Origin of the sequence: Neobacillus niacini (assembly GCF_000759675.1) — a bacterium.
GTDB lineage: Bacteria > Bacillota > Bacilli > Bacillales > Cytobacillaceae > Neobacillus > Neobacillus niacini_A.
Genome location: NZ_BAWM01000004.1, coordinates 1 through 115343 on the forward strand (window position 1 = coordinate 1; position 115343 = coordinate 115343).

The 115343-nt window shown below is 38.1% G+C and carries 104 protein-coding genes (1 of these 104 running past the window's edge); 3 read left to right on the forward strand and 101 right to left on the reverse strand.

The genetic code is table 11. The features are described 5' to 3' along the window. Window positions 1-1280 precede the first annotated feature (1280 nt). The 4 genes from TR08_RS01105 to TR08_RS01120 all read right to left on the reverse strand — a co-directional run bounded on the left by TR08_RS01105 (window position 1281) and on the right by TR08_RS01120 (window position 9361). Window positions 1281-3845, reverse strand: a complete 2565-nt coding sequence (locus TR08_RS01105) for an outer membrane protein assembly factor BamB family protein (protein WP_045515101.1) — start codon at window positions 3843-3845, stop codon at window positions 1281-1283. 117 nt (window positions 3846-3962) lie between these two features. Continuing rightward, a complete protein-coding gene (locus tag TR08_RS30135; RefSeq protein ID WP_052427318.1) occupies window positions 3963-5054 on the reverse strand; it encodes a HupE/UreJ family protein in 1092 nt (363 codons plus the stop codon). A 2302-nt stretch (window positions 5055-7356) separates the two neighbouring features. Beyond that, window positions 7357-8115, reverse strand: a complete 759-nt coding sequence (locus TR08_RS01115; RefSeq protein ID WP_045515510.1) for a CAP domain-containing protein — start codon at window positions 8113-8115, stop codon at window positions 7357-7359. Window positions 8116-8902: 787 nt separating this feature from the next. Continuing rightward, a complete protein-coding gene (locus TR08_RS01120; protein WP_081954311.1) occupies window positions 8903-9361 on the reverse strand; it encodes a fumarylacetoacetate hydrolase family protein in 459 nt (152 codons plus the stop codon). Between the two features lie 316 nt (window positions 9362-9677). On the opposite strand from TR08_RS01120, the gene serC reads away from it, so the two are divergent. Further along, window positions 9678-10775, forward strand: coding sequence for a 3-phosphoserine/phosphohydroxythreonine transaminase (serC, locus tag TR08_RS01125; RefSeq protein ID WP_045515105.1), 1098 nt, complete (start codon window positions 9678-9680; stop codon window positions 10773-10775). 27 nt (window positions 10776-10802) lie between these two features. On the opposite strand, the gene TR08_RS01130 is transcribed toward serC, so the two are convergent. Further along, window positions 10803-11453, reverse strand: coding sequence for a serine/threonine protein kinase (locus tag TR08_RS01130; RefSeq protein ID WP_045515107.1), 651 nt, complete (start codon window positions 11451-11453; stop codon window positions 10803-10805). Between the two features lie 142 nt (window positions 11454-11595). Here TR08_RS01130 and TR08_RS01135 point away from each other — a divergent pair, with 142 nt between their 5' ends. Continuing rightward, window positions 11596-12171 carry a GNAT family N-acetyltransferase gene (locus tag TR08_RS01135; RefSeq protein ID WP_045515109.1) on the forward strand — a complete coding sequence of 192 codons (576 nt, stop codon included), beginning with the start codon at window positions 11596-11598 and terminating at the stop codon, window positions 12169-12171. Window positions 12172-12196: 25 nt separating this feature from the next. Here the strand turns inward: TR08_RS01135 and TR08_RS01140 are convergent, their stop codons facing one another. The 87 genes from TR08_RS01140 to TR08_RS01570 all read right to left on the reverse strand — a co-directional run bounded on the left by TR08_RS01140 (window position 12197) and on the right by TR08_RS01570 (window position 107030). Continuing rightward, window positions 12197-12397 (reverse strand): hypothetical protein, encoded by a 201-nt coding sequence (locus TR08_RS01140; RefSeq protein ID WP_045515111.1) that lies wholly within the window; start codon window positions 12395-12397, stop codon window positions 12197-12199. 120 nt (window positions 12398-12517) lie between these two features. Continuing rightward, window positions 12518-13063 (reverse strand): outer spore coat protein CotE, encoded by a 546-nt coding sequence (locus tag TR08_RS01145; protein ID WP_045515113.1) that lies wholly within the window; start codon window positions 13061-13063, stop codon window positions 12518-12520. A 225-nt stretch (window positions 13064-13288) separates the two neighbouring features. Beyond that, the gene (locus TR08_RS01150; protein WP_045515115.1) at window positions 13289-13741 is read right to left on the reverse strand and encodes a RicAFT regulatory complex protein RicA family protein; all 453 of its coding nucleotides are present in this window, start codon (window positions 13739-13741) and stop codon (window positions 13289-13291) included. A gap of 1 nt (window position 13742) precedes the next feature. After that, window positions 13743-15287, reverse strand: a complete 1545-nt coding sequence (gene miaB / locus TR08_RS01155; protein ID WP_045515117.1) for a tRNA (N6-isopentenyl adenosine(37)-C2)-methylthiotransferase MiaB — start codon at window positions 15285-15287, stop codon at window positions 13743-13745. Between the two features lie 188 nt (window positions 15288-15475). Beyond that, the gene (locus tag TR08_RS01160; RefSeq protein WP_045515119.1) at window positions 15476-16342 is read right to left on the reverse strand and encodes a 2-oxoacid:ferredoxin oxidoreductase subunit beta; all 867 of its coding nucleotides are present in this window, start codon (window positions 16340-16342) and stop codon (window positions 15476-15478) included. A gap of 2 nt (window positions 16343-16344) precedes the next feature. Then, window positions 16345-18081 (reverse strand): 2-oxoacid:acceptor oxidoreductase subunit alpha, encoded by a 1737-nt coding sequence (locus tag TR08_RS01165; protein WP_045515121.1) that lies wholly within the window; start codon window positions 18079-18081, stop codon window positions 16345-16347. A gap of 452 nt (window positions 18082-18533) precedes the next feature. Then, complete coding sequence (spoVS, locus tag TR08_RS01170; RefSeq protein ID WP_003181955.1) at window positions 18534-18794, reverse strand: stage V sporulation protein SpoVS; 261 nt, start codon at window positions 18792-18794, stop codon at window positions 18534-18536. A 169-nt stretch (window positions 18795-18963) separates the two neighbouring features. Continuing rightward, window positions 18964-19761 (reverse strand): TIGR00282 family metallophosphoesterase, encoded by a 798-nt coding sequence (locus tag TR08_RS01175; RefSeq protein WP_045515125.1) that lies wholly within the window; start codon window positions 19759-19761, stop codon window positions 18964-18966. Window positions 19762-20061: 300 nt separating this feature from the next. Continuing rightward, window positions 20062-21621, reverse strand: coding sequence for a ribonuclease Y (rny, locus tag TR08_RS01180; protein ID WP_045515127.1), 1560 nt, complete (start codon window positions 21619-21621; stop codon window positions 20062-20064). Window positions 21622-21936: 315 nt separating this feature from the next. Continuing rightward, a complete protein-coding gene (recA, locus tag TR08_RS01185) occupies window positions 21937-22977 on the reverse strand; it encodes a recombinase RecA (RefSeq protein ID WP_045515129.1) in 1041 nt (346 codons plus the stop codon). A gap of 614 nt (window positions 22978-23591) precedes the next feature. Then, a complete protein-coding gene (locus tag TR08_RS01190) occupies window positions 23592-24845 on the reverse strand; it encodes a competence/damage-inducible protein A (protein ID WP_045515132.1) in 1254 nt (417 codons plus the stop codon). An 18-nt stretch (window positions 24846-24863) separates the two neighbouring features. Continuing rightward, window positions 24864-25442, reverse strand: coding sequence for a CDP-diacylglycerol--glycerol-3-phosphate 3-phosphatidyltransferase (gene pgsA / locus TR08_RS01195; RefSeq protein WP_045515134.1), 579 nt, complete (start codon window positions 25440-25442; stop codon window positions 24864-24866). A 366-nt stretch (window positions 25443-25808) separates the two neighbouring features. Next, complete coding sequence (locus tag TR08_RS01200) at window positions 25809-26714, reverse strand: helix-turn-helix domain-containing protein (RefSeq protein WP_045515135.1); 906 nt, start codon at window positions 26712-26714, stop codon at window positions 25809-25811. 21 nt (window positions 26715-26735) lie between these two features. Then, entirely contained in the window at window positions 26736-27527 is a 792-nt protein-coding gene (locus tag TR08_RS01205) for a YmfK family protein (protein WP_045515139.1), read from the reverse strand. A gap of 157 nt (window positions 27528-27684) precedes the next feature. Then, window positions 27685-27942, reverse strand: a complete 258-nt coding sequence (locus TR08_RS01210; RefSeq protein WP_045515141.1) for a DUF3243 domain-containing protein — start codon at window positions 27940-27942, stop codon at window positions 27685-27687. Between the two features lie 79 nt (window positions 27943-28021). After that, window positions 28022-28744: an elongation factor P 5-aminopentanone reductase gene (ymfI, locus tag TR08_RS01215; protein WP_045515143.1), complete on the reverse strand. Its 723-nt coding sequence runs from the start codon at window positions 28742-28744 to the stop codon at window positions 28022-28024. 255 nt (window positions 28745-28999) lie between these two features. After that, window positions 29000-30289, reverse strand: coding sequence for an EF-P 5-aminopentanol modification-associated protein YfmH (gene yfmH / locus TR08_RS01220; RefSeq protein WP_045515145.1), 1290 nt, complete (start codon window positions 30287-30289; stop codon window positions 29000-29002). Window positions 30290-30291: 2 nt separating this feature from the next. Further along, window positions 30292-31569, reverse strand: a complete 1278-nt coding sequence (yfmF, locus tag TR08_RS01225; RefSeq protein ID WP_045515147.1) for an EF-P 5-aminopentanol modification-associated protein YfmF — start codon at window positions 31567-31569, stop codon at window positions 30292-30294. 200 nt (window positions 31570-31769) lie between these two features. Then, complete coding sequence (locus TR08_RS01230; protein WP_045515149.1) at window positions 31770-32723, reverse strand: ABC transporter permease; 954 nt, start codon at window positions 32721-32723, stop codon at window positions 31770-31772. Window position 32724: 1 nt separating this feature from the next. Then, the gene (locus tag TR08_RS01235; RefSeq protein ID WP_045515151.1) at window positions 32725-33801 is read right to left on the reverse strand and encodes an ABC transporter permease; all 1077 of its coding nucleotides are present in this window, start codon (window positions 33799-33801) and stop codon (window positions 32725-32727) included. After that, a complete protein-coding gene (locus tag TR08_RS01240) occupies window positions 33798-35321 on the reverse strand; it encodes an ABC transporter ATP-binding protein (protein ID WP_045515152.1) in 1524 nt (507 codons plus the stop codon). Before TR08_RS01240 ends, TR08_RS01235 begins: the two co-directional genes overlap by 4 nt. 214 nt (window positions 35322-35535) lie before the next feature. Then, window positions 35536-36633 (reverse strand): BMP family lipoprotein, encoded by a 1098-nt coding sequence (locus TR08_RS01245; RefSeq protein ID WP_045515154.1) that lies wholly within the window; start codon window positions 36631-36633, stop codon window positions 35536-35538. A gap of 87 nt (window positions 36634-36720) precedes the next feature. Beyond that, complete coding sequence (locus TR08_RS01250) at window positions 36721-37446, reverse strand: GntR family transcriptional regulator (protein ID WP_045515156.1); 726 nt, start codon at window positions 37444-37446, stop codon at window positions 36721-36723. Between the two features lie 247 nt (window positions 37447-37693). Then, window positions 37694-40039, reverse strand: coding sequence for an FtsK/SpoIIIE family DNA translocase (locus tag TR08_RS01255; RefSeq protein WP_045515158.1), 2346 nt, complete (start codon window positions 40037-40039; stop codon window positions 37694-37696). A 155-nt stretch (window positions 40040-40194) separates the two neighbouring features. After that, window positions 40195-40434: a YlzJ-like family protein gene (locus TR08_RS01260; protein ID WP_045515160.1), complete on the reverse strand. Its 240-nt coding sequence runs from the start codon at window positions 40432-40434 to the stop codon at window positions 40195-40197. Next, window positions 40431-41177 carry a ClpP family protease gene (locus TR08_RS01265; protein WP_045515511.1) on the reverse strand — a complete coding sequence of 249 codons (747 nt, stop codon included), beginning with the start codon at window positions 41175-41177 and terminating at the stop codon, window positions 40431-40433. Before TR08_RS01265 ends, TR08_RS01260 begins: the two co-directional genes overlap by 4 nt. 166 nt (window positions 41178-41343) lie before the next feature. Then, the gene (locus TR08_RS01270) at window positions 41344-43011 is read right to left on the reverse strand and encodes a ribonuclease J (RefSeq protein ID WP_045515162.1); all 1668 of its coding nucleotides are present in this window, start codon (window positions 43009-43011) and stop codon (window positions 41344-41346) included. 216 nt (window positions 43012-43227) lie between these two features. Next, on the reverse strand, window positions 43228-44094 hold the full coding sequence (dapA, locus tag TR08_RS01275; RefSeq protein ID WP_045515164.1) for a 4-hydroxy-tetrahydrodipicolinate synthase: 867 nt from the start codon (window positions 44092-44094) through the stop codon (window positions 43228-43230). Window positions 44095-44179: 85 nt separating this feature from the next. Then, a complete protein-coding gene (dapG, locus tag TR08_RS01280; protein WP_045515166.1) occupies window positions 44180-45424 on the reverse strand; it encodes an aspartate kinase in 1245 nt (414 codons plus the stop codon). 25 nt (window positions 45425-45449) lie between these two features. Next, entirely contained in the window at window positions 45450-46514 is a 1065-nt protein-coding gene (gene asd / locus TR08_RS01285; RefSeq protein ID WP_045515169.1) for an aspartate-semialdehyde dehydrogenase, read from the reverse strand. A gap of 185 nt (window positions 46515-46699) precedes the next feature. Further along, a complete protein-coding gene (gene dpaB, locus TR08_RS01290) occupies window positions 46700-47299 on the reverse strand; it encodes a dipicolinate synthase subunit B (RefSeq protein WP_045515171.1) in 600 nt (199 codons plus the stop codon). Further along, a complete protein-coding gene (gene dpaA / locus TR08_RS01295) occupies window positions 47296-48198 on the reverse strand; it encodes a dipicolinic acid synthetase subunit A (protein ID WP_045515173.1) in 903 nt (300 codons plus the stop codon). The genes dpaB and dpaA overlap by 4 nt, the downstream gene beginning before the upstream one ends. Before the next feature lie 163 nt (window positions 48199-48361). Continuing rightward, entirely contained in the window at window positions 48362-48619 is a 258-nt protein-coding gene (locus TR08_RS01300; RefSeq protein WP_045515175.1) for a YlmC/YmxH family sporulation protein, read from the reverse strand. A 230-nt stretch (window positions 48620-48849) separates the two neighbouring features. Further along, a complete protein-coding gene (locus tag TR08_RS01305) occupies window positions 48850-50088 on the reverse strand; it encodes a M16 family metallopeptidase (protein ID WP_045515177.1) in 1239 nt (412 codons plus the stop codon). A gap of 71 nt (window positions 50089-50159) precedes the next feature. Next, entirely contained in the window at window positions 50160-51107 is a 948-nt protein-coding gene (locus TR08_RS01310) for a polysaccharide deacetylase family protein (RefSeq protein WP_045515179.1), read from the reverse strand. Between the two features lie 276 nt (window positions 51108-51383). Beyond that, a complete protein-coding gene (gene pnp / locus TR08_RS01315) occupies window positions 51384-53501 on the reverse strand; it encodes a polyribonucleotide nucleotidyltransferase (RefSeq protein ID WP_045515181.1) in 2118 nt (705 codons plus the stop codon). 226 nt (window positions 53502-53727) lie between these two features. Continuing rightward, window positions 53728-53997 (reverse strand): 30S ribosomal protein S15, encoded by a 270-nt coding sequence (gene rpsO, locus TR08_RS01320; RefSeq protein ID WP_045515183.1) that lies wholly within the window; start codon window positions 53995-53997, stop codon window positions 53728-53730. A gap of 140 nt (window positions 53998-54137) precedes the next feature. Then, window positions 54138-55109, reverse strand: a complete 972-nt coding sequence (gene ribF, locus TR08_RS01325) for a bifunctional riboflavin kinase/FAD synthetase (protein ID WP_045515185.1) — start codon at window positions 55107-55109, stop codon at window positions 54138-54140. 30 nt (window positions 55110-55139) lie between these two features. Further along, the gene (gene truB, locus TR08_RS01330; protein ID WP_045515187.1) at window positions 55140-56060 is read right to left on the reverse strand and encodes a tRNA pseudouridine(55) synthase TruB; all 921 of its coding nucleotides are present in this window, start codon (window positions 56058-56060) and stop codon (window positions 55140-55142) included. A 58-nt stretch (window positions 56061-56118) separates the two neighbouring features. Further along, window positions 56119-56490, reverse strand: a complete 372-nt coding sequence (gene rbfA / locus TR08_RS01335) for a 30S ribosome-binding factor RbfA (protein ID WP_045515189.1) — start codon at window positions 56488-56490, stop codon at window positions 56119-56121. A gap of 16 nt (window positions 56491-56506) precedes the next feature. Next, a complete protein-coding gene (locus tag TR08_RS01340) occupies window positions 56507-56788 on the reverse strand; it encodes a DUF503 domain-containing protein (protein ID WP_045515191.1) in 282 nt (93 codons plus the stop codon). Next, window positions 56785-59058 carry a translation initiation factor IF-2 gene (gene infB / locus TR08_RS01345; RefSeq protein ID WP_045515193.1) on the reverse strand — a complete coding sequence of 758 codons (2274 nt, stop codon included), beginning with the start codon at window positions 59056-59058 and terminating at the stop codon, window positions 56785-56787. The genes TR08_RS01340 and infB overlap by 4 nt, the downstream gene beginning before the upstream one ends. A 19-nt stretch (window positions 59059-59077) precedes the next feature. Beyond that, complete coding sequence (locus tag TR08_RS01350; protein ID WP_045515195.1) at window positions 59078-59380, reverse strand: YlxQ family RNA-binding protein; 303 nt, start codon at window positions 59378-59380, stop codon at window positions 59078-59080. Further along, entirely contained in the window at window positions 59377-59661 is a 285-nt protein-coding gene (rnpM, locus tag TR08_RS01355; protein WP_045515197.1) for an RNase P modulator RnpM, read from the reverse strand. The genes TR08_RS01350 and rnpM overlap by 4 nt, the downstream gene beginning before the upstream one ends. An 18-nt stretch (window positions 59662-59679) precedes the next feature. Continuing rightward, a complete protein-coding gene (gene nusA, locus TR08_RS01360; protein ID WP_045515199.1) occupies window positions 59680-60801 on the reverse strand; it encodes a transcription termination factor NusA in 1122 nt (373 codons plus the stop codon). A gap of 39 nt (window positions 60802-60840) precedes the next feature. Then, window positions 60841-61311: a ribosome maturation factor RimP gene (gene rimP / locus TR08_RS01365; protein ID WP_045515201.1), complete on the reverse strand. Its 471-nt coding sequence runs from the start codon at window positions 61309-61311 to the stop codon at window positions 60841-60843. 461 nt (window positions 61312-61772) lie between these two features. Next, window positions 61773-66095: a PolC-type DNA polymerase III gene (locus TR08_RS01370; RefSeq protein WP_045515210.1), complete on the reverse strand. Its 4323-nt coding sequence runs from the start codon at window positions 66093-66095 to the stop codon at window positions 61773-61775. Between the two features lie 145 nt (window positions 66096-66240). Continuing rightward, the gene (rseP, locus tag TR08_RS01375; protein WP_045515212.1) at window positions 66241-67500 is read right to left on the reverse strand and encodes an RIP metalloprotease RseP; all 1260 of its coding nucleotides are present in this window, start codon (window positions 67498-67500) and stop codon (window positions 66241-66243) included. A gap of 18 nt (window positions 67501-67518) precedes the next feature. Next, window positions 67519-68661, reverse strand: coding sequence for a 1-deoxy-D-xylulose-5-phosphate reductoisomerase (dxr, locus tag TR08_RS01380; RefSeq protein ID WP_045515512.1), 1143 nt, complete (start codon window positions 68659-68661; stop codon window positions 67519-67521). A 263-nt stretch (window positions 68662-68924) separates the two neighbouring features. Then, window positions 68925-69713 carry a phosphatidate cytidylyltransferase gene (locus tag TR08_RS01385; protein WP_045515214.1) on the reverse strand — a complete coding sequence of 263 codons (789 nt, stop codon included), beginning with the start codon at window positions 69711-69713 and terminating at the stop codon, window positions 68925-68927. Window positions 69714-69759: 46 nt separating this feature from the next. Next, the gene (locus TR08_RS01390; protein ID WP_045515216.1) at window positions 69760-70539 is read right to left on the reverse strand and encodes an isoprenyl transferase; all 780 of its coding nucleotides are present in this window, start codon (window positions 70537-70539) and stop codon (window positions 69760-69762) included. Between the two features lie 253 nt (window positions 70540-70792). Next, window positions 70793-71350 (reverse strand): ribosome recycling factor, encoded by a 558-nt coding sequence (frr, locus tag TR08_RS01395; RefSeq protein WP_045515218.1) that lies wholly within the window; start codon window positions 71348-71350, stop codon window positions 70793-70795. Next, window positions 71350-72075, reverse strand: coding sequence for a UMP kinase (gene pyrH / locus TR08_RS01400; RefSeq protein WP_045515220.1), 726 nt, complete (start codon window positions 72073-72075; stop codon window positions 71350-71352). The genes frr and pyrH overlap by 1 nt, the downstream gene beginning before the upstream one ends. A 105-nt stretch (window positions 72076-72180) precedes the next feature. Continuing rightward, window positions 72181-73062 carry a translation elongation factor Ts gene (gene tsf / locus TR08_RS01405; RefSeq protein WP_045515222.1) on the reverse strand — a complete coding sequence of 294 codons (882 nt, stop codon included), beginning with the start codon at window positions 73060-73062 and terminating at the stop codon, window positions 72181-72183. A gap of 123 nt (window positions 73063-73185) precedes the next feature. Beyond that, window positions 73186-73890 carry a 30S ribosomal protein S2 gene (gene rpsB, locus TR08_RS01410; RefSeq protein WP_034677043.1) on the reverse strand — a complete coding sequence of 235 codons (705 nt, stop codon included), beginning with the start codon at window positions 73888-73890 and terminating at the stop codon, window positions 73186-73188. Window positions 73891-74164: 274 nt separating this feature from the next. Continuing rightward, the gene (gene codY / locus TR08_RS01415; protein ID WP_045515233.1) at window positions 74165-74944 is read right to left on the reverse strand and encodes a GTP-sensing pleiotropic transcriptional regulator CodY; all 780 of its coding nucleotides are present in this window, start codon (window positions 74942-74944) and stop codon (window positions 74165-74167) included. Window positions 74945-74998: 54 nt separating this feature from the next. Further along, a complete protein-coding gene (gene hslU, locus TR08_RS01420; protein WP_045515235.1) occupies window positions 74999-76402 on the reverse strand; it encodes an HslU--HslV peptidase ATPase subunit in 1404 nt (467 codons plus the stop codon). A 16-nt stretch (window positions 76403-76418) separates the two neighbouring features. After that, the gene (gene hslV / locus TR08_RS01425; RefSeq protein WP_045515237.1) at window positions 76419-76961 is read right to left on the reverse strand and encodes an ATP-dependent protease subunit HslV; all 543 of its coding nucleotides are present in this window, start codon (window positions 76959-76961) and stop codon (window positions 76419-76421) included. 349 nt (window positions 76962-77310) lie between these two features. Continuing rightward, complete coding sequence (gene trmFO, locus TR08_RS01430; protein ID WP_045515239.1) at window positions 77311-78618, reverse strand: FADH(2)-oxidizing methylenetetrahydrofolate--tRNA-(uracil(54)-C(5))-methyltransferase TrmFO; 1308 nt, start codon at window positions 78616-78618, stop codon at window positions 77311-77313. Between the two features lie 174 nt (window positions 78619-78792). After that, the gene (gene topA / locus TR08_RS01435) at window positions 78793-80871 is read right to left on the reverse strand and encodes a type I DNA topoisomerase (protein WP_045515241.1); all 2079 of its coding nucleotides are present in this window, start codon (window positions 80869-80871) and stop codon (window positions 78793-78795) included. Window positions 80872-81329: 458 nt separating this feature from the next. Then, a complete protein-coding gene (gene dprA / locus TR08_RS01440) occupies window positions 81330-82220 on the reverse strand; it encodes a DNA-processing protein DprA (RefSeq protein ID WP_045515243.1) in 891 nt (296 codons plus the stop codon). Between the two features lie 72 nt (window positions 82221-82292). Next, complete coding sequence (gene sucD / locus TR08_RS01445; RefSeq protein WP_045515245.1) at window positions 82293-83195, reverse strand: succinate--CoA ligase subunit alpha; 903 nt, start codon at window positions 83193-83195, stop codon at window positions 82293-82295. Window positions 83196-83218: 23 nt separating this feature from the next. Continuing rightward, on the reverse strand, window positions 83219-84379 hold the full coding sequence (gene sucC, locus TR08_RS01450) for an ADP-forming succinate--CoA ligase subunit beta (RefSeq protein ID WP_045515247.1): 1161 nt from the start codon (window positions 84377-84379) through the stop codon (window positions 83219-83221). A 223-nt stretch (window positions 84380-84602) separates the two neighbouring features. Further along, window positions 84603-85379: a ribonuclease HII gene (locus TR08_RS01455; protein WP_045515513.1), complete on the reverse strand. Its 777-nt coding sequence runs from the start codon at window positions 85377-85379 to the stop codon at window positions 84603-84605. Between the two features lie 330 nt (window positions 85380-85709). Continuing rightward, window positions 85710-86585: a ribosome biogenesis GTPase YlqF gene (gene ylqF / locus TR08_RS01460; protein WP_045515249.1), complete on the reverse strand. Its 876-nt coding sequence runs from the start codon at window positions 86583-86585 to the stop codon at window positions 85710-85712. 18 nt (window positions 86586-86603) lie between these two features. Further along, window positions 86604-87155, reverse strand: coding sequence for a signal peptidase I (lepB, locus tag TR08_RS01465; protein ID WP_045515251.1), 552 nt, complete (start codon window positions 87153-87155; stop codon window positions 86604-86606). A 175-nt stretch (window positions 87156-87330) separates the two neighbouring features. Beyond that, a complete protein-coding gene (gene rplS / locus TR08_RS01470; RefSeq protein ID WP_034675704.1) occupies window positions 87331-87675 on the reverse strand; it encodes a 50S ribosomal protein L19 in 345 nt (114 codons plus the stop codon). Between the two features lie 147 nt (window positions 87676-87822). Then, the gene (trmD, locus tag TR08_RS01475) at window positions 87823-88563 is read right to left on the reverse strand and encodes a tRNA (guanosine(37)-N1)-methyltransferase TrmD (RefSeq protein ID WP_152597317.1); all 741 of its coding nucleotides are present in this window, start codon (window positions 88561-88563) and stop codon (window positions 87823-87825) included. Beyond that, a complete protein-coding gene (gene rimM, locus TR08_RS01480; protein WP_045515257.1) occupies window positions 88563-89081 on the reverse strand; it encodes a ribosome maturation factor RimM in 519 nt (172 codons plus the stop codon). The genes trmD and rimM overlap by 1 nt, the downstream gene beginning before the upstream one ends. 14 nt (window positions 89082-89095) lie before the next feature. After that, window positions 89096-89482: a YlqD family protein gene (locus TR08_RS01485; protein ID WP_045515259.1), complete on the reverse strand. Its 387-nt coding sequence runs from the start codon at window positions 89480-89482 to the stop codon at window positions 89096-89098. 86 nt (window positions 89483-89568) lie between these two features. Continuing rightward, on the reverse strand, window positions 89569-89799 hold the full coding sequence (locus TR08_RS01490; protein WP_045515261.1) for a KH domain-containing protein: 231 nt from the start codon (window positions 89797-89799) through the stop codon (window positions 89569-89571). A gap of 5 nt (window positions 89800-89804) precedes the next feature. Further along, window positions 89805-90077 (reverse strand): 30S ribosomal protein S16, encoded by a 273-nt coding sequence (rpsP, locus tag TR08_RS01495; RefSeq protein WP_045515263.1) that lies wholly within the window; start codon window positions 90075-90077, stop codon window positions 89805-89807. A gap of 118 nt (window positions 90078-90195) precedes the next feature. Next, window positions 90196-91548 carry a signal recognition particle protein gene (gene ffh / locus TR08_RS01500; RefSeq protein ID WP_045515265.1) on the reverse strand — a complete coding sequence of 451 codons (1353 nt, stop codon included), beginning with the start codon at window positions 91546-91548 and terminating at the stop codon, window positions 90196-90198. A 12-nt stretch (window positions 91549-91560) separates the two neighbouring features. Further along, complete coding sequence (locus TR08_RS01505) at window positions 91561-91893, reverse strand: putative DNA-binding protein (RefSeq protein ID WP_045515267.1); 333 nt, start codon at window positions 91891-91893, stop codon at window positions 91561-91563. An 86-nt stretch (window positions 91894-91979) separates the two neighbouring features. After that, window positions 91980-92969, reverse strand: coding sequence for a signal recognition particle-docking protein FtsY (ftsY, locus tag TR08_RS01510; protein WP_045515269.1), 990 nt, complete (start codon window positions 92967-92969; stop codon window positions 91980-91982). A 20-nt stretch (window positions 92970-92989) separates the two neighbouring features. Beyond that, window positions 92990-96556 (reverse strand): chromosome segregation protein SMC, encoded by a 3567-nt coding sequence (gene smc, locus TR08_RS01515; RefSeq protein ID WP_045515271.1) that lies wholly within the window; start codon window positions 96554-96556, stop codon window positions 92990-92992. Between the two features lie 55 nt (window positions 96557-96611). Then, window positions 96612-97355, reverse strand: a complete 744-nt coding sequence (gene rnc / locus TR08_RS01520) for a ribonuclease III (RefSeq protein WP_045515273.1) — start codon at window positions 97353-97355, stop codon at window positions 96612-96614. A 158-nt stretch (window positions 97356-97513) separates the two neighbouring features. Beyond that, the gene (gene acpP / locus TR08_RS01525; RefSeq protein ID WP_045515275.1) at window positions 97514-97747 is read right to left on the reverse strand and encodes an acyl carrier protein; all 234 of its coding nucleotides are present in this window, start codon (window positions 97745-97747) and stop codon (window positions 97514-97516) included. 69 nt (window positions 97748-97816) lie between these two features. Continuing rightward, entirely contained in the window at window positions 97817-98560 is a 744-nt protein-coding gene (gene fabG / locus TR08_RS01530; RefSeq protein ID WP_045515277.1) for a 3-oxoacyl-[acyl-carrier-protein] reductase, read from the reverse strand. Further along, entirely contained in the window at window positions 98557-99504 is a 948-nt protein-coding gene (gene fabD, locus TR08_RS01535) for an ACP S-malonyltransferase (protein WP_045515286.1), read from the reverse strand. The genes fabG and fabD overlap by 4 nt, the downstream gene beginning before the upstream one ends. 14 nt (window positions 99505-99518) lie before the next feature. Then, window positions 99519-100523, reverse strand: coding sequence for a phosphate acyltransferase PlsX (gene plsX / locus TR08_RS01540; protein ID WP_045515288.1), 1005 nt, complete (start codon window positions 100521-100523; stop codon window positions 99519-99521). Continuing rightward, the gene (fapR, locus tag TR08_RS01545; RefSeq protein WP_045515290.1) at window positions 100520-101104 is read right to left on the reverse strand and encodes a transcription factor FapR; all 585 of its coding nucleotides are present in this window, start codon (window positions 101102-101104) and stop codon (window positions 100520-100522) included. Before fapR ends, plsX begins: the two co-directional genes overlap by 4 nt. Window positions 101105-101220: 116 nt before the next feature. Next, window positions 101221-103269 (reverse strand): ATP-dependent DNA helicase RecG, encoded by a 2049-nt coding sequence (gene recG / locus TR08_RS01550; RefSeq protein WP_045515292.1) that lies wholly within the window; start codon window positions 103267-103269, stop codon window positions 101221-101223. A gap of 1 nt (window position 103270) precedes the next feature. Next, window positions 103271-104149, reverse strand: coding sequence for an L-serine ammonia-lyase, iron-sulfur-dependent, subunit alpha (gene sdaAA, locus TR08_RS01555; protein WP_045515294.1), 879 nt, complete (start codon window positions 104147-104149; stop codon window positions 103271-103273). Between the two features lie 34 nt (window positions 104150-104183). After that, window positions 104184-104846: an L-serine ammonia-lyase, iron-sulfur-dependent subunit beta gene (gene sdaAB / locus TR08_RS01560; RefSeq protein ID WP_045515296.1), complete on the reverse strand. Its 663-nt coding sequence runs from the start codon at window positions 104844-104846 to the stop codon at window positions 104184-104186. Window positions 104847-104948: 102 nt separating this feature from the next. Beyond that, on the reverse strand, window positions 104949-106631 hold the full coding sequence (locus TR08_RS01565) for a DAK2 domain-containing protein (protein ID WP_045515298.1): 1683 nt from the start codon (window positions 106629-106631) through the stop codon (window positions 104949-104951). A 36-nt stretch (window positions 106632-106667) separates the two neighbouring features. Continuing rightward, window positions 106668-107030, reverse strand: a complete 363-nt coding sequence (locus TR08_RS01570) for an Asp23/Gls24 family envelope stress response protein (RefSeq protein ID WP_045515300.1) — start codon at window positions 107028-107030, stop codon at window positions 106668-106670. Between the two features lie 248 nt (window positions 107031-107278). On the opposite strand from TR08_RS01570, the gene rpmB reads away from it, so the two are divergent. Beyond that, window positions 107279-107467 carry a 50S ribosomal protein L28 gene (rpmB, locus tag TR08_RS01575; protein WP_045515302.1) on the forward strand — a complete coding sequence of 63 codons (189 nt, stop codon included), beginning with the start codon at window positions 107279-107281 and terminating at the stop codon, window positions 107465-107467. Between the two features lie 101 nt (window positions 107468-107568). Here rpmB and spoVM read toward each other — a convergent pair whose 3' ends face one another. The 9 genes from spoVM to fmt form a co-directional block, all read right to left on the reverse strand. After that, window positions 107569-107652 (reverse strand): stage V sporulation protein SpoVM, encoded by an 84-nt coding sequence (spoVM, locus tag TR08_RS01580; protein WP_035445740.1) that lies wholly within the window; start codon window positions 107650-107652, stop codon window positions 107569-107571. Between the two features lie 95 nt (window positions 107653-107747). Continuing rightward, window positions 107748-108395 carry a thiamine diphosphokinase gene (locus tag TR08_RS01585; protein ID WP_045515306.1) on the reverse strand — a complete coding sequence of 216 codons (648 nt, stop codon included), beginning with the start codon at window positions 108393-108395 and terminating at the stop codon, window positions 107748-107750. Between the two features lie 57 nt (window positions 108396-108452). Beyond that, entirely contained in the window at window positions 108453-109097 is a 645-nt protein-coding gene (gene rpe, locus TR08_RS01590) for a ribulose-phosphate 3-epimerase (RefSeq protein ID WP_045515308.1), read from the reverse strand. A gap of 2 nt (window positions 109098-109099) precedes the next feature. Continuing rightward, window positions 109100-109981, reverse strand: a complete 882-nt coding sequence (gene rsgA, locus TR08_RS01595; RefSeq protein ID WP_045515310.1) for a ribosome small subunit-dependent GTPase A — start codon at window positions 109979-109981, stop codon at window positions 109100-109102. Between the two features lie 18 nt (window positions 109982-109999). Continuing rightward, complete coding sequence (gene pknB, locus TR08_RS01600) at window positions 110000-111970, reverse strand: Stk1 family PASTA domain-containing Ser/Thr kinase (protein WP_045515312.1); 1971 nt, start codon at window positions 111968-111970, stop codon at window positions 110000-110002. Continuing rightward, the gene (locus TR08_RS01605; RefSeq protein ID WP_045515514.1) at window positions 111964-112722 is read right to left on the reverse strand and encodes a Stp1/IreP family PP2C-type Ser/Thr phosphatase; all 759 of its coding nucleotides are present in this window, start codon (window positions 112720-112722) and stop codon (window positions 111964-111966) included. Before TR08_RS01605 ends, pknB begins: the two co-directional genes overlap by 7 nt. Window positions 112723-112727: 5 nt before the next feature. Further along, entirely contained in the window at window positions 112728-113819 is a 1092-nt protein-coding gene (gene rlmN / locus TR08_RS01610) for a 23S rRNA (adenine(2503)-C(2))-methyltransferase RlmN (RefSeq protein WP_045515314.1), read from the reverse strand. A 3-nt stretch (window positions 113820-113822) separates the two neighbouring features. Next, window positions 113823-115172: a 16S rRNA (cytosine(967)-C(5))-methyltransferase RsmB gene (rsmB, locus tag TR08_RS01615; RefSeq protein ID WP_045515316.1), complete on the reverse strand. Its 1350-nt coding sequence runs from the start codon at window positions 115170-115172 to the stop codon at window positions 113823-113825. Window position 115173: 1 nt separating this feature from the next. Continuing rightward, window positions 115174-115343, reverse strand: the end of a protein-coding gene (gene fmt / locus TR08_RS01620) for a methionyl-tRNA formyltransferase (protein WP_045515318.1). 775 nt of this gene lie beyond the right edge of the window; only the last 170 of its 945 coding nucleotides appear in the window; the start codon falls outside the window, past its right edge; it ends in the stop codon at window positions 115174-115176.

Consider the following 115343-nt stretch of genomic DNA (forward strand, 5'->3'; position numbering starts at 1 on the left):
GTTCAAAATCGAACAAGAAATTGCCGTTTTTTTGTCTAGACCATGCTTACATTTCTAAAAACGTAAGTTTTTCAGTGCCCTCCAGAAAATCTGAAAGACTTTTTTACACACTGCCACATTTAGTTTCTTTACTTTAATACCTTTAGTGAACAACATTCCACATGTCTGGACTGCTGATTGTAGACATTAATTTTTATTATTAATGATGTAGCCTTGTTCACCGTACTTATATTTAATAACAAGCAGTTTTGAAGTTTGCTGGCATCTGTTTTTCTAGTACCTTTATGTATCCTGAAATACTGATAAATCAAGGTTTCTTGCTTCATAATGTTTTCTTGTGATTTGTAATTTTAAAAATTTGGGCATCAAGCATGGCACCAAAGCACCTCCACATTTAATCGAAAACTATATTATGTAGAATTTATTGAAGTGGTTTTTACCACTAGCCAGGACCCCGGGTAGGCTCGAAAAGATTTCTTTTCGTATTAAATAATTGATAACTTTACCCTCGAAAACATTTACCAAAACCTTCTAATATGCGTCAAGTCAGGAATCCAATCTTAATAATCAAGACCGGCCAAGGAATGAGGTAATCAAAACAAATCCAGAGCCAACCTTGTAGATTATACGACACTGTCGATAGCGCGGAAGTGCCTCTAAAACCTACCTAGGTGATTGCATTATTTAGGTAAACTCAAGCAGGATAAGGTACGAAAAGAGCTTCTAACTCAGTAAGAACTTGATCATTACCCTATAAACCCCATCTATTTACATTTGATTCACAATAAATATTTTTATTTGTAAATCATAATACAAAGCCGGCCAAGGACAAGTACACCCAAGAATAATATTTCATTAGGATGGGGTGGGTACCTTTTTCTATATAGATTACTGCTCAAAAAGTGCACAATTGAAGTCCCATCAATTTTTAGGAGACCAGCTCCCTCCGTTGGCGTGCGTGCCCAGGATTTATCAGCACTGGATGAGGTGTAATGATACTGATCGAAGATGGTTCCATTTGGAGCTTTTAAGGTTACGCCAACTCCTGTGTTTTTATAGTAGTTACTTGTTTCCCAGACAAAGTATCATTAAGCAGGGATAATCGTTCCATTTGGAATTGTATATGGAGCAGAACCGACACCAACAAGATCATTTTTTTGCAAAAAAAGAAAACTCTTGTTAATAAGAGTTTTCCATGAGAAATTTCATCTTCACCATTCCATGTGATGTTTAGTCCAGTTATCACTTATTACTGGGATTAATGTATTTCATTATCTTTTTTATTTTGAAGTAAAAGCATATAAATTTCCATCAAAAGCTCCCACTACGAGCGTATTACCGGAAATGGCCGGAGAGGAAGCCACGGGTGCGCCGATCTTAAATTTCCATGTTGCTTCTCCGGTATGCCGATTCAAACCATAAAGGAAACCGTCATTGGAACCAATATAGACCGAATTCCCGCTTACTGCAGCAGAAGAAACGATTCCACCTTGAGTTTCAAATTTCCACTTCTTTTCGCCCGTATTGGCATCGAATGCAGCGACTTGGCCATCAGGGAATCCCATATACACAACCCCTTTTGAAACGGCTGGTGAAGAAGGGGTCACCTGGCGCGGCATATATTTTCCGACGCCTTCAAGTGAATCAGGGCTCTGGTATGTCCAATTTGTAGTACCATCGATTGCCTTTACGGAAGCCAAGATCCCTGTTCTGAACCCTACATATATATTACCGTTGTCCAATGCTGCCACCGAGTGAGACCAACTGGACAAGCTCGGACGCTTTTTCCAGACGAGGTTTCCTGTTTTCGCATCCATGGCATAAAGATAACTGCTGCCTGCAATCGTATAGAGGATCCCGTTATCCACAACCGGCGTAGCGGCAATGAAATGGTCGTTTTCCAGCGGCTTTTCCCATAACGTTTCCCCTGTTTCCCCATTCAGGGCAATCATGAAACTGCCTTTCCGGGTGCTATATCCTTGGTATACGATACCTTCAGCAAACGTTGGGGAAGAGTACATGCGGCCGCGCTGAATGCCGTCCTGTTCTATTCCGATCTTTTTCTCCCATAATAGTGTTCCGGTATTATCATTTACAGCATAGATGTTTCCCCTTACGGATGAAGCATAGACAACCCCATTTGAGACAGCAGGGGAAGCCTGAACCTGTGCATTTGTCTTGAACTGCCAACGTTTAGAACCGGTAGCCAGATCAATGGCCAAAATGCTGTTCTCTTCCACATCGTTCTCATCCCTTGTTCCTATATATACGGAATCACCCACGATAGACGGAGATGAGGTAACAATCGAACCTTGCGTTTGAAAGCTCCATGCCAGATTTAAATTTGGCGAAAGTTCATCTGGTGACTCACCAGTATGTTTTGCGTTCCCTTTAAACGTGGACCAATCAGTACCGCCCTTTGGGATCACAGGCGTGTATTGCCCGGAAATCTGGAATGTTGACTTCTGTTCCCATATATGACCATTTGAGTCTGTGGCACGAACTTCCATTTGATGCTGACCCGGTTGTTCTTTGGCGGCATCCCAATTGGAGGACCAAGTGAATTCGCTGCTTTGCTTCGCCTTTTTCCATGGACCGTTATCAATTCGGAATTCCGCTTTTTCGACCGTACTTGTTGAATTGAAAATATTGAACTGTACTTTTGTCTTACTCATCGGAATCTCGCTTCCTGGAGCTGGATGAATAATTGTCAGGTTGTCTTCAATCCCGAACATTTTAAATTGCGTATCGATTTTGTCTTCCTTCATATGGATAAGACGATAACCCGATGGTGTAAAATCGTTTGTGTTGGAATTGGTGGAGCTGGTGACGATATGTTTGGCACCAGGGATTACTTCCCCGGACACGTCGTTGATATGAGTATGTCCGCTCAATAACAGCTTCGTGTTGTACTTGGCCAGAACATCCAGGAAATCCTTCGTTCCATTAATCGGAGTATCAGGCGCATTTAGTTGGATATGCGCTACCGCTACCACTTGTTTATTTTTGGCATTCATCTCCAGATCCTGCTTTAGCCATTCCAGCTGTTCGGGCTGGGTGAAGCCCAGATGGTTTTCCAGAATGATAAAATGCTTGTTACCATAATCAAAGGAATACCACTCAGGTCCTAAGTATTGACGATACCGTTCAACGCGTGATTTGTAGTCCGGGCCTGACGTGATGTCATGGTTCCCTGGCGCTGGATAAAACGGCAATTTTGAAGTGGCCGTAGCAGCGGTGTAGTCCTTAAATTCTTCATCGGTTGCATAGTAAGTCAAGTCACCGTTAACCAGCACGAAATCAGCGGAACCTTTCAGTTTGTTCAGTTGCGTAACTTCATTCATAAATTTTTCGCGATTGTTGACACTGCTGTCTTTAACATGGACATCCGCTAAGTTTGCAAAGGTAAATTTCTCTTTGCTCGTTTCCGAGGAAGCGATCAAGTTGAAATCCTGAACCTTTTTTTCATCGGCTTTCAGGTCTTTCATGTGCCTGTAAAACATCGGGGTCATGTTTGCGTCCGTTGGAACCTTGTACCCGCTTGGGACGGTGATGAAAACGATATCGGACAACCTTCTTTCAGGATTGATGTCCAAAGAATAATCTCCGTTTTCATCTGTCCTGGTTATTTGAGACCCGTCAGAAACACTAACATTTGGAAGCCCTTTTTCCCCTGGATCCTGAACTCCATTGCCGTTTTTGTCCACATACACCGTTCCTGTAACGTTGGCAAATCCATTATCTGCGAGAACTGGCTTCATGAATACGGATAAAGCCAATCCAGCCATGCCAACAGCGACGAAAGGCTGCATTTTCTTTCTTAATTTCGAAAGCTTCTGTTCCATTTTTCATTTCTCCTTTACCTGTTTTCTCTCCTAAGTTACATCTATGTATGGTGGTCTCTCTAATAATCTGTTTGTCCTTTAGGCATTCCCCCTTTCAGTAATTCGTCCACGGAGTTCTCATCCAAAGAAACGCTGTACGTACCAAACAAAGCCAATTAAACTGATTGCGACCGACGCCGTACCCTGTATCATGCTACCCCGCCTGTTTCTGCGAACCAGCAGAATGATAGGGAATATGATTAGAAGAATCATTGCTTGTCCACCCTCTACTCCCAAGTTAAAAAAGAGGATCGATAACAGAGTTCGAAGTGATAGATCTCCCGTTATTTCCAGTGCTCCCGAAAATCCCAAACCATGAATGAGTCCGAAGCCAAATACGATCCACAGCCTGTAACGACCGGAAGGGAAAAATAGATATTCAAAGGCTACGAACACAATACTGAGAGCAATCAAAGGCTCCACGACGTCAGGCGAGACCGAAACCAAATTCAAGGCACTAAGTCCAAGACTAACACTGTGCGACAAGGTAAAGACGGTAACCACTTTCATTACATCTTTTAACGTTTTGGAACATAACAGCAAAGCAATCACAAACAAGATATGGTCTAAGCCGATAAGGATATGGTGGAAGCCCAGCTGTACAAAGCTTATTACTTGTCCCCAAAGAGTCCCGTTACCCAATTCGAATGTTCTTTCCTTAGCTGTTAAAATAAATTCGCCCGTTTCAGTTCCGAGCTCATAATGAGCAATGTTTCGGTGCAAGCGGTCATTGTCATCGAAGAATATATTGTAATGAATTTCAACTGTTTTCTTGGACACATCCTGGACAGGAAAGTCGATTCCAATCCTTGCGTAGCTCAACTCTCCTTCTTGTTTAAGGCCAATATCAGAAATTTTCCCGTATGTTTTGACTCCGTCTGCAAAAACCTCAAGATTCTGAGACAAATAGTCTTCGATTAACATTTTGTTCCTGCTTAGGGCATCCGACAGCTCATCCTCCTTCATTTCCGGAAGATTACCCAGTTCTACTACCCTCCCCAATTCAAAAATGTCTACTGTTAGTTCATAGTGAAGGACTCCGGCCTCTGCCGTTATGTTTGACCTACCCTCACTGTTATCTGTATGGGCATGAACGGAACTTGGAATCTGGCTTATGCTAAATATGATGAAAAAGATTGCAGCAAACCAGGTTGTTACGGATGACCTCATATTGTTTCTCCTTTTTTAGTTGATATTCAGATACTAGTAGCAACTATTATTTTTTTATAATTTTAACTGCAGAAATAGTATTTTTTCCTCAGTTGTTCCCTTTCGTTACTTTTTTTCGATTACTACTGCTTCGATTTACGGTACTATGTTTACAGCTTAGATAACAGGCTACTCAAATAGTTTAAATATAGATTGTTAAATGATTGTTTAACGCTTGTAAAATTTTTATTAAAAATCGACCTTGTAAAAATTGGATACTTCCTTTGGAAGTACGTAGGCTTCTGCCGAAATGAAAACAAGCTGGCAGCAGATTGTACCAGCTTGTAATAATATTAATGTCTCAAAACACAACCATTAATGAAAGGATTGTTGCGGATTAACTTCTCCCTGTTAAAGGAAGGAGATCTTTCTGAGATGCATTTCGGTGTTAGTTACTTGTGAATTTTAACTGGAATCTGTCGGACTTATAGATAACCTTCACTTTGTACTTGCCTGGTAAACCCGTGGTCTCAATAGAAGAAAATACTCCATTCCGTTGATGCTTATAAACGTTATGAGAATGACGCCGTTAGCTGATACATAATTGCCCGTAAAATTCAGACACAATTTCCCCTTTACGGTTTCCCCGTAACTGCTACCCACGTATTCGCTAAAATTAAGCAAAATATATCGGGGTGTTACCGTTAAAATTAACGAATTAAAACAACGTTAACACAACGTGAACCCTTGCGGTTACTAGCTTTTTGTTTACGTTGGCGGGACTGCGTGGGAATCGAACCCACCAGACCAGGCATGCAAGTCTCAAGCAGTTTTGAAGTTTATCACCGTCCCCGGCAGGACACTTCTCACTCTATAGTGTTATTATTTTCGCGTTAAAAATATCGAGCTTGCATTTGCAGCCAATTACTGAGCTGCAGATGATTGACATAGAAAGATCAGAAAATCATGTCCGCAATATCTTTTGGACCTCTTTCGGCAAAAATTAAAAGTAATCTAGAGTCATGAAGAAAAAAATCTGCTCTATTATTGATATCTTTTAGGTCATGTAAGTCAACAAGGACCTATATGACCTGAAATACAACTAAAAGATAACGTGATAATCAGCGGTCAAAAGAAATAACAGGTGAGGAATGTGCCAATTTCACAATAAGTGTTTACGTGAATAAGGAAGAAATTAGGAAGTATATCAATCAAAACTTGAGAAATCCTTAAAAGAAGCCTTATGACTTGGGATATTGAACAAATGTCGAAGTGAACTCGTTTTTACAAACATTGAGCATTACTCTCGTTAGTGGTTCTGCTCTGTAAAGAGCACTCATAAAAACCCTAGAAACGTTGAAATAACGCATGTTCTAGGGTTTTTTATTTTTGTCTGCTATGTAGAATAATGTATTATCCCCCAATTTGTTGGGGGAGGTTTTGGGGGAAGTTTCAAGGAAAAAATATTAAGTGGACAGGCGTATTTTATTTGCACAGTCATACTGCCAGTAAGGAGACTTATTTAATAATAGGACACATGTGTTTTATTTATTTTTGAGGTCACATAGGTCATAATGACCTCAATGACCTTTAAATTTACTATAAGAGAGCAATACAGTCAATGGAAATGAACCCTAAGAGATACAGATGTTATTGCAGATGTTTACATCATGCCGCCCATTCTACTTTGATATAAATAGAAATAAATATTGAGAAAAAAGTCAATAAAACATGGGTTTCCAAATAAATTTAATAAATCCTTTTAAATAGTATCTAAAAACAATGCGGACAAACTTGCGGACAAGAGGTAAGGTTCTTCTTGTCCTTACCTGCTTCCCAAGCCTAAAACACTTTACCAAGTTTCCCTTATTTTTGAGTTATGACACTTTATTAATAAAAAAAAGACCGCATAAATCCTCTTTGGAACGATCTCTTAAAGTAAAAAGCACGCTTGAGCATGCTTTTTACTTTTTTAGCTATTTACGAAATGTCTGATTATGGTAATTCTGATAATGCTGAGACTAGAAGTTAGGATTCACATACGTTTGTGGTTGGAAACCAACTGAACCCTATTTGACCTGAAAGTTCTTGCTCCAGTTGATTACACTGTGCTATGACTTCCTAACATCTCAGCATTGCTAATTCATGTCCTTGGAGGCTTTGCTGAATGGTTTGAACTGTCATGCGTTCTTTTCTTTACTATATTCCGCCTTTCACAGCTTTCTCATTCTCCTAGCTAAATTCCAAATAATAATAAGAATAACAACTCTAATAATACAAAGGAGAAAGGAATCCATTACAGATTCCTTTCTTTTGTTCTTTATTATTTACCAATAAACATTTGTGTCCAGTGGTTTCCAGTCTTTTCGTATCCTACTCCGATATGAGTAAAGCTGCTGCTTAAGATGTTTTTCCTATGCCCTTCACTGTTCATCCATGCATTTACGACTTCTTGTGGAGTCCGTTGTCCTTGGGCAATATTTTCGCCTGCAGATTTATAAGTCACTCCAAAGTCCCTCATCATGTCAAATGGTGAGCCATATGTTGGACTTGTATGTGAAAAATAATTGTTTTGCTGCATGTCCACTGATTTCTTTTGTGCCACTCCATTTAATTGTGAATCTGCTTTTAATGCTGGAAGGCCATTTTTACTACGTTGTGCATTCGTTAAATCGATAACCTGTTGAACATATGCACTAACGTCTCCAGTTGCTGGTGCTGGTGCTGCTGGTTTTGGCGCTGGCGCTGCTGGTTTTGGTGCTGGCGCAGCAGGCGCTGGTGCTGGTGTTACTGGTTTAGGTGCTGGTACCGGCGCTACTGGTGTTGGTGCTGTTGGTGCCGGTGCTCCTGGTGTTGGTGCTGTTGGTGCCGGTGCTCCTGGTGGTGCCGGCGTTATTGGCACTAGTTGCTGATTTGGAGTCTTTCCTTGTTGACCACCAAATTGGACAGAACCAAATGGGATATACCTATACTGAGCATGTTGAATCAAGATCGCTTTTGTATGCGGATATTGATCACTATTCAATGACGTTCGATCAGCAGAGATGTCAACGTTGTTATATCTATTAACATCCCTGTTCATATCATAATCACGATTATAATTTACATTTAACCGGTTAAGAGTTGTATTTCGTCCATTATTCAACCGGTTTGTATTATTGTAACGAACGTTATTTGTTTCAAGCCTTCCTCGATCAATATCGCTATCATTATTATCGTTATTTGTATAATCTTCCGTTAACATCCCGTTATGGTCAATACCATCATCTCTTCCATTACCAACGTTTAAAGTGGTATTGTTGTCTCTATTGACCATACCAGTACGGACTTCGTCGGCTGCATCATTTCCATTGTTATTACACGCAGCTAGACCAATTGTTAAGACCCCTGATAGTAGTAAACCTAATGGCTTTTTTATCAAATTAATTACCCCCTTGCAAAAATATTTTTTTGCCTTCTTATTTTTGGTTGTTTTTCAAAAAATATTGATGGAAAAAAACGTATAATTCTACAAAAAAAAAACAATTAGTAAATTAATACCAAAAGGTTTTTTATTTTTCAAAAGTACAACATATATATTAGGGAAAACAAATTGGTTATCCAAAATTCGGAGTCCCATCTTCATTCCACTTTAAAGCTAGAGCCAAGTTGAGGAGGGATTATTATATTGAATAATCAGGATATATTTGAAGGTAGCAATTGCTCCAAGTTGTGCTTTCAGTAGGACCTAGGCGCCTAAATCGGAAATATGATGTTCCATATTGTTCAATATTTTTACTGCTGTAATATCGCCACTTATATCAAAGAGAAATTACTTTCAGCCAAAAAAATGTACCCTTTATAAGAGTACACTTTGTTCTATTTCTAAGTTAGTCTGCTTTTCGCAATTTATTCAAAAGACAGCCAAGACCATCAATCTCACAAACAACCTCATCACCTGGTTTTAACCAGTTTTTTTCCTCCATCCCAAAAATAACTCCCTCTGGTGTACCAGTATAAATAACGTCACCGGGCAGAAGCGTCATAATTTGGGACAAATCACTAATTAGCTTAGCAGTAGTGAAAATCATATCCTCAGTGTTTGAATTTTGGCGCAATTCACCATTCACCCAGCACTTTAAGTTCAAGTTTTGTGGATTAGGTACCTCATCTACAGTTACGATATAAGGTCCTAACGGAGCAAATCCGTCAATAGCTTTTCCATATAACCATTGATGACTACGGAATTGAAGCTCACGAACGGAAAGATCATTGCCAACGGCATATCCAAAAATATAATCTAATGCCGATTCAACTGAAACATTTTTTGCCGGTTTACCAATCGGCATATACACTCGTTAATATATTCACAATATTTTTCATTTTCCAAACAACCACTCGCACAATTCCTCTTAACAAATAAAAAACGCTGAATTTTCAACGTTTTTTAGCTAATTTCTTACTTAAATATTATTTATATAGCAACTCTTTTTTGGTTCTACAGGTACTTGTAATCTGTAATGTTACTATCATCAACCCGCTTAAGAGTACTATTTTCCCGTTTCACAAAATGTAAACGTCTTCACTTAATTATTTTGAGATATTTACATTTAAAATGTAAGAAAATATGTTATATTCAAATAAATAAAAAATGGGAGTGAGAAAATGAATTCACTAGTACAACGTGCATATAATTTTAACGCAGGTCCATCCGCCCTTCCGCTAGCTGTTCTGGAAAAAGCAAAACAGGAACTTATTGATTTTCGTGGTACTGGTATGTCAGTCATGGAGCTTAGCCACCGTAGTGCAGCCTATGAAGAAGTACATAATAATGCCATTGCCCTTCTAAAAGAATTGTTATCTATTCCAGAAAATTATGAGGTCCTTTTTCTACAAGGAGGAGGAAGTCTTCAGTTTTCAATGGTTCCGATGAACTTTATGAAACCTGGAGAAAAAGCAGGTTATATTATGACAGGTTCTTGGTCTGAAAAAGCATTTTCTGAGGCAAAATTATTCGGGGATCCGTATCATGTTGTCAGCACTAAGGAAAGTCAATATCGGCGAATTCCTCAATTTGATGAATTGCAATACAATCCCACTGATGCCTATATACATTTGACATCGAATAATACTATTTACGGCACACAATGGAAGGACTTCCCCGATACAGGTGATGTACCATTGATTGCAGATATGTCCAGTGATATCTTATCTAAGCCCTTTGATATCAGCAAATTTTCTTTAATTTACGCTGGTGCCCAAAAAAATCTTGGTCCTTCTGGTGTTACAGTGGCAATCATTCGCAAGGATTTGATTGAAAAAGCTAATCCTAACATTCCGACCATGTTAAAGTATGGCACCTATTCAAAAAACAACTCGTTATATAACACACCACCTACATTCGGAATTTATATGCTTGGCGAAGTTTTGAACTGGATTAAGGAAACAGGCGGAATTAATGAACTAACCAAAAGGAACGAGGAAAAAGCAAAACTCATTTATGACGCAATCGATCAAAGCAATGGATTTTATGTTGGTCATGCCGAAGCCGAAAGCCGATCGCTAATGAATATTACTTTCCGCGTGAAGGATGAAGAATTGGAGAAAAAATTCTTAGCTGAAGCAAAGAGTGAAGGTTTTATCGGTGTAAATGGTCACCGCTCTGTGGGAGGATGCCGAGCGTCTACTTACAACGCTGTCCCATATGAAACATGTAAGGCTTTTAGTGAATTCATGGTTCAATTTCAAAATGTAAATCAATAAACAAATAGATTTAAAAGGGAAATATTATTATTTATTTCCCTTTTTTATTTTTCGGTATAAACGATACCCTTTTCTGACACAATTTACAATAGAAAACGGAACTCGGAGTTGATATTTGTAAATAAACGGAAGGTAGATTTTATAATAGGCTTTCTTTAAATCATCCCACTTCCGGCATTTTCCCTGCTTATAAAAATCAGAAACATCGACGATATACCCTCTTCCATCACTCATAACGACATTTTTCCCATGTACATCAAACGGGTTTAAGCCCACAGAACGAGCATATTCTATCCCCTTATCCACATCTCGTATAACAGACTCTGATATAGGGACCCCTTTTACAACTGCGTCGAACAGATTCATTCCATCTATCCTTTTTAAAATCAAGTAGTTATCTCCATAGTCAATTAATGAGGAAAAAGAATCATGATTGCCCAATTTTTTATATACTTCTACTTCCTTTTTTAAATCCTCAGGTTTTCTTCCATATACCTTTACAACCCATTTAGGATTTGAGTGATGTAAAAAGACACCCGCGTAATTTCCACTTCCTATTGTTTTCCAAGTATTCGAGAAATTCCTTACAATGATTGGATCAAATGGACCTTCCGTTGAAAGTTGGATATTGGGTAGTAATTCATTTCCAATTAATTTTGTATATTTTTCAATTTTCATTTGCACACCTCAGGACAAAACGGATTAATAAATAATTCTTTATTTTTAGTATACATCTCATATACACTTAGACTAGATAAAAAATTCTTATTTCTGTAAAAAAATTGTATCCTTATTTAAAATTTAATGAAGAGGTGTTAGAGTGCTATTTCCCACTTTAGAAACCGAACGATTAAAACTTATTGAAATTACACAAAATCATGAAGAAAGTCTGTTTGAAATTTTATCATTAGATGAAGTGACCAGGCATTATGGGACTGACAGTTTCACTTCCATTGAAGAGGCAAAAAAATTAATTGACATGTTTCAAAAGAACTTTTATGAAAAACGCGCCATTCGCTGGGGAATCATTCTCAAAGAAAGTAACAAATTTATTGGGACATTAGGGCTTAATGGGTTACAGTTAAAAAACAAAAAAGCTGAAATTGGCTATGAAATACATCCCTTTTATTGGAGGACGGGCTATACTTCAGAAGCAATAAAAGAAGTTTTGCGTTATAGCTTTCTAGAGTTGGAATTAAACCGGATTGGAGCTGTTGTTTACCTAGAAAACCAAGCATCTATCAATCTTCTTGAAAAATTAGGATTTAGTAAAGAAGGGGTGCTACGTGATTATTTGTATCAAAACGACCAATTTCATACAACCCATATGCTGTCCCTATTAATACATGAATGGAAGACAACCGCCCTTAATTCCTTTGGAGCTAAAGCAAATTAAAAAAGCCAGGATATATTCCTGGCTTTTATTCTTCAAAGTAGTCTCTAAACGCTTGGGGATTATTGGTTTCCTTCCCCTGATAATATGGGTTATTTTCAGTAGAATCCTGCGGATCAAGATTTGTCTTAATAATCAAACGTGGTTCCGATGGCTGCTCAGCAATGATCCTGTCGTTTAATTGGTCGAAATCAGGCAGTTTGTTATTTCCAGGTTGTCTCGGCTCCATATCAGTGACACCTCCTAAAAATATGTTGCTGATTTTTCTTTTTTATCATACATTCTATCTATAGTTTTATTATTAAATGATAAAAAAGAAAAACTAGGAAGTAGAGACTTCCTAGTATGTTTATTCTTCTTCGACTCCAAGTAAGAAATCAGGATTTAATTCCTCAAATTCTTCGTCATCAACATCCATTCCCCAATCATCGTCATCATCATGGCAGCCCTTTGGATTAACGGCAACACAAACTTTTGTTTCACCAATTACTTCCACTAGGAATTCCCTTTCAACATGGACAATGATGCGATTACCATTGGGCGAGATAACTGCTTCACAACAATTAGGCTGCTGCAGTACGCGAGCACAAATTTCATTGTCATCCAAGCAATCATGATCACGGTACTTTAACTTAATGACATCTGTATATTTAACACATTCAGTAACAACTTCTGTTCTGGTATTGTCATTATATGAGTACCAAACGTTGATGTCATACGAGCCGTGTATCTCTACAGTTTTGCCGACTTTTTTCGCGTTGTATTTATGGTTGATAATCCAACATCCAAGAATGCTTGTTGGACTATGTGCCGGGCTAATCGTATGATTGGACTGGGTGAATTTACGCCCTTTCGCTACTACGGCCTTCGTAATTATCTCTCTGTATTCTCCCATTTCGCGCGAACCCTCCTCATTCATTTTCATTTCATCCTATGCTAATTTATAGACTAGTGTGCGATATATTTCTGCGAATACTGGATAAAAGTTTAGTCATAGTTCATTTTATGCGGAAGTTTTATGTAGGTTCCTTTTAGGCATGTACTTTAAGTAAAGAGGATTTTTCTACAAGGGGTAAACATACAAAAAAACCAGGCTTTAAAAAAGCCTGGTTTGGTTTACTTAATGCTCGTGATCATGGTCGTCGTGATTTCCGCAAGACCCACCATTATTTATACTTGCACCGGTTTCACCCTTTAATACATCTCCGCCAGTTGATTCAATAATAACGTCTGTAACCTTATTCGAGATTGTAGTTGCAATTAATTGCAGCAATTCATTTACTTCTATTTGAGAGTGCTTAAATTCTTGAACTACCGGGATTTCGTCTAGTTCCTGTTCAATGGCAGCAATTTTATCTTCCACTTTTTTCAATGCTTCCGGTTTACCGTAATGCTGTAAATTAACGGCTTGCTTTTGCAAACCTTTAATATCTGAAATTAAGGTGCTAACCTTTGGATTAACGTGAATTTGAGCTTCTGCACGTTTAAAGAAATCGACTTCTTCTGTATCTGCTATCATGCGTGCTAATTCTTGTGCGCGAGCGATAATATCGTCTTTTGTGTACTTTGCCAACTTATTTCACCTCTACTGGTTCTAATTCTTCCACCATTTCACCGTTTAATGACCATGTTTTTGCATCGGTAATTCTCACCTTAACAATTTTTCCAATTGCTGATTTAGGAGCAGCAAAATTTACAAGCTTACTTCTAGAAGTGTATCCTGCTAGAACATCAGGATTGTTCTTGCTTTCCCCTTCTACAAGAACTTCAACAATTTGACCTTTATATTTTTTCATTGCCTCAGCAGATTGTTCGTTAACTAAAGCATTTAAACGCTGTAAACGTTCCTTTTTTACTTCCATCGGAACATTATCCTGCATTTTTGCAGCAGGTGTACCCTCACGAGGGGAATAAATAAACGTATAAGCTAGTTCATAGCCCACTTCACGATATAAAGATAATGTTTCTTCAAATTGTTCATCCGTTTCATTTGGATAACCCACGATAATATCAGTGGTTAATGCAACATTCGGAATAGCAGCTTTAATTTTTCTTACAAGCTCTAAATATTGCTCCCTTGTATATTTACGAGCCATGATTTTCAGCACATCAGTAGAACCGGATTGAACTGGTAAGTGGATATGATCCATTAAATTACCGCCCTTTGCAAGGACTTCAATTAGATGGTCATCAAAATCACGTGGATGGCTAGTTGTAAATCGAATTCGAGGAATATCAATTTTACGTAGTTCATCCATTAAATTGCCAAGACCATAGTTGATATCCTCGAGATCTTTTCCATAAGCATTTACGTTTTGCCCTAAAAGAGTAACTTCTTGATAACCTTGTGCAGCTAAATGACGTACTTCCTGGATGATTTCCTCAGGTCGACGGCTACGCTCTTTCCCGCGAGTGAAAGGAACAATACAGTACGTACAAAACTTATCACAGCCATACATAATATTAACCCATGCCTTAATATTACCGCGGCGAACCTTTGGCAGGTTTTCGATTACATCGCCTTCTTTAGACCAAACTTCAACTACCATTTCTTTTGACATATAAGCTTCATGCAAAATGTTTGGTAAACGGTGGATATTATGGGTACCGAAAATCATATCAACTTGATTATAGGTTTTTAGAATCTTATTAACAACGGATTCTTCCTGGGACATACATCCACAAACACCAATAAGTAAGTCTGGCTTTTCTAATTTCAAATGCTTTAAATGCCCAAGTTCACCGAAAACTTTGTTTTCCGCATTTTCACGAATTGCACACGTATTTAACAGGATAACATTGGCATCCTCTGTTTTATCAGTTGGCTCGTAGCCTAATGCCAAAAAGATCCCCGCCATCACTTCTGTATCATGTTCATTCATTTGGCAGCCATAGGTACGGATATAAAACTTACGCCCTTCTCCCATGCCTCGAAACTCTTCAGGAATGGAGAAATCATTATGGTATTTCACTTCTTCTTTACCACGTTTTTTAGCATCTTTTAAGGAAGGTGCTGTAATTACCTGCTCAAAGTATTTGCTGTAATCCTTGGCGGATTTTTTGTCCGAAGAATTAGCCGCTTCAATTTGTTTAGATTCTAAACGTTGTTTTTCATTCATGAGTATAAAAATCTCCTTTCAGTTGTTTTAGTTAATGTGTCTATTAATATTAATAAAGTAAATTTTTACCTGTACATGGTGATAGAGCGCCCCTAACACACTTCTGCACATTATTATAGTATAAAGGTTAATAGGCTTGAAAACAATAGAAAATCCCGTAGTAATCTACTACGGGATTTCTTAAGAACTTACATAAATTCGTTAACTAATTTATCAAAGTATTCTTGATCAAGGTTTAGATCTACATGTGCTAATGGAGTTTCAGAGAAATTATTAATTAATTCCTGGTATGATTTACGTTCTGTGTTTTGATAAATCAAACCAGTAACTAAACCATTATGCTTCATCAATGTCTGCATAGCGTTTTCACGGTTTGATGGATCATATCCTTCAATATCACTTAACTTCGTTAGGTTTTCTTTAAACCAGTCATATGTGTTGACCTTATTATAAGTTACACAAGGACTATAAACGTTAATTAAAGAGAATCCTTTATGCTTGATACCAGCTTCAATTAATGCAGTTAGGTCTTTAAGATCTGTAGAGAAGCTTTGTGCAACAAATGTTGCCCCTGCAGTTAAAGCCATCTCCATTGGTGAAATCGGTTGTTCAATCGAACCTAGCGGCGATGATTTAGTTTTAAAGCCGGTAGCAGAACGTGGAGACGTTTGTCCTTTTGTTAAGCCATAGATTTGGTTATCCATAACAATGTAAGTGATATCCACATTACGACGGATAGCATGAATAGTATGACCCATACCAATTGCAAAACCGTCTCCGTCACCACCAGAAGCGATAACTGTTAAATCACGATTTGCCATTTTTACACCTTGTGCGATTGGTAATGAACGGCCATGAATTCCATGGAAGCCATATGAATTAATGTAACCAGAGATACGACCAGAACATCCGATACCAGAAATAACAGCTAAGTTTTCAGGCTCTAAACCTACATTTGCTGCTGCACGTTGCATTGCCGCTTGTACAGAGAAGTCGCCACAGCCAGGGCACCAGTTCGGTTTAACATTATTTCTAAATTCTTTAAAAGTGGCCATGTTTAGAACAACTCCTTACATTTTGTATATACTTCGTGTGGTAGGAACGGATTACCGTCATATTTTAAATGTTTAATAATCTTTTCTGCATGCCCAACATTCATTTTCATAATGTTTGCCAATTGACCAGTAGCATTGTTTTCAACAACCACTACTTTCTTTGCTGAACGAACAAGTGGTAATACTTCGTCCGTTGGGAATGGGTGAATCAAACGAATATGAGCGTGATTTACTTTCAATCCTTCATTTTCTAAACGAACCATAGCTTCCTCAATTACACCTCTAGTTGAATTAAAACCAACTAGTAAAATGTCAGCATCTTCATGCTTAGTGTTTTTATACACTGGTGTATTGAAACGAATATTTTCAATTTTACGGAATCGCTTGTCCATTTGAGCGTTCCTATTTACAGCCGATTCAGAAGGTTTTCCTGTTTCATCATGTTCAACACCTGTTACATGGTGAATACCATTTTTCATACCAGGAATAACACGTGGTGAAACTCCATCTTTGGTAACTTCATAACGTTTGAAATACGCTTTATTTTCACTTTTAGGAATTTCATCAGTAACAAGCTTTCCACGTCTGATTTCTACTTTATCCATACTTAAAGGTTCAACTGTCTGCTTACCCAAAGATAGTTGAAGGTCTGTAAGAACAATTACAGGACATTGATATTCTTCAGCAAGGTTAAATGCCTCAGTTGTATCATAGAAAGCCTCTTCTACAGTACTAGGTGCCATAACGATTTTAGGGATTTCTCCATGTGTTCCATAAATCATCGCCATTAAATCTGACTGTTCTTGCTTTGTTGGCAATCCTGTAGATGGACCACCACGCTGAGTATCAACAACAACAAGTGGAGTTTCAGTTATACCCGAAAGACCAATTGCTTCCATTTTTAACGATAGTCCTGGACCAGCAGATGCCGTAATTGTTCGAACACCAGCATAGTTAGCACCAATCGCCATTGTACAAGCAGCAATTTCATCTTCTGTTTGAATAACTGTCCCACCAAGAGCTGGAAGCTTTTTAATTAAATATTCCATTATTTCAGAAGCTGGTGTAATTGGGTAAGCAGCCATAAAACGGCAGCCAGCTGCAACGGCACCTAATGCAATAGCATCATTTCCAATCATAAACATACGCTTCTTGCCGTCAGCTTTTTCAAGTTCCATTATTTCAACGCCATCTACTAGCTGATTTTTCATATAATCATATCCAGCTTTAATGGCATCCATGTTTTTTGCAACTACTTGAGCACCTTTTTTACCAAAAATCTCTTGAACTACTTCTTCAAAAACATGAATATCAAGATTCAAGACAGCAGAAGTAGCACCAATGGCTACCATATTTTTCATTAGGGATGTCCCTAATTCAGTAGCAATTTCGGTAAATGGAACCGCATACATTGAAGCTTCAGTGTCGTCCGGCTTCTTTGGTGTGAACTTTGCATCTGCAAGAATTACACCTTTACTATGCAGTTCTTTGTAGTTTAAATCGATAGTTTCTTGGTCAAAAGCGACAAGAATATCAAGATCATCGGAGATTGAACGAACTTCTGTTGTACTTACTCTGATCTTATTATTTGTATGACCGCCTTTAATACGAGATGAAAAGTGACGATAACCATACAAGTAATAACCGAGACGATTCAATGCAATAGCAAATATTTCCCCTGTACTTTCAATACCTTCCCCTTGTTGTCCGCCAACTTTCCACGAAAGTTGATTGATCATGACTTACACCCCTTTGGATATGTAAAAAATATATTTTATAACTCACTAATAGTGTAGCACAATTCCGAGTAATTCACTAGAATTTAGCCTTTTAAAGCTTTAAAGACGAAATCATTTGAATCTAGAAGATGTACTAAACGCTTACAATTCTAGACCTCTAAACAAAAAATTGCAACCCTTTGGGAAAAAATATTGTCTAAAATATGAATATTTTTTTATAATTTATTTTTTTACATTTAATGGATTTTTCAAACTTTATCGAAAACGCCATTGCTACGCTCTTTTTTAACTAATCTCATAATATATATTTGCATTTTATTTATTACAGAAAACGTTCTCATTTATTCTAGAATAATTATTTCCGAGAAATTAAAACATAAAAATACCTGCTTACATGTAAGCAGGTAAAAGTTAGCTGTTTCCAACTTTTCACATATTAGATTCTATCTCTTTCATCTTGGTTCAACAATAAGCTTTATAGCCGTGCGTTCTTCACCATCAATCTGAATATCAGTGAACGCAGGGATGCAAATCAAATCAACTCCGCTAGGTGCTACAAATCCTCTTGCAATCGCTACTGCCTTAACAGCTTGATTCAATGCACCTGCACCAATAGCCTGTATTTCTGCTGCACCTCTTTCACGCAGAACTCCAGCAAGTGCACCAGCTACAGAATTAGGATTAGATTTTGCTGAAACTTTTAATATTTCCATTCCTAGCTCCCCCTTGTATAATCCCGATCCTGGCATGAGCAGTTTCATGAGCAAATCAGGTATATAAGATTCCACTGCTACTATATTCATTCTGCAAAAGACATATTCCGGCTTGGACAAAAAAAGTGCATATAATCAATAAAAAGAATAACCTTCCATGATTGGAAGGTTAAGAATACCAAGGATTATCTTCATTTATTAATATTCTTTCCACTTTTTTACACTTGCCGTTTTTCCTGTCTAGTTCCATGTAGACTCCACTAAGCTGTGTTCTACCGGTTTTAGGGACTTCAAATCTTACTGGAAGGCTTGTAAGAAATTTAGTGATGACAGCCTCCCTCTCCATACCAAGAATTCCATCATATGGACCTGTCATCCCTACATCTGTTAAATAGCCCGTGCCGCTTGGCAGAATGCGGCTATCTGCCGTTTGTACATGTGTATGCGTCCCAACGACTGCAGATACCCTTCCATCCAAATACCAGCCCATTGCTTGTTTTTCACTTGTTGCTTCTGCATGAAAATCCACAAAAATAAATGGTGTTCGCTCTTGAGCTATTTCCACTAATTCATCTGCTTTTTTAAAAGGACAATCTAAAGGAGGCATAAAGGTTCGCCCCTGTAAATTGATAACCGCTACTTCTATGTCGTTTACCTTAAAAAATGCTAACCCTTTACCGGGAGTTCCATCTGGGAAGTTTGCCGGACGCACCATATTCTTTGCCGATTCGATAAATTCAAAAATCTCCTTGTTATCCCATGAGTGGTTCCCAAGGGTTACAGCCTGAGCACCGGAACCCAAAAATTCTCGGTAGATTTTTTCTGTTATACCTCTGCCTCCAGCAGCATTTTCACCATTAATTATCGTAAAATTAGGTCGATATTTTTCTTTAATTTTTGGCACATACTCTTTAACCATATCTCGACCTGGTGATCCTACAACATCTCCAATAAATAATAAGTTCATTTCTAATCCTTTCGTGAAGCATTTATTTACTATAAATTGTATCATACTTTTATTTTATTTAACCGCACTGGCTTTTACGAACTTGTCTGTTGATTTCTGCTCCAGGCACTTCGCTTTCCGCGGGCGGTCCGGGGAGACCCCGCAGGACATTGAATAAGCTTCAGAGAATAAGCACCGCACGAAGGAAATGCGATAGCATTTTCGAGGATCTTCGTGCCTTCCACTCCAATCAACAGAGTGCCAAAATTAACAATTATCTTTATCACAGCAAAAAAATAAAGCAGTGCTAAATGCACCACTTTATTTTGCGTATTCCACAGCCCGTGTTTCACGGATGACTGTCACTTTAATATGTCCTGGATAATCCAGCTCTTCTTCTATTCGTTTCCGAATATCTCGTGCCAAACGATGTGCAGCTAAATCATCAACCGCATCAGGTCTTACAATGATCCGTACCTCACGGCCAGCCTGAATGGCAAAGGATTTCTCAACACCATCATAGGACTCAGAAATTTCCTCCAGCTTTTCTAAACGGCGGATATAGTTTTCTAAAGTCTCACTTCGCGCACCAGGTCTCGCAGCTGACAATGCGTCAGCAGCAGCCACTAGAACGGAAATGATTGATGTTGGTTCCGTATCACCATGGTGTGACGCTATACTGTTGATAACAACTGGGTGTTCTTTATATTTCGTTGCAAGCTCGACCCCAATTTCAACATGGCTGCCTTCCACTTCATGGTCAATGGCTTTTCCAATATCGTGTAGTAGACCTGCACGACGTGCTAGCGTTTCATCTTCACCAAGTTCAGCTGCAAGCAAGCCCGAAAGCTGTGCAACCTCCATAGAATGCTTTAATACATTTTGACCGTAACTTGTACGGAACTTTAAGCGTCCTAGGATTTTAATAAGGTCCGGATGCAATCCATGAACTCCGACTTCAAAAGTCGTTTGTTCACCCACTTCACGGATGTACTCATCCACTTCTCGACGAGATTTTTCTACCATTTCCTCAATGCGTGCAGGATGAATCCGTCCATCTTGGACTAACTTTTCAAGCGCTAAGCGAGCAGTTTCGCGACGAATAGGATCAAAGCCTGATAGAATAACAGCCTCTGGAGTATCATCGATAATCAAATCAATTCCCGTAAGTGTCTCTAAAGTACGGATATTTCTTCCTTCACGGCCAATAATACGGCCTTTCATTTCATCATTTGGAAGGTTGACTACAGATACAGTCGTTTCCGCAACATGGTCAGCAGCGCAACGCTGGATTGCTAGCGAAAGAATTTCCTTCGCTTTCTTGTCAGCTTCCTCTTTCACGCGGTTTTCACTATCCTTGATCATTATTGCTGTCTCATAGGTCAGTTCCTGCTCCAACTTGTCAATAATAATCGCTTTAGCTTCCTCACGCGTTAAGCTCGAAATTCGTTCGAGTTCTGTTTGTTGTGATCGTACCAGCTCGTCCACTTTGCTTTCCATCTGTTCAATATGCTGTTGTCTTTGGTTTAGAGAATCATCCTTCTTTTCTAATAGAATTTCTCGTTTATTTAACGATTCATCCTTTCGATCTAAATTCTCTTCTCTTTGCAGTAAACGGTTTTCTTGTTTTTGCAGTTCATTTCTTCGTTCACGAACCTCACGTTCGGCTTCTGTACGAAGCTTGTGAATTTCATCCTTTGCCTCAAGCAAAGCTTCTTTTTTCAATGAATCAGCATCACGCTTTGCATCTTCAAGAATCTGCTCTGCAGCATTCTTTGCACCTGCTATTTTTGCCTCAGCAATGGATTTACGAACAAAATAGCCAACAACGGCACCGACGATAATGCCAAGCAAAATGGAGATGATAGTAATAGGTTCCATCGTTACACCTCCTCTTGCTATGAACTTTTTGTTACACTTTTTTAAGTGTCGGCATGTACATTGGTATGGTTCAACATACAGCAAGCACCAGGCTTTTCATTGTAATATTAACAAAAATGTAAAATATACATGTTAATTGTAAATGTGTGTATATTCATTGTCAAGGGTAACTCCTGCAAGCTTTTTGAAATATTTAGACTTTGTTCATATTCTAACAATAAGAAAAATGGTAATTTATGAATAAAAATACATCATAATAAATATTTATTCATTTTACTAAAAAGAGCAAAACCTAATCAGGTTTTGCTCTTCATTTTAGTCTATTAATTCAAACTGCTCATCATCATCGGCTTCAGTCACAATCTTTTCACCGTCTAATCCGTAGTGCTCACGGATCTTATGCTGAATCTCAAGACGAACACTTGGATTTTCTCTTAAGAAAGTCTTTGCATTTTCGCGGCCTTGACCTATTCTTTCCTCATTATATGAATACCAAGAACCACTCTTTTGAACGATATCTAATTCAGAGCCAATATCAATGATCTCGCCCTCTTTAGAAATTCCCTCACCATACATAATATCCACTTCTGCCGTACGGAATGGAGGTGCAACTTTATTCTTAACAACCTTAATCTTCGTTTTGTTTCCAACAATATCAGTACCTTGCTTTAGTGCTTCTCCACGACGCACCTCAATACGTACCGTAGCGTAGAATTTTAACGCACGACCACCAGGAGTTGTTTCTGGGTTCCCAAACATAACTCCAATTTTTTCACGAACCTGGTTAATAAAGATAGCGATTGTCTTCGATTTGTTAATGACACCAGAAAGTTTGCGAAGTGCTTGAGACATCAAGCGTGCTTGAAGACCCATATGAGAATCTCCCATTTCTCCTTCAATTTCTGCTTTTGGAACTAATGCTGCAACGGAATCGACTACTAGAATATCAATTGCACCGCTTCGTACAAGTGCCTCTGCGATTTCTAGCGCTTGTTCCCCAGTATCTGGCTGGGATAGCAATAACTCATCGATGTTTACTCCTAGTTTTTGCGCATATGCTGGGTCAAGGGCATGCTCAGCGTCGATAAATGCTGCTTGTCCGCCTGCAGCTTGTACCTCTGCAATTGCATGTAATGCAACAGTTGTTTTACCTGAGCTTTCAGGTCCGTAAATTTCGATAATTCGACCTCTTGGATATCCACCCACTCCAAGTGCTGAATCTAGAGCTAATGATCCACTAGGACTTGTTAAAATCCTTGTGTCCGTTTTCTCTCCCATTTTCATGATTGAACCTTTACCGAATTGCTTTTCAATCTGTTTTAACGCCATTTCTAAGGCCGCTTTACGATCACTCACTACTAGTTCCTCCCTTATATATAAACCAATAAAGTTAATAGCCAAAAATCTATGTTTTTTATTCCTATTAATAATATAACCTCTTTTTAAACATTTGTACAGCAAAAAACGAACATTCATTCGACTTTTTTACAACTAATAGTCATGTAAAAATAGGCAATTCCCCTAGCTATTTTTATCTTTTTTAATTAACTTTTTCATTGTTTTTAACTTTTTCCTCTATTTTCAGACTTTATTTATTTAGGAGAACAAATGGCGCAAGCGCACGGTTAGCGCACGACAAGTACTGAAGTTCTCTTTCTGAGAACAATGAAAATACAAATGTGGGACAACTATTCCGATGTTGATTTTTCGCATAGAAGAGAGCGACATAGTTTCTAGACGTTCCTCAGGAAAGATCCGCTACTATGTGCTCAATGCAACCACTTTTATGACCAATTCAATGAATCTGAACTGATTTTTCTTCACAAGCAACCCTCTTGTGACCACTTCCATGTAATTCAAGCTGCCTTTTGGTCAAAAGCCATTCTTCCGTGACTACTTCTATGAAATTCTAGTTGTCCACATTTTAGTTGAATCTATAATTTCCTATAAATAAAAAAATCACAGAGAGCTTAATTAGCTTTCTGTGAATCTTGCAAATGCTTTATTAAATAATAGCAGCCATATTTTACCGAACGGCTCCGGATTGCTTCTCGTGAACCGCCAAGTGCCAGCTTTTCAACCACTATTTGTTTCCCTCTAATCGAAATACCAATACAGACGGTTCCTACAGGCTTACCTTCAAGTTCATCTGGTCCAGCAACACCAGTGAAACTTATCCCAATATCAGCAGATACAAGTGCAGATACATTTTCTGCAAGCTCTCTTGCACACTCAGGACTTACAACACCATACTTTTCAATTGTTTCCTTTTTAACTGCTAGGACTTTCTGCTTTACCTCATTAGTGTAGCAAACAACTCCGCCCTTAAAGACTGAACTGGCACCTGGAAAACTAGTTAGTTCCTGTTGAAACAGTCCCCCTGTTAAACTCTCTGCAGCAGTTATCGTTAATTTTTTCTCTTTTAAGACTTTCATTAATTCAGCTACTAACGAAGTATTGTCATACCCATATAAAAACTGCCCTACACGAGAATTAATTTTAGCCTCTACTTCATCAAGCATTACCTGTGCTATTTGCATATCTTGGTGCTTTGCAGTCAGCCGTAATGTACATTCTCCGTCTGCAGCAAGCGGTGCAATGGTTGGATTCGATTGGTGTTCAATTAATTCATCAATCTCTGTTTCTAACGCCGCCTCACCAATTCCAAAGAACCTTAAAACTCTTGAAACTATTTTCTCATCAGTTTTTACTTGTTTTGACAAAGCTGCAGTACCGAATTGTAAAAACATAGGTTCCATTTCTTTCGGTGGACCAGGCAAAAGCATATAAATACAATTATCGTTCTCGACCATCATTCCCGGTGCCATCCCATGGTGGTTTGGCAGGATCGTAGAACCTTCTAATACAAGTGCCTGCTTCCGATTATTCTCTGTCATTATCCTTTGAGCCTGTTTAAAAAAGAGTTCAATAGATTCCAATGCTTCTTGGTCCATAACAAGTTTTTTCCCTAGATGCCGAGCAATTGTTTCTTTGGTTAAATCATCTTTTGTCGGTCCAAGTCCGCCAGTAAAAATGATCAAGTTTGAGCGTTTTTCTGCAATTTCAATTGCAGACCTTAAACGATCAGGATTATCACCAACCACTGTATGAAAAAAAACATTTACTCCTAGTCCAGCAAGTTGTTGCGATATAAATCGTGCATTACTATTTACGATTTGACCCAGCAGTAATTCAGAACCAACAGCAATAATTTCTGCATTCATCATCAGTTACCCCAAGTTCTATTTAGAATTTTTGAAAACATGAAGATTCTTCGAAAAATAATCCCACCCAGACCAGATAGTAAAAATTAGTGCAACCCATAATGCTACATCATCAAATGGAAATCCAATCATTTCAAAAATAATATTATGTAATAAAAGTGCTGAAATTGCGATTATTTGTGCCCAGGTTTTGATTTTCCCGAGGTTATTAGCAGCAACTACTTCTCCACCCTCTACTAGCAAGAGACGAAGACCCGTGACAGCAAATTCCCTGCTAATGATTGCAATAACAATCCAAGATGCTGCATATCCAAGGTCCACAAGGACAACTAGAGCAGCAGAGACGAGTAATTTATCAGCAAGCGGGTCGAGGAATTTCCCCATATTTGTTACAAGATCATATTTTCTGGCGTAATAACCATCTACCCAATCTGTCGAAGAAGCAAAAATAAAGATTAATGCTCCAACAAAATGGGTTACCGGAAGGTCAGCTCCCAGGAGATGCATATTTCCCCAATCAAAGGGGGCAAGCATAATTATCAAGAAAATCGGAATTAAAAGAATCCTTGATATGGTTATTTGATTTGGTACATTCATATTATTTCCTCCAGGTATTATTAGAAAAAACAAAAAGCGCAAGCGCCTTAGGAACAAGCACAGCTTGTTCCTGCGAAGACTAATCTAAGGAGCTTTTCTTAGTGAACAGCCTCGAAAGGCATAAGACGAACCGCGAAGAGGCAGTTCACCAGCCACTGCAGCGAGGCAGCTACCATGAAAGACTTCTTTGCAGCCTTGCGTAATGGCGTAAGCCGTGGAGCACATCACCTCCATGAAATCACATCTTTGCCGGCCTATGACCCGAGGGGCTATGCGCTGGAGCTGGATTCAGATAACTATTCAAGTTATCCAGCCAAAAGTGAATCTAAAATTAATAAATATTGAAAAATAGTCATCACTAGATGACTATTCGTTCTTCGGAACATATTGTATCGTAATGTTCTGTTGAACCACATCAGCAGGTGCGATTGCATACTCAAGCTTTTGGTCATTTACGTAAATCTCTGTATCGATCGTTCTCCCAACAACAATGACTGTTTTGGTTTCGCCCGTTAAATCTACTTCTGTACTTTGTGTACCAGTGGTTGATAATAACCCCTGGAACTTGGATTGACCACTGCCATTTTTAACATTTACCCATGTTTGCCCTGTTGAAACAAGTTTCACAACAAATTTATCTGCATTTTTCAAATCATAGGTAGAGTTTTTTCCACTGTTTTGAACAGCTGTTAATTCTTGTTTCGGAGTTTCGTCGACCGGAGTTTCCTCTACAGTCTTTTGTTCATCATTCTTTTCTTTTTCTTCATTTTCTTTTGTGTTTTCTTTTTCTGTCACATCAGCTTTTTCTAGATTTTCAGAGCGTACAAATTTTACAGGTTCTTTTCCATTATTAATCTGGTCATTTGCTTTATCTCCGGCGTTATTAACAAAGAAATAATACAGTAGCCCTGCAGCGCCAATAATAAAGATCCCAATTAAGACTATCGGGATAATATCAAAAATTTTTGAGGATCCCTCTGTTACCGTCTTACGCGTTTTTACTCTTGATAATTGTTCAGGTAAATCCTCATTGTGAGTTGCAGGAATTTCATTCTTATATGTTTCAAAAATTTCATCCGGATTAAGCTGCAGCGCTTCAGCATATTGTTTTACAAAAGCACGAACATAAAAATTTCCTGGCATACTAGAATAATTGCCTTCTTCAATGCCAATCAAATACCGCTTTTGAATTTTTGTGATGGACTGTAAATCCTCTAAACTTAATCCTTTGGCTAATCGCGCTTCTTTTAGTCGATTACCTAATTCAGTCACCTATTAACACCTTCCAATTAATTAAAATCCAAAATCTCCAAAATCAGAGCCAGAAAATAAGTTATTTTGGTCGACAATATCATATGTAATTTCTTCATCCGCATCGTTCCTTAACTCGATAATATAATCAAAATCATTAAGTGTATACTCGGAATTTTGTACAAAGATATCAGGATGTTCGACCACTTTTACAGCTGGTAAACGCATGATTTCACGTACCAGCTGCCAATGTCGTTCACTTGCACGTTTAGTTGAAACAATTCCATCAAGTATGAACAAGTTATTTTCGTTGTATTCGTCTTGAATCAGTTGGTTACGTATGGTTTGTTTTAAAAGAGTGGAAGATACGAATAGCCAACGTTTATTCGCACAAACACTCGCTGCTACTACAGACTCTGTTTTACCAACTCTTGGCATCCCACGAATGCCTATTAATTTGTGTCCTTCCTGCTTAAACAATTCTGCCATAAAGTCAACTAATACACCAAGTTCACTTCTAACAAATCGGAATGTTTTTTTATCATCCGCATCACGTTGTATGTACCGTCCGTGTCGAACGGCAAGCCGGTCACGAAGTTTTGGCTCTCTTATCTTAATTACTTTTATTGTGTCCATTGTATTTAAAATTGACTCTAACCGTTTAATTTGATTATCATCTTTTACTAACATCAATAAACCGCGTCGCCCTTCATCTACTCCGTTTATAGTGACAATATTGATTGACAGCATTCCGAGTAAAGATGAAATGTCGCCCAACAAACCAGGACGGTTTTTTTGAATCTCATATTCTAAATACCACTCTTTTTTCTCCATAAAAAACCTCCTAAGTCGTAAACGACAAAATTTTCAATTCCTCATCTAACCAATATAATATATGATTTTGATTGAAGATGAAAGCAAAAACACGTTCAATACTTATTTAAGTATATTTTGCACGTGAAAAGAAAAAAAGAGAGGTAAACCCTCTCTCTTAGCGACTACCATTATTTTGAATTAATTTCACCATAATATTTGCAATGGCTTGCTGTTCTTCTTTATCCGCAACAGACCATAGATCTGCAAGGATTCTCTCTTGCTCGTTTTTCGGTTCTACCTGCTCTGATAAATAATCACCTATCTGTAATGCAAGCGCACTTACAGCACCCTCGCTCATCCCTTCATTTTGTGCTTGGTGAAGGCGGTCAGCGAGAAAATCTTCCCATTGCTTCCAGTTATCTAAAACAGACATATTAAACCCTCCTTTATAATTGTACAGTGTTATTTTGCAATGATAAGGGGGAATTTATTCATGAAAATTTATGTATAATTTATGTATACCAGCCGCCATTAATTGAAAGGACTTGTCCGGTAATATATGAGGACTCATTTGATAGTAAAAATTTCACACCATTTGCTATTTCCTCTGGAACACCTAACCTCCCCATTGGGATTTCATATTGAAGAAGTTGTTTATCCTCCTCTGAAAACTGATTCATCATTGGTGTTTCAATTGCTCCAGGGGCAATAGCATTAACACGTACCCCACTTAATGCCACTTCCTTGCTTAATGCTTTAACAAATGAAATTTGTGCCCCTTTTGCAGTCGAATAGACCACTTCACATGCTGCACCGGTTTGACCCCAGATGGAAGAGAGAAGGATTACATTACCAGACCGTTTCTTAATTAGTTTTGGCAGCAGTTCTTTCGTTATCATTAAAGGATTCGTAACATGAACCCTCATTAGTGATTCTACCTCCTCCTGATTTATATCGACGAGGAGACCATACTGAGTACTACCACTACAATGGATAATTTCATCGAGGGAGAAGATTTGCGAACAAATTATTTTATATCCTTCTGACTCTTCTAAATTTGCCTGAATAGGTATGTATTCACCACCAGAGGGTTCAAGTTGTTCTAATAATTCCCTAATTGATTTTTCATTTTTATTAAAGTGTAAATATAAATTATATCCTAAAGAAGCTAATTTAAGCGCCACCGCTTGTCCAATCCCGCCGCTTGCTCCCGTAATTAAAGCATATTTTCCCACTTGCTTCACTCTTTCTTTTTGGCTGTGTTAATCTTGTCTGTTGATTTGCGCTCCAGGCGCTTCGCTTTCCGCGGGCGGTCCGGGGAGCCTCCTCGGCGCTTAAGCGCCTGTGGGGTCTCCCCTGCTCCGTCCTCCCGCAGGAGTCTTGCGCCTTCCGCACAAATCAACTTAGTTACAAAATCACCAGTATTCTTTCTTTTTAACAATCCTAAATTTTAAAAGAAAAGAAAAGCGCCGGTTACCGACGCTTACTTGTTATTTTTTTGGGATCACTTGGCAAACTGAGAAACGTTCTTCTGAAATAACTTCTGACGCCATCGTTTTGACATCATTTAAGGTTATTTTCTCTAATGTAGGTACGACATCAAATAAATTCATGTCATTAAAGGCATATCTGGTGAATTGATTAGCAATATACTCGGGTGAATTCACAGCACGTAAAAATCCCCCAATTTTCTTCTTTTTGGCCCTATCTAATTGCTCTTCTGTAAATGTGGTTCCGTTTTTGGCTTGAAATAACATGTTTTTGATCTGGTCGGCAAGTTTATCAGGATTTTCTGTATCTCCACCAATCATCGCAAAGCCAAATCCTTGTTCTTGTGTATAGTCATAAGAGAAAGTTTCATCTATTAGACCTTCATTATAAAGTTGATTATAATTTTCTGAGCTTTTACCAAACAACAAATCAAGGAGTACATTCATTGTTAACTCATTCTTTAATAAATCGTCTCCCGATTGATCAACATGAAGGGCTTTCATCCCGATTAAGCATTTAGAGGTTTGCACATTCATTTCTAGCACTTGTTTCTGTTCAGCAGCCTGTGTTGGTTCATCTTCAAATTTACGCTTAATCTCTGGCATTTCTTTGTATTCTTTTTTCGCTTGATTTTCTCTAAGTTGATCCATAAATTTACTTGGATCAACTGGACCAACAATAAACAACAACATGTTGCTCGGATGATAGAAGGTATTGTAGCACTCATAAAGCAAGTCTTTCGTTATATGTGAAATCGATTCGATTGTACCCGCGATATCTATCTTAACAGGATGGTTTTGATATAGATTCTGAATCAAACCAAAATAAAGTCGCCAATCCGGATTATCGTCGTACATTGTGATTTCTTGACCAATGATTCCTTTTTCCTTTTCAACTGTTTTTTCCGAAAAATATGGATCTTGAACGAAATCAACTAACGTTTCAAGGTTTTTCTCTACATCTGAAGTACTGGAAAACAAGTATGCCGTACGAGTAAAAGAAGTAAAGGCATTGGCCGAAGCACCCTGCCTGCTGAATTGTTGAAACACGTCACCGTCTTCTTTTTCAAAAAGCTTATGCTCAAGAAAGTGAGCAATCCCATCCGGAACCTTTACATATTCTTCTTTTTCCAATGGTACAAATGTATTATCAATGGATCCATACTTTGTCGTAAAAGTGGCAAACGTCTTGTTGAAGCCCTTTTTTGGTAAAATATAGACATTTAATCCATTTGACATCTTTTCATGGTAAAGTTCTTCTTGAAGCTGGTCAAAATTAATTTTTTCCATTATTATACCGCCTCCGATCCTGTTAAGAAATAGATGGTATCAAGTTCAATTTTATTAGCAACAGCCACAATTTCTTCTTTTGTCGTTTTTTCGATATCATTGATCCACTGCTCAAGTTTAATATCCTTGCCTGCAACAACATTATGATAAAGAATTTCTGTTAATCCTCGTGAAGTGTCAATGGTTTCAAGAATCTGATTTCGAATAACTGCTTTCGTTTGAACTAATTCTTGATCAGTGAAGTCGCCTTTTTTCATCGCTTCCAATTGGTCGCGAATTATCCCCACTGCCTGGTCATAGTTCTTTAGGTCTATCCCTGACATGACCATCATTAGCCCTTTATGGCTTTCAAGCCTACTTGAAACATAATAGGCTAAGCTTGCCTTTTCACGGACATTGATAAACAACTTTGAGTGTGAAAAGCCTCCAAAAATTCCGTTAAACAATTGAAGTGCAAAATAATCGGAGTCCCCATAGATTATATTCGTACGGTATCCAATATTTAATTTTCCTTGCTTTACATCCTGCTCTTCTTTTATTTCTTGTACTTTTTCTTTTTTCTGTAACTCTGTAGACTCTAGTTTTTTCGGAGTACGATCTTCAAATCTTAGCAGATCATTTGCGAGGCATTTCACCTCTTCTTCTTTTACATCTCCAATCACATAAAGATCCATTTCATCTTCCGCAAACGCCTTGATATAATACTCGTATAAATTTTCAGGAGTAATGGCTTCTACATCCTCTGCTTCACCATTCACTTGAAGAGCGTAAGGTTCCCCTTTACACATTTCTTGCAGCAGACGGACATTAGAATAGCGCATTTTATCGTCATATACGGATTGAATTCGTTGTTTTAAGGTTCTCTTTTCTTTGTTCACTGTTTCTTGTTCAAATGCACTGCCTGAGACATTAGGTTTTGATAATACCTCTGAAAGAAGTTCGAACCCTCTTTTTAATAATGGTGCAGGGTCACTTAAGAATTTCTCATTTGCTAGTTCAAGCGTGAAACTGATAATATGATATTCACTTTTTTTGGCTAAATCAATAAACAGTGTAGCTCCATATAATTCATCTAAGTATGAACGTAATGCAGTAGTTGTCGGATAATTGGCAGAGCTGCTTTGTAAAACCTGAGGAAGCAGTGCCCTTTTCGTAACATCTTCCTTTGTCAACGGTGCTTTCATTTTCCAAACAAATGTATTCGTTTTGTATTTATCGGTTTCAATGACATGGAGTTTGTATCCCTGCATATTTGTGATTTTTTCGGCAGTTGAATCCATCTAATGACCTCCTTTAGTTTTCAAAATCCTACTTATTATATATGTAAACATTCCTCCGGTTATTTTACATCATTTCCATTGTTATATTCCCTTATTCTTACTATAATTTGCCAGGCTTGGTTTTTACAAGCTAAAACCACTGACCACTATACAAAGTTAAACAGGCTGACTAATTAGCCAGCCTGTTTAACTTATTTTTATTATCGTTTACCTGGATCGAAAGGTTCTCCAGCTGCTTTAGGTGCTTGCGAAGATTTAGAAAAGACAACTAGAGCAAGTAACGTTACTACATATGGGAATATTTTCAGAATGATTGGCGGTATAACAGCCAATTCAGGGATAACTTGAGATACGTTAGCTATCGTACTAGCAAATCCGAAGAACAACGTTGCTCCTAAGATACCCAACGGTTTCCATTGACCAAAAATTAAGGAAGCAAGTGCTAAGAATCCTAGACCAGAAACAGAACCGGTAAATTCTCCTGCATAAGTTAAAATAATGATTGCGCCGCCTAATCCTGAGAAAGCACCAGAAATCATAACACCCATATAGCGGATTTTTATTACATTAATCCCTGCTGCTTGAGCAGCCTGTGGATACTCACCACAAGATTTTAAACGTAATCCAAATTTCGTTTTATTAAGGATAAACGTGCTTACCAATAGTACTAATAAGATAAACCATGTTGTTGCATATGTTTTAGTAAAGAGTAAATCACCGATAATTGGGATTTGTGATAATACTGGTACATCAAATGGAGTAAAACCACTTGTAATACGGATATTACCGCTACCAGTAAGATTTCTCGCTAAGAAAACTGTTAAAGACATTGCAATCATATTAATTGCTGTACCACTGATAACCTGGTTGGCACTTAAATTAATACTAGCAAATGCATGCAAGAGAGAAAATAAAATTCCTACTACCACCGCTATTAATAAACCAATCCATAGAACCATTGATCCGTTAGGCATTTTATCCTGTAAAATGTTAACAGATAGTGCGCTGGCAAATGCTCCAGCAATCATTAAACCTTCTAACCCAATATTAACGACACCACTTCTTTCACTAAAAAGACCGCCTAAAGCTGTTATTAAAAGTGGAATTGTAAAAACTATTGCGTAAGGGAATATTTGTTCGATTATGGTCCACATTTTATGATTCCCCCTTCTTACCAACAGGCCCAGCTACATCATTAGAATTTGTTTTTGTATTGCGGAATTTATTAAATACACGTTGAATTAGTACACTTGTAGCTGCAAAATAAATAATAATAGCAATGATTGTATTCGCAAGCTCAGGTGGGATTTCAATCATCGCATTCATGAAGCCTGTACCTGAATAAAGAATTCCAAATAGAACCGCTGCAAAGAATACTCCAATTGGTGAGTTAGCTCCAAGTAATGCAACAGCAATACCATCATAACCTTGTGATGGTAAGATTCCGATTTGCATGCTGGAAGCATTTCCGGTATATAATGCAACACCGCCAAGACCAGCGAGTGCACCTGAAATTAGCATAGATAAGATAATATTGCGATTTACACGCATTCCCGCATATTCAGCAGCGTGACGGTTAAAACCTACAGCTTTTAATTCATATCCTAATGTTGTTTTATTTATAATAAATGCAATTACAATTACAGCAAGTACCGCAAAGAAAATTCCCATGTTAATATACGAACCTTGAAACATTTCAGTCAACAAAGGCATTTTTAACGATGCAGTCTCTGAGATAAGTTTTGATTCAGTTTCGGTTCCACCTTTAAAATTCGCAGGAACGATATAATACACTACCCAATAAGCGATCCAATTCATCATAATGGTTGATACAACTTCATGCACATTGAATCTTGCTTTTAATAAACCTGGAATAAATGCCCATAAACTTCCGCCAATAATACCAGCAAGTACCATTACAAGAATCAAAATCGGTCTTGATAAATCCATAGTTAAAGCAACAGCAGTAGCAGCAAGTCCGCCAATCAGCATTTGTCCTGCGGCACCAATATTAAATAAACCTGTACGAAAAGCAAAAGCCACAGCTAAACCAGTAAAAATTAACGGTGTTGCAGTTGCTAATGTATCACCTATACGTGAAATATTTTTTAATGCGCCTTGGAATAAATAAGTGTATCCTTCAACAGGGCTCGCCCCTATAAAGAGCATTAATAGGCCCCCAGCTATAAGTCCTAAAATAATTGATATTAATGATACAATGGTGTTTCTCATACACTTCTCTCCTTATTCACTCCTGCCATCATCAGTCCTACTTCATTTTCATTTGTTTCAGAAGCATTAACTGTTCCAATGAGATCTCCATTGTTAACGATGGCAATTCGATCTGAAAGCTGAAGTACTTCATCAAGTTCTAAAGATATCAGTAGAACAGCCTTACCTCTATCACGATGCTCGATTAATCTTTTGTGGATATATTCAATGGAACCGACATCCAATCCACGTGTTGGCTGAACTGCAATAAGTAAATCAGGATCTAATTCCATTTCTCTTCCGATGATTGCCTTCTGCTGATTTCCTCCCGATAAGGTCCTAGCAATTGAGACTCCGCCCTCTCCTGAACGAACATCGAAGTTTTCTAGAATTTTTTTAGCATAACTCTTAATCGCTGAGCCATTTAACAATCCAAACTTTGCAAATGGTTTTTTATTATAAATCTCTAAAACCATGTTATTTTCTAACGTATAATCTAGAACAAGGCCGCGCTTATGTCTGTCCTCAGGAATATGACCTATTCCGCTATCAATTCTTTGACGAATTGGAATATTCGTAATTTCTTTTCCGTTTAATGAAATTTCCCCTGATTCAACCTTCCGCAGCCCAGTTATCGCTTCCACAAGTTCAGATTGACCATTACCTTCCACTCCAGCGATACCGACGATTTCTCCTCTTCTAACTTCAATAGAAAAGTTTTTAAGTCCCATTACTTTTCTATTATTTTTTACAGAAATAGAATCTATTTGAAGTACAACATCTCCTGGTGTACTAGCTTTCTTATCCACTTTAAAGTTAACATGACGGCCAACCATCATTTCGGCCAAAGCTGCCTCACTTGTTTCTTTCACATTAACCGTTCCAATTCCTTTTCCTCGTCGAATAACAGTACAACGGTCTGCAACCGCTTTAATTTCTTTTAACTTATGTGTAATGATGATAATCGATTTATTTTCTTTAATAAGGTTACGCATAATTTTCATTAACTCATCGATTTCTTGTGGAGTTAATACTGCTGTCGGTTCATCAAAAATAAGAACCTCTGCTTCACGATAAAGCATTTTCATAATTTCTACTCTTTGCTGCATACCTACAGAAATATCTTCAATCTTTGCATGTGGATCAACATTTAAACCATAATGCTTTGACAATTCTGCAATTCGTTTTGCAGCTTTATCGATATCAAGGACCATTCCTTTTAACGGCTCACTGCCTAGAATGATATTTTCTGTTACTGTAAAATTTTCTACTAATTTAAAATGCTGATGGACCATACCAATACCAAGTTGATTGGCGACATTAGGATTAGTTATACGGACTTCTTTCTCACGGATTTTAATGATCCCTTTTTCAGGTTGATACATACCGAACAATACACCCATGAGAGTTGATTTTCCAGCGCCGTTTTCACCTAATAATGCATGTATTTCCCCTTTTTTTAATGTAAGGGTAATATTATCATTTGCTACAATACCAGGGAACTCTTTCCTAATATTCAGCATTTCAACTACATAACTCATAGTAGCACTCACCTTTTTATTTAGACTCAATTTCTTTGAAAATAGGGAGTCCCCTATCAAACCCAAAAACTGAAGGATATTGGAAAAGCAATTTTTTAAGAAGCTATCTACTAAAAAAACTTATGTTTTTTTTAGTAAAATGCTTATTCGATAGAATAAGCATACATAAAGAAGATAAAAGAGACGGGGAAAAGCCGTCTCTTTTATGATCTTTTTACTTGAATAAGCTTCCTTGTTCAGCTGCCACTTTGATATCACCAGACTTAATTTTGTCTAATGCTTCTTTAACTTTAGCAGTTGTTTCATCGCTCAAGTTAGGATTTTCTTCTGGTAGTCCAATTCCATCGTTTTTAGCATCAAAAGTTAAAGTTTCCCCACCTGGGAATTTACCATCTAACTCACGCTTAATCATATCTAATGTTACTACGTCTAATTTCTTCATTGCGGATGTTAAGATAACTGATTTGTCACCATCATATTTTCCGTCTTCGTATTGGTCAACGTCAACACCAACGATCCAGATTTTATCTCCAGCTTTTGCACGTGTTTTTGCCTCATTGATAGCTCCAACACCAACACCGCCTGCAGCTGTAAAGATTACATCAACGCCACGGTCATACATTTGAGCCGCAATTTGGCCTCCAGCAGCTGAATCAGAGAATGTTCCTTGATAAATTACGTTTTCTGCTTTAATGGTAACATTTGTACCAAAGTTTTCATTTGCGTATTTAATACCTTGTTGGAATCCCCAGTTAAACTTTTGAGGAGCAGGAATTTCCATACCACCGATAAAACCAGCTTCGCCTTCTTTTAATTCAACTGCAGTTGCTACACCTGCTAAGAATCCTGATTCTTGTTCTGCGAAGAAAATTGCAACTGTGTTATCCTTAACAACTGGTTTAAAGTCACCAGAATGTGGATTTCCATCAAGAATTACAAATTTTGCATCTTTATATTTATCTTGTGCTTTGAATACGGCAGTTTCAAACTTAAATCCAGGTGTTACGATAAACTTATAACCGGCATCGTATAAATTGCCCATTTCCTTAAGGTATTCTGCCTCAGTAGTACCTGCTGGCTTAAGGTATTTTTCTTGGATTCCAAGTTCTTCTTTTGCTAGAAGAATACCTTCCCAAGTACCTTGGTTAAAGGATTTATCATCAATTGTACCTGCGTCAGTTACCATACCTATTTTAACAGCATCTTTTCCATTATCCTTACCTGTATCTTTGTCACCGCCGCCACAAGCTCCTAACAACGTTCCTGCAGCTAAAATCAATGACATCGCCAAGCCAAATTTACGCTTTTTCAAGGCAATTTACCCCCTATATATGTTGTTTGATTTAGTAGAAATGTACTAATTTGCAGACAAGATTATGCTTTTCGTACCTAAAGAAAATTAAAACCTTTTTCTTAATACCTGAAAACTAAATTTATCTGCTTTAAAGTAGTTTACCGAAAAAAGGACTGGTTCATCCATTTCATCGAAATGCATTTGCTTTAGAACAAGCAGTGCAGTTTCTGGTTCACATTCTAAAATGGGGGAAATTTTTTCATGATAACCAATTGGTTCAATCTGAGCAACCGCGTATGTAATTTTTCGGTTTGCCTCCTCTTCCAAAATGGAAAAAATTGATTCCTCTCCATGGGAAAAGGTTTCAGGCAAGATTTTTTCAGGTACCTTGTCGATACAGTACACAACAGGTTCCCCGTTTGCAGTTCTAACCCGCTCTATGACCACAATTTCCTCATTTGTAGAACAAGAGAAACGACGAATATCCTCTTCAGTGGCGCCAACAGTTGATGAACTTAAGAAAATTGTTCCTGGTTTCATCCCTGCTTGAAATATCATGTCAGTAACACTATTAAGTTGTTCAATCCCTGAGGTAAACAGAGGTTTCGAATTAACAAACGTTCCAACACCATGGCGGCGAATGATAACGTTTTCTTCTTCGAGTATACGCAGTGCTTCTCGAAGTGTGGCTCTACTTACACCAAGTTGTTTGGCAAGATCGAATTCAGAGGGTAATTTTTCTTTTTCTTTGTAAACCCCTTCTTCAATATCTTGTTTTAACCGATCGATAACTTGTAGATATAAATGTCGGTTATCTAGCTTAATAGACATGCAGGTACCTCCAGCTCTTTCCTAAGACATCAGACATCTGATGTATAATCATTCCTACTAATCGAAAATAATATAACATTTTTTTAGGCATATGGAAATAGAATTTCATGAATTTGTCGAAAAAAGCCACATTGTCGAAAAATGTCTAATGTGATAAGTCTTTTTTCCTTATATTCTGCTATAATTTATTATTGTCTATAACTGTTCGGTATATTAGGCAAAAAAAAAGAGCCAAATGGCCCTTTTTTCAATTTACTTCTTCGTTCGGTTTGGAATGTAAAACTGCTCTTGGTTTACTGCCTTCGTATGAGCCAACGATTCCACGCGCTTCCATTTCATCAATTAAACGTGCTGCTCTTGTGTATCCGATGCGAAAACGACGCTGTAACATTGAGACGGAAGCTGTTTGCATTTCTATTACTAAATCCACTGCGTCTCCATATAAATCATCGTCAACCTCGCCAACTGCTTCAGGAGTATCATCTGGGATCATCTCTTCTTGGTATTGTGCTTTTTGCTGCCCAATGACAAAATTAACCGTATCCTCAACTTCAATGTCTGATAAAAATGCACCTTGGACACGAACCGGTTTTGAAGCGCCAACAGGCAGAAATAACATATCTCCTCTGCCTAGCAGTTTTTCCGCACCGCCCATATCCAATATTGTTCTTGAATCCGTAGCACTTGATACGGCAAAGGCAATTCTGGAAGGGATATTTGCTTTTATGACTCCCGTAATGACATCAACAGATGGACGCTGGGTTGCTATAATTAAATGGATTCCCGCAGCTCGAGCCATTTGCGCAAGTCTAGTAATCGAATCCTCTACATCCGAAGAGGCTACCATCATTAAATCTGCTAGCTCATCTACAATTACAACAATATAAGGCAATAGTGGCTGTTTATCATTTTCCTCAATATTATGTCTTTTAACGTGGTCATTATATCCTTCAATATTACGTGTTCCTGTATGAGAGAAAAGTTCATAACGTCTCTCCATTTCACTGACAACCTTCTTCAAAGCTTGCGATGCTTTTTTAGCGTCTGTTACTACAGGTGCTAATAAGTGAGGTACACCATTATAGACATTTAACTCAACCATCTTAGGGTCAATCATCATTAATTTTACCTCATGAGGCTTAGCTCTCATTAAAATGCTGGTGATAATCCCATTAATACATACACTCTTTCCGCTTCCCGTTGAACCGGCTACAAGCAAATGGGGCATTTTATTTAATTCGGCAAGTACAGCTTCCCCGGTAATATCTCTACCAAGACCTATCAATAGTTTCGATTCTGGTTTATTATTTTGGGTTGCTTCTAGTACCTCCCTTAAGGACACAACTGCAACCTCTGAATTAGGGACTTCGATTCCAATTGCTGACTTTCCAGGAATAGGAGCTTCAATTCGTATATCTTTAGCTGCAAGTGCTAATGCTAGATCATCACTTAGACTGACGATCTTACTAACCTTAACTCCAACATCAGGGTGCACTTCGTACTTCGTAACAGCTGGTCCAAGATGCACTTGGGTTACACGCGCCTTTACCCCAAAGCTTTGAAAAGTCCTTTCAAGTTTAGCAGCATTGGCATGGATTAATTCGTATTCCCCACTCTGGTCAGTTTTCTTTGGAAGCTTGAGGAGTCTTAGCGGAGGCAATTCATATGCCACATTCTCCACTTCGGTAAAGGTAATTGGCGGCGTAGAATCTTCCTCTTCTACTTTCTGTTCAGTACCTTTGTTTTTTGAATCCTCTTTTCTTCGCTTAGGTTTTTGAGATTCCTCGTCTTGATAAGCACGATCTGCAAAGCTTGAGATTAGTGGCTCCGGTGTCACTACTTCGTCCGGCGTATTTTGTAATGGAGGAATGATTTCTGGTTGAGGTGAAGCTGCACGGTTTTCACGTTCACGCTGCTGTTGTATCCGTTTTTCTTCTCGTCGTTCCTGTTTTTTATGCTTCCATTCTTCCATATCCATCTGAAAGGCACTCCATTGACCCTTTGAAAATTCAATAACTGTAATACCTATTTTTGCGATAAATTCACCGAACGATTTTCCAGTTAGTAAAATAAAACCAATTAGGATAAAGATAAATGCAATAATCTTCGTACCAGTTTCAGCAAAAAGATAATGAAACATAGCAAAAAGAACGGCACCAATCATTCCTCCGCCAAGGTCAATTGTGCTCGTTTCACCTTTCACTTCCATCATAAAAATTTCCCATGTGTTACTTATGACACTAGGGTTTTTAAAGTTCCCGTCATTTGTCAGTAAATGAAAAAGTGTAACATGGCTCAAGAGGAGTATGGAAGAAACAATAAAATAAGTCCCGACTAATTTGATATGAAAGATAAAGGGTATGGTCCGTTTCCACATAAGATATACACTCAGGATAACTAGACCAATCAAGCTTAGCATATACCATTCACCCATCCAAAAGCGGAAAAATAATACTGCTGCTTCTCCTACTGCTCCCAATTTTGCAATAGATATAATAGCAAGTGCTAATAAGGCAAGCGCGGAAAGTTCAAATTGAACAGTTTGTTTTAAATGATTATTTCTCTTTTTTGTTCTTCTTTTTTTCTTAGCCATCTAATCACCTGTCTATATAAGTGTAATACTATCATTATCATCCTTTTGCATTATCAAACATAGATATAATGCTATAGGAAATAATTACCCACAAAAGGAAGAAAGCAGCCTGAATGGCTGCTTCTAGCTTCGTATCCTGATTATACCATAATATCCTAATAGTTTGCGGACAAACCTTCAATGCTGGCACAAGAAATTTTAGCACCAGGACATATGCGCTCGTCAAGATAATGCTGTGGATCGCTGCTTAATATACGTACTACCTGTACATTTTGGGAATCAGTTTGTTCTACTATTAGTGATACCCCTTGATAGGTTACAGTTTGTTGTCTACTAAAGGATTCTAAATCATTTGGAAAAATTAATTCTTGGGGCATCATCGTATATAGGATCATTGAATCAGCCCCTCGTTAGCCACTTTAGATTGGTCTATCAATTCGTTTAGCTTCTTCATCGCTTGTCCAAGCCCGCCGACTTCATCAATCAATCCATATTCAACAGCATCTGGACCAATTACATTTGTTCCTATATCACGAGTAAGATTTCCCTTAGCAAACATTAAATCCTTAAATTTCTCTTCAGTAATCTTTGAGTGTTTTGTTACAAAATTGACCACTCTATCCTGCATCTTATCTAAATATTCAAAGGTTGCTGGTACTCCGATTACTAGACCAGTTAAACGAATAGGATGGATAGTCATCGTAGCCGTTTCAGCAATAAAGGAGTAATTACAAGAAACAGCAATTGGGACTCCAATAGAGTGTCCTCCACCTAAGACAATCGAAACAGTTGGTTTTGAAAGTGTCGCTAGCATTTCAGAAATCGCTAGTCCTGCTTCCACATCTCCACCAACTGTATTTAAAATAATTAGAACTCCTTCTATTTTTGGATTTTGTTCTATCGCCACTAATTGAGGAATCAAGTGTTCATATTTAGTAGTTTTATTTTGTGGCGGCAGAGCTAAATGTCCCTCAATTTGTCCAATTATCGTTAAACAATGGATTTTTGAATCAGAGGAAAGCTGTGGTACATTTGTTTGCCCGAGCTGCTGAATTTTTTCCATTAAAGGAGAAGGCTTATCCTCTTTTTGAGGTTCTTGCCCTTCTTGATTTCCCGATTCGCTTTTTTGTAAATCCATACTCATCATAAGTCTCCCTTCACGCATGATAACGTTAGTATTGACCTATGAAACAATTTCATTCTTATATAGGAATAATCATTTCAACTTGTCTGATGAATTCCGCTCCAATCAACAATGAACCAATAAAGAAAGACATTGGTTTACCCAATGCCTCTCTTCCTATTTATACTTCCATAATAATAGGAAGTATCATAGGTCTTCTTTTTGTTTTTTCAAACAAGTATCGGTTTAATCCATCTCTTATGTCCTGCTTTAGACTTGACCATTCAAAAGAATCCTTTGAAATGTTCTTTTGGACGATATCTTTAACTAATTTCGTTGATTCATCCATTAACTTTTCCGATTCGCGAACATAGACAAAACCACGCGAGATAATTTCAGGTCCAGCAGCGATTCTCTTATCCTGGCGTGTTAATGTAACTACTACAATTAAAATACCATCTTGGGATAGTAGTCTCCGATCTCGTAATACGATATTTCCAACATCACCAACACCAATACCATCAATTAAAACATTTCCGGATGGAACTTTACCACCAATATTTAACTTTCCATCCTTAAATTCAACTATATCGCCACGGTCTGGAATAATAATATTTTCATCCATTATTCCACACTCAAGTGCCAGTTTCCTGTGTGCCTTTAACATTCGATATTCCCCATGCACAGGGATAAAAAACTTTGGTTTCATTAAGTTAATCATAAATTTTAGTTCTTCTTGGCTGCCGTGACTCGATACATGTACGGTTCTTTTTCCTGAAATAACATTTGCTCCGGCTCTAAAAAGCATATCCACTGTCCTGGAGATTAATAATTCACTTCCTCTAAGTGGTGAGGCAGCGATTAAAACCGTATCTCCTGGTTGAATATTTACATGCTTTGCTGATTGCTTGGCCATTTTTTGAAGAGCCTCAATTGGTTCCCCTTGACTTCCCGTCATCAAAACCACGATTTCCCTGGCTTCATAATTATTTATTTCGCTGACTGGGACAATTAGGTCTTCTTCCACCTCTAAGTAGCCTAAGTCTAATGCGATATGATAAATTCTTTCAAGACTTTTACCCACTACAGCAACTTTACGACCATTATCCCTAGCAGCATCAAAAATATGCTGAATTCTATTTATGTCGGAGGCGAAGCAAGCAGCAATCATTCTGCCTGGTGTATTATAGAATGCTGTAGATAATTCTCGCTTAACAATTGCCTCGGATGTTGTGTATCCAGGTTTTTCTGCCTCTGTACTGTCTGAGAGTAAACATAGTACACCTTTTTCTCCAATAGCAGCCATTTTGCCTATTTCAGGCTTATAAAGCATCGTTGCTGCCTGGTCAAACTTAAAATCCCCTGTATAAACGATGCTGCCTTCGGATGTATGTACACAAACACCCACCGAATCTGGAATACTGTGATTTGTTCGAAAGAAGCTTACTTCAACGGAATCCATATTTATTACAGAATCAGATGTTACTTCGATAAAATTAGTCTTCCCACTATATTCCTGCTCTTTTAGCTTTGCGTTTGCAAGAGCTAAGGTAAGTTTTGTTCCATATACAGGTACGTCCATTTGGCGAAGAAGATAGGAAAGGGCACCGATATGATCTTCATGACCGTGTGTTAGGAATACTGCCTTCACTCTTTCCTTGTTTTCTGTTAAATAACTGATGTCTGGAATAACGATATCAATGCCAAGCATTTCATCCTCGGGGAACATTAACCCGGCATCAATGATAAAAATGTCCTTGTCCACTTCGACAAGATACATGTTTTTCCCGATTTCTCCAATACCTCCAAGCGTGATAATTTTAATGGAACTATTTTTTCTATTTATCAATTTCCGTTTCCTCCTATGTTGATTGTCTAGCTCAAGCGCTCTTTCACTAGAGGTCTTCGACATTTCAAAATTGCCCGATCGAAATCAGTTATGCTTATTATACTTGATAGTTGAAAACCTTTACAACCAAATTTAGTTGTTTTTCCCAACGGAGGAAATGAAGGTAATCATAATGACAAAATGCCAACCGAAATTATTCGATTGGCATTTGTAAAATTATAATAGTAATTCACTTAATATAGAACGTTCTTGTTCGGTTAATGGTACAAGTGGCAATCTAACTGAGCCTACATCGAGCCCTTTCACTTGAAGTGCCGTCTTAACAGGTGCAGGACTTGGAGCAGCAAAAAGTCCCTGCATAATCGGGAGAAGCTGTTGGTGGAGCTTTGCTGCTTTTCCATTATCACCTTCTAAAAAGGTCTTTACCATTTCTTGCATTTCCTTCCCAATCACATGGGAGGCAACAGAAACTACCCCTACCCCTCCGATAGAAAGAACCGGAATAGTCATACTATCATCGCCACTGTAAAGCTCGAAGTCACTATCGGTATTTGCAATGATTTGAGTCATGGCACTTAAATCTCCGCTAGCTTCTTTTACAGCAACAATATTCGAAATTTTAGATAGCCTTATGATGGTATCTGGATGAATATTTACTGACGACCTTCCTGGGATATTATAAACCAAAACAGGAAGAGAAGTGGCTTCGGCAACGGCTTTAAAGTGCTGAAACAACCCTTCTTGATTTGGTTTATTATAATATGGAGCCACAACCATAATAGCGTCCACACCAAGCTGTTCTGCTTTTTTAGTCAATTCCACCGAAGCATAGGAATTATTACTGCCTGTGCCAGCAATTACAGGTATTCTTTTTCCAACTACCTTTACAACATGATCAAATAATGCCAATTTTTCTTCCTTTGACAAGGTTGGCGATTCACCGGTTGTCCCCGCAACCACAAGAGAATCTGTTCCATTTTCTATTAGATAATTTACTAATTGAGTGGTCTTGGAAAAATCAATATGTCCTTTTTTATCAAAAGGTGTAACCATGGCAGTTGAAACCCGACCAAAATGAACCATTTTACTTCTCCTTTCAATTACGAAAATCCAGTAACGAAAATGGCATTTTGGGGTTCAAACTGCCATTGATCGTTTCATTATTATATTAGATATCCGTAAGCATTGTTTCAAGTGTTTCCTCTTCTAGATGAAAGGCATCATGCAATGCATTCACTGATTTTACCAAGTCGTCTTGCTTCACAAGTACCCAAATGGTTGTATGGCTGTCAGCGGATTGTAAGATGCGAATGCCTTGCTCAGATAGAGCAGTAACAATTCTAGAAGTAACACCCGGAACTCCTGCAATGCCGGCTCCAACTACAGATACCTTTGCACAATAACGTTCTACTACAGGTTCATGCCCAATTTCCTTTAGTACCTTAATTGCTCTTTCAGTCATTTCATCCGTAACAGTATACACAACGCCATTTGGTGAAATGTTTATGAAATCTACACTAATTTTTTCATTTGCCATTGCTTTAAAAACTTCTGCTTGTAAATAGTATTGGTCTTTTTTAGCAAAAACTTTAATTTGAGTCACATTCGAAACATGTGCAATTCCAGTAACCGTTCTTTCTTTAATATCACTACCTCGAGATTCTTTCGAGATGGATGTGACCAAAGTTCCTAAATTATCGGAATAGGTTGAGCGGATTCGAATTGGGACTTTTGCCTGCATCGCTATTTCTACTGCTCTTGGGTGAATAACTTTCGCACCCTGATAGGCCATGTTACATAACTCTGTATAGGTTACAACAGAAAGACGCCTAGCATTATCTGCTATTCTTGGGTCAGCTGTCATGATACCTTCGACGTCAGTAAAAATATCAATCCATTCTGCATTTAGAGCCGCTCCTAAAGCTGCTGCCGAAGTATCACTGCCACCTCGTCCAATTGTTGTAATGTCACCGTTCTTTGCAGCACCTTGAAATCCTGCAACCACAACAACATCATTTTGTTCCAATTCTCGCAGTAATCGGTCACATTTCATCTCTACAATCTTTGCTTGTGAATGATCGTTATTCGTTCGGAATCCTGCTTGAGCACCAGTCAAAGCAATAGCATTCAGACCATTATCTTTCAGCATATTTGCAAAAACAATACTTGAAATGATTTCCCCACAGGATAAAAGTAGATCATGTTCTCTTTTACTAACCTTACTTTGATTACCACCAATTAAAGAAAGGAGTGTATCTGTTGCATAGGGATCACCATTTCTTCCCATCGCAGATACTACAACTACAACCTTATAACCATCAGCTAATGCTTTTTCTATATGTTTCTTAGCATGTTGCCTGCTTTCTTCATCCTTGACAGATGTCCCGCCAAATTTTTGAACTATCATTTTCATATGACATTTAAACCTGCCTTTATATTCAACCTTTATTTTTTTCTTTGATTAATCCCAGCTTTATTAAGCTCTCAGCAATTTGAACTGAATTCCAGGCAGCGCCTTTGAGTAAATTGTCAGAAACAACCCACATATGGAAACCACGACTCTCATTAAGGTCGTTACGAATTCTACCTACAAACACATCATTACTTCCTACACAATGCGCCGGCATTGGATATACTTGATTTTCTGGGTCATCTTGTAAAACAACTCCTGGTGCGGTTTTTAATAATTCTTTTATCTCATTTGCACTTACGCCATCTGCTTCGATTTCAAAATAAACAGATTCGGAGTGACCAACAGCTACAGGTAAACGCACACATGTCGCGGCAACAGGCAGTTCTGGCAAATGCATAATTTTCTTTGTTTCATTTATCATTTTCATTTCTTCAAATGTATAGCCGTTTTCTTGGAACTTATCTATTTGTGGTATAGCATTAAAGGCAATCTGATAGTGGTTCTTATCACCTTTTACAGGTAAAATCCTTGGTTCAACAGTTTCACCATTAAGAAGGGCTTTTGTCTGGTTTTGTAATTCTTCAATTGCAACAGCTCCAGCACCAGAAACTGCTTGGTAGGTAGAAACGATAACTTTTTTAAGTCCATATTTTTGCCTAATTGGTTCTAAGGCTACTACCATTTGGATTGTAGAACAATTAGGGTTAGCAATAATACCATTATGTTCGTGCAAGTCATGTTCGTTTACCTCAGGCACAACTAAAGGAATATCTTGATCCATTCTAAAAGCACTTGTGTTGTCTACTACAATTGCCCCGTGTTTTACAGCTTCTGGAGCAAGCTCTTTTGATATATTGCCGCCAGCCGAGAATAAAGCAATATCGACTCCTGCAAAGCTTTCAGGCTTAGCTTCCTGAATAGTATGCTCTACACCATCAATCGTTACTTTCTTACCTGCAGAACGTGCAGAAGATAATAGGGTTAATTGTTTAATTGGGAATTTTTCATTCACTAACGTTTGGATCATTTGTTGCCCCACCGCTCCAGTTGCCCCTACTACAGCAACATGATAACCATTTGTTTGATACATTTTCTAGTACTCCTTTCAATCTTTCATCTACAATTATTGGTTATTTCTGTTTCATGGAAAATGAATCAGAAAAGGTTAATTTAAATTCTCATCAGTGAGAGAATTAATCCCACTGATGATTGAATTATAAATATATTAACATATTCCTTGAAAGAAAAAACCATATTTGATGAAAGGAGTAAGAATTAGTCTGTGTCCATATATCTTTCTACCAACACCGGTTGAATTTGTCGGCCTTCAATGGCTGCTTCAACAGTTTCCATTAACATAGGCATTCTCGCAACCATTGAATTTGGCTTCTTGATTGGATCGTCTTGCCCATATGGGATAAAATATATATTTTTCGTTGCCATTAATCTCATAAGGTTAACTCCGTTTAGTCCCAAAGCATCATTTGTTGAAATTCCTAGTACAACTGGCTTTAAATTTCTAAGTGTCGCCTTTGCAGCCATTAATACTGGACTATCATTCATTGCATTTGCAAATTTACTCATTGATACACCAGTTAATGGGGCAATAACCATACAGTCTAAAGGAATTTTTGGACCTAATGGCTCTGCTTTAACGATTGAATCTATCGCTCTATTACCTGTTAAATCCTCAATCCTTTGAATCCAGTCTTCCCCTTTGCCAAAACGAGTTTCTGTATTTTTCACTGTAAATGTGACAACTGGCAAAACCTCAGCACCAGCTTGAACTAACTTTTCAATTTCTGGGAATACAGCGTCATACGTACAATGGGACCCCGTTAACCCAAAGCCTATTTTTTTCCCTTTTAAGCTCATTTTATTATCCCCTTTCGCTTGCTAAAATCATCTTGAAGCAATTGGGCCAGCACGTTAGCAAGTATTTGACCAGCTGTTTTTGGCGCGACAATTCCAGGTAATCCTGGTGCAAGCAGTGCTTTTATGCCTCTTTTTTCTGCATATCTAAAATCAGTTCCACCTGGCTTTGAGGCTAAATCAATTATCAGAGTATGAGCAGGCATTTTGGAAATAACCGAAGCACTTACAATTAATAGCGGTATTGTATTGATTAAAATATCTGTATCTTTAACTTCTTTTCCTATATCATTTAAATGAAAAGGAGTTAAACCCATTTCTGTAATCCTAGCAAGATGTTCACTTTTCCTTGCACCAACTTTTACTTTAGCTCCAAGTGCATGAAAGGTTCTTGCCACACTCATCCCAACTCTTCCTAGTCCTAATACCGTAATATTTGAGCCATGAATCGTGAAATCAGTATGCTGGATTGCCATCATGATCGTTCCTTCTACCGTCGGAATCGAATTGTATATCGCTACATCGTCCCTCTCAAAAAGCTGCAGTAGTTGACGATTTGCTTCCTTCGTAATACCGGTTAAATAAGCATTACTAATCCCGGAGTAAATGGTACAATGTTCAGGTGTTTTCATAAGCATTTCGGCTGTCAAAATTACCTTTTCATTAGAAAAGATTGTTTCAACATGCCCTTCTAAATTTGTACCGGGAACCGGTAAGACAAAGGCATCCATATTTGAAAAATCGACTTCATCCAACTTTTCCTTAACAGCGCCTGTGAACGCGTGGTCAAGCTGCTCGAAGCCAATTAAGGATAATCTGGCATCTAACTCGGTTAACTTCCGGATAATTTCCAGCTGTCTTGCATCTCCACCGATCACGGCTATCTGCATCCCTGTCAGCATGAAATCATTCACCTTCTTTTCAAAAAATCCAAGCAGAAAGTCTATTTCTTCTTATCACTTCAACATCTTATGTAAGAGAGAATGAATCTGTGAGTTTTCCATTAACAGATAAATAAAAAAGCCCAAGCAAAATTTACTTTGCTTGGGTTATTGGGCCATTTCATCATTTTTCGACTGACTCTTCTTCTTGTACATCGATAATAATCATATCAGATCCTATCTTTTTTATATGCTGCCATGGCACTCTAATTTCTCCACCCTGCTTTCTAAATCCAAACCATTTTAAGGAGGATGGAATCAGCAATGCTTGAATTTGTCCAGTACTTTCATTGATTTCAAGGTCTGTTTGCCCAAGAACTCCCAACCGCTCTGCCTTTTTGACATCAACTATTTCTTTTCCACTTAATTCACTTAACCTCATGTTATTGAACTCCTCTCTAAACACTCTTTACTATATATTTATCGATGGAAGTCCAATTTTAGACTAAGAAAAGCGGAAGCGCCTTGTCCAGGGGCGACAGGCATAAGACGAGCCGGCTAGAAGGTTGTTCTTTAACCTTCTTGACGGATTGGCTTATGACCCCGAGCCCCTAGGCCGCTTGCGCCAGACACTAAAAGAAAAAACAGTTCTGAGATGAACTGTTTTTTCTTTTAGCTTAAATTTTTCGGTAATTCACCATCAGGACTGATTAAGGAAACAGAGTAATTGTTTGTAAATACAGATGTTGCCATCCCATCTACACTCTGCTTTGTCACTTGGTCTATTTGCTCAATAATCTCATCAAGTGATCGATGGCGCTTCAATAATAGCTCGTTTTTTCCGTTTCGACTCATCCTGCTATTTGTACTTTCTAAACTTAACATTAAACTTCCTTTTAGCTGTTCTTTACTATTCATTAATTCTTTATCAGTAATTCCATCTTGTTTTAGTTTATCAAGTGTTTCTTGAATCGTCTCAAATAACACATCAAGCTGCTTTGCTCCTGTCCCGCCATAGACGGTCACAACTCCGTTATCCTGATAAGCGGAATGATAGGAGAAAACAGAATAGGCTAAGCCTCGCTGTTCACGAACTTCTTGGAATAATCTGCTGCTCATACTGCCGCCTAAAATATTATTTAACATAATTAAGCTGTAAACATCTTCATGCCCAATCTTTAATCCTTGGAAACCAATACAAAGATGAGCTTGTTCTGTTTCTTTCTTTCGTGATAATCGATTGGAATGGAAAACTGGGATGTTTTCAGTAGTTGCACTATTACCGCCTTCATAGGAGCCAAAATATTTTTCAACCTCAAGAATAAATTTATCTGAAACATTTCCTGCAATCGAGATGACTACATTTTCAGGTGTGTATCGATTATGAATATATTCCTTGAGCGTTGACCCTGTAAATGTCTTTAAGGTTTCCTCTGTTCCTAATATGGGATATCCAAGTGGATGGTCTCCATAAATAGCACGGCTGAGTAAATCATGGACAATATCATCTGGAGTATCATCATACATTTTTATTTCTTCTAGAACAACATTTCTTTCCTTATTTAATTCTTCTTCAACAAAGGTTGAATTAAAGAACATATCTGCTAAAACATCTAAAGCGAATTGAGCATGTGTATCCAGTACTTTTGCATAGTAGCATGTGTACTCCTTAGAGGTAAACGCATTCACTTGTCCACCAATACTATCAAAGGATTCAGCTATCTCCTTCGCAGACCTTGTAGTGGTTCCTTTGAAAAACATATGCTCTAAAAAGTGCGAAATACCATTCGTTTGGGGATTTTCATTTCTTGAACCAGTGCCAATCCATACTCCAATTGCCACAGATCTCACTGTTGGAATATTTTCTAATACAATTCTTACTCCATTTTTGCAAGAATATTTGTTGATCATCAAAATCCTCCTATCTATAGAAAAGCGGAAACTACACTATTTTCTTTTATTATCTGGATTCTTTGGTTAATTTATTTCATCATTCTTTCTTCACTCATTAAATCGCTCACAGTGCTTATTTTTAATCCTTTTTCTTCAATAAGTGTGATCAGACGATCTAAGGATTTTGCAGTAGAGTTTGTTGGATGCATAAGGACCATGAAACCATTATCAATTTTTGAGATTACGCGATTGATTAGTTGGTCAGGTGCAGGTTTTTGCCAATCTATCGTATCTACTGTCCACATGACTGTCTTCATCTTAAATTCGGCGGCTATTTTAACTGTTTCGTCCCGGTAACTGCCGCTAGGAGGCGCAAACCAAATGCTTTTCTTACCAGTTGCTGCTTCAATTACTTCATTTGTTTTTCGCAATTGTTCCCTAGTCTGTGCAGCAGTAATTCTTTGCATGTCTGGATGTGTATAGGAGTGATTCCCAACTTCATGACCTGCACTAACAATCATTTTCGCCAAGTCCGGATTATTTTTAACCCATTTTCCTTCAAGGAAAAAACTTGCTTTTACTCGATGTCTTTTTAAGGCAGCAAGCATTTCAGGTAAATATTCATTTCCCCAAGCTACATTAATAATGAAACTGACCATTGGTTTATCAGGATGACCACGGTAAATGGGAGATGGAGACAAATCCTTAAGATGGACAGATGGTTCTGTTTGTTTATATATTAATTTCTTTTCATCAAATATGCCAATTTTCTTCATATTCTTATATGAAGCTTCAATATCGACAGTTAACCCATTATAGCCTGGGATGGCTTTCCACACTCTATCGATTTTTGCATCGGAAGGCGGAATTTCATATGTAGGAGCATTTTTTATAATGCTTAGATACAGAGGGTCTTCTTGCTTTACCACGGTTAGCACGTTGCCTTTAAGTGAAGCAACATATGTATCTACAAGAGGATTATTAACAGAAAACCATGCAGCTATTAATAAGCAAGCGATCAAACTTAACTTCTTCATTTACCTTCCCCCTTCATACAAAATATATGAATAATAGGGACAAGGTAGAACTAAAAGCGCAAGCGCCTTGAACAGGGGCGACAGGCATAAGGCGAGCCGGCGAGAAGGTTGCTCTTTAACCTTCTTGACGGATTGACTTATGACCCCGAGCCCCTAGGCGCTGGAGCTAGATAGAACTAAAAGCGGAACTGCCCCTATGCACTAGAGACAGATACATCTTACATGGAAAAAGTCAGGGTTCCCCCTGACCTTTCTATTCATGCTAACAAGACAGCCTTATTGTTTTTCCTCAGCCTTTTCGCGTTGTTCCTTTAATATTGCTTTACGCGATAAGTTTACACGTCCTTGTTTATCAATTTCAGTAACTTTGACTAAAAGTTCATCACCGATTGCAACGACATCTTCGACCTTGCCAACTCGTTCCTCAGCTAATTCAGAAATATGGACAAGTCCATCTTTCCCAGCGAAAATTTCAACAAAAGCACCGAACTTTTCAATTCGTTTAACTTTACCAAGGTACATTTGACCAACTTCAACTTCACGTACGATATCTTCAATAATTTTCTTTGCTTTTTGATTCATTTCTTGATCAGTAGAGGCAATAAATACAGTGCCGTCCTGTTCAATATCAATCTTAACACCAGTTTCTTCAATAATTTTATTGATTTGCTTACCACTTGGTCCAATAACGTCACGAATTTTATCTGGGTTAATTTTCATCGTTAAGATTTTAGGTGCAAATTTAGAAAGCTCATTTCTAGGCACTGAAATCGTTGCAAGCATCGAATCAAGGATATGCATTCTTCCTTTTTTAGCCTGTTGAAGTGCTTCTTCAAGGATTTCACGAGAAAGACCTTTAATCTTAATATCCATTTGAAGAGCTGTTACTCCTTTAGCCGTTCCTGCCACTTTGAAATCCATATCACCTAGGTGATCTTCCATTCCTTGAATATCAGATAAAACAGTATAATATTCACCTGATTTCACAAGTCCCATCGCAATACCTGCAACTGGTGCTTTAATTGGAACACCAGCATCCATCATCGCAAGTGTACTTGCACAAATACTTGCTTGGGAAGTAGAACCATTTGATTCAAGAACTTCAGAAACAAGGCGAATTGTATATGGGAAGTCTTTTTCAGATGGTACGATTGGTTCTAGTGCACGTTCACCTAGAGCACCATGTCCAATCTCACGACGACCTGGTCCACGGATTGGTCCAGTTTCACCAACACTAAATAAAGGGAAGTTGTAATGGTGCATAAAACGCTTCTCTTCTTCGATACCTAAACCATCTAGAATTTGAACATCACCCATTGCTCCTAATGTACAAATACTTAATGCCTGAGTTTGTCCACGAGTAAATAATCCGGATCCATGCGTACGGGGTAAAATACCTACCTGAGAAGATAATGGACGTATTTCATCGATCTTCCGACCATCAGGACGAATCTTTTCAACGGTTATTAAACGTCGAACTTCACCTTTAACAATTTTATCCAATATTTGTTTTACTTGCTTCAAATCATCGTCCGTTGCCTCGTTCTCTTCGAACTTAGCAATTACACGATTTTTCACTTCTTTAATCGCATCTTCACGAGCATGCTTTTCTTGAACCTGAATGGCAGTTACCATATCAGCTTCGCACATTTCTCTTACTTCAGCTTCTAGGTCTTTATCAATTTCATAAAGAATTACTTCTCTTTTTGCCTTGCCAGCTTCAGCCATAATTTTTTCTTGGAATTCAATAAGGCGTTTAATCTCTTCATGTCCATACATGATAGCCTCAAGCATTACTTCCTCAGAAACTTCATCTGCACCAGCTTCAACCATGTTGATCGCGTCTTTGGTACCAGCAACAGTTAAATGGATGTCGCTTTTTTCAGCTTGTTCTACTGTTGGGTTAATCACAAACTCTCCGCCGACTCTACCAACGATAACACCTGCAATAGGTCCCTCAAATGGAATGTCAGAAGTACAAAGAGCTAAAGATGATCCAAACATCGCTGCCATTTCAGATGAACAATCTTGATCCACGCTCATAACGATGCTAATAACTTGCACGTCATTACGGAAACCTTCTGCAAAAAGTGGGCGAATAGGTCGATCAATTAATCGACTGGCCAAAATTGCTTTTTCACTAGGACGACCTTCACGTTTAATAAATCCGCCAGGAATTTTCCCCACAGCATATAATCGCTCTTCATAGTTACATGTTAATGGGAAAAAGTCTAAGTTTTTTGGTTCTTTTGAAGCTGTTGCTGTACTTAAAACTGCTGTATCTCCATAACGGATCAATACGGCCCCATTTGCTTGTTTGGCTAGTTGTCCAATTTCAACCGTTAATTTACGTCCAGCCCATTCCATGGAATAATCATGTTTCGTTTGTTCCATATTGTTACCCCTCTCTATCTAAATCACTTTAGAGGATAATGCGAAATAATATCGCTTTAATCATCTAATATAAAAAAAGCGTTTATAGCTTATGTTATCAATACAAATATACTAATAGTATGCACAAATTTTCGCGACTTAAAATATGTATATAATATTTTGTCTTGCACTAGTGACTATCTTTTTAAACCTAACAAAAAAGCGGGAAAAATCCCGCTTCTTTTGATTATCGACGAAGTCCAAGCTTATTGATTAATACACGGTAACGTTGAACATCTTTATTACGTAGGTACGTTAAAAGATTACGACGCTTACCAACCATTTTCAACAGACCGCGACGTGAGTGGTGGTCCTTTTTATGAGTACGTAAGTGCTCATTCAAATTGTTGATTGATTCAGTAAGGACAGCGATTTGAACCTCTGCAGATCCAGTGTCGTTATCATGAGTTTTATACTCAGCGATAAGTTCATTTTTACGTTCTTGTGTGATTGCCATCCTATTCACCTCCTAAATTTACTATCCCCTGTTACTGAGCAAGCGTCGGTGACTCGACTTGCCAAGCAAAGGTTATTTTTAGTACGTTAATAAGAATACACCGTTTTACGTCAAAAAGCAAGTTCTAAAGGAATAAAAGGCTATTTTTCACAATTATTCGGTAAAGTGTTGTCAATTTTATTAAAGTATTGAATAGTATTCTGTTTATCTTTTTCAATTTGTGCTACGAGTTCGTCAATTCCTGAGAATTTTTGTTCTTTTCTTAGGTATTGATGCCATTCAATGATTACCTCAGTACCATAAATATCTTTTTCAAAATTAAATATATGAACTTCTACTGAAACCCTTAAAGCTTCCTTATTAAAGGTTGGCTTGTAGCCGACATTGCATACACCTTCGTACCAGTCTTGACCAATCTTGATTTTTACAGCGTAAACACCAAGCGGGGGTAAAATGTATTCATCCTTTGTATCGACATTTGCAGTTGGAAATCCAATTGCTCTGCCTCTTTTATCTCCATGGACAACAAATCCAGCTGTCATATAGAATCTTCCGAGTAACTCAGGCAGCTCAGAGGTTCTTCCGTTTTTTATATATTGACGGATTCGCGTTGAACTTACTTTCTCATCTCCACTGGTGAGTTTTTCTACAATGGTGAAAGTGAATTTTTCTCTTGAATGGAATGGCAAAATCTCCATGGTACCTTTTCCCATACGACCATAAGAGTAATCAAATCCAGCAACCACGTGTTTTACATTTAGGTCAATTACATATTGGTCGATAAATTCTTGTGGAAGCAGGTTAGCAAAATCTGCAGTAAAATGAACAATAAAAAGATAATCGATGCCTAATTCCTCAATTATTTTTATTTTCTCGGCTAAGGGTGTTATATATTGAATATCCTTTTCATATTTCCTTAAAACTACCGATGGATGAGGATCAAAAGTCATCACTGCGGAACGAAGTCCTTTTTGAACTGCTTGTTTTTTTGCTTCAAGAATTACCTTTTGATGACCAAGATGAACACCGTCAAAATAACCCAGTGCCATTGATAATGGAGGTATTTGCGTTTTATCTATATTTAATGGGAACTTTAGCTTTATTACTTCCAATGAAACTCACCTTTTCTAGACCGTAACCTTTTAAACTTGATCATTACGCAAAACTTTAACTGGTTTTAGGAGCCCTGGTTTGTTCGGATGTACCGAATAAATTGCAAGAGCTTGTCCTTCTTCCGTTTCAGCGCTAATAGGTCCGTTACTGTTTTTTAAATAATCTGGGATTGGTAAAAGTGCACCATTTTTCACTTTCTCTGCTACTTTATCATTTATTATGTATTTCGGCAAATGAGAAAGCGCCATTTCTAAAGGTCTTAAACATGTAGAAATCGTACCCATTTCCATCAACTTTTCAATTTGTTCAAATGTCAGGCAATCATCAATCGAAAATGCTGCTGATTGAACTCGGATTAAATTTGACATATGAGCAGGATAGCCAAGTTCTTCTCCAATCATTACGGCAAGTGTTCTGATATAGGTTCCTTTACTGCAGCTCACTCTAAATCGAAAAGAAATGGTTTCTCCTGAAAACACTTCTCTATCGTCAAGCAGCTCTATAGAATAAATGGTTACCTTTCTTGTTGGACGTTCCACTTCAATTCCTTTGCGGGCATATTCGTATAAACGAGTTCCATTCACTTTTACTGCTGAAAACATCGGAGGAGTTTGTTCTATTTCACCTGTAAAGGAATCAAGGACCTGAAGGATTTCTTTCCTGCTGATGGTATCCTTCACTTTTTTTTCCTCCACTTTTTCTCCAGAGGCATCCTCGGTTGTAGTGGAGTAGCCAATCGTTACTTCGCCTTCATAACTTTTTCCTGCGTCGGTTATGTATTCTGCTACTTTTGTTGCTTTCCCTATACATATAGGAAGAACTCCTGTTACATCAGGGTCTAGTGTACCAGTATGGCCCACTTTTTTCGTTTTTAATATTTTCCTCAATCTAAACACACAATCATGAGAAGTTAGCCCAGCCGGTTTATATAATGGTAAGATTCCCTCCATCTTTAGGTCACCCCAATCTATTATGTATGAAAAAAAGGATAGACATTTGTCTATCCACTTATTCTTCTTCACTTTTTTCCATGCTTTTTTCATCATGGTGCAATTGATGAATGAGAGAATTGATTCGATTACCGTAATCCATTGATTCATCCCATTCAAAAAGGATCTCAGGTGTTTTGCGCAAGCGAATACGATGTCCGATTTCTGTTCGGATAAATCCCTTCGCCTTTGCAAGACCTTTAAGCGTGTTTTCCTTTTGCTCTTCATCGCCCAAAACAGAAATATATACTTTTGCTTGTTGTAGATCTCCTGTTACTTGAACATCAGTAACAGTCACAAAGCCGATCCGGGGATCTTTAATCTTTCGACCTATGATGTCACTTAGTTCTTTCTTCATTTGTTCTCCAACACGATTTGCTCTGTGGCTCATCACTTCACCTCTTAACTTAAAGCCATTCTATATCAGTGATCGTTCTTTCTATTTCAGGAAAAGAATCAATTAATTTAAGTGCATTTTGCAATTCCAGTTCAGTCATTACCCGGTTGGATGTGACAGCAACGATCGCTATTTTCGTTCTCTGCCACACATCCTGATAGTCGACTTCTGATACAGACACATTAAATTTTTGTTTTAACCTGGTGAGAATTCGCTGCAAAACCGCACGTTTCTCTTTTAAAGAATGAGCATCGTAGATGATACATTCACAAACTGCACTACCTACAATCATTTACGCTCTATTTCTTCCATTACGTAAGCTTCAATAATATCTCCTTCTTTAACATCATTGAAGTTTTTGATTGTAATACCACATTCATAACCTTGAGAAACCTCTTTTGCATCGTCTTTAAAACGTTTTAGTGCATCGATTTGTCCTTCAAATACGACAACACCGTTACGAATTAGACGAATTCCGCTGTCACGGGTAATTTTCCCATCCGTTACATAAGAACCAGCAATGGTTCCAACCTTAGAAACTTTAAAGGTTTGACGAATTTCCGCTTGGCCAATTACTTTTTCTTTAAATTCAGGGTCAAGCATACCTTTCATAGCGGCTTCAATTTCTTCAATAACTTTGTAAATAATACTGTGAAGTCGAACATCAACTTTTTCTTGTTCAGCTGCACGTTTTGCATTTACATCCGGACGTACGTTAAAGCCAATAACAATTGCATTAGATGCTGAGGCAAGTGTAATATCCGACTCATTAATGGCACCTGCACCACTATGAATAATTTTTATATTGACACCCTGAACGTCAATTTTTTGCAGGGAGGCTGCTACCGCTTCTGCTGAACCTTGAACATCTGCTTTTAGGATGATGTTTAAATCTTTCATTTCTCCTTGTTTCAGCTGATCAAATAACGTTTCCAGGCTGACGATAGATTTCTCACCACGCTGTGCTGCCAACGCTAGCTGTGCACGTGCTTCACCAACTTGACGTGCTGTTTTCTCATCGTCAAATACGACGAAACGGTCACCAGCTTGTGGAACATCACTTAAACCTGTAATTTCAACAGGGGTAGACGGTCCAGCTTCTTTCACACGACGTCCCAAGTCATTCACCATTGCACGAACACGACCAAATGTGTTTCCTACAACAATAGGATCACCTATTTTCAGTGTACCGTTCTGAACTAGCAACGTAGCAACAGACCCACGACCTTTATCTAATTGTGCTTCAATAACCGTTCCAACTGCTTTACGATTTGGATTTGCTTTATATTCTTCCACTTCACTAACAAGTAGAATCATTTCCAGCAAGTTGTCGATTCCTTCACCAGTTTTCGCAGATAGTGGAACGAAGATGGTGTCGCCGCCCCATGCTTCGGAAACTAAACCATGCTCTGTAAGCTCTTGCATTACACGATCAGCATTTGCAGCTTCTTTATCCATTTTATTAACCGCAACGATAATTGGAACCTCTGCAGCCTTTGCATGGTTAATTGCTTCAACTGTTTGCGGCATTACACCGTCATCGGCAGCTACTACAAGGATTGTGATATCAGTAATTTTCGCACCACGTGCACGCATAGTTGTAAAAGCAGCATGTCCCGGAGTATCAAGGAATGTTATCTTTTTACCATTTTCAACTACTTGGTAGGCACCAATATGCTGGGTAATCCCCCCCGCTTCACCTTCAGTAACTTTGGTGTGACGAATGGAATCAAGCAAAGTAGTTTTACCATGGTCAACGTGACCCATAATCGTAACCACTGATGGTCTTTCTACGAGGTCAACAGATTCATCTTCTGTAAAATAAACTTCAAGGTCAGTTGTATCGATTTTAATTTCCTCTTCAACCTCAACCCCGTATTCGCTGGCAATTAATTCAATCGCATCTTTATCTAAAACCTGATTAATTGTCGCCATAACGCCAAGTAAAAATAGCTTTTTGATAATTTCAGAAGGTTCACGGTAGATTTTTTTCGCAAATTCTCCAACAGTCAAAGAATCACTAAAAGTAATTTTAGCCGGAAGCTCTTTCACTTTCCTTACTTGTGGCTGTGCTTGTTGAACCGGTGTATGGTTCTTTTTCCGGTTGTTATTATTATTGCGATTTTGATTATTATTATTAAAAGGTTTTTTATTTCCTTTTCCAGCGGTGAAAACTTTATTTTCCTTAGATTGGAATTGTTGATTTTGCTTTTTACTGTCGACCGTTTTTGGCGGAGTGGCCACTTTCACCTTGCTAGGTGTATTAGTTTTTGCGTCGTCATCCTCGAAAGCTTTTGGACTTGTTTTACTTTGCACTTGTGGTTTAACTCCCTGCTGCTGTGGTTTTTGAGTCTGGCGATTTTGTTGTTGCGGTCTTCCTTGCTTTTGCCCAGGATTGCTTTGGTTTTTATTATAGGTTGCGTCAAGCTTTACAACTGCAGCGTCCTCAATTGTAGCCATATGATTTGAAACCTCTATATTCATTTCTTTCAATTTGGTAATTACATCTTTACTTGAGATATTGTGTTTCTTTGCGTATTCATAAACACGTATTTTACTCATATTTTCACCCCCGCTAGAATTAATCGAGCAACGTCATCAGTTTTTTTGCAAATCCATCATCCAGTACAGCTACAACAACGCGGGCTTCTTTGCCAATCGCTTGGCCAAGAAGGTGGCGATCTTCCACAAGTTTATATGGAACTTCGTATGACTTACATTTATCTGTAATTTTTTTTGTCGTATTTGCAGATGCATCTGCCGATAAAAGAACGAGTTTTGCTTTTCCGTTTCGTATCTCCTTAACAGAAAGCTCCTCACCCGATATGATTTTCCGTGCTCGATTGGCTAAGCCAAGTAACGACATCCATTGATTTGTTTTCATATGGATGGCCTGTTTTCCTTCTCTATCAATTCCAAAAGTTCCTCATATAATGTTTCACTTATGGAAACTTCTAAATGATTAGATAGGATGTTTTTTTTCTTGGCTAATAGGACAGCTTCTTTGTCCTTAGAAAGATATGCACCTCTGCCCGACTTTTTCCCGGTTAAGTCGATAGATACATCTCCTTCTTTTGAGCGAACGATGCGAACGAGTTCTTTTTTCGGCTTCATTTCACCGGTAGCGACACACTTACGCATAGGAACTTTTTTACGATTGTTCACGATCATTCACCTCACTTATTAATCCTTTTCTTCTTCATCATTAAAGTCAACATATACTTGATCATCAAAAAGTCGTATCATTTCTTCACGTGGATAGATTCCTAGTTCACGTGCATCTGTTTCAGATTTAATATCTATTTTCCAGCCAGTTAACTTTGCTGCTAGGCGGGCATTTTGTCCGCGCTTTCCAATTGCTAGTGATAGTTGATAATCTGGTACAACTACGGTGGTTGCTTTTTCCGATTCATTCACCATGACATCTAATACCTTAGATGGACTTAAAGAATTGGCAACAAAGATGACAGGATTATCGGACCATTTAACAATATCGATTTTTTCTCCCTTTAATTCATTAACCACTGCTTGAACCCTTGTACCTTTTGGACCTACGCAAGATCCAACTGGGTCCACTTCATTTTTATCGGAATGAACAGAAATTTTCGAACGGTCACCTGCTTCACGAGCAACTGATTTTATCTCAACTGTACCATCATAAATTTCTGGAACCTCAATCTCGAACAATCTTTTAAGCAATCCAGGATGGGTACGAGATACGAAAATCTGTGGACCTTTTGTTGTCTTCTCTACCTTAGTAATGAAAACCTTTATACGGTCATGTGGCTTATACCGCTCATTTGGCATTTGTTCATTAACAGGAAGCAGCGCTTCAATTTTTCCAAGGCTGACATAAATAAATTTCGAGTCTAGTCTTTGAACAATTCCAGTCATGATATCTTCTTCTCGATCGATGAACTCGGAATAAATAATCCCTCTTTCAGCTTCTCTAACTCGCTGAGTAACAACTTGTTTTGCTGTTTGAGCGGCAATTCTACCAAAGTCCTTCGGTGTTACTTCCATTTCAACTACATCTTCAACAACATAGTTAGGGTTAATGCTTCTGGCATCTGCTAATGATATTTCAAGACGAGGGTCAAACACTTCATCCACTACTTCTTTTCTTGCAAAAACTCTCATTGAGCCAGATTGCAGATTTAAATCAATTCGAACATTTTGGGCTTGATTGAAATTGCGTCGATATGCCGATACAAGCGCCGCTTCAATCGCATCGATTAATACGTCTCTAGAAATGCCCTTTTCTCTTTCTAGTATTGTAAGAGCATCTAATAATTCGCTGCTCATTTGATCATATCCCCCTATCTTTCATATAATTATCTTTTATTATGAAAAAATAACTGCCAGCCTTGCACTAGCCACTTTTTCAAAAGGAATCTCAATGACTTTTTTACGGGTTTTAATTTTCATTTCAATTTTCACTGTTTCCCCGTCATATTCCATCAATGTTCCTTCAAATCCTTTTTCGCCGTCAATTGGTTCATATGTTTTAATAAATACATTTTTGCCAATTGCCTTTTCAAAATCTTTCGCTTTTTTAAGCGGACGTTCTGCACCAGGAGATGATACCTCAAGAAAATAATTATGGGTAATCGGGTCAAGCTCGTCGAGTTTTTCACTAAGCCGTTCACTGACAATGCCACAGTCCTCTATATCAACACCGTTTTCTTTATCAATATATACGCGCAGAAACCAGTTTTTCCCTTCTTTTACAAACTCAATTTCCACCAATTCTAATCCTAACTCTTCTATAATTGGTTGCGCTAGCTCTTCTACTACTTCCGTTACTTTGCTCATGTTCAACCTCCTTTACCGACATTTCACCCATATTATACGTATTTCACGGAAAGTTTTATAAATAACTCTTCAAAAAATCTGTATACAAAAACGAAAGAGCGGGTTTCCCCACTCTTGAACACGAGAGTATTTCTTAGTATTTCCAATAAAACTATACCATAACCAAATTTTATATGCAAACCGAAACGCATTATATCAGGGTTTTAAGAAAAGCGGAAGCGCCTTGTCCAGGGGGCGACAGGCATAAGATGAGCACTGACAGAATACGCTCTTCTTGCCTTTTCGAAGCGATTGACCGAAAAGTAGAGGCGACTGTTCTGGGACGAAGGCATAAGACGAACCCTGCAAGAAGGCGCTTTTTGCCTTCTTCAGGGGGCGGCTTATGTCTCGAGTCCCAAGGAGCCGCAACTAGATATGCTTATGACCCCGAGCCCCTAGGCTGCTTGCGCTAGACAACCTATTTAGAATAGTGATAGCTGATTTTGGTCTGGTAATGAGCCGAGGCAGCCTTGCTTGTCTAAATATTCTAGTATAGTTTTTGACACTTTACCACGTTGCTGTAAATCCTCTTTAGAAAGAAACTCTCCATCTTGTCTTGACTTTACAATATTATAAGCTGCATTCGTTCCAAGCCCTGGTATTGAGTTAAAGGGAGGAATTAATGAATTTCCTTCAATGATGAATTCCGACGCGTCGGATTTATATAAATCGTAATTTTGGAAAGTAAAGCCCCTTTCCGTCATTTCAAGTGCAAGTTCGAGTACGGTTAGCAAGTTTTTTTCCTTGTTTGACGCCTCAAGTCCCTTTGCATTAATTTCCTCGATTTTTGCACGGATAGATTCAGAACCTCGTGACATTGCTTCAATATCGAAGTCTTCTGCACGAACGGTAAAATAGGCTGCATAGTATAAAAGCGGAAGATGAACCTTGAAATAGGCAATTCTAACAGCCATCAAAACGTAGGCAGCTGCGTGGGCCTTTGGAAACATATATTTAATCTTTTTACAAGAATCAATATACCATTCAGGAACTTCGTTTTTACGCATTTCCGCTTCCATTTCTTCTGAAAGGCCTTTCCCTTTTCGGACAGATTCCATTATTTTAAAGGCAAAAGATGGCTCTAGTCCTTGGTAAATAAGATAGACCATAATATCGTCACGACATCCAATAACTTCACTTAGGTTACAGGTTCGGTTATGAATTAATTCTTGTGCATTTCCCAGCCATACATCTGTTCCATGTGATAAACCAGAAATTTGAACTAGTTCAGAAAAAGTAGTTGGTTTTGTATCTTCAAGCATTTGGCGGACAAAACGTGTACCAAATTCAGGGATCCCAAGAGTACCTGTTTTACACATTATTTGCTGTTCCGTCACACCTAATGATTCTGTTCCACTAAAAATTTTCATTACTTCCGGGTCATCGGTTGGAATCGTTTTAGGATCCATTCCACTAAGATCTTGCAGCATTCTTATTACCGTTGGATCGTCGTGCCCAAGTATATCAAGCTTTAAGACGTTATCATGAATAGAATGGAAATCAAAATGGGTGGTTTTCCATTCTGAGTTTCTATCATCAGCAGGGAACTGAATCGGTGTAAAATCATATACATCCATATAATCAGGGATAACAATAATACCACCCGGATGCTGACCAGTAGTTCTTTTTACACCTGTACAGCCGGAGGCAAGTCTTTCTATTTCTGCCCCGCGTAATTGTAAATTATTGTCCTGTTGATATGCCTTTACATACCCGAAGGCTGTTTTATCTGCTACCGTTCCAATCGTACCCGCTCGGAAAACATTGTCTTCTCCAAAAAGAACCTTCGTGTAGTTATGAGCACGAGGCTGATACTCTCCAGAGAAATTCAAATCGATATCGGGAACCTTGTCCCCTTTAAAGCCAAGGAAGGTTTCAAAGGGAATGTCATGTCCGTCTTTTCGGTATTTACCGCCACATTGCGGACAGTCCTTATCCGGCAAATCAAATCCTGAACCAACGGATCCATCATTGAAGAATTCTGAATGCTTACAGGTTGGACAGACATAATGAGGAGGCAATGGATTAACTTCGGTAATTTCTGTCATCGTTGCTACAAAAGAAGAACCTACCGATCCACGTGATCCAACAAGATATCCATCATCCAAAGATTTTTTTACTAGCTTATGTGAAATCAAGTAAATTACTGCGAAACCATGGCCGATGATACTCTTCAATTCTTTTTCAAGGCGTGCCTCAACGATTTCTGGAAGCGGTTCTCCATAAATCTTCTTAGCCATTGAATAACTCATTTCTCGCATTTCTTCGTCGGCGCCTTCAATTCTTGGAGTGTATAAGTCGTCTTTAATCGGCTTAATGACGTCAATCATATCAGCTATTTTGTTGGTATTGGTTATAACAATTTCTTTAGCCTTTTCTCCTCCAAGGAAAGAAAACGCAGCAAGCATTTCATTTGTTGTCCTGAAATGGACATCAGGCAGTTTGTGTCTATTTAGTGGATTTGCCCCACCTTGTGAATTCACCAATATTTTACGGTAAATTTTGTCGTTTTCATTTAGATAATGAACATTACCGGTCGCCACAACCGGAAGCCCCAATTTATCTCCAAGCTTTACGATATTACCAATAATATCTTCTAATGCCTTTTCATCCCGAACTAGTTCCATCTCTAACAATGGAGCATTTACTTCCTTCGGCATAACCTCGAGGTAATCATAGAATTGTGCCGCAGCTTCCACTTCATCAGGGGATTTTTGCATCATCCCCTCAAAAACCTCTCCTTTATTACAACCGGAACCAACCAGAATTCCTTCTCTGTATTTTTGAAGTACAGACCGTGGTAATCTCGGAACTCTATAAAAATATTCTAAATGTGATATAGACACAAGTTTAAATAAATTCTTTAACCCAACTTCTGTTTGCGCAAGCAGAGTACAATGATAAGGACGTGCCCGCTGATAGGCATTTCCTTTTCCCATGTGATCGTTAAATTGATCATGGTACTCAATTCCTTTTTCTGACGCATCCTTTAGCATTTTCAACAGTAAATATCCTGTTGCTTCGGCATCATAAATAGCTCTATGGTGCTGGGTTAATTCGATATCAAATTTCTTTGCCAATGTATTTAAGCGATGATTTTTCATTTCCGGATAAAGAAATCTACCTAATTCAAGCGTATCAATTACTGGATTTTTCGCTTTTTCAAGGCCAATGTTTTTATATCCAACATTAAGAAACCCCATATCGAAAGAGGCATTGTGCGCAACAAGTACACTGTCTACTACCCAATCATGAAACCTTTGGATAACATCTCCGACTTCCGGGGCATTCTGTACCATATCATCTGTAATTCCTGTTAAGTTGATGGTTGTTGCAGATAGTCGATGATGAGGGTTTGCAAATGATTCAAACCGGTCAATAATTTCCCCATCTCTAATTTTAACTGCCGCAAGTTCAATAATCGTATCATATACGGCTGATAACCCAGTTGTTTCGACGTCAAAGACTACAAATGTATCTTCTGCCAATAAACGATGGGTATCATTATAGGTGATGGGAACACCATCATCCACAAGATTTACTTCTACACCATAAAGGATTTTAATATCGTTTTTCTTTCCTGCACCGTAAGCCTCCGGAAAGGATTGGGCAACTGCATGATCTGTAACCGCAATCGCCTTATGGCCCCACTTCTTAGCTTGAGAAATAAGCGCTCCTACAGGAGTGACAGCGTCCATTGAGCTCATTGGGGTATGAAGATGGAGCTCCACACGCTTTTGATCTTCTGGAGCGGTATCCTTACGGCCAGCTGGTTTAATTTCGTTTATATCATTTCCAATCATCACTAAATCACGTACAAAGGTATCATTTTGAATACTACCTCTAACTTTTACCCACATACCTTTTTTGACGAGCTGATAAAGGGCCGCGTCTTCTTTATCACGAGAAAACATTTTAACCATAAGCGAGCTTGTATAATCAGTAATCTTAAAGGTTAATAGCGTACGGCCACTTCTTAATTCTCTTGTCTCGGCATCAAATATAAATCCTTCTACTGTTACTCGTCTTTCTTCATCAACAATATCAATCATGTTTCGCAGGTCTTGATCATCCTTAATCGTAAGCCCGATTGAAAGTGGTCCCTCAGGAACAGCTCCTCCTGCATCTTTCTCAGCTTCTTTCTTTTGTAAATCAGCTAAGGCCATCAGTCCACGTTCTTGATCTTCTTTTTGTTTCGCTAATAAAAATTGTTGATATTCGTCATTTTTTTCTCCGCTCTTGATATCAGTTTCAACCGTTAAACTCGGAAATCCAAATGATTGATAAAGACTGGTAATCCACGTTCCATATTTTTTCTTAAGGGCCATTCCTTCCGTCTCATTACGAACTGAAACCGTTAGCTTATTTCCACTAACAGCCGGCACCTGTTCATTTAATAATTTCAACATTGGCGGTGAGATACCATCGATTTGCTGAATACTATAATTCCAATACTCTAGAAATAATTCTGGATGAAAGCTTGGATCTTCTACTTTTATATCATAGGAAATCTTTGCGATATTTGAGAACTTTTTTTCTAGTTGAGTAGTAAAACGAAGATACATACTAAAAGGAAGAATTTTTTCTAGTAAAAATTGAAAATGCCATTTACGTGCCTTTTTTTCTACAATGAATCTTTCAATTTGAGCATTTTGAAATTGTGCTACAACAGCGTCCTCTTTTAATTCTAGTTGCTGGAGCAAGAGTAAGAATCGCTCTTTTTTGCCACTGGCATGTTCGCTCATCATTCCCTCTCCCATCTATATAAAATCTCTATTTAATTCTTATGTCAAAAAATAATTATATCATATGACCATTAGCATAATAAGACCCCTGTTATGATTAACAGGGGTACTTTACGTATATTTTATTTCCAATATTATTTCGATCTTACAAGAAAAATCTTTGGATGTCATTCCAAGTAACAACCAACATTAGCAGCATAAGGAGTGCAAATCCAATAAAGTGGACCATCCCTTCCTTATGACGATCAATTGGCTTTCCTCTTACTGCCTCTACAGCAAAAAACATTAGCCTTCCGCCATCAAGTGCAGGTATAGGCAGGAGGTTCATAATCCCTAGGTTAATACTTAAAATAGCTGCCCATTTCATGACATAGTAAATTCCTGATTGAACCACTGTATCAGTTGAAGCATATATTCCAACCGGTCCTGAAAGCATATCGATTGAGAACTGGCCAGTAACTAGCTGTCCTAGCATAACAAAAATTTGCTTTGTCCAAAAGTATGTCTCAGTAAAACCAGCAGTTATGGCTTTCACTGGAGATTTCTCAATTGGGCTGTATACACCAATTAGACCAATTTTTTCACCTTCAACGGTTTGCTCTTTAGGAGTCACTGAGATTTCCTGGTCTTTACCCTCGCGGCTTATGAAGAAATCAAGTTTTTCATTAGGATTTTCCCTGATTATTTCAACGACATCAGACCAACTTGAAATTTCAGCGCCATTAATACTTTGGACAATATCTCCTTCTAACAATCCAGCAGCATTTGCAGCACCATCAGGTGTAATTTCACCTAATTTTGGCTCGTTCGTAGGAACACCTTGTAAAAATGCAATGATAATGAACAAAAAGAATGCCAAGACAAAATTCATCATCGGTCCTGCAAAAATTGCCATTGTTCTTTGTGGTAAGGTTTTGGAAGCAAATTGTCGATCATATGGAGCTAATTGTGTTTCTATCCCATTTTCAACCGTAACAGCTGTCGGACTTACTGAAAAAGTTTGCAAGCGTTCTTCCTCGTCCTCTGGATAACCTTTAATAAACAGCTTGTGTTCAATATCTGCATGTTCCACTTCAACAATGCGACAATCAGGATATTTTTCTTTATTGTTCAAAATGATTTTATTAACTGTATTATCTTTATCGAATAAAAGCCCGATCCTATAACCGGGTTTTATTTCAACAACTTCTGGGTCTTCACCAGCCATGCGGACAAAACCACCTATTGGCAGTAACCTAATTGTATAGGTAGTTTCTCCTTTTTTATGTGAGAAAACCTTTGGGCCAAATCCGATTGCAAACTCACGACATAAAATTCCTGCCCGTTTCGCAAAAACCAAATGGCCTAATTCATGGAAGAAGACTAGAGCACCAAAGATAACAATAAAGGCAATAACTGTAGTCAAACTAAAAAACCACCTTTTTTATAGAAGTGTTTGTACATATTGTCTTGTTTCTTTGTCCACTTCTTGAATAATGGATAAGTCAGGATTTTTAATTAAATCAAGCTTGCTTAATGCCTTCTCAATCATATCCTCAATCTGTAAGAAACGAATTTTTCCATCTAAAAAGGCAGCTACTGCAACTTCATTTGCCGCATTTAGAACCGTAGGCATGGTTCCGCCTTTTTTTCCAGCCTCATAGGCAAACTCCATACAACGAAAACGGTTTACATCCATTTCTTGAAAATGCAATTTACCAACTTGTGCTAAATTTAATCGTTGTGAGGTAGGAAGTGGTAACCGGTCAGGATAGGAGAGTGCATATTGAATGGGTACTCTCATATCAGGTGACCCTAGCTGTGCAATCACTGAGCTGTCATGAAATTCTACCATTGAATGAATAATGCTTTCTTTATGAAGAAGGACATCAATTTTTTCATACGGCATATTGTAAAGCCAATGTGCCTCGATCACCTCAAGACCTTTATTCATCATTGTTGCAGAATCTATTGTTATTTTTGCACCCATTGACCAATTGGGATGATTTAATGCTTCTCTAACCGTAACGCCTTCTAGTTCTTGTCGTGTACGATCACGGAAGCTTCCACCGGAAGCAGTCAAAATCAATCTTTCTATATTTTTTTCTTGTTCACCCTGCAAGCATTGAAAAATAGCCGAATGTTCACTATCTACTGGAAGTAATGCTACCCCATTCCTTTCTGCAGCTTCCATTACAAGATGTCCAGCTGTCACCAATGTCTCTTTATTAGCTATCGCAATCGTTTTTCCACTTTCAATTGCTTGTAAGGTTGGATTTAATCCAACACTTCCAATTACAGCATTTACAAGAATATCAGCTGAAGGAAAGACAGCAACTTCTACAAGTCCCTCATCTCCAAAGGTAAATTTAGTATTAGGGAATTCTGATTTTAATGTATTACAATCATTGTACTCTTGTACAGAAACTAGCTCTGGTTGAAATTCATTAATCATTTTTCTTGCTAATTCCAAATTCTTTCCTATCGAGATTGCTAATAATTTATATTCTGTAGGATGTTCTCGAATAATATCTAAGGTTTGGGTGCCAATCGAGCCTGTTGCCCCCAAAATACTAATGTTTTTCAACAACTTTTCAACTCCTTAACAAGAAAAGCAGAAACGCCATCGGAACAAGCACGGCTTGTTCCTGCGAAGAGTATTCAAAGGAGCTTTCCTTTTTGTTCAGGGGCGACAAGCATAAGACAAGCGCTGACAGAAGGCGTGGTTTTTGCCTTCCAAAGCGATTGGCTTATGACCTCGTGCCCCTAGGGACTCCTCGTAAAAGCTAACGCTGTTCCTTCGTGTGTAGAAAAGCTCTGTAGCTTTCCTTTGTGCCGCTAGACAGTAATCTACCATAAGTGGAAAAAGTGTAATAATGGCAAAACGAATAATAAACTATCGAAACGGTCAAGAATTCCACCATGACCTGGTAATATATTCCCCGAATCTTTTACACCAAAGTGGCGTTTAAAAGCGGATTGGACAAGATCACCAATTTGTCCAAAAATAGAAAGAACAACGGTTATTGCCATTAAAGAAAGTATAGTTGCATTGATTTCAGTAAATAAAGCAAACAATACTGAAACAATTAATGCACAAACCACACCACCAAAGAACCCCTCAACGGTTTTGTTTGGACTAATTTCCGGCCAAAGCTTTTTCTTTCCTATTGCTTTTCCGATAAAATATGCCCCTGAATCAGTTGCCCAAACCATAAATATTGAATAAAAAACATAAACAAGACCTGCATCACGAGTCTCATTAAAGAAATAAAAGCCAATTCCAACATATATGGCTGACAATATTGAAAAACCTGCGTCTTCAAAGGTAAAACGATTTTTCGTTATAACGGTATAAGCTAATAACAATAGGATAAAAGCAATACCCAGTTCAGTTTTTGTATAATAAAAAGTATTTAACATATCATTATACTGCTCTGGATATAGAATAACCCAGAGAAATAAAACAGATAGCATTCCATGAACGGAAAAAATACTAAGTTTTTTCATTTTTAATAATTCATACAAACCGACAGTTGCAAGAAAGTACGTTAATAGGACAAATGGTAGTCCACCATAAAAAACTATTGGTAAAAATAAAGCAGCTGCTACGACTCCTGTAATGATTCTTTGCTTCATCTAAGATTTCAACACCTTTAAAGTACTTGAGCGAGAGATTATTTACTTAAATACCGCCAAATCGACGCTGACGATTCTGAAATGCTTCAATGGCTTCAATAAGATGTTTTTCTCTAAAATCTGGCCATAATACATCAGTAAACCAAAACTCAGTATATGCTAATTGCCAAAGCATAAAATTACTAAGCCGAATTTCACCACTAGTCCGGATCAATAAATCCGGGTCTTTTTGGTTGGAAGTCATTAGATACGAGGAAAATACCTCTTCGTTTAACTCGCTCTCTTTCAGTATTCCACTTTTATAATCATTTAAGACTTTTTTGGTCGCATCAATAATTTCGGATCTGCTCCCATAGTTAAGTGCAAAGTTTAATACAAGACCATCATTGTTCTTTGTATCCTCAATCGCTTTTTCTATTGCATTTAATGTATGTACTGGAAGTTGGTCTTTATACCCCATCATAGCTACTTGAACATTTTCTTCAATTAATTCAGGCAGAAAGGTTCCTAAAAATTCCTCTGGAAGCTTCATTAAATAGTCCACTTCATTTTTTGGACGTTTCCAATTTTCAGTTGAAAAAGCATATAACGTTAGCGTTTTTATTCCTAGGCTGTTTGCTAACTTCGTTATTTTACGCACAACCTTCATACCTTCATGATGTCCAGCAATTCGTGGCAAAGCTCTCTTCTTTGCCCAACGACCATTGCCATCCATAATAATCGCAACATGTTCCGGTACCGGCAATTGTCTAACCTTTTCTATATTTTCTCGGAGTGTGGAAGAGTTATTATTTTGATTCTTCCAAAGCCTTATTTTATTAAACATGACATTGCTCCTCCAAATTAAGATAATCATTTCCTCCGATAATAGATCATGCCCACAGAGCCTGTGTTGATATATATGAAGAATGCTGATTTTTGCATGCTTATATCATACCAAAAAAGTAAAAATATATCTTCTACTAATTAACTTATGAACTCGTACAAGAAATAAGAATGTTGTTTTATCTTATCTTTTAATAATCTTCAAGGGAAAATAGTGAAAAAACCCCCTAAAAAAAGAGGGTTCTCCAAAATAATTATACTTCCAGGATTTCTTTTTCTTTGTCTTTCGTTATTTGATCAATCTTGCTGATATGTTCGTCAGTTAGTTTTTGAATATCATCAGAATAACCGCGAAGCTGATCTTCTGTTATTTCACCGTTTTTCTCCAGCTTTTTCAAATCATCGTTACCGTCACGACGGATATTACGGATAGCAACTTTCGCCTCTTCAGATTCTTTCTTTACTAACTTCACTAGCTCTTTTCGGCGTTCTTCTGTCAATTGGGGGATGGCAAGTCTAATAACCATGCCATCATTTGACGGATTTAGCCCTAAATCAGATTTAAGAATTGCCTTTTCAATATCACCAAGAATTGATTTGTCATAAGGCTGGATGACAAGGAGTCGCGCTTCAGGTGTAGAGATACCAGCCATTTGATTCACTGGTGTAGGTGCTCCATAATAATCAATTGTAATTCTATCTAATAAAGAAGCACTTGCTCTCCCGGCACGAATACTAGCTAGCTCACGAGTATATGCTTGAATTGCTTTAAGCATTCTATCCTTCGTAGCTGAGACCACTTGTTTTGGCATTAATTTTTCCCCCTAACAATTGTTCCAATTTTTTCACCCATAACCGCGCGTTTAATATTACCTTGTTCCATGATAGAGAAAACAATAAGTGGAATATCATTATCCATACATAATGAAGACGCTGTTGAATCCATAACAGCCAATCCTTCTTTAAGCACGTCAAGGAAAGTCAAATCTTCATATTTTGTTGCATTAGGATCAACACGAGGGTCAGCAGAATAGACACCATCAACATTATTTTTTGCCATTAATATCACTTCAGCATCAATTTCAGCAGCTCGCAACGCAGCAGTAGTATCGGTTGAGAAATAAGGATTTCCTGTACCCGCAGCAAAAATAACCACTCGCTTTTTTTCTAAGTGTCTCATTGCACGACGTCTAATATATGGTTCTGCAACTTGACGCATTTCAATTGAAGTTTGAACTCGAGATTCAATCCCTAAGTGTTCTAAACTGTCTTGAAGTGCTAATGAGTTCATAACCGTAGCAAGCATTCCCATGTAATCAGCAGTTGCTCTATCCATACCCATCTCACTACCAATTTTACCTCGCCAGATGTTGCCGCCACCAACAACGACTGCTACCTCAACACCAAGTTCTGCGATTTCCTTTACTTGTCCAGCGATTGATTTAATAACGGATGGTTTAATGCCGAAGCTTGATTCTCCCGCAAGTGCTTCCCCGCTTAATTTCAGTACTACGCGTTTGTACTTAGGACCGCTCATATGAACCTCCTTATTATGTATATTATTATAAAAAATCTTTAAAAATAGGGAACACATCGTGTTCCCTATTCAAAACATATTTTGCGTATCGTGCCTTAAAACCAATTACTTTTTATTAACTTGGTTCATAACTTCTTCAGCGAAGTTGTCTTCACGCTTTTCAATACCTTCGCCTACTTCGTAGCGAATGAATTCACGAACAGTTGCTCCTTTTGATTCAACAAACTGGCGAACTTTTTGATCAGGGTTTTTAACAAAAGTTTGGTCAAGAAGACATACATCTTCGAAATACTTTCCAAGACGACCTTCAACCATTTTTGCTACGATATTTTCAGGCTTTCCTTCGTTAAGTGCTTGTGTAGTAAGTACTTGACGCTCGCGCTCAACTTCTTCTTGAGAAACTTGGTCACGAGAAACATATAAAGGCCTTAGAGCAGCAATGTGCATGGAAACATCTTTCGCAGAATCCGCATCAGTAGTACCTTCAAGAACTGTTAATACACTAATACGTCCACCCATGTGCAGGTACGCACCAAAAGCATCATTATCCGTTTTTGATACTACAGTAAAGCGGCGAAGAGAAAGTTTTTCACCAATTTTAGCAATAGCTGCATTGATATAGTCTGCAACAGTCACTCCATTAATAGTTTGTGCAGAAACTTCTTCAACTGTTGCTGGCTTGTTAGCAAGCAAGTGAGCAGCTAATTCTTTTACAAGATTTTGGAACGCTTCATTCTTTGCAACGAAATCAGTTTCAGAGTTTACTTCTAAAATAACTGCATCGTTTCCTTCAGCAACAACATATGTTAAACCTTCTGCAGCAATACGGTCACCCTTTTTCGCAGCCGAAGCAATTCCTTTTTCACGTAAGAAGTCGATTGCTTTATCCATATCACCATTTGTTTCTGTTAATGCTTTTTTACAATCCATCATTCCTGCGCCTGTTTTTTCACGTAATTCTTTAACCATTTGAGCAGTAACTGCCATTGAAAATTCCTCCTTAAACTATGTACTATACTATATCTTAGCCATTCCAAAATAAGATAAACATTTCTTAAAAAAAGGTGATAAAGGGTCTCCCTCTTATCACCTTTTGAATAAGTCACTATCTTACGCTTCTTGTGCTACTTCTTCACCTTGTTTAGCTTCAAGAATCGCATCTGCCATTTTACCAGTTAATAGTTTAACAGCGCGGATTGCATCATCGTTAGCTGGAATTACAACATCAATTTCATCTGGATCACAGTTAGTATCAACAATACCTACGATAGGAATGTTTAACTTTTTAGCTTCTGCTACTGCGATACGCTCTTTACGAGGGTCGATGATGAAAAGTGCATCAGGAAGTTGTTTCATGTCTTTGATTCCGCCTAGGAATTTTTCAAGACGTTCTTGTTCTTTCTTAAGTTGAACAACTTCTTTTTTAGGTAATACTTCGAAAGTACCGTCTTCTGACATTCTTTCGATATCTTTTAAGCGGCCAATACGCTTTTGGATTGTTTCAAAGTTAGTTAAAGTACCACCCAACCAACGTTGGTTAACAAAGTACATACCTGAACGAGCTGCTTCTTCTTTAACAGAATCTTGAGCTTGTTTTTTAGTACCAACAAAAAGGATCGTTCCGCCGTTAGCAGCAAGATCTTTCACCCAGTTATAAGCTTCTTCAACTTTCTTAACTGTTTTTTGTAGGTCGATGATATAGATACCGTTACGCTCTGTGAAGATATATTTCTTCATTTTTGGGTTCCAACGGCGAGTTTGGTGTCCAAAGTGTACACCTGCTTCAAGCAATTGCTTCATTGAAATTACTGACATGTTTTTTTCCTCCTATGGTTTCGTTTTCCTCCGCTAAGTCTCATTTTTAAACAGCAACTGTATTTACAGCACCGGCTGCCTAAATCAACAAGCGTGTGTAATAACACCGTTAAATAATATAGCATATGTCCAGATAACAATCAAGTTTAACTTTCAAAAAGGCTGTGATAAATTTGCCTGTTGATTTCCGCTCCAATCAACAGGGTGCATAATCAACAATTAGCTTTAACACAGCCTTCAAAAAAAATCCCTAGTTGGACTAGGGATTTTTTTATTAGTTGGATCTTAGTTTATCAAGTTCAACTAGGAATTTATCGTTTAGAACTTTGATATACGTTCCTTTCATACCTAAAGAACGAGATTCGATTACTCCAGCGCTCTCAAGCTTTCTTAAAGCATTAACAATTACAGAACGAGTAATACCAACACGGTCAGCAATTTTTGAAGCAACTAATAAGCCCTCGTGTCCATTTAACTCTTCAAAAATATGTTCAATTGCTTCAAGCTCACTATATGATAATGAACTGATTGCCATTTGAACAACAGCTTTACTTCTTGCTTCTTCCTCGATTTCTTCTGACTTTTCACGTAGGATTTCCATGCCGACAACAGTTGCACCATATTCAGCAAGAATAAGGTCATCATCATGGAACTTTTCTTGCAATCTTGCAAGGATTAATGTACCAAGGCGTTCACCGCCTCCGATGATTGGAACGATTGTTGTTAATCCTTCACGGAATAAATCTCTATTTTCTACTGGAAATGCAGTATATTGGCTTTCGACATCAAGATTTGAAGATGTTTCTTGAATATTAAATAGACCATTTGTATATTCTTCAGGAAATTGACGATCTTCTAGCATTTTTTTCATACGATCATTTTCGATTTGCTGGTTAATCGCATAGCCTAAAAGCTTTCCACGACGACTTACGATGAAAATGTTCGATTCGATAACTTCACTTAGTGTTTCAGACATTTCTTTAAAGTTCACTGGTTTTCCTGCTGCTTTTTGTAGTAACACATTAATTTTTCTAGTTTTTGTAAGTAAATCCATCTGTTTCTTCCTCCTAATTAACTGAAACGATTATTAAGTTTTATTGTTATATAATTACAAGATAAATTGGCTTAAATCCTTATTTTTGGATATTGCTCCAAGCTTATCATCAACATATTGTGGAGTAATGGTAATCTTCTCCATTAAAATATCAGGTGCTTCAAACGACAAGTCTTCTAGTAATTTTTCTAAAATTGTGTGAAGTCTTCTAGCACCGATATTATCTGTATTTTGATTCACTTCAAAAGCAACCTCTGCTATTCTACGAATAGCATCGTCAGAAAATTCAATTTGTATACCTTCTGTTTCTAATAATGCTTGATATTGTTTAATTAATGCATTATCAGGTTCAATCAAAATCCTGAAGAAATCCTCAACAGTTAACTTCGTTAATTCAACACGAATTGGTAACCGACCTTGTAGTTCTGGTATTAAATCGGATGGTTTTGACATATGAAAAGCACCAGCAGCAATAAATAAGATATAATCCGTTTTAATCGAACCATATTTCGTAACAACTGTTGAACCTTCTACAATTGGTAAAATATCTCGTTGGACGCCTTCACGAGACACATCTGCAGAAGAACCACTTGAATTTTTGCTGGCAATTTTATCAATTTCATCAATAAAAATGATACCAGTCTGTTCAGCACGGTAAACAGCTTCAGTCGTAACCTCATCCATATCAATCAATCTTGCGGCTTCTTCATTTGTTAATACTTTCCTTGCCTCACGGACTGTTAATTTTCTTTTCTTCCGTTTCTTCGGCATAAAGCTGCTCAGGGCATCTTGCATGTTCATACCCATTTGTTCCATCCCTGAACCTTGAAGCATATCAAACATGGAAGGAGTTTGCTCTTCGACTTCAACCGAAACGATTTCTTCTTCTAATTGTCCTAGAGCAAGTTTTTCCTTAACAATTTTTCTTTTTTCCGTTAAGGAATAATCTTCTTGATGATTTTCTTGTTCAGCTGTTGCATTTCCGCCACCGAATAACATTTCAAGTGGGTTTTTATAATTTTGCGCTTTCTTCGCAGATGGAACGAGTAAATCAACCAGTCTTACATTTGCGTTTTCCTCAGCACGTTCTTTTACAGATAACATTCTATCTTCTTTTACTAATCTGACAGCTGTTTCAACGAGGTCACGAACCATAGATTCAACATCACGACCAACATAACCAACTTCCGTAAATTTGGTAGCCTCTACTTTAACAAATGGTGCACCAACTAACTTGGCAATTCTTCGGGCGATTTCCGTTTTACCTACACCTGTTGGACCTATCATTAAAATATTTTTAGGAATAATTTCTTCACGGAGTTTTTCGTTTAACAAACCTCGTCTGTACCGATTTCTAAGTGCTACTGCAACTGCTTTTTTTGCATCCTTTTGACCTATAATATATTGATCTAGTCTTTCAACAATTTGGCGCGGTGTTAGGTTGTCTGTTTTAGCCATTGTAGGTTCCCTCCCGTTAGAGCTCTTCCACGATAATGTTGTGGTTTGTATATACACAAATTTCAGCAGCTATTTCTAAAGAAGCCTTTGCAATTTCTTTTGCAGAAAGATGGTCACCTGCATATTTCTTTAGAGACCGTCCAGCTGCGAGCGCATAATTCCCACCTGATCCAATTGCTAGAATTCCATCGTCAGGCTCAATCACTTCTCCTGTTCCTGATACGAGGAGTATATCTTCTTGATTCATGACAATTAACATGGCTTCTAGCTTTCTTAAGACCTTATCACTTCTCCACTGTTTAGCAAGCTCAACAGCAGCTCGTTGGAGGTTTCCGTTATATTCTTCTAATTTGGCTTCAAACATTTCAAAAAGAGTGAATGCATCGGCAACAGAACCGGCAAAACCAGCTAATACCCTTCCATTAAATATCTTTCTAACCTTTTTTGCTGTGTGCTTCATCACTACTGCATTTCCAAATGTGACTTGGCCATCACCAGACATAGAACATTCACCATTATGATGGATTGCAAATATCGTCGTGGCATGAAATTCGTTCATCATTCTTCCTCCTCTAGCATTTTTACTAGCAAACCTATGTAACAAGAGATTGTCATAAGTAGACAAGTGCATTACACTAGAATAGTATGAAAACTTTATTCATTTATTCCCTTTTATGTTTGGGCATATACGTTTCAATTGATTCCATTCAATCCTCACTTGTTCACACATGAACAAAAAGAATTTACGCTGAGCATATTGGGATTGTCCAATTGTATATTGTGATTAAATTTTATCCATTTGTAAATGGTTGTTAACTAACGTTAATAAAACAGTCACATTTATTAATATGTCCACCTCACAAAGGCTACTAAAGCGTAACACACTTCTTAACCACTTGCAATAAATTTTACAAAACTTTCACAAAGTTCTGAATTGTTTCTAATGCTCTGTTTGCATGCTGCGTATTACGTTCCTGTTTTCCCTTAATTTTTTCTGGCAAATCCGGGAAAAGTCCAAAATTCGCATTCATAGGTTGGAAATTCTTTGCATTAGCCGTGGTAATATAACGCGCCATACTTCCGATTGCCGTTTCTACAGGGAATTCTAGCGGATCACTTCCCAAAGCTAACCTAGCAGCATTTATTCCAGCAGCTAGTCCACTTGCTGCCGATTCTACATATCCTTCAACACCTGTCATCTGTCCAGCAAAAAATAAATTTTCCCGTTCCCTAAATTGATAAGAAGCTTTAAGGACCTTCGGTGAATTGATAAAGGTGTTTCGGTGCATAACTCCATAGCGTACAATCTCGACATTTTCAAGTCCAGGTATTAATTGAATGACTTCTTTTTGGGGACCCCATTTTAAATGAGTTTGGAAACCAACAATATTATAAAGAGTTCCCGCAGCATCATCTTGGCGAAGTTGAACGACAGCATAAGGTCTTTTTCCTGTTTTCGGATCCTCAAGACCAACTGGCTTTAATGGTCCAAATAACATCGTTTTCTTGCCACGCTCGGCCATAACTTCGATCGGCATACAGCCTTCGAAAAAGATTTCCTTTTCAAATTCCTTTAAAGGAACTGTTTCTGCTGCAACTAGTGCTTCATAAAAGGTGTTGAACTCTTCCTCAGTCATTGGACAATTTAAATAAGCAGCTTCACCTTTATCGTATCGCGATTTCAAATAAACCTTTTCCATATTAATGCTATCTTTTTCAAGAATAGGTGCTGCCGCATCATAAAAATAAAGGTAATCCTCGCCCGTTAATGATTTTAGATTGGCGGATAATTCCGGACTCGTTAATGGACCCGTTGCAATTACCGATATTCCCTCAGGAATATCTGTCACTTCCTCATTAATGACCGTTACATTTTCATGATTTCTTACCATTTCTGTCACTTTAGCCGCAAACTCATGACGGTCAACTGCCAAGGCACCGCCTGCTGGGACTGAGCATGCGTCTGCTGCAGTGATAATAACAGAATCAAGTATTCTCATTTCTTCCTTTAATACGCCGACAGCATTTGTTAAGGTATTTGCTCGTAAGGAATTACTACATACCAATTCCGCGAATTTATCAGTATGATGAGCTGGTGTTTGTTTAACTGGTCTCATTTCATAAAGACGGACTTTTACACCACGATTAGCAATCTGCCAAGCAGCCTCACTTCCTGCCAAACCAGCCCCGATTACATTTATTGTTACATCACTCATGTTATCCCTCCTGATTTTTACAAAGCTGATGTTCCATGAATCTAGCTCTACTTTTTACTATGATTACTTTTCCCTCTTTTTAGCCCATCTTGCATTGTACTATACGAATCAAAAACAAAAAAGTTTTATGATTTAAAAAAAAAATAAAAGAGTGAGCTTTGCTCACCCTTAACTTTAACTTTGTGGTTCTTCCTTGTAATCACATTCCGTACATTGTACTTGAACACCTTTTTTTAATTTCTTTTCAACGAGTGGGCCTGAACATTTAGGACAGGGTCTTGGTAAAGGTTTATCCCAAGAGATAAAATCACATTCTGGAAACTTGTCGCAGCCGTAAAAGAGTCTCTTCTTCTTACTTTTACGTTCAATGATATTTCCCTCTTTACATTTTGGACAGGTAACACCGATTTCCTTAACAATGGCTTTTGTATTGCGGCAATCAGGGAAATTACTGCAGGCCATAAATTTACCATATCTGCCCATTTTAAACACCATTGGGCTTGAGCATAATTCACAATCCTCGCCAGCTGGCTCATCTTTAATTTCAACAGACTGCATTTCTTTTTCTGCTATAACAAGATGTTTCTCAAATTCCTGATAAAAACCATCAATGATTTCAACCCAGCGAACTTTACCATCCTCAACATTATCTAAATCCTGCTCCATTTTAGCGGTGAAATCAACATTGATAATATCTGGAAAGAATTCAAGAATTAATTCATTAACAATTTCACCTAACTCAGTAGGAATAAATCTTTTATTATCCAGAGCGACATATCCACGCTTTTGGATTGTATCCAAGGTCGGCGCATAGGTGGATGGACGTCCAATTCCTAATTCTTCAAGCGTTTTAACCAATCTTGCCTCTGTATATCTTGGTGGCGGCTGAGTAAAATGTTGTTTAGGTTCAATATCCTTTTTGAAAACAACATCGCCTTCTTGTAGATTTGGCAGCATTTTGTCACGTTCTTCAACTTGATCGTCTGAACCTTCCACGTACAGCTTCATAAATCCTGGAAACTTTATTTTTGAACCAGTTGCACGGAATAGGACATTACCATTTTGTAAGTCAACACTCATCGTATCCATAACAGCCTGAGCCATTTGACTTGCTAGAAATCTCTCCCAAATTAATTTATATAAACGCAATTGGTCTCTTGATAAAAATTGCTTCAAACTATTTGGGTCACGTAAGGCACTTGTCGGGCGGATAGCTTCGTGAGCATCCTGTGCATTTGATTGTTTTTTCTCCTTTCTTTGTTCTTCTTTTAAGTATTCCTCGCCGTATTCACTAAGGATATATTCTGCAGCTTCTTTTTGGGCAACTTCAGATATACGCGTTGAGTCTGTTCTCATATAGGTGATAAGACCAACTGTTCCAGATGAACCAAGCTCAATTCCCTCGTATAATTGCTGTGCCAGCATCATTGTTTTCTTAGCACGGAAATTGAGTTTCCTTGCCGCTTCCTGCTGGAGGGAAGAGGTGATAAATGGTGGAGAAGGATTTCGTTTACGCTCTTTTTTGGTTACCGAAACCACCTTGAATTTATCGCCTTCCATTAGTTTTAATATTGCTTCAACATCCTGTTCCGATTTAAGTTCTGTTTTTTCCTTGTCAGCTAGAGAGAAATAGGAAGCACTAAAATGATCTTTCCCCTTAACCAACTCGCCTTCAATTGTCCAATACTCTTCAGGAATAAATGCTTTTATTTCATTCTCACGTTCGATGATTAAACGGACTGCAGTAGATTGAACCCGTCCTGCACTTAATCCTTTTTTTACTTTTTTCCAAAGAAGCGGGCTAATGTTATAACCTACAAGACGATCTAGAATCCTTCTTGCTTGCTGAGCATCAACTAAATCCATATTGATTGGTCGTGGGTGCTTGAAAGATTCTTTAATTGCTTCCTTGGTAATCTCATTAAATACAACACGACAGTCTGAATGTATATCTACATTTAAACTATGTGCAAGGTGCCATGCGATAGCCTCTCCTTCACGATCCGGGTCAGCCGCGAGAAATACTTTTTTTGCTTTTTTTGCAGCTGTCTTTAATTCCTTTAATACCGGACCTTTGCCGCGAATCGTAATGTATTTGGGTTCGTAACTGTTTTCAACGTTGACCCCCATTTGACTTCTAGGCAAATCACGTACGTGCCCCATGGATGCTTTTACTTTATATTTATTTCCTAAATAGCGTTCAATTGTTTTCGCTTTTGCCGGTGATTCTACAATTACAAGAAACTCTGACATTCAAATAATCCTCCTCAAGGGGATATAAGAAATATGAAAGCACCCTAAAAATGAAAAGTGTCAGATTTAGACCTGCTTACAATTTGAGAAGTTTTCCTAAATTCCAAATTTGTCAATTCGGATCGGAGAAAATACTTTACAAAAATGACTTATCCCTAAATTTTTCCTATTATATAATCATTCCTAAACAAGTGGAAAGTGTATTCATCATTAATACCTCTTATTTTTAAACAAATAGCCATTGATGTCAATGATGACGAAACCGTTTACAACTAGTTAATGATAATCATACGCCAAATTATTCCTATTTACACATTCTTTTTTTCGAATATCTGTTGGAAAATGTATAACATATTAGAAATAATTTCAAGCTTTTTTTAACATAATTCTCCTATTATCCGAAAAAACCTTCAAAAATACTAAGATTTTCATTGATAATGTTAATAATCAATACATGATTATAACCGAAGTTCCTCTAAAATATCCTCACTGCTCATTACAAGCTTTGCACCCTGCTTGATGAGGTCATTCGTACCCAATGAACTCGGATTAAATATACTTCCTGGAAGCGAAAAAACCTCACGGCCTTCATTTACAGCATAGTTAGCCGTAATAAGAGAACCACTTTTTCGTTTTGCTTCTATTATAAATGTACCATTTGACATCCCACTTATGATTCGATTGCGAGCAGGAAAATGCCAACGCATCGGTTTCGTATCTGGAGGATATTCAGAGACGACTAACTGTGTTTTCATCATTTCTCTTGCCAATTCAGAATTCTCCTTTGGATAAACATGATACAATCCTCCGGCTATTACGGCAATGGTATTCCCTCCGTTTTTCATTGCATATTCATGTGCGAGTGTATCAATACCAGTTGCCAAACCACTGACAATAACCAGTCCTTTTTCCACTAATCGAGGAAACATTAGACCTATTGCATTCTTACCATATTGTGTTGCTTGACGTGAACCTACCACTGCTAGCTTTGGTTGTTTATCTAGCAAGTTAAGATTTCCCTTTACAAATAACACCCAGGGAGGCTGGTATATTTCTTTTAACAGTTCAGGATAATTCTTATCTAAAATTGAAATGGCTTCTATACCATTATTATTAAATTGGCGGATATTTTCATGAATGATTTCGGTTTGAAGGGCAGGAATGGAAGGATTCTCAGTAGTCGAGTTGGTGGTGGCTTTAAGAAGGAATAAATTTTGCTGGAAGGATTGAGGTTTATAGTCCTTTAATGTTTGGAGCGATGGGTCTTTTTTTAACAATTGAAAAACTGAATTCCATGAAATACCCGGGTAGTACATTAGGGTTATGAGTTTTTCTTTAAAATCATCCATTAATTTACCTCCATTATTTGCAAAAATAAAGAGAAATAGTCCCTTCAAATATAGGGACTATTTCTTCTATTCTTAGTGTGTTTTACACTTATCGTATATACCTTGCTCTTTTAATACCTCAATTAATGTTTCACCCATAACAGATGGAGTATCAGCAACTTTAATACCGCATTCATTCATGACACGGATTTTTTCATCTGCTGTACCTTTACCACCTGAAATAATCGCACCAGCATGACCCATACGCTTCCCTGGAGGCGCAGTACGTCCACCGATGAAGCCGACAACAGGTTTAGTCATATTTGCTTTTACCCACTCAGCCGCTTCTTCCTCAGCTGTACCGCCGATTTCACCAATCATGATAACAGCATACGTTTCAGGGTCTTCATTAAATGCTTTTAACACGTCGATGAAGTTTGTACCGTTAACTGGGTCGCCACCAATACCAACAGCTGTAGTTTGACCAATTCCAGCTTGAGTTAATTGATGTACAGCTTCATATGTTAATGTTCCTGAACGGGAAACAACGCCAACATGGCCTTTTGTATGAATGTAACCAGGCATGATACCAATTTTACATTCATCCGCAGTGATAACACCTGGGCAGTTAGGACCTACTAAGCGAGTCTTTTTGCCTTCCATATAACGTTTAACCTTAACCATATCTAATACAGGGATGTGCTCAGTAATACAGATAGCTAAATCTAATTCAGCATCGACAGCTTCAATAATTGCGTCAGCTGCAAATGGTGCTGGAACATAGATAACGGAAGCAGTAGCGCCAGTAGCAGCAACAGCTTCTTTCACTGTGTTAAAAACAGGTACTCCTTCAACTTCCATGCCGCCTTTTCCAGGTGTGGTACCAGCAACAATTTGTGTACCATATTCAAGCATTTGTTTTGTATGAAAAAGGGCAGTTGATCCTGTAATCCCTTGAACTATTACTTTTGTATCTTTATTAATAAAAACGCTCACGTTAATTCCCCTTTCTTTCGATCCTATTTCACTAATGAAACGATTTTTTGTGCACCGTCAGCCATTGATTCTGCAGGAGTGATAGCTAAACCAGACTCAGCAAGGATTTTCTTGCCTAAATCAACATTTGTTCCCTCAAGTCGAACAACAAGAGGTACACTTAGCTGCACCTGCTTAGCTGCTTCTACTACACCCTCAGCAATGACATCACATTTCATGATTCCGCCAAAGATATTGACAAAAATACCTTTTACGTTTGGATCAGAAAGGATAATTTTGAATGCTTCTGTAACTTTCTCCGCAGTCGCACCGCCCCCAACATCAAGGAAGTTAGCCGGGTCGCCGCCATAGTGCTTAACAATATCCATTGTTGCCATAGCTAGTCCAGCACCATTTACCATACAGCCGATATTTCCATCTAATGAAATATAGCTTAAATCATATTTTGATGCTTCGATTTCCTTTGGATCTTCTTCTTCAAGATCACGGTAAGCAAGCACGTCTTTTTGACGGTATAAAGCATTTGAATCAAAGTTTAATTTTGCATCCAGTGCCATTACTTTTCCATCACCAGTAACAACCAGTGGGTTGATTTCGGCAATTGAGCAATCCTTCTCAATGTAGGCACTGTATAAGCCCATCATGAATTTAACAGCTTGATTGACTAGCTCTTTTGGAATGTTGATATTGAATGCGATTCGGCGAGCCTGATAAGGCATTAAGCCGACCACCGGATCAATTTCTTCTTTGAAGATTTTTTCCGGAGTTTTTTCAGCTACTTCTTCAATTTCTGTTCCGCCTTCTTCAGAAGCCATAAGCACAACTTTTGAAGTAGCACGATCTAATACGAGACCAACGTAGTATTCTTTTTTGATGTCGCAGCCTTCTTCAATTAATAGACGCTTAACTTCTTTACCTTCAGGACCCGTTTGGTGTGTAATCAACGTTTTCCCTAGGATTTCACTAGCGTATGTACGCACTTCTTCAAGGTTTTTAGCGACTTTTACCCCGCCAGCTTTACCCCTGCCGCCAGCATGGATTTGCGCCTTTACTACACATACTTGTGTGCCTAATTCCTTTGCTGCTTCAACTGCTTCTTCAACAGTAAATGCCACTTTGCCATTAGGAACACTTACCCCGTATTTTCTGAGGATTTCTTTCCCCTGATACTCATGGATATTCATTTCCCATCCTCCTATCAAACTCTTCAAAAAAATTGACTCCGTTTTCATTTTATATAATGACTGAAACCTTGTCCACAGTTATGTACAAAAAAATTATATTGCTCATAATATTATGAATACTCACACCCTGTAAATGAAACGCTTTCATAGATTATAAAACCAAATATTAACAACTAATTATTTTTTAACAATAACAAAACAAGCAAAAAACAAGCTTGTTTTGTTATTCATGAAGCAGCATGTCCTTTATTGGTGCAAAGCTCTTCCGATGGTAAGGTGTAATGCCATGCTTTTGAATACCCTGAATATGTTCCTTTGTGCCGTACCCCATGTTGTTTTGAAAACCATATTCCGGAAATTCAGCTGATAATTCAACCATTAAACTATCTCTTGCTACTTTTGCTACGATGGAAGCTGCAGCTATAGATACACTCTTTGCATCGCCTTTTATTATAGGCTCAACTACAAAAGGGGTTTCTAGCCTCATAGCATCAACCAGCAAAATGTCTGGGTTTGGAGCTAAAAAAGCAATTGCAGCTAACATAGCCTTTTTGGTGGCCTCATAAATATTGATCGTATCAATTTCCCCTGCATCAATCTTTGCCACACTTATAGCTATTGCTTCTCTTCTAATGATTTCATTATATTCATTGCGTTTTTTTTCTGAAAGCTTTTTTGAATCATCTATACCTGGCAGAAAAAAGTCCTTTGGTAAAATAACTGCTGCTGCCACAACCGGCCCTGCCAGCGGACCTCTGCCTACTTCATCAACACCAGCTATATATTTATAACCTTGTGCACGCCATTTGTTTTCGTAACCATTCATTTCATTAAACTTTTCCTGCAGTTGTCTTTCTTGCTGCATTCTTCTATGCCATTTATGTATTAAATTCTGAACCCCTTTGCGTTCATCCTGTTGAATTCTTTTGAAAATAGGGTCACTTTCTGCCTTTATGTCATTAAGCTGTTTTTCTATTTCTGCTATTGTTTGTACTTTCATTTTCTTCACCCGTTGTAAATGATACCTTCTCCAGCGTTTAATTACAATGACCAATAATAAACAAAAGTCTCTGTTAAACTTGGCTGCTGATTTCCGTTCCAGACCGTACTGGGGAGCCTCCTCGGCGCTTAAGCGCGTGTGGGGACCCAAACCCCGTACTCCCTTGCACGACATTGATTTACATCCTTGAATCCGCCCACGCACGAAGAAAATGCGATATCATTTTCGAGGAGTCTCGCTCCTTCCTCTCCAATCAACATAATGGCAAAATTAACAATTGTCTTTACCATAGCAAACAAAAAAACTCACCGTATGGAGAGTTTGTTTTGTTTATTTATTTTCAGAGTCATCTATAAAATCCCTAGGTCGTTCAAAGGTCAGTCGACCAAATTTCTCCGATCTAATTTCCCGTATGACTAGCTCTGACACTTTATCATAATCAACTATCCCCCCAGATCCGAGACAGCCTCTAAGCTCTCCTATTTGGTCAAACATTTCGACCACGTTTTCAGGAACATATTCAAGCTTATACCGTTCCTTAAGTCTCTCAGGATAATGCTCTTCTAAGAACTTAAGTGAAAAGATAACTAGGTCTTGTAAATTTAGGAGAGTGTCTTTAATTGCACCCGTCACAGCCAGCTTTTTTCCAACCTCTTGGTCTTCAAACTTTGGCCAAAGTATCCCGGGAGTATCTAACAATTCTAACTCTTTACCCACTTTAATCCACTGTTGGGCTTTTGTTACTCCTGGTGTATTTCCTGTCTTTGCAATATTTTTCTTTGCGAGTCGATTAATTAATGTTGATTTTCCTGCATTAGGGATTCCTACAATCATCGCACGAATTGCCCTTGGGTTGACAACACCCTTTGCTCTTAAACGATCAAATTTTTCCTTTAGGATTTCATGAGATGCCTGAACAATTTCCTTCATTCCCTCTCCAGCTTGAGAGTTGATGGCTAGTGCTTTAATCCCTCTATCTGCAAAATGGGCAATCCACTCTTTTGTAATGGCTTTATCTGCCATATCCGCTTTATTTAAGAGGACCAGCCTTGGTTTATGCTGAATAATTTCATCAATCATCGGATTGCGTGAAGAATAGGGAATTCTTGCATCCACTAATTCATAGATAATATCTACTAGTTTTAATTTTTCCGTGACCTCTCTTCGAGCTTTTGCCATATGGCCTGGAAACCATTGGATTGTCAAAGCAGTCACCTCCTAAATCTATTTCACGATGTGTGCATCTTTTAATGGCCAGTATACAATACTTGTATTACCGATTATTTTGTCCATTGCAATGGTTCCGATGTGCCTGCTATCCTTGCTGAAACGGCGGTTATCGCCCATTACGAACAATTCACCCTCTGGGACAGTTTTTGTACCTACAGGTGTTTCTTCAAGAGTAAAAGGATCGGTTAGAGGTCCTTCCACTTTCTGCTTATATTCATCCAAATATGGTTCCTCATATGGCTTACCATTTACATATAGAATATCATCTTTATATTCGATACGGTCACCCGGAAGCCCAATTACTCTTTTAATGTAATCCTTCTGTTCAGGAGCATGAAAGACGATAATATCAAACCGTTTTGGTTCACCTATATTATAGCTTAGCTTGTTAACTATCATACGGTCTTGGTGTTGTAACGTTGGCATCATGGATAGCCCGTCTACAACAATTGGTGCAAAAAGAAAGTAACGAATGACAGCTGCGAGTGCAACAGCAATTAAAAGTGCCTTCGTCCATTCCCAAAGTTCATTTTTCTTTTTTATCATGTCTTGTCCCCGCCAATCAGAAAAAAATGTGTGCTATCATCTTATTTTACATAAAAATTGTATATTAAACACGTGGGGGCTGAACTTTTTAACCAAACTTTAATATTACTATTCTTACTGCGAGATAATAAGATATGTACGAAAAAAGAGCTTGCAGAGCAAGCTCTTTCTTTTATTATCGAATTTCTTTAATACGAGCTTTTTTACCACGTAGCTTACGTAAGTAGTATAGCTTAGCACGGCGAACTTTACCGCGGCGCAATACTTCAAGCTTCGCAATTTTAGGTGTGTGTACAGGGAAAGTACGCTCAACGCCTACTCCGTAAGAAACCTTACGAACTGTGAAAGTTTCGCTAATTCCACCACCACGACGCTTAATCACTACACCTTCGAATAACTGAATACGCTCGCGAGTACCCTCGACAACTTTAACGTGTACACGTACAGTATCACCAGGACGGAACGCAGGCAGATCAGAACGAAGTTGTTCTTTTGTGATTTCTTCAATCAATTTTTGCATCGTTTTCAACTCCTTCCAACAGACGCTCTTGCATATCTACTATCCTTTTCCATTGCAGCGGAACATCGTTATAAGACCATACTGAATTTGTTAATCAGCTCAAGTCACAAGAAGTATCATACCATAAAAGCCATCTCCATGCAATAACTACTCGTATTCTTTTTTTATTTCATTAAGCCATTTTTCCTGTTCATTGCTCAATTCGATTTTTTCTAATAAGTCAGGACGCCTTAGGAATGTTCTTCGTAAAGCTTCTTTGTTTCGCCACTCTTCGATTAATTTATGATTACCTTGAAGGAGGACCTCCGGAACCTTCATTCCTCGAAAATCAGAAGGCCTTGTGTAATGAGGGTGCTCCAATAGTCCTGTACTAAATGAATCTTTCATATGTGATTCTTCGTTTCCTAAAACTTCTGGCAAAAGACGGACGACACTATCAATCACCACCATTGCTCCAAGCTCTCCGCCAGTTAAGACATAATCACCGATCGAAATTTCATCCGTTACTACATGTTCTCGTATTCTTTCATCATAGCCCTCATAATGACCGCATACGAAAATAAGATGCGAGGCACCCGCTAATTCCTCTGCAGTCTTTTGGTCATAACGTTTTCCTTGAGGGCAAAGTAGAATCACTCTTGTCCGGTTACTTTCTGCTTGTTCCTTTAAAGCAGCAACTGCATCGAATAGCGGTTGCGCCTTTAAAACCATACCTGCTCCTCCACCATAGGGATAGTCATCAACTGTCTGATGTTTATTATCCGCATATTCTCGGAAATTGACAACATTATATTGAACAGCAGATTTCTCAGCTGCCTTGTTTAAAATGGAATGTCCAAAAACACCTGCAAACATTTCAGGAAATAACGTAAGTACATCTATTTTCATCATGGAAGCAACCCTTCCATTGGTTCAATTAAAATGACCTTTTCCTTAACATCGACTTTTTTCACAACATCTTGAATATAAGGAATCAATATTTCCTTGCCAGCAGGTGATTTAATTACCCATACATCATTAGCGCCGGGGGATAGAATCTCCGTAACCTTACCAATTTCCGCACCACTAGTCGTAGCCACTAGACATCCGATAATCTCATGGTAATAATACTCATCTTCATCCAGATTACCAAGCTGCGATTCTGGGACCTTAAGGATTCCATCCCTAAACTTTTCAACCTCATTGATATTTTCTAACCCTTCAAAGGTTAGAAGATTAAAATTCTTGTGAGTACGGTGGGTTTTTACCTTTAATTCGATAGGCTTGTTAGAACCTGGCATAAACAAATACAAGATATTCCCCACTTTGTAACGTTGCTCAGGGAAATCAGTTTTTGAAATTACCCTAACTTCGCCTCTAATTCCATGGGTATTAACGATCTTGCCAACATTAAACCACTTATCCATCCTGTTCGTCACCTCTATCTAATTTCCTCTATTATGCCATCTTTAATGATGATTGTAGACTGCCCCATTACTTCATCCCAATTATCGCCAACTTTTATTTCAACTAGGGCTTGTACTTCTTTTTCCTTTAATTCACTGCCTAATGGTAGCATATGTAATTGTTCAATTTGAAACTCATAAAGCTTTTCTTTATCATGTCGTTTTTGCAATTCTTTTTCAAAGTGATTTTTAAGTACGCTTGATTGATACTTTTTTGCTTTTTCTAACTTTTTTAATTCAAATTGAAGCTGCTCAAATTCTTTTTGCATCTGCAGCTTACCTGCAAAATATTTATCAAGCAGTTTTTGTTTGCTCTTTTCTGTTAAGATTTGCTTCACGATAACAGTTTGAATCAATTGCATAAAATTCCGGCCTCCTTAAAGCATCTGTTTTCTGATAGCAAAAAAGGGAGGAATTTCATTCCTCCCTTTCATCTAGATGCAAAAAGCTATTCACCAATTTCTAGAAAAATTTTCTTTTGTTGTGAAGATCCTGCTGCATATACAACAGTCCTTATGGCCTTTGCAACACGCCCTTGCTTTCCAATCACCTTTCCCATGTCTGTCTTATTAACAGTAAGGTGATAAGTGATTCGTTGATCCTCTTCGTTGACATTAACAAGAACATCTTCGGGAAAATCAACAAGGGGCTTTACAATCGTTTCAATTAATTGCTTCATAGCAATTACTTGCTAAGCTTAGCATTATGGAATTTTTCCATGATGCCTTGGTTTGAGAAAAGGTTACGAACTGTATCAGATGGCTTAGCACCATCTTGTAACCATTTAAGAACTAGATCTTCGTTGATTTGAACTTGAGCTGGTTGAGCAACCGGATTGTAAGTTCCAACAACTTCGATATAACGTCCATCACGTGGTGAACGAGAATCTGCTACTACGATACGATAAAAAGGAGTTTTCTTTGCTCCCATACGCTTTAAACGAATTTTTACTGCCATTTTAAATAAGCACCTCCGAATAGTTTCACACAAGATAGTATATTATCAATTATTAATTCATTTGTAAAGTGTTTTTTCTTTACAGTAGTATTGCCAATTTCATACAAGTTAAAACATGTTAGAAAGGCTTGAACGGAAATTTAAATCCGCCTTTTTTCTTTCCTTTTTGCTGCATTCCTGTCATTTGCTTCATCATCTTTTTCATGTCTTCAAACTGTTTTAATAAGCGGTTTACTTCGGGTACGGTTCTGCCGCTTCCTTTTGCAATCCTTCTTTTACGGTTTGAATTCAAAATTTCTGGATGACTCTTTTCTTCTTTGGTCATGGACCGTATGATTGCTTCAACGTGTGCAATTTGCTTCTCTTCGATTTGAATATTGTTCAAACCTTTAATTTTGTTTGCACCTGGCATCATTTTCAATAATTCATCAAGTGGTCCTAAATTACGAACTTGTCCGAGTTGATCCAAAAAGTCATCAAGCGTAAATGACGCTGTCCGCATTTTCTGTTCAAGCTCTTTTGCCTTTTCTTCATCAACATTTGCCTGCGCTTTCTCAATAAGGGTAAGGACGTCACCCATACCAAGAATTCTAGAGGCCATCCGTTCAGGATGAAAAGGTTCAATGGCGTCCATTTTTTCCCCTAGACCGACAAACTTAATAGGTGTCTGCGTAACAGCACGAATGGACAGCGCAGCTCCGCCTCGTGTGTCACCGTCAAGCTTTGTTAAGACAACCCCAGTCAAACCAAGCTGTTCATTAAAGCTTTGGGAAACATTAACAGCGTCTTGACCAGTCATTGCATCAACAACGAGAAAGATTTCATCTGGTTTCGTAAGCTCTTTAATATCCTTTAGCTCGCCCATTAGGTTTTCGTCCACATGCAAACGTCCAGCTGTATCGATTAGGACATAATCATGATGTTCTTCTTTTGCTTTTGCAATGGCTTGCTTAGCAATTTCTACTGGGCTTACTTGATCACCAAGGGAAAATACAGGCATATCCAATTGTTTACCAAGGGTTTGAAGCTGCTTAATCGCAGCAGGACGATAAATATCGGCTGCTACTAGCATTGGCTTACGATTATACTTTTTACGAAGCAGGTTAGCAAGCTTTCCTGTCGTGGTCGTTTTACCAGCACCCTGTAATCCAACCATCATAATCACAGTAGGAGGACGATTTGATGCCGCAATCTTACTTTGCTCACCGCCCATTAATTCGGTCAGTTCTTCATTAACAATTTTTATGATTTGCTGACCTGGGGTTAAGCTTTTTAGCACTTCTTGTCCTACTGCACGGTCGCTGACTTTTTTCACAAAATCTTTGACGACCTTAAAATTAACGTCTGCCTCTAATAAAGCGAGGCGGACTTCACGCATCATTTCTTTTACATCCGCTTCATTTACCTTTCCTTTTCCACGGATTTTTTGAATCGTATTCTGCAGTCGGTCGGCTAATCCTTCAAATGCCATTAATGCCGCCTCCTAATCTAATTTCTCAAGCTCGGCAACCACTTCCATCATTGCCTGCTTTGATGGCTGTTCTTCATTTAGCAATTCTTTTACATGCCTTAATAGTTTGCTGCGCTCTTGAAATTTCTGAAATAATAATAGCTTTTCTTCATACTCCTCAAGCATAGCTTCCGTACGTTTGATATTATCATATACAGCCTGACGGCTTACAGCGTACTCTTCAGCGATTTCTCCAAGTGAGTAATCATCTAAATAATAGAGAGACATATAGCTTTGCTGCTTTGGTGTTAACAACGAATAATAGAAATCATAAAGATAATTCATTCGCGTTGTTTTTTCAAGCATGCGTATACCTCCCTTTGTTAAGTGAAAAGCCTTTACAAATGTAGTTTACACAGTCCCTTGCAGTCTGTCAAGAAAATATCTTTACATCAATTTACAGCATTATCCACCTGGTCTGCAAATAGTCCATAAACATATTGCTCTGCATTAAATTCCTGAAGATCATCCATTTTTTCACCAAGCCCAACGTATTTTACAGGAATTTTCAACTCATTTCTAATTGCCAAGACAATCCCGCCTTTTGCCGTACCGTCTAACTTGGAAAGAACAATCCCGCTCACATTTGTTACCTCTTTAAAGGTCTTAGCCTGAATAAGTGCATTTTGACCTGTGGTTGCATCTAGAACAAGCAGAACTTCGTGTGGTGCACCAGGTACTTCTCGCTCGATTACCCTTTTTACCTTTTCAAGCTCCTTCATCAAGTTGACTTTATTTTGCAAGCGTCCCGCTGTATCACAAATCAAAATATCAACCTTCCGAGATTTCGCTGCCTTAATCGCGTCAAACATTACTGCTGCGGGATCAGAGCCTTCTGCCTGCTTAATAACGTCAACTCCGACTCTTTCTCCCCATACTTCTAATTGTTCAATTGCTCCAGCACGGAAAGTATCTCCAGCTGCTAATAAAACTGATTTCCCTTCACTTTTGAACTTATGACCAAGTTTACCGATTGTCGTTGTTTTTCCCACCCCATTAACACCGACAAATAAGATGACAGTAAGCCCATCCTCTTGAATATTTAATTTAGAAGATTGTTCCTCACCCGCATTGTAAATATCAACTAGCTTTTCCGATATTACACTTTGAACTTCCCGGGGGTCCTGTATATTGCGTCGTTTGACCTCCATCTTCAACTCTTCAATGAGTTTCATGACCGTATCAAAGCCTACATCTGCTTGAATTAATATTTCTTCTAATTCCTCAAAGAAATCTTCATCCACTTTCCGGTACCTGGCAACAAGGTCATTTACTTTTCCAGAGAAGTTATTTCTCGTTTTCGAAAGACCATCTTTAAATTTTTCCGTTACTGTCTCAGTTTGTTTTGTTATTTTCTCTTTTAATTTTTTAAAAAAGCTCATTTTTCTTCACTTCCTATAAATTAAGTTTCGACAAGCTCCTTCGTATCCTCGAGCCGGACAGAAACAAGCTTTGAGACACCTGATTCCTGCATAGTAACACCGTATAAAACATCGGCTTCTTCCATCGTGCCTTTTCTGTGAGTGATGACAATAAACTGGGTTTCCACACTAAATCTCTTTAGATATTGACTAAAACGAAAAACGTTTGCTTCATCTAAAGCTGCTTCCACTTCATCTAGAATGCAAAATGGAACAGGGCGGACTTTTAAAATGGAAAATAGCAGTGCAATCGCTGTTAATGCTCTTTCTCCACCCGATAATAATCCAAGATTTTGCAGTTTCTTTCCTGGTGGCTGGGCAACGATTTCTACTCCCGTATTTAATAGATCCTCCGAGTTTGTAAGTTTTAAATCTGCTCTACCACCACCAAATAAAGCTTGGAATACAGGTTCAAAATGTTCACGAATTCCATTAAACGTATGCTCGAATCGTTTTTTCATTTCAATATCCATTTCGTCAATAACCTGGTAAAGAGTATCTTTCGCCACTTGGAGGTCGTTCTTTTGCTCATTCAAAAATTCATAACGTTCCGAGACTCTGTCATATTCTTCAATTGCTCCAATGTTAACACTTCCAAGTTCATCAATCGCTAATTTTATCAGTTTCACTTTTTTCCTTGCTTCGTCCACTGGCAAAACAAGCGGATATTGTTCTTTTGCACCCTCAAAGGATAATAAATATTCTTCTCTTAAATGTGCAAGTTTGTTTTCAAGTTCAACATCTAAGCGGTTGATTTTTACTTCTTCATCCTTTAAAACTTCAACCATTCCCTTATGAAGTCTTTTTATTTCTTTAGCTTCAATTTCGGCATCTTCAAGTGCAGAATGCATTTGGAGCCGTTCCTGCCTTCTTGAAGAAATTAATGAAATCGTTTCTTCCTTGTCCTGCTGCTTGCGTTTAGCGGCAGCTTCTAATTGTTCTTCGCCAGAAGTACTGCCCTCCATCTCCGATGTTAACAGCATAAGATCTTCTTTATAAAGAGCAAACCTCTCTTCACTTTCCTTTAATTCTTCAACAATCAAAGCAAAACGTTCTTTTGTATTTACAAATTGTTCATTTTTTGCAGCAAACTCAACTTTTAAATCTGTTATTTCTATTGTTAGCGTTTCTTTTGATGAGATATCATTTGTTTTTTGTTCTGTAAGTCTGTCAATTTGAACATCAAGAGAAGCTACCTTATCTTTATAGTCAGTAATTGCCTTATTCAATTCACCTTTTCGGTTTGTTAAGGCTTTCTGTTCATCTATCAATTGACATTTTTCAAGATCATAGATTTTCAATCGGTCATTAATATTCTTTGCCTCAAATTCAGCTTCACGGAGGTCACCTTTTAACGTTTGCTCCTTTTGTCTTAATTCCTCGCCAGACTTTCGCATTTCCTCTAGCTCTTGTTCAAACTTTCTAACATCTTCTTTTAATGATTTAACCTGGCTTTCTAGACTTGAAGTTTTGTCACTCATCACGATTAGTTTTTCCTTCAACTCTTCAAGCTCACCTTTTCTTGTCAATAATGAGCTTGTCTTCTGTTTTTGTGCCCCGCCTGTCATCGAACCGCCAGGATTTACGATATCTCCATCTAGAGTAACCATTCGACAACGATACTGAAGAATTTTGGCCAGTTCGTTTGCACCCTTTAAATCTTTTGTAATGACAACATTACCTAAAAGATTACTTATGACTTCTCTGTATTTTGGGTCAAAGATTACTAAGTCGACAGCAGACCCTACCAATGAAGGGTGGTTTTGAATAGAATATTGTTGTGAGGACGACAACAATCTGCCTTTTATGACGCTTAATGGCAAAAAGGTAGCGCGACCGAATGAATTTTGTTTTAAGAATTGGATAGCCAAGCGGGCATTTTGTTCCGTATCTACGACAATATGTTGCAAAGCACCGCCTAAAGCTGTCTCAAGTGCTGTCTCATACTCTTTTGGCACCGTTACGAGCTCGGCTACTGCACCTTCAATACCTTGCAGCTTTTTCCCTCGGGCTTTTAATACTTCTTTAACTCCTTGAAAAAATCCCGAATAATCATCTTCCATTTCCTCAAGCATATCTTTTCTTGATTTTGCCTGCTGAAGAATTTGATAAGCTTGGTATAAAGTCTTTTCTTGCTTTTGATAATTATTTTTTGCATTTTCAAGCCTACGCTGCTTCTCCCTGAAAGTTGAAACTTGATTCGAAAGATACTTTTGTACTTCTTCTAAAGCTGTTTGAATTTCTGACATCTTATTTTGAGCTATTTGTCTTTCATCGATAAATTTTACATTTTCCGAGTCAAGGCGCGAGCTCTTTGTTTCTTGCTGCTCGAGCTGCTGGTCGATATATTTTAACTCATTTTTCGCTCCAGCCTGGTCATTTAACAGTTCAATATATTCACTCTTTAAAGACTCGATTTTTTCATCAATATTTTCAGTAAATAACGCAAATTTTTCTTGTTTTTCTTTTAACTGAGATTGAAGAGAATTTACTTGTTCAGAAAGTTTATTAACAAGGTCAGCTTGTACGTCTCTATTTCTCTTTAAATGTGATATCTTATCCGTTAGTTCAGCAATACTTTTTTCTAGCTGAGCTCTATTTTGAGATGCATTTTTCTTCCGTTCTTTTAAAACTTCTTTTCTGCCTTCTAACTTTTCTAATTCTTCACTCGCATGGAGAAGAACATTTTGTAAATCAGAAACGGACTCATCAAGTGCAGCAATGTGGTCCCTTGTTTCTTCTATTTTGGCTTCCTTAAGCTGCAGCTGTGCCGCAAGTTTAATTTCTTCCTGCTGATGTTCTGCAAGCAACTCTGAAACCCGCGTCCATTCTTGATGTAAATCTTCAATATCGTAAACCGTTAAGGCTACTTCAATTTTTTCAAGTTCTTCTTTTTTTTCTAAGTAATCTTTTGCCATTGAAGCCTGAATCTTTAACGGTTCAACTTGCCCTTCAAGTTCGTGGAGTATATCATTTACACGATTTAAATTACCCTGTGTTTCTACTAATTTAGCTTCTGCTTTTTTCTTACGATTTTTATATTTTAAAACACCTGCAGCTTCTTCAAAGATCGTTCTTCGATCCTCTGCCTTACTGTTAAGAATTTCTTCTACTTTCCCTTGGCTGATAATGGAGAACGCTTCTCTGCCAAGGCCAGAGTCCATAAACAAATCAATAATATCTTTAAGTCTGCAAGGTTGTTTATTTATTAAAAATTCACTATCTCCCGAACGGGTGACCCTTCTTGTTACACTTACTTCATTGTAATCAATAGATAAGCCTTCGTCTTGATTATCAAGAGTTAAGGTCACTTCCGCATAATTTAACGGCTTTCTCGTATCGCTTCCCGCAAAAATGATATCTTCCATTTTAGAGCCTCTAAGTGATTTAGCAGATTGCTCACCCAAAACCCAGCGAATAGCATCTGTTATATTACTTTTCCCACTTCCATTTGGACCAACTACAGCAGTGACTCCTTGAACAAAATCCACCCCAATACGATCTGCAAAAGATTTAAAGCCAATGATGTCCAACCGTTTTAAAAACATATCCTATTCCTCCCTAGAGCTTGGCCGGAATCTTTCCTTAGCATTCTTTTGTTGTTTAATTATGATGTTTTTGCTTTAAAACCTCCAATGCCATTTGGGCGGCATGCTGTTCTGCTTCTTTTTTCGATTTACCCGTACCGATACCTAATTCTTCACCATTTAATGAAACTCTTGAAACAAATTCTTTGCTATGAGCAGGTCCTTTTTCAATCAATACTTTATATTCGATCAAACCTGTCCCATCTCTCTGAATTAATTCTTGAAGTTGGCTCTTAAAATCCATCACATGAGAAAAAGCACCTTCATTAATTTTAGGAAATACTACTTTATCTAGAAATTCAATTACTACCTCAAGCCCCTTATCCAGGTAAAGCGCGCCAATGAATGCTTCGAATACATCAGCTAATAGAGCAGGACGCTCCCTGCCCCCAGTCATTTCTTCTCCCTTTCCCAACAAAATTAATTTGCCAAAGCAAAGTTCGTTGGCTAAGGTTACAAGCGAGGGCTCACAAACGATAGCAGCTCTGAGCTTTGTTAGCTCTCCTTCACTCATCATTGGATATTTCAGAAACAGGAATTTTGAAACAGTGAGTTCTAGTACAGCATCCCCTAAAAATTCAAGCCTCTCATTATCTTCATAAGGCTTTCTGCGATGCTCATTCACATAGGATGAATGAGTAAAAGCTTGTTTTAATAGCCTTTCATTTTCAAAATGAATACCGATCTTCGTTTGAAAATCCTTAAATTGATTTTCTATTGCGCGATTGTTCATTTCTTTTTCCTTACCTTTTCTGCGCATTTAAAGTCTCCACCTTGCATATTTTTTACACATATCTATAAATAGTTTAAGTAAATTCAATTCAAAACGCAAAGAAACCCGGCAGTTATATTGCCAAGTTCTATAATACAGAAGAAAGCTCCGTTTGAAAACGGAGCTTTTGAAGAAATCCAACGAAATTAATTCTTGCTATTTATGTAATTAACAGCATCACCAACTGTGCCGATTTTTTCAGCATCATCGTCAGAAATTTCCATATCAAACTCATCTTCTAATTCCATAACTAGTTCAACCACGTCAAGGGAATCAGCACCAAGATCATCTTTAAAAGAAGCTTCAAGTTTAACTTGTGACTCATCTACACCTAAGCGGTCAACGATGATTTTTGTTACGCGTTCTAATACCTCTGCCATTCTAGTTCACCTCCCCTCAAGCTATTATAGAGTATTTCAGTAAAATAATAAATGTATTAAAAAATAATTTTACATTACCATTCCGCCATTGATATGAAGTGTTTGACCAGTAATATAGGAACTATCGTCTGACGCTAGGAAGGCTGTCATTTTTGCAATGTCCTTTGGTTCACCTAAACGAGCTAGCGGAATTTGTTTTAACATCTCAGCTTTTACCTCATCCGATAATTTATCTGTCATATCGGTTGTAATAAAACCTGGTGCAATAGCATTTACTGTGATATTACGAGAAGCAAGCTCTTTTGCAGACGTCTTAGTTAAGCCAATGACACCGGATTTTGCTGCTACATAGTTAGCTTGTCCCGGATTACCACTTACACCAACGACTGATGTGATATTAATAATACGACCAACACGCTGTTTCATCATTTGGCGTGTTACAGCTTTTGTACAGAGAAAAACACCCTTTAGATTAATGTTAATAACATCATCCCATTCTTCTTCTTTCATTCTCATTAATAAATTGTCTTTTGTTATACCAGCATTATTCACAAGTATATCCAATTTACCAAATCTATCCACAGTTTCTTTAACCATAGCTGCTACTTCTTCGCCATTGGACACATCACACTTTATCGCAAAGGCTTCTTTACCAATAGCTTTTATATCATCTACCACTTCATTCGCTTTACCTTCACTGCCAGCATAATTTACTGCGACATTCGCTCCCTGCTTTGCAAGCTCGAGGGCAATTTCTCTGCCTATCCCTCTTGACGCACCGGTTACTAAGGCAACTTTGCCTTCTAAAGTCATAGGTTTTCCTCCTTCAATGCCTCGATAACTGATTGACAGGTATCCTCATCAGAAATCGAATACGTTTTAACACTACGGTTTATTTTTTTTATTAAACCTGAAAGCACCTTACCAGGACCAATTTCAATGAACGTATCAACACCTAAATCAATCATTTTCACAACAGAATCTTCCCACAAGACAGGTGAATAAAGCTGTTCAATTAAATTTCCCTTTATTTCTTCTGCTGTTGTCATTGGATTTGCTGAAACATTTGCAATTACAGGAATAAGCGCATCTTTCATATCAAGTCCATCTAAAACCTCACGTAATTGGCTAGCAGCAGGTTTCATTAATGAAGAATGGAATGGACCGCTGACTTCCAAAGGAATCGCTCTTTTCGCACCGACTTCTTTCGCTTTTACCCCTGCAAGCTCAACACCTTTTCGAGATCCCGAGATAACAATTTGACCCGGACAATTCAAGTTCGCTAGAGAAACTGGGAAGCCAGCTTCACTAACTTCAGCTGTTACCTCAGAAAGAGGTTCACGGTCTAGCCCTAAAATGGCTGCCATTGAACCCTCACCATTTGGAACAGCTCCCTCCATAAATTCTCCTCTTTTTCTTACAGCAAAGACGCCATTCTCAAAGGTTAATGCACCAGCTGCTACAAGGGCTGTATATTCACCCAGACTATGTCCTGCTACATAATCAGGCTTGATTGCTGATTTTTGGAATCTTTCTAGAATAGCCATACAAGTTGTTAATAAAGCTGGCTGTGTATTTACGGTTTTGGTCAATTCTTCTTGAGGTCCCTCAAATATAAGCTTACTTAATTCATCTGAAAGTGTTTCGTCAGCTTTTTTAAAATATTGCATTACCTCAGGATACTGCTCAGCAAGCTGCTTCGCCATACCAACAGTTTGTGAGCCTTGACCAGGAAATACGAACGCAATCTTTCCCATATCGGCACTCCTTCTTAAACCTCTATTTTTGAGTTATTTGCTTCTTCCATCGTCTTTTTAATAAGACCGACAACATCCTTGTCGACCATTTCTCTTGTTTGCCGGATCGCACTAAAGATGGACTGACTGTTTGAAGAACCATGAGCCTTGATAACTGGAGCCTTTAAACCAAATAAACCAGCGCCGCCATATTCGGAATAGTCCAATGTATTTTTTAAGGCAGTAAATTCTGGCTTTAAAACAGCTGCAGCTAGCTTACTCTTCATACTGCTCATTAACGTCCTTTTTAGCATTTTGAACATGGACATCGCCGTTCCCTCTACTGTTTTTAACACCATATTTCCAGTAAATCCATCGGTAACTACTACATCCGCTACTCCATCTAGAAGGTCCCTCGCCTCCACATTTCCGACAAAATTAATATTTGCATTTTTTAAAAGGTCAAATGCATGTTTTGTTAACTCATTTCCCTTTTTTTCTTCTGTTCCAATATTTAATAGACCCACACGCGGTTTAGCAGTGCCTCGTACTTTTTCACTATAAATAGAGCCCATAATTGCATATTGCAGCAAATGCTCCGGCTTGGCATCAACATTTGCCCCTACGTCTAAAAGGAGAAACCCTTCCCCGCCAATTGTAGGTAATGTAGGGGAAAGCGCAGGGCGGTCTATACCCTCAATCCTGCCTACAACAAACAATCCAGCAGCCATCAATGCACCTGTATTTCCTGCTGATATACACGCGTCTGCGTTTCCATCAGCTACTTGCTGTGCTGCTAGTACCATGGAGGCAGTTTTTTTTCGACGAACAGCCCTCACAGGTTCGTCTGTACCAAGAATGACCTCGGTTGTATGTAAAATGCTTATCCGTTCCTGTTTTGTTAAGTATTCTTTAATTTTGGTTTCATCCCCGACTAGGGTTATATGTATATCTGTAAATGCTTCTACCGCTTTCATTGCACCGATAACGATTTCTTTAGGAGCATGGTCGCCCCCCATTGCATCGATAGCTAACTTCATCTTTTCTCATCCTTTAATGATTTTTCTGAACGGTACATTTCGAATTCGCCTATAAAAACAAGTTCGTTATTGACATAACTTGTTACTTCAACAATTGTCCTGCCAAGTCCATCATCAATCTTTAAAACTTTTGCTTTGGCAATTACTCGTTCACCTTGTTTTACTGAGCGCTTAAATTGGATATTCGCCTTTGCTGTTAACGCCAATTCATCATTTATTACCGCTACTGCTAGTGAATTTGCCTGGGCGAAAACGTGGTGCCCCCGAGCTATCTTGTTCCGAACAAAAACATGCTCTTCTCTAACATCAAGTATTGAAATAGCACTTTGATCTAAATCAATATCAATAATTTCTCCAATAACTTCTTCAAGAGGTAAAGACCGAACCTCATCTTCAAATTTTTTCTCGGCAACATACTTTATCCTTTCCCGTAATTCGGGAATCGATAATTCCAAACGATCAAGGCGAATAGTTTGCACACTAACTTGAAATTTTTCTGCAAGGTCTTCATCCGTAATAAAAGGATTTTCCTTAATGGTTTCCTTTAGCATTTGTTGTCGATCTTTTTTTGTTCTTCTCATTTCACACACCGTCCGAGCTATTATGACTAGGTACTAATAGTAGTATAAAATTAGAAAAAGCAGATTGCAAGAATAAGTTTTTATTCTTGCAATCTGCTCCAAGTTGATTTTATAAATTAATCTAGTTTTTCTCCTTCTAACACACCTGTGTCTTCAAGTTGATTTCTTAAGAATTCATACTCTTTAGCTTTCCAGAAGGTATTTGACTGGATCATTAGTGAAGCATCATTCCTAGCTGTTTCAAGGGCACGATAATCATGAACCATGTCTGCAACCTTGAATTCGGGTATCCCGCTTTGTTTTTTCCCAAAGAAGTCTCCAGGTCCGCGTAATTCGAGATCCTTTTCACTTAAAACAAATCCATCATTTGTTTCGGTCATAATTCGCATTCTTTCCTGACCTACTTCTGACTTTGGATCTGCTAATAAAATACAATAGGACTGGTCACTGCCCCTTCCTACCCTACCACGAAGCTGATGGAGCTGTGAAAGACCAAATCTTTCCGCATCATAAATAACCATCATCGTGGCATTCGGAACATTGACTCCTACTTCCACTACTGTAGTTGATACTAATACCTGTACCTCATTGGAGCTAAATGCCTTCATTATCGTATCTTTTTCTTCTGAGCTTAAACGCCCATGCATTAGTCCAACCTTATAACGATTTTGAAAATGGTGGGATAGAGTAGTATGAACGTCTATTGCATTTTGAACATCTAGCTTGTCTGATTCTTCAATTAACGGACAAATCACATAAGTCTGATGACCCTTTACCAATTCCTTTTCTATAAAAGAAAGGACTCTTCCCAACATTTCCGGTTTTGACCAGTAGGTTTCTATCGCTTTTCTGCCCGCCGGCATTTCATCAATGATGGATACATCCATCTCACCAAAGACAGTAATAGCGAGTGTTCTTGGTATCGGTGTAGCCGTCATGAACAGGACATCAGGGTTTTCTCCTTTTTCCCGTAACACTCTTCGTTGTTCCACACCAAACCGGTGCTGTTCATCAGTAATGACAAATCCCAATTTTTTAAAGGTTACCTCGTCTTGTATAAGTGCATGAGTCCCTATTAAAATATCTACTTTTCCTTCAGATAAATTTTGAAGAATTTCTCTTCTACGTTTTCCTTTAACTGAACTAGTTAACAATTCACATCTAAGACTAAAAGGTTCTAGCAGCCCATTAAGTGACTCAGCGTGCTGTTCTGCTAGAATTTCCGTTGGAACCATTAATGCCCCTTGGTAGCCAGCTATAACACTTGCATATAATCCAATGGCTGCCACCACCGTTTTCCCAGAGCCAACGTCTCCTTGCAAGAGACGATTCATTCTAAGCGGTGACTTGAGGTCATTTAATATTTCTGATACAACACGGTTTTGCGCATTGGTCAAAGGAAAAGGTAAAGAATGAATAAATTTTTCTACCTTCGTTACAAGATAGTTTTGTTCAATTCCAGGTGAATGCTCCCGTTCAAATTTTCGTAATGCCTGCATTTTCAACTGAAATAACAGGAATTCCTCATAAACTAGTCGACGGCGAGCCTGCTTTACGTCCTCCTGGTTAACCGGAAAATGCATGGCTCTCAGCGCATCACTGCGGTCTAATAAACGATACTTTTTAACAAGAGATAAGGGTAAACTTTCCTCAATATATTGACCGAATTGTTGAAACGCAATTGAAATAAATTTACGCATTCCTTTAGTCGTTATTTTGCCTTTTAGTGAGTATATAGGCTCAAAATCTTTTGCTTTTGAATTTTGTCCTGCCTGCATTTCATTAGCGGTGATCGTTTGTCGATGGGCGTCCCATTTACCTGTAACAGTAATGGTTTCATTCATGACGATTTTACTCTTTAAATAAGGCTGATTAAAAAATATAACCTTAATTAAATATTGCCCGACGAACATTCTAATCATCAGCTTGGATTTCTTCCGACCAAAATATGTAAGAGAAGGCTCACTATGAACCTTCCCTTCTACTGTAATTTTCTCGTCATGCTTAACCTCAGTGAGTTCACGCAACCGATAATCTTCATAACGATAAGGAAAATACTCTAATAAATCTTGAACCGTAAATATTTTCATTTCTGCTAAACTCTCAGCCGTCTCTTCCCCAATTCCCTTTAATACTGTCACTGATTGTTTAAGATATTGATTCACTTTAGACGCGCGGAATACCGAAGATCTTAGCCTCGAGTTCACGACCTGTCGGAGTTGCCGCCAACCCTCCCTGTGCTGTTTCTTTTAATGCTGTCGGCATAGATTGTCCAATTTTATACATAGCATCAATGACTTCATCACATGGAATCCTGCTTGTAATACCAGCTAAAGCCATATCCGCAGCCACCATCGCATTGGCTGCACCCATTGCATTTCTTTTTACACATGGTACCTCTACAAGACCGGCAACTGGATCACAAACAAGACCGAGCATGTTTTTCAATGTTATTGCCATCGCTTCCGCGCATTGCTCAGGAGTGCCGCCTGCCATTTCAACGATAGCTGCAGCAGCCATTCCTGAAGCAGAGCCTACCTCCGCTTGGCATCCACCAGCAGCACCTGAAATCGAAGCATTGTTTGCAACTACAAAACCAAAAGCTCCTGCGGTAAATAGAAAGGCTATCATTTCCTCCCTAGTCGGATTGAGCTTATTTTTCACTGCAAAAAGCGTGCCAGGCACAACTCCAGCTGAACCTGCTGTCGGTGTAGCACAAATGGTTCCCATCGCAGCATTCACTTCATTCGTCGCTACGGCTTTGCTCACTGCGTCAAGGACGGTTTTACCTGATAAGAAGTTACCTTTTTCAATATATTTTTGCATTAGAACTGCATCACCACCGGTTAAACCTGAGTGAGATTTTACTCCTTTAATTCCACGTTCAACCGCTTCCTCCATAACCCTTAAATTTCTGTCCATAAAGTTCAGGACTTCTTCCCTGGTACGTCCGGTGACATCCATTTCTTGCTCGATCATAATTTCTGAGATTTTTTTATTTTTACTAATCGCAAGCTCTACTAACTCTGCAACATTTCGAAACAATTGCCTTCCCCCTTGTTGTTATTATAATGTCTAGCTAGTCTACAATCTTAGTTACCTTCAGTATATTTGGTAGTTGTTCAAGTTCATTAAGGATTTTTTCTTCGATGTTTTGGTCCACTTCAATGGTCATAAGAGCTAGCTTTCCTATTTCTTTTCTTGAAACTTCCATATGACCAATATTGATTTCGTATTTCGCTAATATATTTGAAACGCTCGCAATTGCACCAAAACGATCATTATGAACAACTAATATTGCTGGATGGTTTCCTGATAATTTAAGTTCAAAACCATTTAACTCAGTCACTTCGATTTTTCCGCCGCCAATTGAAATTCCAACAAGCTCTAATTCACCTTTATCATCGCCAATAATTACTCTAGCGGTGTTAGGATGATCAGTAACGGCTTCTTCTTCTATAAATCGGAGTTTAATACCCCGTTCATTCGATATATCAATTGCATTTATAATTCTTACGTCATCGGTATCAAAATCTAACAAACCACCAACAATCGCAACATCTGTACCATGTCCTTTATACGTCTTAGCAAATGAGCCGTATAAAGAAATATTCGCCCATTTTGGTTCCCTGCCAAATAAGCTCCTAGCTACTCTGCCAATTCTGGCAGCACCAGCCGTATGTGAACTAGATGGTCCAATCATTACAGGTCCAATTATGTCAAACACGCTTCTATATTTCATCCGTCTTCTCCCCCTAGGACAAAAAAATCTATTTGGTTACTATCTATATTTATAACACAGAAAAAAGAAAAAAGAAGGGTTTTTCCCCTTCTATTTTATCACTTATTCAATTGCAAAGATAAATGAATATAATGGTTGTTTTCCATTATGAAGTTCAACTTCTATATCCTCGAAACGCTCTTCAACAAACGCTGTAAGTGCATTTACGTCATCCTCTGTAATGTCTTCACCATAAATGATGGTTAAAATTTCCGAATCATCATCTACCATCTTAGAGAGCAAGTCTTCCGCGACTTTCCCTTTATCTTTGTTTTTTACGACAATTTTACCTTCAGCAATTCCCATGAAATCATCTTTCTCAATTTCTAACCCATCGATTTGGGTATCGCGAACGGCAAAGGTAATTTGCCCCGTTTTTACATGCTGCATTGCTTCCGTCATGGTTGCTTCATTTGTTTTAACATCTCCAGCTGGATTAAATGCTAAAAGTGCAGAAAGACCTTGAGGAACTGTCTTAGACGGGATTACATAGATTTCTTCATCCGATACATCAGCAGCTTGTTGGGCAGCCATAATAATATTTTTATTATTCGGGAGAATAAATACTTTTTTCGCATTCACTTCTTTAACGGCTTTAACAATATCCTCTGTACTTGGATTCATCGTTTGTCCGCCTTCGATTACTGCATGTGCTCCTATACTTTTGAATAATTCGGCAATACCAGATCCCATTGAAACAGTAACAATTCCATACTCCTGCTGTTCTTTAGAAACTTGAGGTTTATCTGAAACTAAAGGTGTGTGCATTTCTCCAACAATGTTGGAATGCTGCTGCCTCATGTTTTCAATTTTAATATTAATTAAGCTTCCGTATCTCTGTCCATAGCTTAGGCAATCACCAGGCTGTTCGGAGTGAATATGTACCTTTACAACCTCGTCATCGGCAATTACTAGTAAGGAATCTCCAAGCTTACTAAGATCGTTACGGTAAACCTGTTCATCGAAAGGATGCTTGGCCAACTTGGCATCTTCAAACTTCACCATAAATTCTGTACAATAGCCAAATACAATATCTTCTGTATTCATATGACTTTGGACACTCTTGTGGTGTTCAGCATTAACCATTTCGTCCATAGAAGGATAGCTTTCCGGTGAATCCGGAAGCTGCTCACCTTTTAATTCAGCAAGAAATCCTTCATAGACAAAGACAAGCCCTTGGCCCCCGCTATCCACTACTCCAACTTCCTTTAGAACAGGAAGAAGGTCAGGTGTACGCTTAAGCGATGCCTTTGCCTCTTTTAAGACTTCTTCCATAATCTCGATGATATCGTTCGATTTTTGGGAAGCCTGCACACCTCTTTTTGCCGAATCTTTTGCTACTGTTAAAATCGTTCCCTCCACCGGCTTCATTACTGCTTTATAGGCGGTTTCGACACCGGATTCTAATGCCGCAGCAAATTCTTTTCCAGAGATAGCAGCTTGTGTTTCGATTGCTTTTGAAAATCCACGAAATAATTGGGAAAGGATTACCCCGGAGTTGCCTCTAGCACCCATAAGTAAACCCTTTGATAAAGCTACTCCCACTTTACCAATATGTTCCTGAACATTATTTTTTACTTCCTTTGCCCCTGAGGTCATTGATAAATTCATATTCGTTCCAGTATCACCATCGGGCACAGGAAAAACGTTTAACGCATCGACCATTTTTGCGTTGGCCCCTAAATGATTCGCACCCTGAATCACCATTTCTGCAAAACGTTTTCCATCTAAAGCTGTAATAGACACAAACTTTCCTCCTCTACTTGCGGTTCGTTACACCACTTAAGGGTTCGTCACACGAACTCCCTGAACGTAAATATTTACCGAGTCAACGGCAAGTCCAACGGTCTTATCAAGTGTGTATTTCACCTTTGATTGCACGTTATGAGCAACCTCGGAAATCTTTGTTCCATAGCTGACAATTATATACATATCAATATGTACTTCTTCATTCTCTTGGCGAACAATAACTCCACGAGTAAAATTTTCTTTTCTTAAAATTTCTGTAAGACCGTCTTTTATTTGACTCTTTGATGCCATACCGACAATTCCATAACAGTCGATAGCGGCACCTCCAGCGATGGTGGCGATTACTTCATTTGAAATATCAATTTGTCCGAACTTAGTTTTTAATTCAATGGACATGAATCGTTCCCCCTTTTGGAAATTGCTCCTTGACTAAAGTCATTTTACTATAGTGATGAAAAATTTGAAAGCGATACTTTCTTCTTACTAGTATCCACAGACAATAATCATGCATGTCAAGGTATTTTTCTTGAAACGTTTATTAATCACTATTGCATTCAAACTGGTTGTATGATAAATTATTAAGGTATCTTTAGACAATAACGTAAATGCTGTATAAAGCTTTGGGTATTAAGGAGGGAATCATTATGCCACGTAAATGTGTTGTAACTGGAAAGAAAACTACAACTGGTAACGCACGTTCTCACGCTATGAACGCTAACAAGCGTACATGGGGTGCTAACCTACAAAAAGTACGTATTCTTGTTGATGGAAAGCCTAAGCGTGTTTGGGTTTCTACAAGAGCGTTAAGAGCTGGTAAAGTAGAACGCGTTTAATATGTTTGGGCATCCTATATCAGGGTGCCCTTTCTTAATATCTTTCCCATATTTCCTCAAAATAAAAAAGCACCCATTTAATAGGTGCTTAGACAGATCTTCTATTCATTCTTTTTAAATGCACCAATCATCGCTCGGACAAGTCCACCTAAAAACTTTGGCAGTTTAATTGTATAAAACTTCATTTATGTCCCTCCTCACCATCTCACACATCTAACTTCTCTCGTACGCCCTTACTATTTTATTCAAACGGACGAAATCAGTACCTCTTATTAAGCTATTAATCATTACTTCTTATCACTAATAATATGCCTTCCGAAAATGAAAAAGTACCATTATCACTAATAAGTTCATTACTAATACATAATGTAGAGCCGATGGAAATATGACGTTTTATTAACGGATATTTAAAGCCCTCAAGAGTGAGACCTTCTACGTTAAGGGTTAGAGGAACAAATGAAATATACTTTTTATCTACCCTCTTTTCAATTTTATAACTTCCTGGACCTTTTAATGCTAAAATATTTTGATTATCAATAAGAACAATGTTTAATTTATTTCCTTTCATTAACGGGTTGACCATCAAGTGTACATTCGCTAGGAGATGATCTAATCTCCCGCCAGTAGCTCCAAAAATTCGAATTAGATCAGGCTCTTGTTTAATGGCCCAATTTAAAGCGAGCTCCATATCTGTTTCATTTTTTTCGGGCTTAAACCTCTTCATTTCCTTTACCTTGCCTTCGATTACAAGCAATTCTTCTTTGGAAACAGAATCGAAGTCACCAAAAGCAATCTCTGGTGTAATATTCTTGTTAATAAGGGTATATACCCCACGGTCAACTCCAACCCAAATGTCATTTTCACTTGAATGTTCATTTAAATTAGGAAGAAGTTCTTCTGGACCTCCTGCTAAAATATTTATATTCATTCTATGTCCCCCTTTTTGCTACACAAAAAGCCAGCAATTAAGCCGGCTTTTTACTTTTTATCCTCTTATTAACGAGATTGCTGCTGCGTAGTCCTCTTGATTATAAATAGCTGATCCAGCAACCAGAACATTGGCCCCTGCATCAACACATAATTTTGCAGTTTCAGGATTTACCCCGCCATCTATTTCAATCTCAATTTCTTTTCCTATTGCGTTCGCTATTTCCTTTACTTTTTTAATTTTAGGAAGGACTTCAGGTATGAACTTTTGTCCACCGAACCCCGGATTCACGGACATTAACAGCACCATATCAATATCTGCTAATATATGCTGAATGGTATCAACAGGCGTAGCTGGGTTTAACACAACTCCTGCTTTAATTCCAAATGATTTAATATGATGAAGAGTCCGATGTAGGTGTCGGCAAGCTTCAACGTGTACTGTAATGTAATCTGCTCCTGCTTTAGCAAAGGCTTCAATATATTGGTCAGGGTTTTCAATCATTAGATGGACATCCAGGGGAAGCTTAGTTACCGGACGAATTGCCTCCACAATTAATGGTCCTATCGTAATATTTGGAACAAAATGACCATCCATAACATCTATATGGATATAGTCAGCCCCAGCCTTTTCAACTGCAGCTATTTCTTCACCTAATCTGGCGAAATCAGCAGAAAGGATGGAAGGTGCAATTTTCACCATCATTAATACCTCGGCTTTCTATCTTTTATTTCTTGTAGGAAATCAACATAATGTTGATAGCGATATTGAGTAATTGTCTGTGATTCAACCGCTGCTTTCACTGCACATTTCGGCTCACTGATATGTAAACAGGCTCGAAATTTACAATTTTCGCTTTCTCGTACCATTTCCGGGAAGCAATAAGTTAACTCCTCAGCTTCGATATCAATAAACTCCAATGAACTAAAGCCCGGTGTATCAGCAATGAGACCATTACCAATCGTAATTAATTCAACATGCCGGGTTGTGTGCTTTCCTCTGCCTAAATGTGAGGAAATATCGTTCGTTTTTAGTTCAAGTTCAGGTCGTAACACATTTAAAAGTGAGGATTTCCCGACACCTGATTGACCAGCAAAAACCGATATTTTATCTTCGACATGCGGGGTTAAACCTTCTATACCAGCTTCTGTTTCTGATGAAGTAAGTAAAACTTCATAACCTATATTTCTGTATTGATCAGCATATTCTGTAATGGCCTGCTTTTCATTGTCATTTGTTAAATCCATCTTTGTAATGCATATAAGTGGTTTAATATGATTATATTCGACAAGGACAAGAAACCGATCTAAAAGGACGGTACTAAAATCAGGTTCAACTGCAGAAAAGACAAGAATGGCTTGATCGACATTTGCAATAGGCGGACGAACCAGTTCATTCTTCCTTTCCTTTACTTCCATAATATAACCTTCACGATCATTTTCGGCCTGAAAAATGACTTCATCACCGACAAGTGGTGTAATCTTGTTTTTACGAAAAACACCTCTTCCTCGGCATTGAATCATTGCTCCATCATGCAGTACATAATAAAAACCACTTAACGCTTTTACAATTTTCCCTTCAGGCATAGCCACACTCCTTGAAGTTTATTCTAATTCTTGATAATTCAACGTTTCTTGCGCAATAACCCTATCATCAAGTTGGACTCTGTAACCGCCTTTTCCATTGAATGGAATTTTCAATGTGATTGGTACTCTTGTTGTAGAAGTAATTTCAAAGTCTTCCGCAGGCTCGGTCATACTATGAGTCATATCCTCAATATAAATAAGAACTTTCTGTTTTTGTCCTGGTACTAGAGGATTGTACTCAATTGTGATATCTCTTGTTACATCTTTAGGCGGTTTTTCTTCCTTGCCTTTTGAAATTACAACAGATACCTTGTCACCCTTTTTCAATTCCGTATTAGGCAGAGGTGACTGCGAAATAATGCTGCCCTTAGGAATCAAATCATCATACTTTTCTTCTGAAATTTCAAATTTAAGTCCAACAGAATCTAAATATTCCTGTGCACCCTTTGTGCTATATTGTGTTAAGTCTCTTAAGACGATCGGTTCAGGCCCCTTACTTACTTCAAATCTTAATATAGTTTCATCAGGTATTATTTCTTGACCGCCTTCAGGCTCTTGGCTAAGAATTGTACCAGCCTCACTATCATCAAAAACTTCAGTAGTATTAATATCTTTAAAGTTTAGATTCTCCAATATACGACTTACATCATCATAGTTTTTTTCAACATAATCTTCTAGTATTATCTTTTCCTTACCAGTACTTACAAATATTGTGACAGATGTATTTTCTTTTACCATACTTTCCGCTTCAGGTCTTGTTTTGATGACTTTCCCCTCTTCAATTTCATCATCAGGTATCTTTTCTTCCTCGCCAGCCTTAAGACCTGATGCTTCCAATTTGTCAATTGCTTCTTCTAGTTCCATCCCGCTGATATCAGGTATGCTTACATCTTTAGGGGATAATAAGTCTGGTAAGACTGTAATAGTGAATATTCCCAGCAATAATAACAATAAAAAGGTTGAAAATAATATAATAGGCCACTTTTTACGTTTTTTCTTGTCTTTCACTTTTTTCACTGCATCTTTCTTGACATTGTCTGAAATTTTATCATGACTATGCACTAACGTTTCATCAAGATTTTGCAACGGACGGTCATCCGTTATGACGGGAATCGCTTTTGTTGCTTCATCATCAATCGGAATAACAAATTTCGCCTCGTTTAGTCTTTCTGAATCAAGTGCCGTTCTTAAATCTTCCTCCATTTCATCTACACTGTTATAACGATGAAAAGAATCTTTGGCAGTCGCCTTTAATACGATATTTTCGACACTTTGCGGAATATTTGGATTCCACCTTCTTACTGAAGGAGTTTCCGATTGCAAATGCTTTAACGCAATTGAAACAGCAGATTCACCTGAAAAGGGCAGTCTCCCTGTTAATAATTCAAACATGACTATTCCAAGGGAATAAATATCAGATTTCCTATTTGCCATGCCTCCACGTGCTTGTTCAGGTGATAAATAGTGAACTGATCCCAGGACAGAATTTGTTTGGGTAATACTTGTTGCGCTTAACGCCATAGCAATTCCAAAATCAGTTATTTTCACATTGCCAAAACGGTCAACAAGAATATTCTGAGGCTTGATATCCCTGTGGATAATATGGTTTTGGTGGGCATGAGAAATAGCAGATGTTAGTTGTTTCATAATTTCAATTGTATCTTGAACTTGTAATGGTGAATTTTGTTGTATGTATTGTTTCAGTGTTTGACCTTCAACATATTCCATTACAATAAAATAAAGATCATTTTCTTCGCCAACATCATAAATACTTACGATGCTAGGGTGAGCTAAACTTGTCGCGGATTGGGCTTCCCTGCGAAACCTGCGAATAAATTCTTCATCATTGGCAAAATCAAGGCGCAGCATTTTAACGGCTACATCACGGTCAAGAATCATGTCGTGGGCTAAATAGACATTCGCCATACCGCCGCCGCCAATCATTTCTAACACTTTATATCGACCGCTTAATCGTTTTCCAATCAACATTGCAAATCACCCTCGCTGAAATCAGAAAACACCACAATCGCCAGTGTAATGTTATCCTCTCCACCATTTTCATTTGCAAGAGAAATTAGCGTACTTGCTTTTTGTTCCAAAGGATCTTCATTTGTAAGAATAGCGCTCATTTCATTTTCATTTACTTTATTGGAGAGACCATCCGAGCATAATAATAGGATATCCCCTTCTTCAAAAATAATGGTTTTTATGTCCATTTCGACTGATTTTTCTGTACCAAGAGCACGCAGCAGCACATTTTTACGAGGATGATGCTCAGCATCTTCTTTCGATATTTGTCCAGATCGAACAAGTTCATTTACCAGTGAATGGTCTTCCGTAACCTGTTTAAAACCAGTCTCATTTAGTAAATAACATCGGCTGTCACCAATGTTTGCAATGCTCACAAATCTTTCGTTACTTATGGCTGCTACAACGGTTGTCCCCATACCGTCACACTCTAAATGATTCATGGCATGATTAAAAAGCAAGCTGTTTACATTTGATATCTTCTCTCTTAGCCAATTTTCTGCTTCTCCAGCAGTCGAAATCCCATTTGATGCTTCCCAGTCATTTTTCAATTGAGTGATGGTCATAGCGCTGGCAACGTCACCAGCACGGTGACCGCCCATGCCATCTGCTACAATAGCTAAGCGGTGCCCGTCCTTATTTACAAATATGCCCCCAGCATCTTCGTTATGTTGTCTGACCTTGCCTTGGTCAGTCATAAATACTGCTTTCAAACCTTTCACCTCGTCTCCTCTTTCCGCTCCTTTGCACGAAGTTGTCCACATGCTGCGTCAATGTCGTGACCTTGCTCTCGGCGAATCGTAACATTAATACCTCGATTTTTGAGTGTTTTTTCAAATGCAAAAATTTTATCCTTCGGGGTACGCACATAGTCCCTTTCAGGAACATAATTAACAGGAATTAGATTAACATGGCATTTTAACCCCTTCAACAGGATGGCTAACTCTTCCGCATGTTCAACAGAATCATTTACCCCGCCAAAAAGTCCGTATTCAAAGCTAATTCTGCGCCCCGTTTTATCGATATAATACCTTACAGACTTCATTAAGTCATCAAGTTTATATGCCCTGTTGATTGGCATTAACCGAGACCTTAATTCAGTGTTTGGCGCATGTAGTGATATCGCAAAATTAATCTGCATATTTTCATCAGCAAATTGATAAATCTTAGGAACAATACCGCTAGTGGATACTGTTATGTGGCGTGCACCGATCATCAATCCTTTATCATGATTGATGATTTTAAGAAACGACATCATATTATCGTAATTGTCAAATGGTTCACCAATTCCCATAATGACAACTGAGCTGACACGCTCATCAGTTTCGTCAAGAGCTTGCTGCACCGTTACGACCTGAGCAACAATTTCACCTGCTTCTAAATGACGTTTAAGCCCTCCAAGTGTTGAAGCACAGAAGGTACAGCCAATCCTGCAGCCAACCTGCGTTGTTACACAAACTGAATTACCATAATCATGGCGCATTAAAACTGTTTCAATAGAGTATCCATCATGCAGTTCGAATAGAAATTTAATTGTCCCGTCGGAAGAAGATTGCTTAATAACTGTTTTTAATGTGGTGATTTGAAAGTTCTCCGACAGTTTATCACGTAAACTTTTTGATAAATTATTCATATCTTCAAAAGTAGATATTCTTTTTTTGTATAGCCAGTCATAGATTTGCTCTGCCCGATAAGGTTTTTCACCATTATTAGACAGCCAATCCTTGATTTCGTGAAGCTCTAGGGAATAAATAGATGTTTTTTTTGTGTCCAATGTTGTTTTCGTCTCAGTTGTATTTAGTTGTTCCAACTGTTACACCTTCTTTCTTAAGCATGCGATAAAGAAACCGTCAGAGCCAAAATCTTGGGGAAGTATTTGTAAAAGACCTTCTGTTACCAATGGTTGGATTGCCTCGGGCATTCTTTCTTTTAACGTATCATCCACCTCAAATTCAGGATGCTCCTGTAAAAACTTGAAGACGGTATTTTCATTTTCTTCCTTATCTACTGTACACGTACTGTAGACAAGAATTCCACCTTTTTTCACTAAAGGTGATACAGAGTCTAATAAATTTAGCTGTATTGTACTTAATTGATAAAGATCTTGTTCTTTTTTTGTATATTTCATATCTGGTTTTCTTCTCATAACTCCCAATCCAGAACACGGGGCATCGAGAAGTATTCTATTAAAGTATTCCTTTTCAAAATGTTCTGCCGCATTTCTAGAATCCATTGCGATTGTCTTTATATTACCCAAACCTAAACGTTTGGCATTTTCATTAATTAATTTAACTTTATGTTCATGTAAATCAAGCGAGATTACTCCCCCAGTTAATTTCATTGTTTCTGCAATATGAGTAGTTTTTCCACCAGGAGCAGCACATGCATCCAGAATCAATTCATTCTCATGGGGAGCTAATGCATAGGCTACTAGCATTGAACTTTCGTCTTGAATGGTAATCATGCCTTTTTTAAATGCCCTTGAAAAGGCTAAATTTCCTTTCATTGCTCTAATAGCTTCTGGAATTATAGGACTTTTTTCGATTAGAAAGCCTTCCTCATCAAGATCCTCAATACATTCACGAACAGTTGTTTTGGTAAGATTGACTCTAGCTGTTTGCAAAGGTGCTGTTAAGTTGACCTCACACATTTCTTTTGTTCTTTCATAACCAAATTGGTTTACCCATCTTTTAACCAGCCATTCTGGGTGGCTCGTCTCAATGGATAGTCTTTCAATTGGATCACTAACCTCTTCCATCGATGGCAGCCCCTCACGCTGAATACTTCTCAGCACACCATTAACCATACCAGCTATTCCCTTGTGACCACGTTTTTTCGCAATCTCCACTGCTTCATAAATAGCAGCTCTATCTGGGATTTTATCTAGGTAGACCATTTGATAAAGGGTAATCCGTAATAGCTGGTGTACCCAATTATCCAATTTTTTACTATTTTTAATAAAAGGCTTTATAAAATAATCTAGTCCCATCCTTCTTTGTAATGTTCCATAGGTTAATTCTGTCAATAACCCTATATCAATCGGGGAAATTTTGTTTTTTTCAATCGTACTATTTAGCAGTAAGTTACTATACGATTGGTTCTTTTCAATTGATTCGAGTAAATCCATAGCTGCTTCCCGCACATTTTTCTTCTTATTTGTCATTTTATTCTCCTAGTCTGCTGCCAACTAAGATTTTCGATCCTGCACCTCTGTAAAACTCTTCACACGTCATTTTCGTTTTACCAGAGGGTTGCAGCTCTATTATCTTAATAGCCGTTTCATCACCCGATGATACAGTAATACCATCAGGTTCGTTTTTTATGACAGTCCCAG

Bases quoted from the DNA above. Each gene is read 5' to 3' on its own strand.
- rsgA (WP_045515310.1), bottom strand. From the start codon at position 109,981: ATGCCTGAAGGGAAAATTGTAAAAGCGTTAAGTGGTTTTTATTATGTA.
- TR08_RS01230 (WP_045515149.1), bottom strand. From the start codon at position 32,723: ATGTGGACCATAATCGAACAAATATTCCCTTACGCAATAGTTTTTACA.
- spoVM (WP_035445740.1), bottom strand. From the start codon at position 107,652: ATGAAGTTTTATACAATTAAACTGCCAAAGTTTTTAGGTGGACTTGTC.
- trmFO (WP_045515239.1), bottom strand. From the start codon at position 78,618: ATGAGTGATGTAACAATAAATGTAATCGGGGCTGGTTTGGCAGGAAGT.
- TR08_RS01310 (WP_045515179.1), bottom strand. From the start codon at position 51,107: ATGAAGAAGTTAAGTTTGATCGCTTGCTTATTAATAGCTGCATGGTTT.
- TR08_RS01205 (WP_045515139.1), bottom strand. From the start codon at position 27,527: ATGGAGAAAAAAGAGTGGTATTTAGAATATGAGATTCAAAAAAACCGT.
- truB (WP_045515187.1), bottom strand. From the start codon at position 56,060: ATGGAGGGAATCTTACCATTATATAAACCGGCTGGGCTAACTTCTCAT.
- TR08_RS01570 (WP_045515300.1), bottom strand. From the start codon at position 107,030: ATGTCCATTGAATTAAAAACTAAGTTCGGACAAATTGATATTTCAAAT.
- TR08_RS01250 (WP_045515156.1), bottom strand. From the start codon at position 37,446: ATGTCTATTAAGCTAGATAACCGACATTTATATCTACAAGTTATCGAT.
- topA (WP_045515241.1), bottom strand. From the start codon at position 80,871: ATGTCAGAGTTTCTTGTAATTGTAGAATCACCGGCAAAAGCGAAAACA.
- dapA (WP_045515164.1), bottom strand. From the start codon at position 44,094: ATGGTTCATTTTGGTCGGGTTTCAACTGCCATGGTTACACCTTTTGAT.
- trmD (WP_152597317.1), bottom strand. From the start codon at position 88,563: ATGAAAATAGATGTACTTACGTTATTTCCTGAAATGTTTGCAGGTGTT.
- TR08_RS01260 (WP_045515160.1), bottom strand. From the start codon at position 40,434: ATGATCCTATATACGATGATGCCCCAAGAATTAATTTTTCCAAATGAT.
- asd (WP_045515169.1), bottom strand. From the start codon at position 46,514: ATGTATCAAACAAATGGTTATCATGTTGCTGTAGTAGGGGCAACTGGA.
- ftsY (WP_045515269.1), bottom strand. From the start codon at position 92,969: ATGAGCTTTTTTAAAAAATTAAAAGAGAAAATAACAAAACAAACTGAG.
- miaB (WP_045515117.1), bottom strand. From the start codon at position 15,287: ATGAATGAAAAACAACGTTTAGAATCTAAACAAATTGAAGCGGCTAAT.
- codY (WP_045515233.1), bottom strand. From the start codon at position 74,944: ATGGATTTACTTACAAAAACTAGAAAAATTAATGTGTTACTACAAAAA.
- TR08_RS01505 (WP_045515267.1), bottom strand. From the start codon at position 91,893: ATGCTTGAAAAAACAACGCGAATGAATTATCTTTATGATTTCTATTAT.
- TR08_RS01305 (WP_045515177.1), bottom strand. From the start codon at position 50,088: ATGATCAACAAATATTCTTGCAAAAATGGAGTAAGAATTGTATTAGAA.
- infB (WP_045515193.1), bottom strand. From the start codon at position 59,058: ATGAGTAAAATACGTGTTTATGAATACGCAAAGAAACACAATATCTCA.
- pyrH (WP_045515220.1), bottom strand. From the start codon at position 72,075: ATGAGCGGTCCTAAGTACAAACGCGTAGTACTGAAATTAAGCGGGGAA.
- tsf (WP_045515222.1), bottom strand. From the start codon at position 73,062: ATGGCAGTTACTGCTCAAATGGTTAAAGAATTACGTGAAAAAACAGGC.
- rnc (WP_045515273.1), bottom strand. From the start codon at position 97,355: ATGCGCAGAAAAGGTAAGGAAAAAGAAATGAACAATCGCGCAATAGAA.
- ffh (WP_045515265.1), bottom strand. From the start codon at position 91,548: ATGGCATTTGAAGGATTAGCCGACCGACTGCAGAATACGATTCAAAAA.
- TR08_RS01455 (WP_045515513.1), bottom strand. From the start codon at position 85,379: ATGAAAGTACAAACAATAGCAGAAATAGAAAAACAGCTTAATGACATA.
- pknB (WP_045515312.1), bottom strand. From the start codon at position 111,970: ATGTTGATTGGAAAACGATTAAGCGGTCGATATAAAGTGTTAGAAATG.
- rpe (WP_045515308.1), bottom strand. From the start codon at position 109,097: ATGGTGAAAATTGCACCTTCCATCCTTTCTGCTGATTTCGCCAGATTA.
- hslU (WP_045515235.1), bottom strand. From the start codon at position 76,402: ATGGCTAAAACAGACAACCTAACACCGCGCCAAATTGTTGAAAGACTA.
- TR08_RS01235 (WP_045515151.1), bottom strand. From the start codon at position 33,801: ATGAGAAACACCATTGTATCATTAATATCAATTATTTTAGGACTTATA.
- TR08_RS01255 (WP_045515158.1), bottom strand. From the start codon at position 40,039: ATGGCTAAGAAAAAAAGAAGAACAAAAAAGAGAAATAATCATTTAAAA.
- fabG (WP_045515277.1), bottom strand. From the start codon at position 98,560: ATGACTTTAGAAGGCAAAGTTGCCTTAGTAACCGGTGCGTCAAGAGGG.
- plsX (WP_045515288.1), bottom strand. From the start codon at position 100,523: ATGAAGTTAGCTATCGATGCAATGGGGGGCGACCATGCTCCTAAAGAA.
- frr (WP_045515218.1), bottom strand. From the start codon at position 71,350: ATGCCAAAACAAGTGGTCTCAGCTACGAAGGATAGAATGCTTAAAGCA.
- nusA (WP_045515199.1), bottom strand. From the start codon at position 60,801: ATGAGCAGCGAATTATTAGATGCTCTTACAATACTAGAAAGAGAAAAG.
- sdaAB (WP_045515296.1), bottom strand. From the start codon at position 104,846: ATGAAATATAGAAGCGTGTTTGACATAATTGGACCTGTAATGATTGGA.
- fabD (WP_045515286.1), bottom strand. From the start codon at position 99,504: ATGGGAAAGATTGCGTTCGTATTTCCTGGTCAAGGCTCACAAACTGTT.
- TR08_RS01265 (WP_045515511.1), bottom strand. From the start codon at position 41,177: ATGGATTTACAAAAAAGCGAATCGGGAAATCAAGAAGGGCAAGAACCT.
- TR08_RS01340 (WP_045515191.1), bottom strand. From the start codon at position 56,788: ATGATTGTAGGTAGTGCAGTTTGTGAATGTATCATCTACGATGCTCAT.
- TR08_RS01130 (WP_045515107.1), bottom strand. From the start codon at position 11,453: ATGAAAATTGAAAAATATACAAAATTAATTGGAAATGAATTACTACCC.
- TR08_RS01190 (WP_045515132.1), bottom strand. From the start codon at position 24,845: ATGAATGCAGAAATTATTGCTGTTGGTTCTGAATTACTGCTGGGTCAA.
- TR08_RS01490 (WP_045515261.1), bottom strand. From the start codon at position 89,799: ATGAAGCAATTAATTGAAACGATTGTAAAGCCCCTTGTTGATTTTCCC.
- serC (WP_045515105.1), top strand. From the start codon at position 9,678: ATGAATTCACTAGTACAACGTGCATATAATTTTAACGCAGGTCCATCC.
- rpsP (WP_045515263.1), bottom strand. From the start codon at position 90,077: ATGGCAGTAAAAATTCGTTTAAAGCGTATGGGAGCAAAGAAAACTCCT.
- TR08_RS01115 (WP_045515510.1), bottom strand. From the start codon at position 8,115: ATGAACAGGGATGTTAATAGATATAACAACGTTGACATCTCTGCTGAT.
- dpaB (WP_045515171.1), bottom strand. From the start codon at position 47,299: ATGAGCTTAAAAGGGAAAAAAATAGGCTTTGGGTTAACGGGGTCCCAT.
- TR08_RS01300 (WP_045515175.1), bottom strand. From the start codon at position 48,619: ATGAGGTTAAGTGAATTAAGTGGAAAAGAAATAGTTGATGTCAAAAAG.
- TR08_RS01120 (WP_081954311.1), bottom strand. From the start codon at position 9,361: ATGCCGATTGGTAAACCGGCAAAAAATGTTTCAGTTGAATCGGCATTA.
- hslV (WP_045515237.1), bottom strand. From the start codon at position 76,961: ATGAACGAATTTCATGCCACGACGATATTTGCAATCCATCATAATGGT.
- rplS (WP_034675704.1), bottom strand. From the start codon at position 87,675: ATGCAAAAATTGATTGAAGAAATCACAAAAGAACAACTTCGTTCTGAT.
- TR08_RS01175 (WP_045515125.1), bottom strand. From the start codon at position 19,761: ATGAACTTATTATTTATTGGAGATGTTGTAGGATCACCAGGTCGAGAT.
- TR08_RS01145 (WP_045515113.1), bottom strand. From the start codon at position 13,063: ATGGGAGAATACAGAGAGATAATTACGAAGGCCGTAGTAGCGAAAGGG.
- dapG (WP_045515166.1), bottom strand. From the start codon at position 45,424: ATGAAAATGATAGTTCAAAAATTTGGCGGGACATCTGTCAAGGATGAA.
- TR08_RS01210 (WP_045515141.1), bottom strand. From the start codon at position 27,942: ATGTCTGTTTTAGATAACTGGAAGCAATGGGAAGATTTTCTCGCTGAC.
- rsmB (WP_045515316.1), bottom strand. From the start codon at position 115,172: ATGACAAATAAGAAGAAAAATGTGCGGGAAGCAGCTATGGATTTACTC.
- TR08_RS01385 (WP_045515214.1), bottom strand. From the start codon at position 69,713: ATGAAGCAAAGAATCATTACAGGAGTCGTAGCAGCTGCTTTATTTTTA.
- rny (WP_045515127.1), bottom strand. From the start codon at position 21,621: ATGGAACCTATTACTATCATCTCCATTTTGCTTGGCATTATCGTCGGT.
- TR08_RS01585 (WP_045515306.1), bottom strand. From the start codon at position 108,395: ATGAATATAAATATTTTAGCAGGAGGTCCAGAAGAACTTCTTCCTAAT.
- pgsA (WP_045515134.1), bottom strand. From the start codon at position 25,442: ATGAATGTACCAAATCAAATAACCATATCAAGGATTCTTTTAATTCCG.
- rimP (WP_045515201.1), bottom strand. From the start codon at position 61,311: ATGAGCAAAGTAACGGAAGTAGTAGAAGAGCTAGCGCAACCAATTATA.
- acpP (WP_045515275.1), bottom strand. From the start codon at position 97,747: ATGGCAGAGGTATTAGAACGCGTAACAAAAATCATCGTTGACCGCTTA.
- yfmH (WP_045515145.1), bottom strand. From the start codon at position 30,289: ATGGAAAAAATTAATTTTGACCAGCTTCAAGAAGAACTTTACCATGAA.
- TR08_RS01390 (WP_045515216.1), bottom strand. From the start codon at position 70,539: ATGTTTAATAAAATAAGGCTTTGGAAGAATCAAAATAATAACTCTTCC.
- fapR (WP_045515290.1), bottom strand. From the start codon at position 101,104: ATGAGAAGAACAAAAAAAGATCGACAACAAATGCTAAAGGAAACCATT.
- TR08_RS01485 (WP_045515259.1), bottom strand. From the start codon at position 89,482: ATGCAATTGATTCAAACTGTTATCGTGAAGCAAATCTTAACAGAAAAG.
- pnp (WP_045515181.1), bottom strand. From the start codon at position 53,501: ATGGAACAAACGAAACATGATTATTCCATGGAATGGGCTGGACGTAAA.
- rimM (WP_045515257.1), bottom strand. From the start codon at position 89,081: ATGGATAAGTGGTTTAATGTTGGCAAGATCGTTAATACCCATGGAATT.
- TR08_RS01240 (WP_045515152.1), bottom strand. From the start codon at position 35,321: ATGAGTTATGTAGTTGAAATGCTGAATATTAGGAAAGAGTTCCCTGGT.
- TR08_RS01140 (WP_045515111.1), bottom strand. From the start codon at position 12,397: ATGGAGCCGAGACAACCTGGAAATAACAAACTGCCTGATTTCGACCAA.
- dprA (WP_045515243.1), bottom strand. From the start codon at position 82,220: ATGGATGATTTTAAAGAAAAACTCATAACCCTAATGTACTACCCGGGT.
- yfmF (WP_045515147.1), bottom strand. From the start codon at position 31,569: ATGGATTCAACTGCCGAAAAAATCACAAATATGCAGGGATACAAACTC.
- TR08_RS01160 (WP_045515119.1), bottom strand. From the start codon at position 16,342: ATGGCCACTTTTAAAGAATTTAGAAATAATGTTAAACCGAACTGGTGC.
- rbfA (WP_045515189.1), bottom strand. From the start codon at position 56,490: ATGAGCCACAGAGCAAATCGTGTTGGAGAACAAATGAAGAAAGAACTA.
- TR08_RS01165 (WP_045515121.1), bottom strand. From the start codon at position 18,081: ATGATCAATCAACTTTCGTGGAAAGTTGGCGGACAACAAGGGGAAGGT.
- dpaA (WP_045515173.1), bottom strand. From the start codon at position 48,198: ATGCTGACAGGGATGCAGATAGCCGTGATCGGTGGAGATGCAAGACAG.
- sucC (WP_045515247.1), bottom strand. From the start codon at position 84,379: ATGAATATCCATGAGTATCAGGGGAAAGAAATCCTCAGAAAATACGGG.
- rpsO (WP_045515183.1), bottom strand. From the start codon at position 53,997: ATGGCAATCACACAAGAACGTAAAAATGAACTTATCGCTGAGTATAAA.
- TR08_RS01370 (WP_045515210.1), bottom strand. From the start codon at position 66,095: ATGAGCGAACATGCCAGTGGCAAAAAAGAGCGATTCTTACTCTTGCTC.
- smc (WP_045515271.1), bottom strand. From the start codon at position 96,556: ATGTTTTTAAAACGGTTGGACATCATTGGCTTTAAATCTTTTGCAGAT.
- TR08_RS30135 (WP_052427318.1), bottom strand. From the start codon at position 5,054: ATGAGGTCATCCGTAACAACCTGGTTTGCTGCAATCTTTTTCATCATA.
- spoVS (WP_003181955.1), bottom strand. From the start codon at position 18,794: ATGGAAATATTAAAAGTTTCAGCAAAATCTAATCCTAATTCTGTAGCT.
- TR08_RS01350 (WP_045515195.1), bottom strand. From the start codon at position 59,380: ATGAAAACAAATCAATGGATGTCGTTACTTGGCTTAGCCAATCGAGCA.
- rpsB (WP_034677043.1), bottom strand. From the start codon at position 73,890: ATGTCAGTAATTTCAATGAAGCAATTGCTTGAAGCAGGTGTACACTTT.
- rpmB (WP_045515302.1), top strand. From the start codon at position 107,279: ATGCCACGTAAATGTGTTGTAACTGGAAAGAAAACTACAACTGGTAAC.
- lepB (WP_045515251.1), bottom strand. From the start codon at position 87,155: ATGATAAAAAAGAAAAATGAACTTTGGGAATGGACGAAGGCACTTTTA.
- TR08_RS01105 (WP_045515101.1), bottom strand. From the start codon at position 3,845: ATGGAACAGAAGCTTTCGAAATTAAGAAAGAAAATGCAGCCTTTCGTC.